Raw genomic sequence first — 115,343 nt, forward strand, 5'->3', positions numbered from 1 at the left:
AACAATTCTGATTGATGCTGACGGTCATATTTCTCAAGGATCAGCAAGCTGCTTTGCACAAAGTCCTTAAGATTATTTCTTGTGTCACCATGAATCTTTTCAATCAGATGAAAAAATTTGTAATCCCCATAATGGTAGAATCGCTTTTTTTGATGAACAGACACACCGATTCGGATAGCTGCCCCCGCCTGTAAATAATAGTACTGAAAATTTTCAATCCCATTAAAAAAATCACTCATACCAATTCGTAGGCCGTGTTTTTCCATAAAACTCTTCAGACGTCTGATTCCTTTTTCGGTTTTTTCTTTTTCCAGGTCGGTACATAAAACAACCATTTGATTGCCATAAAAAATTGCATGGGATTTCGGAAAAACATGATAAAAATCATCTCGTAATGAATCTTTGATCCCTTCCTGATACAGACCATCGTCATTTTGCTCCGAAACCAGTACACACAGATTGTTACTGCTGTTTAGCTCCGATTCCAGAACCCATGATTTAAAATCAGCGTTTTCCTTATCTCGGCCTTCAATCAAATCCATCAAAATACCCTCATTCATGTTGCCACGAATATATTTATATTGGGGAATTTTTAGAATAATCTCTGTTAACACCTCGTTGGCCAAAAGCAACAACTCTAGATGCTGATTTGTCACTTCTGCATCTTGAAAAAACATCACCATGGCACCAGCATATTTTTCCCGGATAATCACCGGAGACACCAATACCTTCGACTCACTTTCCAGACCAACTATATAAGGTGTTCGTTCCTTGGGAAAACGTTTGACTTCTTCAATGTTGACAATTTCAAATATAAACTCATGGCTGCAAAAGCCTTTGGCGATGGCTAAATTCCAGGAGGGATCGGTGATCTCATTGGTTCGGCTGACGCCGCGAATGGAAAAGTTGATATCAATAAAAACCACCGGTTTTTCCATCAGATAACTGATGGTTTCCACCACCTCTTCGACTGTGTGATTATCCAGTAATAGACTTAATAAGCGATTGCTCTGTCGGTATCTCAGTTCAGTTTGACTTTCCATCGTTGTGCTTTATTTTTTACTCCATTTCAATTGTTTAAATACCTTGCCTATGCTATCGTTGATGACAAGGTTCGCCCGTGAATCCATCGGGGTTGAGGATTTATTGACCAGAACCAGATTTCTACCCCGATAATAATCGATCAAACCTGCCGCCGGGTAAACGCCCAGCGACGTTCCGCCAATAATCAACACATCAGCATTACTGATGGCCGCAACCGACTGATTCATCACATCGCTATCGAGCCCTTCCCCATATAAAACCACATCTGGCTTGATGGTTCCGCCACAACTGCATTTAGGTACTCCCTGACTTTCCTCGATCATATTAACCGGATAAAACTGATGACAGCGCATACAGTAATTGCGATGAACCGATCCATGCAACTCAAGCACCCGTTTACTACCGGCCAATTGATGGAGTCCATCAATATTCTGAGTAATGACTGCTGACAACAGCTGTTGTTTCTCCAGCTCTGCCAGTTTTTGATGGGCATCATTGGGTTTTGCCTGCAGATAGAGCATTTTATTCCGGTAAAAATGATAGAATTCTTCTGTGTTATTTATAAAAAATTCATGGGAAAGAATCGTTTCCGGCGGATAACGATAGGTTTGATTGTAGAGCCCATCGACACTTCTAAAATCAGGAATACCACTTTCTGTGGATACGCCAGCGCCACCAAAAAACACAATATTTCCAGCCTTGGAAATCATTTCTTGTAACATTTCGATCTCGTTCATGATTTGACCTCTTTTTTAATATTTTTTGTTAATCTATTTTTCTCAGGAAGCTTTTTACCATATCCAGTCCCTTATTTCCTGACTGTTCACAATAATAATCCCCATATCGATCAGCAAATCCATGACATCCTGATAACACAAAAGTATCAACCGTTTCCTTCTGCTTAAGTCGAGGAATGATTGACCGCACCTCAAAGGATGCCTCCTGCTCCGAAAAAATCAGCAGGCAGGGACAGACTGGGCTGACATCAAGATAGTCTCTGATTCGTGACCCGTAAAATCCGATCATTCCATCACAATATGGATTTTCTGTCAAACGCCAGGCGATGGTTGCTCCCACACTTGAACCAAAAACAATAATTTTATTATAAAACTTCTTTAATTCTTCAATGTCGGTAGCAATTTCACGATATCGTTCAAAGCTGTTATTCTCTACAAACGCCTGGTAAGCTTCATTGCTTTGAGCGTATTGATAAACACGTTCTTCCGGACTTAAATCCACACAAAAAATGTCATAATCCTGCACTCTAAAAAACTCTGCCCAGTCATGAATATACTGATTCATCCCATAAATTTCCGGAATGATTATAACCGCTCGTTCTGCTTCTGAGTCCTGCCGGGACATTTTTTTCAACACCATTTCTTTTAAAACCGCTGCATGTCATCGTATCTTTACGATAATTGCATCCTCCCATATAAATTCGTTAAAAACCGTCATCCCCATAAAAAAGCCACTGCAAAAATTATTCTTGCAGCGACTTCTATAACAGATAAAAATAGTATCCATCGTCATTTAATCTTCGGCGATTACAATCAAACCATCCATTTCTCCCAAGCTAACCATCGTTGATTTACTGGGATTAATATAAATACCGTAATCCTTTTTAGCATCCTTTTGTTCTGCCGCAATCACATAACCAATAACGATTTCGTTCTTCCTTTTTGCTGCTTCAACCAGCGTATAATAATTAACTGCTTTATCTGGCTGAATGTATTTTGACGCCCTTTTTATATAAAGCTCCGAACCATCTGCATCAAACAGATCTTCAAAGACAGTATTAATCATTCTGTTTTCCGAAACCTGAGTTAGCATTAAACTGATCAGTTTTTCACTGACAATAAAGTCGTTGACTCTGGTTACTTCGGCCAGTTTCTTATTTCTAAAATCCAGCATTTCACTGACAACTGAAAAACGACAGTTCAGTTTTTCGGAAATATCTCGAAGCTGAAGCAGAACGACCAGCGTATTGGCATCTGACTCCTGCACATCGAGTTCCGAATTATTTGACAGGATGATGACATGATCGTAATTTTTGACCATCAGTTCGTCTAAAATCCGGCGATCTTTTGGATCTCCTTTCAATAATTCGATTTGCTGATTCACTACCTGACTAAGAGCAATTTGAAACTCTTCGTCTTCAACACAATCTGATACAACAGTCAAAAGCGAACCTTGCGGTACATAATTGTCAATTTCCTGAATAATTAAGTGGGCATTGTCATTCCAACCTAGGATCAGCGTCTTTTCGGGTCGGTCCGGTTGCGATGATGCGTTTTGACGAATTGCTTCAACATCAACCGAAGATTGCTGATCTGATTTTACTCGAATCGTATCATCATCTTCTGAAATGGCAATAATTTGGTCTCCCGGTTTTAGTACCGTGTCCATCGGCGGGTTCAAATATGTTTTCCCCTGGGACTGAACGCCGATCACCGTTGATTTCTCAAACAAAAACAGGGTCTCGCCAAATGTTTTTCCAATTATTTCTGCGCAATCACTGAAATAAATTTCATCACCGCCAAAATCCAGTAGTTCAGTGTAAACTGTCGAAAGACCTGGCTGACGGCAGGTTTGAGCAATTATGCGGGAGATGAGTGTATCACTGAGAATTATTTCCGCCTGATTGTTTCCGGCAATTCGGGCCACTTGAACGTTCTCAGGATCTCGCAAGACGGTAACAATATTATAAGGCTCACTGCGCTTATTCGGATTATTGGTAATAGCCAGAATCGTCTTTATTACTCGGGTATCATCCTCCGGAATGATGATAATTGATCGGGACGTATTTAAACTGACGATTTCCAGATCATCAATATCGATTGGATTTCCCTGACGGGTGACGATTCGGGTCGTTTTTAGATCGGTGATCCGCTCACGAATGGCGTCATCCATTTCGGACTTATCATGATTTCCCATCACAACAATACAAGCATGTTTACGATTGCTGTTCGCTTCAATCAATTCTTCAATAATTGTAAAAATTTGCTCAGACCATCCCAGAATAATGGTTTGATCCTTTTCAATCACTCGGGATCTTCCTTTTCTTAGCGATTCCAATTTTGCTTCAATCCCAGTTGTTAAAATCCCAATCAGGATACTGAGGATAAAGATACCGCCAAGCGTAGTGACAAACATTAAAAAGATATAACCAGCACTACCGGTATCTCCACTGACCGTTCCAGAATCAATGGCACGCATTAATCCCATCCACAGCAGCTCAGTAAAACTTGAGGTTGGCCCGGATTGGGTAATCCAGACGATCAAGGAAATCACAGCAATCATAATTGCCGTCGCACTGGCTAATGACAATAATAGTATACCCGTTCCTTTTGACATCAGATTGTCAAATTTGTACCTAAGTTTTTCTAAAAATCCAACTTCATCCATCTTACACCTCTTTAAAGTTATTAGTTTTAGCCGATTGTCTCGTCTAATGATAATTATTTGAAGGAGTCTATTCTATTTCATTTATAATTTTTACATTTTATCACATTCAGCCATTCGCTTCAATCACTGTTGACACCCTTTTTTTGCAATTGACGATTTCGAATCTTTTTTCCTACACGTCAGAATCTTTATCTTTCTTTTTTTGAAAAGATTGCCCAAATACATTCCCATTAATGATAAACACCCATATATGCAACCATATATAACTACTTTCATATATATCATCGAGAATACAAGCGGGAGAAAAATGATGCTTATAAAAACCGGATAAAACCAGACGATACCATTTTTAAATCCATATACAAACCCAGCTATTAAACAATATCCGGGAATAATCAAGAGCATAAAGAACAAAAAATATTTTGAATCCGGCTCCAGCATCGGCAAGATAAAAAAGATCACGGCTGTCATTACCAGATATGGTAATACCGGCAATAATAATGGTAAGTTTTTTTTCATTATCGGCTCCCATGACATTTACTACTGAAATTATATTAGTGCATTCCTTTATTATAACATGAATCTCTCATGTTATCGATATTTTATAGTATACATCCGTTTCAGATTGCTCCTAAAATTACTGTCGTTAAATGAAGCTGCAACTCCGCTCCGTTTCACTGCGCCTGCGTTTGGGGCCTCGCCCCATAAAAAAATAGATTCATAATGACAGATATTAAGTATCCTTATATCTTTCTCATAACTTTACTGCCGTTTACTCGCTCATGCGGCACTTCGGCGTAGCTAGCGCTGTGCCTTCGTCGCGTCAGTCGCCAGATGGCTCCTTCCTTAAAAATATAAAAAGAGCCTTCGTCTCAAACGTCTCCTAAAGTTACTGCCGTCTAATGAATCCGTGCAACTCCGTCGCAGCTATCGCTGCGCCTCCGTTTGGGGCTTCGCCCCATAAAAAAATACAGACATAAACATTGATTTCCAAGTGAACTTGAATCAGGCTCATAACTTTACTGCCGTTTACTCGCTCATGCGGCACTTCGACTCCGCTGCGCTGCGCCTCAGTCGCGTCAGTCGCCAGATGGCTCCTTCCTTAAAATATAAAAAATAGAGACCAAAAAACAAATAAAATTTGCTCTTTGGTCTCTATTTTTTATATTTTCGCCGCATGGCTCGTTGTTTCACGCAAAAAAATCCCGCAACGTCCTATCCTCCCAGGCAGTTGCCCACCAAGTACTTTCGGCGCTGGAAGACTTTACTTCTGTGTTCGGTATGGGAACAGGTGTGGCCCTTCCGCCATCGTCGCGAGATTAGAAAAACTATTTAACTGTGATCGTTACGATCACTGGAAACAGCACAGTGTATAAATTCTTGGATCAAGACCTCGGTCGATTAGTACTGGTCAGCTCCATATGTTGCCATACTTCCACATCCAGCCTATCTACCTGATCGTCTATCAGGGACCTTAACCTTTCGGTGAGATATCTTATCTTGAGGGGGGCTTCGTGCTTAGATGCCTTCAGCACTTATCCCTTCCAAACTTAGCTACCCAGCTATGCTCCTGGCGGAACAACTGGTGCACCAGTGGTTTGTCCGTTCCGGTCCTCTCGTACTAGGAACAGCTCCTCTCAAATATCTGACGCCCACGACGGATAGGGACCGAACTGTCTCACGACGTTCTGAACCCAGCTCGCGTGCCTCTTTAATGGGCGAACAGCCCAACCCTTGGGACCTGCTTCAGCCCCAGGATGAGACGAGCCGACATCGAGGTGCCAAACCTCCCCGTCGATGTGGACTCTTGGGGGAGATAAGCCTGTTATCCCCGAGGTAGCTTTTATCCGTTGAGCGATGGCCCTTCCACTCGGAACCACCGGATCACTAAGCCCGACTTTCGTCTCTGCTCGAGATGTCTCTCTCGCAGTCAATCACCCTTTTGCCTTTGCACTCTAAAAGATGGTTTCCAACCATCCTGAGGGTAACTTTGGGCGCCTCCGATACTTTTTAGGAGGCGACCGCCCCAGTCAAACTGCCCGTCTGACACTGTCCGATGACCGGATTACGGCCACTCGTTAGAATTCCAATAGTACAAGGGTGGTATCCCAAGGATGGCTCCTTCGAAACTAGCGTCCCAAATTCTTTGCCTCCCACCTATCCTGTACGTGTACTACCAAAACTCAATGCCAGATTGCAGTAAAGCTCTACGGGGTCTTTCCGTCCTGTCGCGGGTAACTCGCATCTTCACGAGTACTACAATTTCACCGGGTGTGTTGTCGAGACAGCGCTCAAATCGTTACGCCTTTCGTGCGGGTCAGAACTTACCTGACAAGGAATTTCGCTACCTTAGGACCGTTATAGTTACGGCCGCCGTTTACTGGGGCTTAAATTCGCACCTTCGCTTGCGCTAAGCACTCCTCTTAACCTTCCAGCACCGGGCAGGCGTCAGCCCCTATACATCATCTTTCGATTTAGCAGAGACCTATGTTTTTGCTAAACAGTCGCTTGAGCCTCTTCTCTGCGGCCCCCCTTAAGGGGCACTCCTTCTCCCGAAGTTACGGAGTCATTTTGCCGAGTTCCTTAACAACACTTCTCCCGCTCATCTTAGGATTCTCTCCTCGCCTACCTGTGTCGGTTTACGGTACGGGCACCCTCTCTCTCAATAGAAGCTTTTCTTGACAGCGTGAAATCAGCGACTTCCCTACTTATTTTTCGTTCCCCGTCACGCCTTGGCCTTAAGATCAAGGGGATTTGCCTCCCTGATCAGCCTTGACGCTTGGCCCAGCTTTTCCAACCGCTGGGTTCGCTTATCCTTCTGTGTCACTCCATCTCTCAAACAATTAAAGGTGGTACAGGAATTTCAACCTGTTGTCCATCGCCTACGCTGCTCGCCTCGGCTTAGGCCCCGACTTACCCTGAGCGGACGAACCTTCCTCAGGAAACCTTGGGCTTTCGATGGTGAAGATTCTCACTTCACTTTCGCTACTCATGCCAACATTCTCTCTTGTCTTGTGTCCACCGTTCCTTACGAAACAGCTTCGCCCTCAAGACATTGCTCCCCTACCACTATGGTAGTACCATAATCCATCGCTTCGGTGCCAGATTTTAGCCCCGTTCATCTTCGGCGCACAACCACTCGACCAGTGAGCTATTACGCACTCTTTAAATGTATGGCTGCTTCTAAGCCAACATCCTGGTTGTTTGTGCAGTTGCACATCCTTTCCCACTTAATCTGGACTTGGGGACCTTAGCGGATGGTCTGGGCTGTTTCCCTTTTGACTATGAGACTTATCTCACACAGTCTGACTGCTGTATATAAGTGTATGGCATTCGGAGTTTGATAAGGTTCAGTAAGCTTTACGCCCCCTAGCCGATTCAGTGCTCTACCTCCATCACTCTAACTACAACGCTAGCCCTAAAGCTATTTCGGGGAGAACCAGCTATCTCCGTGTTCGATTGGAATTTCACCCCTATCCACAACTCATCCAAGCCTTTTTCAACAGACACTGGTTCGGACCTCCACTTGGTTTTACCCAAGCTTCATCCTGGTCATGGATAGATCACACGGTTTCGGGTCTACAGCATGCAACTAGTCGCCCTGTTCAGACTCGGTTTCCCTGCGGCTCCGTACCTGAAGTACTTAACCTTGCTACATACCGTAACTCGTTGGCCCGTTCTACAAAAAGCACACCGTCACTTGCGCTCCGGCTGCTTGTAAGCACAGGGTTTCAGTTTCTATTTCACTCCCCTTCCGGGGTTCTTTTCACCTTTCCCTCACGGTACTTTCCGCTATCGGTCAATCAGTAGTATTTAGCCTTGGGGGGTGGGCCCCCCATCTTCCCACAGGGTTTCACGTGTCCCGTGGTACTCGTCGATTACCCATCTACTCTATTTTCGCTTACGGGGATCTCACCCTCTGCGTCCGGCCTTCCCATGCCGTTCAGCTAATAAAGCAAATTTGATGTAATCCGGGCTCTTCCTCTTTCGCTCGCCGCTACTCAAGGAATCGATGTTTCTTTCTTTTCCTCCGGGTACTAAGATGTTTCAGTTCCCCGGGTTCCCTCCATAACGCTATTGATTCACGTTACAGTGACTGGTCTTCTACCAGCCGGGTTTCCCCATTCGGATATCTGCGTATCAACGGTCATGTGCACCTCCACGCAGCTTTTCGCAGCTTGTCGCGTCCTTCGTCGGCTCTGATTGCCAAGGCATTCACCCTGTGCTCTTTTCTTCTTGATCCTAAAATTACGTTTCTAATGTTGTTAACATTTTGAAATTGTATTTCATTTATTTATACACTATGCTGTTTTCAATGATCGTTTGGACGCCTACCACTGTTTGGGTATTTATCCCGCTAAAAAATGCATCCAAGGATGCCTTCTTAAGCTTTTTTGTATGAACCAGTCATACAAAAGAAAATAGTACCATGACTTCCTGTATTCCCTAGAAAGGAGGTGATCCAGCCGCACCTTCCGATACGGCTACCTTGTTACGACTTCACCCCAATTACTGACCCCACCTTCGGCAGCTGGCTCCTTGCGGTTGCCTCACTGACTTCGGGTGTTGCCAACTCTCGTGGTGTGACGGGCGGTGTGTACAAGACCCGGGAACGCATTCACCGCAGCATTCTGATCTGCGATTACTAGCAACTCCAACTTCATGCAGGCGAGTTGCAGCCTGCAATCCGAACTGAGATCTGTTTTAAGGGATTAGCTTCACCTCGCGGTTTCGCAGCCCTCTGTTCAGACCATTGTAGCACGTGTGTAGCCCAGGTCATAAGGGGCATGATGATTTGACGTCGTCCCCACCTTCCTCCGTGTTATCCACGGCAGTCTGCTTAGAGTGCCCAACTAAATGATGGCAACTAACCACAGGGGTTGCGCTCGTTGCGGGACTTAACCCAACATCTCACGACACGAGCTGACGACAACCATGCACCACCTGTCTCTCTGTCCCCGAAGGGAAAGTCTGATCTCTCAGATTGTCAGAGGATGTCAAGACCTGGTAAGGTTCTTCGCGTTGCTTCGAATTAAACCACATGCTCCGCTGCTTGTGCGGGTCCCCGTCAATTCCTTTGAGTTTCAACCTTGCGGTCGTACTCCCCAGGCGGAGTGCTTATTGCGTTAGCTGCGGCACTGAGTCTCCCCAACACCTAGCACTCATCGTTTACGGCGTGGACTACCAGGGTATCTAATCCTGTTTGCTCCCCACGCTTTCGCACCTCAGCGTCAGTATTTGTCCAGCAAGCCGCCTTCGCCACCGGTGTTCCTCCTAATATCTACGCATTTCACCGCTACACTAGGAATTCCACTTGCCTCTCCAATACTCAAGTCTTTCAGTTTCAAATGCATGTCACCGGTTGAGCCGGTACCTTTCACATCTGACTTAAAAAACCGCCTGCGTGCCCTTTACGCCCAGTAAATCCGGACAACGCTTGTCCCCTACGTATTACCGCGGCTGCTGGCACGTAGTTAGCCGGGACTTTCTTCTTGGGTACCGTCTTTTTTCTTCCCCAATAACAGAGCTTTACGATCCGAAAACCTTCTTCACTCACGCGGTATTGCTGCGTCAGGGTTGCCCCCATTGCGCAATATTCCCCACTGCTGCCTCCCGTAGGAGTCTGGACCGTGTCTCAGTTCCAGTGTGACCGTTCGCCCTCTCAGACCGGTTACCCATCGTCGCCTTGGTGGGCTGTTATCTCACCAACTAGCTAATGGGACGCGGGTCCATCCTATGGCACCGGAGCGTTTAACAGCAAAGCCATGCGACTTCACTGTATTATAAGGCATTACTCCCAGTTTCCCGAGGCTATTCCTTTCCATAGGGCAGGTTACCCACGCGTTACTCACCCGTTCGCCACTTTCTAAGATTTCATTCCCCCGAAGGGTCATTCCATCTCGTCTCGTTCGACTTGCATGTGTTAAGCATACCGCCAGCGTTCGTCCTGAGCCAGGATCAAACTCTCAATAAAAAGTTTGTATTTAAAGCCGTTAAGCTTTTAAATGCTGTCTCATTTTGAATAAAGCGTATTTTATACTCTACCGAGTTAATGTTTTATAGAGTTCATCTCTCTGTTTCTATTTAGCCGCATTCACCCTCGCGGATGTTTTGGCTGTTTTACAGGTTTTATGGTACTATTCTCTTTTCTATGACCGTTGCCGCTCCGTCGTTTTTTCAGTGTTTCCGACTGAAGAAGCTTTTCTATTATATCGTCGTTTCTTGTGATTGTCAAGCTGTTTTTTGAAATTCTTTTTTGTTCATTTCAATGTTTCAGCTGTGTCCGCTGCCTCACTCGAGACAACTTCATTAGTATACGCTCTTTTCACCATCCTGTCAACTGGTTTTTGAAAGTTTTTTAAAACTTTCTTCCGCCACCTCCTAAATTCGCTATTATCGGCTTATCGGCAGGTTTCAAGTGTGCTTAATTAACTGTTTTTCTGGGACGTCTTGTTTATTTACCCTTATATTTATAATATAAACGCAAAAATCAAATATTTTATTATTTTATTTATTCTTCTTTTCAAAATAAAGGAGCTTAAAACACTAAGCCTTAAGCTCCTTCTACATTTAATGATCAGTCAATGGGTTTCATTGTCGGGAAAAGAATAACATCTCTGATACTATGTTGATTGGTGAATAACATAACCAATCGATCAATTCCAATCCCTAAACCGCCAGTAGGTGGCAGACCGACTTCCAGGGCATTAATAAAGTCGGCATCAAAAGGATGCGCTTCATCGTCACCGTCGGTTTTCTTCTGAACCTGGGACATAAACCGTTCTTTCTGATCAATGGGGTCATTGAGTTCAGAAAATGCATTAGCACATTCGGCGCCGTTAATGTAAAGTTCAAATCGTTCGGTGTAGCGTGGGTCTTTGGGGTCTTTCTTGGCCAGTGGCGAAATTTCGACCGGATGCATGGTTACAAAGGTTGGTTGGATCAGTTTATCTTCCACGAATTCGTCAAAGACTTCAGCCATAATTTCACCAACACTGTTTTTTCCATCCACATCCACATGCAGTTCTTTGGCAGCGGCTAGGGCCACTTCAACATCAGTCATCACATCAAAGTCCACATTGGTGTGCTCCTTAACTAAGTCAACCATTCGTGCCCGTTTAAACGGTGCTGCTAAACTGATTTCCTTATCGCCGTAAATAACAGTTTCTGATTGATTAACTTCTTTAGCCAAAAAACTGTAAAGTTCTTCAATCATTTTCATGAGATCATCATAATTGGCATATGCCTCATAAGATTCCAGCAGTGTGAATTCCGGGTTGTGGGTGGCATCCATGCCTTCGTTTCTAAAAACCCGACTCATTTCATAAACCTTATCAAAACCGCCTACGATTAGTCGTTTAAGTGGCAACTCCAGGGCAATCCGACAATATAACGTGATATCCAGAGCATTGTGGTGGGTAATAAAGGGTCTGGCGTTGGCCCCGCCAGCCAGATTGGAAAGAACCGGTGTTTCCACTTCAATGAAATCACGGGAGTCATAAAATTCTCGAATCTTTCGCATAATCAGCGAACGTTTCTGAAATACATCCTTAACTTCCGGATTTACAATCAGATCCACATAACGCTGGCGGTAACGCAGTTCCATATCTTTGAGACCGTGATATTTTTCCGGCAGAATCTGTAGTGATTTGCTCAGCAGTGTCAGTTCGGAAACCCTTACCGAAATCTGACCCATTTTTGTTTTGAAAATTTCGCCTTTAACACCAACAATGTCGCCAATGTCATATGTTTTAATTTCGTCATAAATGTCTGGCAGGGCGTCTTTTTTCAGAAATAACTGAATTCTCCCGGTAGAGTCCTGAAGATCATAAAAAGACACTTTTCCCTGGCCCCGTTTGGACATGATCCGTCCTGCCATGGTTACTTCTTTTTCTTCATAGTCATCATATGCGGCTTCTACTTTTTTAGCATGAGCACTCACATTAAAACTGGTTTGTTCAAAGGGATTCTTCCCGGCATCCTGTAAGTTTTTTAATTTATCTCTTCTTATTTCCAGAAGTTCACTTAGGTTTTCTGTTGTCAATGTCTACTCCTCTATCTTCGTATTTCTAAAATCTGATATGCTGCTTCGCCGTCAGGAATCTGAACCTTTACGGTATCGCCAACCTTTGCTCCCAGCAGTGCCGAACCGATCGGAGACTCATTTGAAATACGGTTGTTTTTAGGATCGGACTCTGCTGATCCAACAATTTTATATTCTGCGACAAAGTCCAATAACGGATTTTTAATTTTTACGATACTTCCAACACCAACATCTTCGGTATGAATATCCTTATCGTCAATGACTACCGCAATTTTAAGCTTGTGCTCCAGTTCTGAAATTCGGCCTTCTACAAAACCCTGTTCATTTTTCGCTTCATCATATTCGGCATTTTCACTTAAATCTCCGAACTCTCGGGCTGTTTTAATTCGGTCTGCGACTTCATGACGCTTTACCGTTTTTAGATATTCCAATTCCTTCTTTATGTTGTTAAAACCATCCTCGGTGATAACTAACTCTTTTGCATTCATACTCATTATTTCCTCCATCTGACACGATCTTTATTCTCAATCACAAGTGTCATTTATTTTTTAATTTTTATCTAAATTAACTTTTACTTACTTGCCAATTACCGTTTTTCCCCACATATAATGAACAAGTTTTTCGGGAACCATAACCGAACCATCAGCCTGCTGGTAATTTTCTAAAATAGCGGCAAAGGTTCTCCCCACAGCCAATCCTGAACCATTAAGGGTATGTAAAAAGCGGGTTTTCCTGGTTTCGCCATCTCTAAAGCGTATGTTTGCCCGCCGGGCCTGGTAGTCTTCAAAATTTGAACAGGAGCTAATTTCGACATAACGGTTATAACTTGGCATCCACACTTCAATATCATAGGTTTTTGCCGAGCTGAAGCCCAGATCGCCAGTGCATAGTTCAACTACCCGATAAGGGATCTCCAGTAATTGCAAAATCCGTTCAGCATTATTTGTTAATGATTCCAGTTCTTCATAGGAGCGATCTGGATGAACAAATTTAACCATTTCCACCTTATCAAACTGATGATTACGGATTAACCCCCGGGTATCACGACCGGCTGATCCCGCTTCTTGTCTGAAACAAGGGGTGTAGGCGGTAAAATACTTGGGCAGTTCTTCTTCTGTCAGAATTTCATCACGATAGATATTGGTTACCGGCACCTCTGCGGTTGGCACCAGAAAAAAGTCCTTACTTGGCAAATGAAAAGCATCCTCTTCAAACTTGGGCAGCTGTCCAGTCCCGGTCATACTTTCCCGATTTACCATAAATGGTGGGGAAATTTCAGTATAATGATGCTCATCACAGTGGGTGTGCAGCATAAAGTTAATCAGCGCTCGTTGCAATCGTGCCCCATCACCTTTGAACATACTGAAACGAGCACCGGTAATTTTGACCGCCCGTTCAAAATCCAGAATGTCCAGATCCACTCCAATGTCCCAATGCGCTTTGATCTCAAAATCAAATGTTCGGGGTTCGCCCCATTTTCTGATTTCCAGATTATCGGTATCATCCTTCCCAACCTTAACTTGCGGGTTGGGAATATTGGGGAAATTCAGCAACTGCATTTTGATTTCATCATCAATTGTTTTGACGGCTGCATCCAAATCTTTAATCGCATTGGAAAGCTCCTTCATCTCGGCGAAGATCTCGGTACAATCCTTGTTTTCTTTCTTGAGTATCGGAATTTGTTTGGACACCACATTCTGGCGGCTCTTCATTTCTTCAACCTGGCCCAATGTCTCCCGACGCTTTTCGTCCAAAGTGGTAATCACACTGAGATCATATTGACCTCGTTTGTCCAGACCTGCCTGGACTTCTTCCTTGTTTTCTCTGATGCGCTTTATATCGAGCATTTTTTCCTCCTGCTTTTAATTTCTTATGATCTTATCCTACTGAGTTGCCCCAGAAAGTTGCGAAAGTTGAGCCAGAACCTGTTCCAACTCATTTATTTTTTGTCCATATCCCGCCCAATTACCAGCCTTTTGAGCTTCTTGAGCTTCTTTAAACAAAGCATTTGCTTTGGTAATTAATTCTGCTGTGGTTGCTGTACTACCCGTACTTTGCGTTGGTATTGCGGTGCTAAGCAGTTCCTGTATGTCAAAAACCTGGGCCAGCGCCAACTCCAGCGAGTCTGCCATAACAATTTCATTCTGGTATGAGACCACAACTTTTTTTAATTCTGGCAGATTGTTTTCACCACCAACCGCTTGAATGTAAATCGGTTCCACATAGATAATTGCATTTTCAATGGGAATCGACATCAGATTTCCCCGTAGAACCCGGGATCCCTGTTGGCCCAGTAAGGTTAATTGCGGCGAAATGATCGTATCCTGATCGATCCGCTGTTCAATTTGCATTGGGCCATAAATCAGCTGTTGTTTGGGGAACTCATATAAAATCAACTGCCCATAACCCGGCCCGTCTGATACTCCGGCCAACCAGGCAATCATGTTATCCTTATCCTTGGGTGTAAAGGGAACGGTCAGCATGAATTCAGGCTGACGATCCGGAAGCTCCATGATGGTGTAAGCCGATTCGACCGGAACCTCTGCTTTCTCGGTTTCATAAAACTGAGTCGCCGTTTCCCATTGATCTTCCTTGTTATAGAAGACCCTGGCGTTTGACATATGGTAGGTTTTGTAAATATCCGATTGAATGTCAAACATCGTTTTTGAATAGCGCAGGTGTTGTTTAATGCCCTCCGGCATTTCTGATAGATCTTTCAAAAATCCCGGAAATATTTTACTGTAAGTTTCCAACACTGGTTCATCATCAACTTTATAGAAGGTCACATCGCCATTATAAGCGTCAACAACGACCTTCACAGAGTTACGGACATAATTATTGCCAGCACCATCATAGGGTTGCGAATAGGGATAGCGATCGCTGGTGGTGAAGGCATCGACGATCCAATAGAGTCGGCCTTCGGAGATTACCATATAGGGATCATGTTCATAGCTTAAAAATGGCGCAATTGTTGCGACACGTTCTGAAATATTGCGGTGGATCAGCATCTTACTGTCGCCCGTAATTTCATTTGCCAAAAGCAATTCTGACGAACCATGATAGAGGGCAAATGCCAACTTATTGAAAAAGGTCATTGGTATGCCCGCCGTCCCGGTATAGGTAACTTCCTGGTTATTATCACCCTGGGGATAATCAAACTCGGCAGTGGTACAGTTGGTGACGACATAGCCGTAGTCATTTTCACCAAAATAAATCCGCGGTTCCTCTATTACCAGTTCACTGACATCCGTCACCGGCGGAATATCTTTAACAATCAGATCCGGTTGTCCAACATTGTTGGTTTTGTTGACCGGAGATACCGCCACGCCAAAGCCGTGGGTATACTTCAAATGCTGATTGACCCAAGTCTTCGCTTCTGCAGGGAGTAACGTATTATTCATTTCCCGAGCACCCAGGAATACCTGAGTATAAACCCCATTAACAAAATAACGATCCACATCGACATCATAAAACTGATAGTAGTTTCGGATTCCCTGGAGGGAATTATACATCTCCTGGGTCGGTATTTGATCGTTGATGGTTATATTATCGATGGTAATCTTGTTTTCTTTAATATCTTTGGCCGTTATTTCCTGCGTTCCTGAAAACTCACGGGTTTCAACATTGGCTAAATCATAGGCCTGCTGGGTATATTCAATGTTATTGGTAATATACGCTTCTTCTTTTGTAAACTGATTTGGAATAACAATCAGTGATTCATAAATCCCCTGGGCCGCACCGCCAAGAATAACCACCACCGCGAACAGAACCGGACCAGCCCCCATGACAAGATATTTTTTCTGATACCCGGCAACAATGGAAGTCACTGCCAATACCAGGCATAAAACTGCTTTAATAATGATGACCTTCAGTCCGACATCAATATCTGCCGCACCGGCTCCAAAGACAATTCCTGAGGTTGAATACAGCAGTTGAAATGCTTCTAACAGGCTACCAATCGACAGGATTAAAAAAAGCACTCCTAAAAAAATGCCAATCTGTTTCGATGCAATCTCGAGATAGGATTTGAATATCCCCTTTGCATTGACTTTAATGGATTCAAGATCTTGTTCGCGGTTAAACTCAATTTTTTTTCCCTGATAAAGAATATAGGCCGTATATAAAAATGTCAAGACGACAATGACCGCAAAGAAACCGATAAAAATAGCAAAAACTTCCTGATATAATGGCAATCCAAAAAATAAAGAGCCAGATCCTGATTGAAAATAGGATCGGTCAAATTAAATTGGGTCTGATTAATAAATTCGAGTATTTGGTACCATAAGCGGTCTGAGATTAGAATGGTCAGAAAAAAAGCAACCACACCACTCACACTAATGGCGACGATATTTTGCTTTTTCGTCGCTTTCTGAACACTCCCTAAGTACTTTGCTGAAATGCGGTTAAGCAACTTTAAATAAAAAAACAAAACCAATACCAAACCAATAAAGATCGGAATGCCAATTTGTGTTTTCGTCACCAGTTCCTTAAAGAAAATCTCAGTATACCCCATCTCCACAAACCAAAGATAATCAATATAAAATTGGTTCAGCGATAATAAAACGGCGAAAATAACTAATAACACCCCTAATCCAATCAAGAGTGTTTTATTTCTTTTTCTCATTTTTTTCTTCTTTCCTGATCGTATCATATTTTTATCTAATTTTATTATTATATCACATTTCTTATAGTTTTCATTAATAAAATGCACTATTTCCAGCTAATAAAGCACCTTTAATAGTTTGAACCGCATAATTGATAATTCTTCAAAACATCAGCCTTGAATCGGAAAGTCGAAATAGGTTTCAGGATACGGTTCGTCAGTTAAGGTAAAATGCCACCACTCCTGCTGCATCGGTTCAAATCCTTCTGAACGCATCAGATAACGAAGCTGAACCCGATTTTTACTTTGCTCCAGGGTCAGATGGTCATAATCGCTGTAGGAGACTTCCGAGAAGAAATCAAAAATTCCTCCCATATCAATTTCAACCCCTGTTTCAATATTGACCACTGTCAGATCCACGGTGCTGCCCCGGGTATGAGAAGATTCTGCGGCGATAAATCCACCCTCAAAAACTTCCTGCCGGGTTTTTTGGGGGTAATAAGTGTTTTTCGTTTTATTATCCTCTTCCATTTTTCCCCAGCGAACAAAATGATCCACTGCCCGTTTGGGTCGATATCCATCAAACACTTTTAATCCAAATCCTTCTTCCAGCAGTTGTTTCTGAACCCGCCCCAGTGCGACTACGGCTTTTTCAGTCAATAAAATGATTGGTGCTTCATAACCGTCAATTCTTTCACCCACGAAGTTATCGCCGGTATAATATTTTACGTCCGTCATAATTCCGGGAATTTCCATTGAAATATCCACAAAGTCATTGGGCCGAACAATCATAATTTTCTTCATTGATTCTCCCCTACTTTAAGCGCAAAATGTCTATCTTCCTATTTTATACGATGACTGACATGATTACCAGTAATAATTAACAAAATCAATGAACACGTTAATAATCCTCACTCTTCCAATTACTCCTGACAAATCCAGAATACTCCGATCATTTGACAATGTCCAATGAAATACGGCCATCCAGAATTTCGACAATGCGGTCTGCTTTTTCAGCAACCCGTCGATCATGGGTGATAATAATGAAGGTGGTTCCCAGTTCCTGGTTGATTTTCCGAAAAAGTTGATAAATGCTGTCGGTTGTCTGGGAATCCAGGTTTCCAGTGGGTTCATCGGCCAGAATAATTTTCGGCTGATTCATCAGCGCTCTTGCAATGGCCGTCCGTTGCTGCTGACCTCCTGACATATTGGTTGCCAGATTATTTTCCACCTTTTCAAGTCCCACCAGATTCAGTATTTCCCGGGCTCTATCCCGACTCTTTTTACCCGCCTTTCCATTGGCAATCCGATAGGGCATCAGCACATTTTCCAGAGCGGTAAACTCCGGCAGCAGATAATGAAACTGGAAAACAAAACCCAGGGTTTCATTGCGCAAATCACTCAAACGTCCTTTAGACATGTTTTTGGTGGATACCCCATTGATAATTACATCTCCTTTAGTCGGGCGATCCAGGGTCCCCAAAATATTGAGAAGGGTGCTTTTACCACTGCCTGACTCGCCAATAATGGCATTAAACGACCCCGTTTTAAAACCCAGATTCAATTCGTGTAATGCCACCGTTTTAATTGTTTTGCCATAAACTTTATTTACACCTTTGACTTCAACCACATAATTATCCATTTTTAATTACCTCCATGGGATCAAGTTTGGATACGCGAATAGCTGGAATCAAGGCTGCCAGAGTGGAAGCTGCGACAGCAATCCCCGCTGAAATTCCAATGAAATTCCAGTCAATAAAAAAGGGCACCAGGGATGACCCATCGGGATTGGTAACAAAGGTGGCAAAAGACCAGCTTAGGCCAATTCCCAGACCAACGCCCACAAGCGCTCCCAGAACACCAAGCAAAAATCCTTGAAACAAAAAAACCAGGCTGGCTTTCGGATTATGCATTCCCATTGCCTTTAAGATCCCAATCTGCTTGGATTTTTGAACCACACTGATTGCCAATACACTGGCGATTCCCAAAACAACCGAAATCATCACAAAAACCTGGATCATCAGACTTGACGCGGTTTGCCCAGAAAGACCGGATAATAAAGCAGCATTTTCTTCTTTCCAGTTTGTCACCACTAAGGTGTCTTCATTTAAGCGTTTCTCAATCTCTCCGGCCACTTCATCGGCAGCAAATACATCGTTTACCTGCATTTCGATCTGTGAAACACCTTCGCCCGTTTCCAGAAATGCCTGAACCGCACGATCATTACTCAAAATCCATGATTCATTTAACGATTTTACCTGCAAATCAAATATTCCTGTGATCAGAAATTTACCGGTTTTTCTGGCGGGGGTGATCAATTCAATTGTATCTCCGACGCTCAAATTCAAATTTTTTGCAAAATCCTCTCCAATTATGATTTCATTGTCATTGGTCGCCAGCTCCCCTTTGACAATCCGATCTGATATTTTATAGATTCCCTGAGCTGCTTTCCAGTCAAACCCACGGAGGAGAATCGTAGCAGACTCATCGGCTGTGTTTAGAATAGCTGGCCCCTGCGTAACTGCCACCAGATTTTTTATTTCTTCAGGATTAGTAGCTTTGATGGTTTTCGCTTCTGCCTGAGAATCCAAAATATAAGCGCCATCTTCCTGTGGTGAAACGGTAATTTGAGGAGCACTGCCCACCGTTTTGTCGACCAGGCTTTTTTGGAGGCCGGTGATCAACGAACCAATAAATATCTGAACCGACACTCCAATGGCGATGCCCAATACAATTAGTGCCGTCTGTCCCTTACTGGATTTCAAAAATCGAAGGGCGATATCAAATGCCAGTTTCATAATTTTCCCACCCTTCTGAGATCCTTACCACAGCGTCATAGCCATCGACATAATAATTCCCACCGATTTCTTTTACCACCGTCAAATTATCTTTAAATGCCGCACCGCCTAAAATAATGGCGGTTTCACTTCCCATGATTTTTCGGACATCTTCGATGGTACGTTTGGCAGCTACCAGATTGAAATAATTACTAACACCCATGGCTATAACCTCAGGTCGCAGTCGCACCATTGCCTGCAGGAGCGCTACTGGCGGTGTATTACCGCCCAAAAAATAAACCTGATGACCACATAAGATAAAATAATCGGCAATCATTCGGGCCCCAATATCATGGTATTCCTCTGCTGGACAAAAAACCACAATTTTTTTTCGACCACTTTTGAAACTGTTTCGCATTCCTTCATTCACGACCCGGGGATAGCAATATTCAATGACCGTTCGAACCACCGAAGTTCTAAAATGTTCTTTCCAGATCGCTACCGATTCTCTTCGCTCTTCCAATTCCATTTTGTTTTGAGCCGGAATTAACAACTCCGTGTACAGCTCGACAATTCCCACCTTACCGGTTTCCAGAGCGTCGAGGGCAACCCGTACCGCATTGGGTTTATCATCATTTTCCAGACACTCCACAAATTTTTCGTATAACATATGCACACCACCCAAATTTAAATAGATTATCATACATTTATACCCTGATATTTTTTTAAAAAACATCCTCTATCGCTTAATTTGTATTAACTCAAAAAAAAGAATCCCTGTAAATAAAATTTTCAGGAATTCTCTTAAGCTCATTCACAATTAGAGGTCAATAACCCATTTTCCAATGTTTTCCAGTTTTTCTTTGGTCAATCCACAGTCAATTAAGTAAGCAAGCTCATCTAACGTGCCTTGTCCCAGGGGAACTAACGTCGCTCCTGAGTCACTACCTAATGCAATGTTCACACCCATTGCATCCGCTTTTCTTACCATCAACTGATGTTGTCTAAAATATGCTTCCGATACTTTTTGATATTTTTTCATCGGGCTACTTTCGTTGCATCTGGCGATATTGGCAAAAGGTGCCAAAGTCGGCACCCAGATTGTACCACTTTCACGCATGGCATGAAGGCAGTCATCATTAATTCCATAGCCGTGCTCAATGGTATCCGCCCCCGATGTCAAAGCGATCATAATACCCTCTGGGGTGTTGGCGTGAACCATGACCGATAAACCCTGTTGATGGGCATGATCAATCATTTCCGAACATTCACTTTTAGAAAACCCCACCGGACCTGAGGCACCAAGATCGGTAAAACTCATGATGCCGGTTAAAATAATTTTAATAAAATCTGGTTTCTTTTTGATGAGACGATTCATCTTTTTGATACCATCTTTTACATTATCCACGGAGTCGCCTAAAAAGTCACCATAATGGCCCTTTTTATACAATGCATGGATGGGGGTCTTAAAAATAAGACCGGAATCTTTTGAAATATCTCTGAAAATTATTCCAATTCCCGAACCATCCCCGCCATCACGGATTGCCTGTACCCCTTTACTCTGATAGCTTTTAATTAGTCCTTTTATCGCCTCAACTGAGACTTCATCAGCTACATCAGATTTTTTCAAACCTTTTAATTGACCGAGCCCAACATGAACATGACAATCAATTAACATGCTTTTTGTTTACGTACACGTCGCAACGCATATTCGTAGCTTCAGATTTAGCTGCCGCTATTGCAATTGCTGCTATTTTCAATTTTTCACCAACCTGTAAACCTACCGGTATCATAAATTTTGATACCGCTACAACCAAAATAAAAGCTCCTCCATCAGTTGAACAGTCTATTTGAATAAACCGTTCTCCTTAAAATGAGCAGTTTACTTAGATAAACCGCCCACCTTAAGAGGAGCATTTTAGAAACTCCGGCATGGCCGGTATTCCGTTTTAATTTGTTCTTAAACGACTGGAGTGATTGGTGCAATACCAGCTAAGTCAAGAATTTCTGGAATTCTATTTTCCCAACCTAATGACATGATATGAACACCTTGAGCATAGTCTTTACATTCTCTGATCAGACGGGCACAGATTTCAACACCAGTATCACCAGCTTTGGTTTTTTCTTTATCTGCCTGTAATTCAGCAATCATTTCATCAGGAACATGAACACCAGCTACATTAGCATTCATATATCGGCACATACCGACATTTTTAGGAATGATCAGACCCAATTGTACAGGTACACCAAATTGTTTTGCTTGTTCCATAAATTTGATGAATTTTTCTGGCTCATAAACACCCTGAGTTTGGAAATATTCACATCCAGCTTTTACTTTTGCTTCCATTTTTGCCAACTGAACATCGACTGAATCACTACATGGTGATACAACGGCACCTTTGGCAAATTTTGGAGGAGCCCCATCAACCGCATTTCCAGCGATATCAAAACCTTCTTCCAATCTTTTTACTGCATGAATCAATGACACGGAATCTAAATCAAAAACCGGTTTTGCCTGAGGATGATCACCCAATGTTGTGTAATCTCCAGTTAATAGCAGTAAATTTTCAATACCCAGTAATGCTGCACTTAAGATATCAGACTGCAGGGCAATACGATTTCGATCTCGACAAGTTACCTGGAAGATAGGCAATAGCCCTTCATCCTTCAGAACTCGACAGGTTGCCAGTGAACCAGTTCTCATGACTGAGGATTGGTTATCTGTTACGTTCAATGCATGAACCCGGGTTTTTAAATATTCATGGGCATCTTTAATTAAATGGTCAAGTTCAACCCCTTTTGGAGGTCCTACTTCCGCAGTTAATACAAACTCGCCACGTTCAAACAGCTCAGTTATTCTCATTTATAATTACTCCTACTCTTTTTAAATTATTGGTTATTCTGCGTTTGGATTGTTATAGTTGCGCACTTTGGGTGCGTCATATTTCATGTTATCCAGTTTGTCCAGTTTCTCCAATTTTCTGTAAATTCGTTCCCAGCCGCATTCCATGTTCTTATCAACTTCACACTTACCTTCTTTGGCACCGCCACATTGGCCGTTGATCAGACTCTTTGAGCATGCAGTAATTGGACAGATTCCACCAGTACCATTGAGGTAGCACTCACCACATTGTCCGCAATCGACATTCAGTGGTGTTACGCCCTGGAATCCTGGCAATGGATAGGTATCACAGCAGGAATAGACTTTTTTGCCTTCAAATAGTGCAGCAACAGTCTGGATCCCAACACCACAGGAGAATACCAAAATGGTATCAGCCGCATTGATGACATCAGTATGTTTTTTTAATTGCAGCTTCAGATTATCCGGATTACAGATGTAATCGGTGGTGATGATCTGAGTTACTTCTTTGTTGGCTGACAGTTCTTTTTGAAATGCATCCGCTTCATGTTCTGCAAAATAGACTTCCTTACAGCCATGACAGTTGATGATTACCGTTTTTCCCTGAGCCAGCGCTTCGATTGCTTCTTGTGATTTTAGTTGGGTAATCAGCATATTATTTACCCTCCCTTATGGCAGTTTTTCCGATTTTAATACGTTCAACAATTGGAATCTTTGATGAACAGATATATTCACAACATCCACATTCAATACAATCCATGGTATTTTGTGCTTTCATGCCTTCCCAGTTTTCTTCTAAAGCGAATTTTGTGAAATACAGTGGGCGCAATTCCATTGGACAGACATCCATACAACGACCACATTTGATACACTCAACTGCTTCTTTAACAATTGTTTCAACGGCAATAATTCCGTTAGAACATTTCAGCATCGGCACATTGAGATCCGCCTGGGCGAAGCCCATCATTGGACCACCGATTTTAACAGTAACATCATCGCCTTTGACATCGCCGCAATAGTTGACGATATCTTTGACAGAAGTACCAATCTTGACTAAGTAGTTACCTGGTTTGTTCATCCGGTTCCCGCTGACAGTAACAACCCGTTCAACCAGAGGCATTCCTAACTGAATTGCATCTGAAACGGCTTTAGCGGTGCTGACGTTACATACGATTGCTCCAACATCCATTGGTAGCCCACCACTTGGAACTTGCTTGCCCATAACCCGTTTGATGAGCATTTTTTCAGCCCCTTGTGGGTATTTGGTTTTAGCAACAACAATTTCGATGTTTTCAATATCAGCAGTTTTGGCCTGCATCAATTCAACGGCATCCAATTTATTGTCTTCAATGGCAATCACACCTTTTGGAGCGCCAGAAGCTTTCATCATCGCTTTTAAACCATAAATCACTTCATCAGCATATTCGAGCAGAACCCGGTGATCGGCGGTTAAAATTGGTTCGCATTCACAGGCATTGAGTAATACCAGTTCAATCGGTTTTGGCGATTTAAGTTTAACGGCAGTTGGGAATCCAGCTCCCCCCATACCGACAATTCCTTTGTCACGGACAATTTCAATAATTTCATCAGCAGATAAACTGTCAATATCGCCAGCTGGTTTTACTGATTCATCCAGAGTATTTTTACCATCTGATTGAATCACAATCGCCAATGAATCCAGTCCGCTAACAGGGTGGCGTCGTGGTTCAACCGCTACAACGGTACCGCTGACGCTTGCGTGAATGGCGCTACTGACAACACCAGCAGCCTGAGCAATTTTCTGACCCATTTTGACCTGATCGCCAACTTTTACAATCGGCTCAGCTGGAGCTCCAGCATGCTGTGACATGGGAATAACCACATTAACTGGATCTGGGAATGGTACCAGTCCGATATGTTCACTCAGCTCTTTGAATTCAGTTGGGTGAATACCACCGTAGTAACCTTCATATCGTTCTTCACGAACTGATTTTACATATTCGCTGACAAACTTATGATTAACTTTGGTATAATCCCGAAGTTCCACTGGTTTATCCAACAGTTCCTGCAAACGTCCCTGTTTTTCTAGGCGATCATAAATGAGCTGCCATCCGCAATCCATTTCTTTGTCAACTTCACATTTGCCATTTTTAGCACCGCCACATTGGCCATTGAGTAAGCTCTTAGAACAGTCTACAACTGGGCAGATCCCACCGGTCATGTTCAAATAACACTGACCACATGCTTCACATAAGGTCGTTGTTAATGCCATTCCATGGTAACCATCAACAGTTACAGTGTCGCTACCGGCATAAACCGGAATATCAAGCAATCCTGCCATGGTCTGGATACCCAAACCACATGAAATAACAAATACATTTTTGGCGTCTTGGGGAATAAGATCCTGGAAGGCCTTCGATGTTAATGGTTCGTTGCACAGAAAATCAATTTGTGCCGAGCCAACGATATTTTTGCCCTGTTCTTTGGCAATCTCTTCAAAAAGACCGCATTCAGGTTCATCAAAACTATCGAGTTCTTTGAAACATTTGTTACAGGCTACAACAAACAAGTCATTCTTGTCTGCCAAAACCGCATCGAGCTCTTCCTTTCTTTTCAGTTTAAACTTCGTGTAATCCTCCAATTGTATACCTCCTTTGTTTTTTCAGATTTTATAGTAATCCGCTTTGCATTTTACAAGCTTTGATAACGTGTTTAGCCAGTAAAGCTGTTGTAATTGGGCCTGTTCCACCGCCACATCCTGGTGTTGCCGAAGTAATCATGGCAACCTTGTCCAGACAGTCAACATGAGCATCCCCAGCTCGGATTTTCTTGCCTTCTTCGTTTAATACAAATTCTTTGTTTTCGTCTTTCATCTGAGACATTGCAACGTCGATTAAAATACAATCTTCGCTTAACATATCAGCACGAACCAGACCATAAATACCACAAGCAGTAACGACAATATCAGCAGTTTTTGTGAAGGAAGCTGTCGATTTTGTATGAACATGACACATGGTAACGGTCGCAAATTCGTTTGTTAACATAATTGTCAGTGGTTTTCCCAACACGTTAGAGTTATTGATAACAACAACGTCTTTACCCTTAACATCGATATTATAGAATTTGAACATTTCCATAACACCTTCAGCTGTACATGGGAAGAATCCTCGTTCGTCTGCGATCATCAGTTTACCTAAGTTTGTTGGATTAAGGGCATCTGGATCTTTTTCAGGGCTTAACAGATATTTGATTTTTTCAGCATCAATTTGATCTGGAAGCGGCTGGAAGATTAACACAGAGTGAATATTTTTGTCTTCGTTGATTGCCTGAAGTTTGGCAATGAAATCAGCTTCGGTTACATCGATTGGGAATTGAACAGATTCAACTTCGATATTTGATTTTCCCATTCTGGTAATGATGCTCTTTTCATAAGAAATAGAACCTGGATCTTCGCCAACTCGCATGATTGCCATTTTTACCTGAATGCCTTTTTCTTTTAGTTCGTTGGCATCTTTCAGTACTTCAGCCAGCATTGACTCGCTAACTTCTTTTCCGCTTAATAATTTTGCTGCCATAATTATAATTCTCCTCTTTGTTCAAAATTTTTAATTAATTTTTATGAAAGTTGTTTTTCAACATCTGCATAAACACGATCACAGATTTCAACGCCTTTGTCCAGCATCGGTTTGACTCGATTATTAACATCAGCTACATAATCTGCGTCTTTGATTGTTTTAATATTAATTAAAACATTCACCCAACCGCTGATCATGGCCGCTCTTAAACACTGAACACCGCAGGCAACATCACTGATTGCCAGCGCTGAACCTTTTCCTACCAGTTCTTCCTGTAATAAAACTGCCTTGTAACATACCTCAACAATTTCAAGCGGAATACTGCAGGCAACCTTTGTACATTCTTCTAAGGTTTTTTCTTTGTAAGCCTTTTCTTCTTCGGTTTCTTTGGGAAGACCATAAGCCTTTGATAGCGGTAAAAAGTTTTTTGCGTCTTCATCAATCATCGCTAAGAGACGATCCTGAAGCACTTGCGCTTCTTTCAAAATACGCTGAATATCGTCTTCGAATTCTGCATATTTTTTCTTTCCCGTAGTAAGGTTTCCAACCATTCCGGCCAGCGCCGTTCCGACTGCACCGACTAATGCGGCTGCACCACCACCACCTGGAACCGCTGCCTTGCTGTACAGGGCTTCAACAAATTCCGTGCATTTTTTTCCGAGATAGAACCAAGGTCAGTTCCTACTGCATCAAATTCCATTTACTAACTCCACTTCAATTTTTATTGTTATTTTTTACATTCTCTTATAAAGAGGGTTCTTAAGAACCCTCTTTATACAGAAAGTGATTATTTCTAGAATAAACCAGCAATTACGCCGTTTTCATCAACATCAATTTTTTCTGCTGCTGGTACTTTTGGCAGACCAGGCATTTTCATGATTTCTCCGGTCAGCGCGACAATAAAGCCAGCTCCGGCTGAGATATTAACCTGACGTACTGTGATTCTAAAACCAGTTGGACGACCCAGTTTGGTCTGGTCATCGGTTAAAGAATATTGGGTTTTAGCCATACAGATTGGCACCTTGTCAAAGCCAAGGGATGTCAGTCTTTCGATTTCTTTGGCTGCGGTCGGAGTAAAGTCTACGCCGTCTGCGCCGTAAATACGGGTGGCAATGGCTTCGATCTTAGCTTTGATTGGCATATCCAGTTCGTAACAGTATTCGAAGGTGCCTTCGCTTTCGTCAATTAAACGAACCACTTCTTTGGCCAATGCTTCCCCGCCTTCGCCGCCTTTTGCCCATACCTGGGAAATGGCCACGTTAACGCCCAGCTTCTGGCATTCTTCTTTAACCAGCGCCAGTTCAGCTTCGGTATCCAGTGGGAATTCGTTGATGGCAACAACCGCTGGCAGTTTAAAGACCTGGGTGATGTTTTCAACATGTTTTAACAGATTTGGCAGACCGGCTTTTAAAGCGTCCAGGTTTTCATTGTTCAGGTCAGCTTTGGCAACGCCGCCATTGTATTTAAGGGCTCGTACGGTAGCAACAATGATTACGGCATCCGGTTTTAAACCAGCCATCCGACATTTGATATCGAGGAATTTTTCAGCGCCAAGGTCGGCTCCGAATCCACCTTCGGTAACTACGTAGTCAGCAAAATGCATGGCCATACGGGTTGCGATTACTGAGTTACAGCCGTGAGCGATATTAGCGAATGGTCCACCGTGGATAAAGGCGGGTGTGCCTTCCAGGGTTTGTACCAGGTTTGGTTTCAAGGCATCTTTAAGCAGAGCTGCCATGGCGCCGTTGGCTTTTAACTGTTCAGCGGTGATGGGTTCTCCGGCAACGCTGTAACCAACGATGATGCGTCCCAGTCGGGCTTTTAAATCAGAGATATCACTGGCCAGACAGAAGGCGGCCATAACTTCAGAAGCTACTGTGATGTCAAATCCATCTTCACGGACAACGCCGTCTCCGGATCCACCTAAACCATCAACGACGTTTCGCAGTTGACGGTCATTCATATCAATACATCGTCTCCAGGTAATTTTCTTGGCGTCGATTTTCAGTTCATTTCCTTGTTTGATGTGGTTATCCAGCATTGCTGCCAGTAAATTGTTGGCAGCTCCGATGGCATGGAAGTCACCGGTAAAGTGAAGGTTGATATCTTCCATTGGCACAACCTGAGCGTATCCGCCACCTGCGGCTCCACCTTTGACACCAAATACTGGTCCTAAGGATGGTTCTCTCAAGGCTACCAGGGTATTTTTTCCAATTCGTGATAATCCATCAGCAACCCCGATTGTGGTGGTCGTTTTTCCTTCACCGGCTGGTGTTGGATTGATGGCAGTGGTCAGGATTAACCGGGCTTTTTTTCCGGTTGTTTTCTTTAACAGGTTATAGTCTACCTTTGCTTTATACTTCCCGTATAAATCCAGATCGTCTTCTGTTAAACCCAATTTCTTTGCTATCTCACGAATATCCTGTGGTGTAGCTTCTTGTGCAATCTCAATGTCTGATTTAAAACCCATACTATTTCCTCCAATACTTTGATAAATTTTTAACATCTGCATTTATGATATATGATTTCAATCTAAAAATCAAATAATAAATGTGACAATTTTTTACTGAAAAAATACGAATAACGTTTACATTTACGGGGTTTACATCAATAATCTGAACAATATTTTACTCTGCGACACAAAACTTCTGTGCAATTCAACATTAGATTGCATTTTAATTCTATATAGTTTTTTAAAGCCGCTTTTAAAATGAATTCTATGACATATTTTTACAAATCATCATAGAAAATCATCCATTTTTGTAATTTTTGATGCTTTTCCATTTTTGTACCATGAATTTTATTAATCCCTTGACAGACAACTCCAGCATTCCGATGTTCAATAAGTGACTAACCTACAACTTCACCTCCAAACTTGTTTTTGAATCATATTTATCCCAAATCATGCTATTCTAATTGCCCTATTAAGTCCGCTTTATAAATACTGATACCGGGCAGGTTGTCCACTATTTACTTGTATATACAAATTTAATTCAGATTACCACCAATTTTAAAGAATGTCAAATTATTTCTAGTTTAATTCAATTTATTTTCTTTTATCGTTTGTTAAATCTCAAACAATAAAAATAGGGGTAATATATCTCCCTAAATTGATGGTCAGATCGTTTAGATTTGATTAAATGTCGTTTTTATATTGTAAAATTTTACTGTGCTTGCTAGTAGGGTATTTTCGGGAAAAATTACTGGCTTCGGTCCATCTTGTATTGCCGTTCCGATTCAGCTGTCTTAAAAAAGGATTAGTCTGGTTAACACTGCATTTCACTTCCAATCGCTCTCAACAACTTCATTGATATAAACGAATCACCTGACCTTCATTCAAAAACCGCAATGGGCTGATTTTATTCATAAACCAGCCCTCAGAAAAATAAGCCTCAGACAAATTTTTCATTATCATTCGCTGCGTATTGAAAATCTCGTATTTTACGGGTATAATAAAATCAGTTTAGAAAATATTTTACAGGTCCCCCCAATTTATAACTGAGAAAGGACAATTTTATGTCATCTTTGAAGACTATTCGCATTTTTTTCCCATTGCTGGATAAAAGTATCCTGGTTGAAACTGGAACTACCGTTGCTGCCGCCTGTGCTCAGGTTGGTTTTCCTCAAAATCTAGTTTGCGGAGGCAAGGGAACGTGTAAGAAATGCCTTGTGACCATTCGTGAAAACGATTTAGTTTCAGAAGTCCTTGGTTGCCAGCATCCCGTGTCCAACGATATGGCTATTCTCATTTCAAAAGAAGCCGCCGTATCACAAATACTGGAAACCACCGAAAATGAGACACTGAGTTTTAACCCCAAAACCAGGGTTGTGACCACCCCAATGGCACACTTGAAAACGGAGATGTGTTCCTACGATCTTGAAGCCATCCGCAACGCCCTCGATATGCCGATCAAGATGTCTTCTATTAAAGTATTGCAGAAATCTGCTGAAATCTTTCATCAGAAAAGCCTTCCTTTGATGAATTTTGTGCTCTATAATGATGAAGTGATTGATCTAATCCCCAGCAGTGAATCGCTAAACGCCTATGGTGTTGCCTTTGACATTGGGACGACCTCGGTTGTCGGCTACCTTTATGATCTCACCAGTGGAGTTCTGATTCATCAGTATTCCTCTTTGAATAAGCAAATATCTTTTGGCGGTGATGTAATCAGCCGTATCGATTATGCATCCACCTCGCCTGAAAATTTGAAGGCGATCCAACATGCTATTATTGAAACGGTCAACAACATCCTTTCAAACCTTTTCTATGAATCAAAGATCGCTGCAGAAGCTGTTTATGAGTGTGTATTCTGCGGTAACAGTACCATGGCCCATCTTTTTCTGGGCTTAAATCCCCTGCATTTGGGTCTTTCCCCATTTACCGGGATCACCCGGGATATGGTGGTTGCCGATGCCGAAGAATTTACCATCAATATTAACCCCAACGGTAAAATAACCTTTCTGCCCTTATTGGGAGGGTTTGTTGGCGCCGATACAACAGCAGTATTGCTGGGTCTGCCAAAGGATGACGAATACCGCTTGATGATTGACTTGGGTACAAATGGCGAAATAGCTGTCGGCAACCGGAACCGCTACTTTGTCGCTTCCACGGCCTGCGGTCCTGCACTTGAAGGAGCCGGTATCCACATGGGGATGCGTGGCACCACTGGAGCCATCGAAAAAATCGAACTGATTGACAATGAAATCAAATGTCATGTTATTGGCGATGCTGCGCCCCTGGGATTTTGTGGCTCGGGGATTATCGATGCCATTGCCTTCCTGTTTCGGGAAAGACTGATTTATGATCGCGGTAATTTTATTAAAGGCGAGGATCTTGATAATCACCCCTTTAAAGATCGGTTCAAAACCGACGAGAACAATCAACGCTATTTTGTTTTTGTCCGTCATCAGGATAACCCCAATGGCAAAGAAATGATCATCACCCAGAAAGATGTTCGGGCAGTACAATTGGCCAAGGCCGCCATCTTTACCGGCTGCTGCCTGCTAACTGAAAAGTACGGCATCAAAGCCACGGATCTCAAAGAAATAACTCTGGCAGGTGCGTTTGGCAATTACATCGATATCGAAAATGCTCAGTTTATTGGTTTACTTCCAGAAATTTCTGGCGTACCGATCCGCTCCATAGGTAATGGAGCCGGAACCGGTTCCCAACTTTTTCTCTTATCTCAGGATGAAGCCAAACGCTGCGAAACAATCCCCAAAGTCACCACTCACATCGAGTTAGCCACTGATCCTGATTTTTCGAACCGGTACATGCAAAACACCTTTCTTGGTCGTAATGAAATGGCCTAATTGTCTTTCTCCTTTTGATCTGGTCATTAAAAAGCAAACACATTTCTGCTGTTTGCTTTTTTTATTCCCCTGCTCCTGATTAGATGCTATAATTATTCTAAATTACCGAAAGGATGCTCAGCTATGGAAAAAATACCCAGAATTTTATTAGTATTAACCGGCGGAACCATCGGCAGCGCTGTCAATGATGGCTGTATCGATGTTGATTCCCGTCGCAGTGACGACTTACTCGCCATCTACAACGAACAAAGCAACTGTCAAGTCGAATTTGAGGTCGTCCGTCCCTTTAACATCCTCAGTGAAAACGCCGAACCAAAACACTGGCTGCAAATAATAGAAACCCTGCAATCCCATCGTCTTTGCGACTATGATGGTGTCATTATTGCCCACGGATCGGATACCCTGCCCTATACCGGGGCCGCCCTTTCCTATGGTCTTGACAGTCCTCTGATTCCGATCGTTTTAGTGGCTGCCAACTACGCCATCGGCCAACCAAACAGCAATGCCATCGCCAATTTTTCAGCGGCAGTGGCATTTATCATTAATATGAAACTGCCTGGTTTTTATACCCTTTATGAAAATAGCGATCATATTATTTATGTTCACCTGGCCACCCGGCTTCAGGAAGCGGATTGGCTACGGGATGACTTTACCAGTTTCGGAGATCCTTTAGGCGTTTTTGATCATCGGGGACTGTGCTGTGTCCCCAGTCCTAAAAATCCGTCCATGCTCAAGCTTTATAATCCGGCTCCTGACTGTGTCCCAACCATTGCCGAATTTCGTAATGAAGTATTGGCGCTGCGAGCCTATCCCGGTTTAAACTATGAGGTGATCAACCTGCATAACCGTCCAATCCGGGCTGTCCTTCACTCCTTATACCACTGTGGCAGCGGTAATGTTACAGGGGAAAACGGAACGTCGCTCCTGTCCTTTATCAAAAATAATCCCCAGGTCGATCATTATCTGATTTCCTACAAAAATATACAGGGCGATCTTTATGCGTCCTGTCGGGAACTGATTGCCGCTGGCGGCATCCCTCTGGAAAATATTTCCTTTGAGGCTGCTGTCACCAAATTGAATTTTGCCTACAACCAGCAGGAATATGCCCCGCTAAACTATGTAAAACGGGAATTTTTCTATGAATTTCTGCGAGATGCCAAGGAAAATGGGTATGTAATCTAAGCATTCGATTGCTAAAAATCTAATGATACTGAAGGAGACTGCTATGTATGATGTTGCTATAATCGGCGCCGGTATTATCGGAACCTCGATCGCCCGAGCGTTAAGCCGTTACAAATTATCTGTTGTTGTTTTTGATAAGGAAGATGATGTGTCGATGGGGGCCACTAAAGCCAATTCAGCCATTGTCCATGGAGGCTTTGCCGAATCCCACACCAAAGTAAAAGGAGGTCTGTGCTACAAGGGCCGCAAGCAATTCGATCAGCTAAACGAGGAGCTTAACTTTGGCTTTGAAAAAATCGGATCGCTGGTATTGGCCTTTGAAGAAGAGCAATTGGCAAAACTCCAGGAATTATATGAAAACGGCCTGGCCAATGGTGTCGACGATCTGGAAATTCTTAATCATGACCAGATTATGGCCATGGAACCAAATGTCAACCCAGCTGTCAAATACGCCCTGTACTGTAAAGGGGCCGGCATCTGCTCACCCTACGAAATGGCCATAGCACTGGCCGAAAACGCCGTTGCCAATGGTGTTAAGCTGTTGTTGAACACCGAAATTACCAGCATCCAAAAAAACACTGACGGCTTTTCCCTGACTGACCAAAATGGCCAACAGTACCAGTCGCATTATGTGATTAACGCTGGCGGTGTATCCTCAGACGCCGTCTCAAAAATGGTTGGTGTTGATTATTTCACCATTACCCCCCGCACCGGTGAGTACATCCTGATGGTACGGGGCTCTGCCAGCATCATCAATACGGTCTTATTCCAAATGCCCACAAAAATGGGCAAAGGAATCCTTGTCACCCCAACCTATTTCGGCAACCTGCTGATCGGTCCGGATGCGGTCAATGAAGATACAGTTGACAAATCCACCCATGCCGAACGGCTCCTGAAAATTTTTAATGAAGCCAAACACACCACCGACAAATTAAACATAAAACAGTTCATCCGTAGTTTTACCGGCGTTCGGGCAGTCAGCTCCACCGACGACTTTATTATTGAAGCCACCCCCGTGACCGGATTTATTAATTGCGCCGGTATTCAATCTCCGGGTCTGACGTCTTCACCAGCTATTGCCGAGATAGTTCTGGGCCTTTTAAAAGAGCTGAACTGTCCCTTTGAAGAAGACCCCAGCTTCAATCCTTATCGGGCTCCGATTATTACCCGCACTGAATTAAAACCAGTGAAAGAAATCCAGCCGCTGGTGGACATGGCCTCCAGCCCGGAAAGAATAATCTGCCGCTGCGAACAAGTCAATGAAGCGACTATTATTGATGCCATGAACCGGGGTATTCCCGTAACCACCGTTGACGGCATCAAACGACGTACCCGGGCAGGCTGCGGCTGGTGTCAAGGAACCTTCTGCCGTCCCCGGGTCGCTGAAGTAATGGAAAAGGTGCTTGGTCATGCGATTGATGCCGGGTTTGACGTGGAACACAGTGGCGTCAATCGGGTGGGAAAAAACGAAATCGTTGACTATATAAAAAAACATAGCGATTGACCGATTCTGCCCTTGTCCTTCGTCGTCGGGACGATAACGCACGTATCGGTGTGAACAGACTAAAAAAGAGCTGCAGTCTTATATAAAACTGCGGCTCTTTTTCGTGTCCACCTGTGATTGAGCTTATTTTACTGGCTTATTGAGGTGATTTATTGCTCATTCTTTAAGAAAAACGATAACTCCGACACTTTTACAAAAATTTTCGTTGACAAAATACCTGCAACCGTTTATAATCACAGTAAATGAAAGAATATTTACTAAAATAATAGTAAATAAAATATCATATACTAAAAAATCGGTTTTAAATCTGTTCGCTCATTTGATCGTTATTTTTATTGTAATCGCAGTCAAAATATGTAATTATCAGCAACGATGCTAAAACTGATCAATGATTTATTCCAGATAAACTAAGGAGGCTATACACTATGTTAACTGTAAAAGAGAATTTAAAAGAAGTCATGACCGGTGGAAATCCAGATCGTTTTGTCAAACAATATGAATTTCTGGAAATGATTATGAGCGTACCATCTGGTCGTATCAAACCCCAAATCGGTGGCGAAGTAATCAATGAATGGGGTATTACCATCCGTTGGCCCGAAGGTCAACTTGCCTCTTTCCCAGTACACGATGAACAACATGTTGTTCTTAAAGATGTTACTGAATGGAAAGAATACGTTAAAGCTCCAAGCATGGAACGACCTGCAGGGGCGTGGGATCAGGCCATTGCTGACGCTAAGGCCGTTGATCGTGATAATAAATATGTTGCGGCCTTCATCGCTCCCGGTTTATTTGAAATGACCCATTATCTGATGGGTATGGAAAATGCCCTCATGAGTTTCTACGAAGAACCCGAAGCCATGCATGAATTGATCGATTATTTAACCGAGTATGAGCTGGATTATGCTAAAGCGTTGGTTGAAAATCTGCACCCTGATGCAATTTTACACCATGACGACTGGGGCAGCCAGATTTCCACCTTCCTTTCGCCAGCAATGTTTGAAGAATTCTTTTTAGAATCCTACAAAAAAATCTATGGTTTTTACAAAGCTAACGGTGTTGAACTGATTGTTCACCATAGCGACAGCTATGCCGCAACCTTAGTTCCATATATGATTGAAATGGGTATTGATATCTGGCAGGGTGTTATGACAACCAATGACATTCCTAAAATGATCAAAGAATACGGCGGACAAATCACCTTTATGGGTGGTGTTCACAGTGGTGTCATCGATCATCCTGAATGGACAAAAGAACAAATTGATGCCGAATTTGCCCGAGCCTGCCGTGAATCTGGAAAACTGTACTTCATCCCAGGCGCTTGTCAGGGGCTGCCCGTTTCTTCCTTCCCGGGCGTTTACGAAGCCTGTGATGAAGCCATCGAAAAAATGACCAAAGAACTATTCTAGTCCAAAGCAATTTAACAATCCATACTCTGAAAGAGTGGTAAAATTAATATCCAGAGGAGAGATAAAATGATAATTATCGGAGAAAAAATTAACGGTGCGATTCCTTCCACTGCCAAAGCCATCGCTGCCAAAGATGGCGAATTTATCAAAAATCTGGCCAAGATCCAGGCCGAAGCTGGCGTCGATTATATCGATGTTTGTGCTTCTGTTGATGATGATATCGAACTGGAAACCATGAAATGGCTTATTGATCTGGTTCAGGAAGTCACCGATATCCCCATTGCTGTGGATAGCCCCAATGTCTATACCTGTATCGAATCGATGAAATACTGTAACAAACCAGGTTTGTTCAACTCCGTATCCCTTGAAGGCGATAAAGTCGATGCTGCATTTAAAGCCATTGCTGATACCAAATGGGAATGTGTGGCGCTGCTTAACAGCGATAAGGGCATTCCTAAAACCGCTAAAGACCGTCTGGATGTCTTTGCTGATTTAATGGCCAAAGTCAAAGAATACGGCATTGATCCGTCAAGAATGCACATCGATCCATTGGTTGAAATGCTCTGTACATCCGAAGATGGCATTGCTATGGTTGTGGAAGTAATCAAAAGTATTAAAGAACAATACCCCACCATTCATGTGACCGGCGCCGTCAGCAACATCTCATTCAACCTGCCTGCCCGAAAAATGGTCAACATGGGCTTTACCGTTCTGGCCATGAATGCTGGACTGGACAGTGCCATCCTTGATCCGACCAATGGTGACCTGATGGGAATCATCTATGCCACTGAAGCGCTGCTGGGCGAAGATGACTACTGTATGGAATATATCGGCGCTTACCGTGAAGGAATTTTCGGTCAGAAAAAATAGTCGCTTGTAACGAAGCCTCATTATAAAACTGTCAAACAAATTCTGTCAGCTGATCACACAATCAGCTGACAGACACTAATATTTATTATAATTACTGAATAGGAGAAAGAAATGTCAAAAATTCAAGAAGTTAAAGAAAAAGTAGAAATTGGTAAAACGAAACTGGTTCCTGGACTGGTTCAGGAAGCATTAGATGAAGGTAGCTCTGCAGCTGATATCCTGCAAGCCATGGTTGACTCGATGGGTGTTGTCGGGGAAAAATTCTCATCTGGAGAGATCTTTGTTCCAGAAATGCTAATCGCTGCTAAAGCCATGGCCAAAGGTGTTGATGTGTTACGTCCGCTGTTAGCTGGTGATACTTCAAACTCATTAGGAACCTGTATTATTGGAACCGTTGCTGGCGACTTACATGATATCGGTAAAAACCTGGTTTCAATGATGATCGAAAGTGCCGGCTTTACCATGGTTGACCTGGGTGTGGATGTTCCTGCTGAACGTTTTGTTGAAGCCATCAAAGAAAACGAAAATGTTACCCTGGTAGCCTGCTCCGGTCTGTTAACAACCACTATGCCAGCTCTGAAAGAAGCCGTACAAACCATTAAAGCCAGCGGATTGGACGTAAAAGTCATCGTTGGTGGTGCACCTGTAACTCCTGAATATGCAGCTGAAATTGGTGCCGATGGATTTGCTCCTGATGCTGGTAGCGCCGCTGTTAAAGCTAAAGAAATGGTTGCATAAGCGACAAACAATTAATTAGCCCCTTAATTTAATAACGCTATAAAAAAAGAGAAACCACACGGTTTCTCTTTTTTTGTGCTTGAAATGTCCCTATTTATTACAAAAAAACTTTTTTATGCCAATCCTACCAGTTTTCCGGCGATTGGCAACCATAATGTAGCCAGACAAACAAAAGCAATTTGAAGCCAGATTGCGGCCTTAGGCATATCCGTCATTTTGTAATAGCCAGCAGTATAGGTAATGAGTGGTATGGTGTCAATGGGGAATAAATAACAGTTACCGGCACATAAGCCAAGCGCAATGATCAGTAAAGCTGGATTGATTCCGGTGGTGGCTGCCAAACTGATAATAACTGGCGTCAACACCCCAATTAAAGCTGGAGCCACAGGAACAATTAGCATGATCACAAAGCACATGACTGAGACAAAGAAAACCCCACCCATTAGTGAGAATGATAAAGACGATGGTAATACATAGTTGACAAACCATTCGCTGACACCGTTTGCAACGATGGTATTGGCAATACATAAAACTGTTCCGATCAGAATAAATGAAATCCAGCTGACCGCTTTCATATAGCGATCCCAAGTGAGGACGCGAATTCCCGGCAAAAAGAAAGAGACACAGCCAAACAGGGCTACCACAGTTACTTCAATAAACGGATAGAACGAGCTGAGCAGCCAGAAGAAAATCATGATCAAACCAATCACAATGACTTTCAATTCCCGACTATCCACTTTTTCTTTAACCTCGATCTCCTCCAGGTAGCTCGCAATCTCCATTTTATCAATCTCTGCCGGAGGAAATATTTTCGTCAAGATGAACCAGGTCAAGGGCACCATCACGATTACAATCGGAATACCACAGGCCATCCACTGAAGAAATGTTATCTGAATTCCCGCCTGGCTTTGCAACAATCCAATTGTCAAGATGTTAATGCCGCTACCGGCTGGAGTCATCAGTCCCCCCAGCATCACGGCAATTGGAATCCCCATCATCAGTGATTTTGCAGTCTGGGCACGATCATTTTCATTAACAAAGAGTTTGAGAAAACTGGCGCCGATACCCATAAACACCACCACCGATGGTACGTCTGTCACGATGGAGGATACCAGGGCTCCAGCCACCATAATTGCCAGGACGCAGGTCCTAACGTCTCTGCCAAATTTTTTAAGCAGGGCATGCAAGATCCGTTGAACAATCGGCGTCGAGGTCACCGCCTCCGCCAGACCGAATGATGCCAATACAAAAAATAAGATCGTGTTGGTAAAGCCGCTTAATCCAGCAGTCAGATTCTTTGTAACTCCCAGGGTTGGCAATAGCGCCAGACACAGAAAACAAATAACCCCAACCGGCAGTGCTTCAGTAATCAGCATGATTAAAAAGAACAGCAACAGCCCGATGGTAATCAGTCCCTTATCTGTCAAACCCATTGGTATGGGTAGAAAAAAAACGGCGATCAGCACGGCAATGCTTATGATCAATCCGATTATCTGTTTTTTATTCATAATCCACCTCTGTCGTATTTTTAAACGCTAGCTATTCTGTTGTCCCCCAACATATCGCTATTCGCTCTATGAAACAAATAAGAAGCCAATCAATTGATTTGAATATGGCTTCTTATTTTTCTGTAATTATTTTACTGTCATCATTTTAACGTCTATTATTCTGCGATTTGTTTTCTGGCGTTGATTTCAGCCTGATATTGAGTCACTTTATCTTTGGTTAAACGGTATCCAAAGGTTAACAGAACCGCGCCAGCCAGAACTGTGCAACCAGGAATGGTACAGAATAAGGTTGTAATACCAGCTTTTAATTCAGGTGTGGCAGTTGCTGGATCCATTTTGGCAACGAAACCGACTGAAGCCAGCATGGCTGGAATGATTAAACCTTTGAAAAAGATCGCCAGTTTCAGTGGTAAATTCGATAATCCCATGACCCAGCTTGATGCTGCTTTTCCTGTTTTCCATTCACTGTAGATTGATGCATCACCATATAGTGCCACCATCAATGCGTACAGGAATCCTAAGAAGAACTGTGCACAGGAAAGGACTACCAGAACCATGGTGATGTTACCAACAACGAATTGAGTAACAATTAAGAATACACCTAAACCGTAACAGCCAATCAATGCGGCTGTTCGTGTTGATACTTTTGCGGCAACATATTTACTTAAATAGGAGCCAATTACCGCCATAATATTAGCAACCAGCAAGTAGACGCTAAACATTGCAACATCGTTTGCTACATAGGTAAAGAAGTAAACTGCTGAACCGGCACAAACAAAGTTAACTATCCAACGGGCGACATCTGCTAACAGTAATACTAACAAATGTGGGTTCTGAACCAATGATCGAGCCATATCGCCAATGGAAATTTTTTCTTTTTTTGCAGTGTTTGTATTTGCTGTTCCATCTTCAATTGTTGCTTCATATCCACTTGTCAGTTTGAAGTGGATGAAATAGCCTAACCAGTAAACACATGCCATGGCAAATGCCGAAATCGTGAACCCAAGTACTGGGTTTTTAACTAATTCGCCAACCCATAAAATAGTGGCTAAGCCCATTGCTGAGAAAATAATTTTCCCAACATTTGCATAAGCGCCTCGTGTTGCCGATAATTGTGTTCGATCATCAGGTGTCGTTGAAATTGTTGGAATAAGTGCTATATTTGCAACGTAAGAAAAGTTCCAAGCCACGTGTGAAGTAATGAATGCGACACAGATGATAACCATTGGTACGATTCCAGTGCCAATAACCGTAAACATCAATGTGTAGAGAACGACGACCATTGGTGGGATTACCAGTAAATATGATCGGTATTTTCCCCATTTCATTGGTTTAAGAGCATCAATAAATCCACCATAGAACGGTGATAACACCATATCCACTGTACTTGTTAAGGTCATAATTATTGCAGTTGTACCCAAATCAAATTTTGCAATATTTGTTAAAAAATATGCAAAATAAAACACTTCGACATTCGACATCAGAGTAAATCCAAGATCCCCAACACCGAAGAATCTCTTAAGCCCTGAACTCAAGGGTTTTTTTTCCATAAAAGAGCCTCCTCAAAATTTTTAAATGATCGACCAGAGTAAAATTTCCGGAGTATTACCCTCGCCTTTTTTGATCTTTTCAGTAATATTACTAAGACTTACTAAATAGTAACCCTTTACATCAGATTTGTCAAGTATTTTTTATTAAATAATTATCGTTTTACTGTTTTTTTAGTAATTTGCATTATATTATTTTTTTATTTCATACTTTTACGGTTTTTCCTTGTTAATTTTCTCACTTAATGCTAAAATTGCTATGCCACATTGCTTATAAGGAGAATACCAATGCGAAAAATGACCAAGGGCGAGATGACAAAAGAACGCATCTACACGAGTGCCAAAGAACTATTTTATAATCAGGGCTATAATGCCACCACCATTCAACAAATCGCTGATCATTCTGATACTACTTTAGGTTCGATGACCTATCATTTTGCGACCAAAGATACCTTTATCGCTAAAATATTTGATGATTATCTGGATTCGATCCATGAACTGCTCAATCAGAAACTGATCGGATATAAACCCATTAACGCATTTGAAAAACACTTCTACTTAACCATGGTTTGGTATCATTATTTACTGAGTGATCCGCGCGTTAACCATTTTTATTATGAGATCTCTCAAAATGATTCCCTCTATCCATTTCTTCATGGAAAAATGGGTGAAATCTATCATAATTTTGTCAGCGACTATAATTTGCGGATCCGTCCAATTGAATTTGATGCCCTGTTGATTGCCGATTTTGGCGCCAGACGTGAGCTTACCCGGGCTTTTTGTGAGACCCGCATAAAAATGCCAGTGGAAGATTTTTCGATTCTAATTATCACCAATACAGCTCGCTGTCTTGGAATTCCCCAAAAATCGATCTACCGTGTTTCTTATGAAGCGCTTCTGTTTTTCCGGGAAAATGATTTTTCCGAAATTAAATTACTGATTTAAAAAAGGTCTATTCAGAAAATTTCTGAATAGACCTTTTTTTTATTTTGCTTTAAAGGTAATAATCACCCCTTCGGTGACGCTGTTGGCCCAGCTACCATCGCTGGAAAAAACGATGTGCTGTCCTTGAACAATGGGTACGATTGATGCCAGCTCATAGCCTTTCTCATCGTATTGATTACAGAGATCCTCAATCTCCTGGGCTAATTCTTCTGTTTTACATTTTCTAAAGCCCTTGTTATAGTCATTTCCGACTGACTCCACTTTATCACAAATGGTTACACTGATATACTTTTTCATTAACTTTCCCCCAACACTATTTATGACTCTATTGTATCACAAATGCCGCTGAAGATCGAACGGAGTTTTTTATCCCCCCTTTGGCAAATAAAAAGCCGCCTCTCAAGAGAGGCGGCAAGATTGACCAAAAATATTCGTATTTACCTGACGCTATCGAACTGATCAAACAGCACCGCTAAAATATTTTTGGTATTATTATATGTTTAAGGTTTTTATTACAGCTTTTTCAAGAATCCTATCCATACAAGGACATTCGTCTCAAAATCTGCATTTGCTCTGTTTTAAGCTATTAGTCTTCCAACATTTTGGCAACAACACCAGAACCAACAGTACGGCCACCTTCACGAATCGCAAAACGTAAACCTTCTTCGATCGCAATTGGAGTGATCAGGGTGATTTCCATTTGAACGTTATCGCCAGGCATTACCATTTCAACGCCTTCTGGTAATTTGATGACACCCGTTACGTCAGTTGTTCTGAAGTAGAACTGTGGACGGTAGCCGTCGAAGAATGGCGTATGACGTCCACCTTCTTCTTTGGTTAAGACATAGACTTCTGACATGTAGTGGGTATGTGGTTTGATTGAACCTGGTTTAGCCAGTACCTGACCACGTTCGATCTGAGTACGGTCAACACCACGCAGTAACGCCCCTACGTTGTCGCCTGAACGACCTTCGTCCAGTAATTTACGGAACATTTCGATTCCGGTTACTACTGTTTTACGGCTGTCGTGAATACCGACGATTTCAACTTCTTCACCAACTTTAACAACCCCACGTTCGATACGTCCGGTTGCAACAGTTCCTCGACCAGTGATTGAGAAAACATCTTCTACTGGCATCAGGAATGGTTTGTCGGTATCACGTTCTGGATCGGGGATCCAGTTGTCAACAGCTGTCATCAGTTCAACAATTTTGTCGCCCCATTCTCCGTCTGGATCTTCTAACGCTTTTAAAGCAGATCCGGGAATGATTGGGGTATCATCGCCTGGGAATTCGTATTCGTCAAGCAGTTCACGAACTTCCATTTCAACTAATTCCAGTAATTCTTCGTCATCGACCATATCCACTTTGTTTAAGAAAACAACGATGTATGGTACACCTACCTGACGGCTTAACAGGATATGTTCACGCGTCTGTGGCATTGGACCATCGGCAGCACTAACAACCAGGATGGCACCATCCATTTGGGCAGCACCAGTGATCATGTTTTTAACATAATCGGCATGGCCCGGGCAGTCAACGTGTGCGTAATGACGGTTAGCTGTTTCATATTCAACGTGAGCTGTAGAAATGGTGATTCCACGCTCTCTTTCTTCTGGGGCTTTATCGATGTTTTCGAATGCTACGGCTTCACCGGTTCCAAATCGCTTGTTTAATACAGATGTGATGGCCGCTGTTAATGTGGTTTTACCGTGGTCAACGTGACCAATTGTTCCAACATTTACGTGGGGCTTATTTCTTTCAAATTTTGACTTTGCCATTTGTTCTTCTCCTTAAAATTTATTTTATTGATTTATTATTGTTTACGACCTTCTATGATCTGCTCAGAAATTGACTTCGGCACAGCTTCATAGTGTGAGAACTGCATGGTGTAAACGCCACGTCCCTGGGTCTTGCTTCGAAGGGTGGTTGCATAGCCGAACATTTCAGCCAATGGCACCATCCCCTTAATAATCTGGGCACCGCCACGCATTTCCATTCCTTCAACACGACCACGTCGGGAGTTAATATCCCCCATAACGTCACCCATGTATTCTTCCGGAATAACAACTTCCAGTTTGAAAACTGGTTCTAAGATAACCGGATCGGCTTTTCGCATCCCGTTTTTGAATGCCATCGATCCAGCCACTTTAAAGGCCATTTCGGATGAATCCACGTCATGGTAAGAACCATCATAAACGGTAACCTTAAGATCAAGTACCGGATATCCAGCTAACACACCATTACGCATGGCTTCTTCAATCCCCTGATTAATTGGGTTGATGAATTCTTTAGGAATTGATCCCCCAACGGTTTTGTTTTCGAAGATGTATCCAGTACCTGGTTCAACAGGCTCCATGCGGATGAGACAATGACCGTATTGACCACGTCCACCGGATTGACGCGCAAATTTACCTTCAGCGTCAACAGCTTTGGTAATGGATTCTTTGTAAGCAACCTGTGGTGCCCCAACATTAGCTTCAACTTTAAACTCTCGCAGCATTCGGTCAATGATGATGTCAAGGTGAAGCTCACCCATTCCAGAGATGATGGTTTGACCGGTTTCTTCGTCAGTATGAGTTCTGAAAGTTGGATCTTCTTCTGCCAATTTGGCTAAAGCGGTACTCATTTTTTCCTGGCCAGCTTTTGTTTTTGGTTCAATCGCAACATGGATTACCGGTTCCGGGAATTCCATCGACTCCAGAATAATGGGTGCTTTGTCAGAACACAGGGTATCCCCAGTTGAGGTGTCTTTCAAACCAACTGCCGCAGCGATATCCCCGGTATAAACCGTGGTAATCTCTTCACGATGATTGGCGTGCATTTGCAGAATTCGGCCCAGACGTTCTCTTTTTCGTTTTGACGAGTTGAAAACATAGGAACCGGAGTCAATCGTTCCGGAATAGACCCGGAAGAATGCCAGTTTTCCAACAAAGGGGTCAGTCATGATCTTAAATGCCAGTGCTGAGAATGGCTCGTCATCACTTGCTTTACGGCTGTCTTCTTCTTCAGTATCTGGATTGATCCCGGTAATCGCCGGTACATCCAATGGAGATGGCATATAATCCACAACTGCATCCAGTACCAGCTGAACACCTTTGTTTTTATAGGAAGAGCCACAAACAACCGGAATAATATCAACATTCAATGTTGCTTTTCGAATGGCTGTTTTTAACTCATCAATACCGATGTCTTCGCCTTCCAGGAATTTTTCCATGATAGCTTCATCGTGATCAGCGATAGATTCAATCAGTTTTTCACGATATTCTTCAGCCAGTTCTGTCATATCTTCAGGAATATCGACGATATCGATTTTTTCACCTAAGTCATCTTGATAAATCATCGCCTTCATATTCAGAAGGTCAATGATCCCTACAAAATCACTTTCTTTGCCAATAGGTAATTGAATTGGAACAGGATTTGCGTTTAAACGGTCTTCCATCATTTTCAGTACGTTATAAAAATCAGCTCCGGTAATGTCCATCTTGTTGATGTAAGCCATTCGGGGAACATGATATTTATCTGCTTGACGCCATACTGTCTCTGATTGCGGTTCAACGCCACCCTTTGCACAAAAAACAGCGACCGATCCGTCGAGAACGCGCAATGATCGTTCAACTTCTACGGTAAAATCAACGTGTCCTGGTGTATCAATGATATTGATCCGGTTGTCTTTCCAAAAACACGTGGTTGCTGCCGAGGTAATGGTAATACCTCTTTCTTGTTCCTGTTCCATCCAGTCCATTTGGGAAACCCCATCATGGGTTTCTCCAATTTTATGGATTTTTCCGGAATAGAACAGGATTCTTTCTGTGGTAGTGGTTTTTCCTGCATCAATATGTGCCATAATACCTATATTTCTTGTTTTTGCTAAACTATACTCTCTTGACACAGATGCTTTCCTCTCTTATTTCTAAATCTAAACAAATTACCAACGGTAATGTGCAAAAGCTTTATTCGCTTCAGCCATAGCGTGGGTATCATCTTTTTTCTTAACAGCTGCACCACTATTATTGAGTGCATCCATAATTTCACCAGCTAAACGATCCTTCATGGTTTTTTCAGATCTTTTTCTGGAGTAATTAACTAACCAACGAAGCCCCAAAGCCTGCTTACGCTCAGCACGGATTTCCATTGGCACTTGATAGGTTGCACCACCAACACGGCGAGCTTTTACTTCTAAAACAGGTGTGATATTGGCAAGGGCTTCCTGGAATGCTTCCAGCGCATCTTTGCCAGTTTTTTCAGTAACTTTTTCAAATGCATCGTAAACGATTTTTTGGGCAACACCTTTTTTCCCATCTAACATGATGTTGTTGATTAATTTGGTTACAACAATACTTCCATAGATTGGATCAGGTAAAACTTCTCTTTTTGGAACAGGTCCTTTTCTAGGCACTTTACTTCCCTCCTTAACATTTTTATGTTCATCGGTACTCGACATCCAACGTTTCGTTGTTGTGCGTATAGCGTCTCTAACATATATTTGGTCTCGATCAATTTAAATAACGAGCGCTTGAATATGCAGCACTATGCACTACTACTTTTTAGGCTTCTTAGCCCCGTATTTGGATCGAGCTTGTCTACGAGCGTCAACACCAGCGGTATCAAGCGCACCACGGATAATTTTGTAACGAACCCCTGGTAAATCCTTAACACGTCCGCCTTTTACCAGAACAATACTATGTTCCTGCAGATTGTGTCCAATACCTGGGATATAAGCGGTTACTTCCATTCCGTTAACGAGACGAACTCTGGCGATTTTTCGAAGCGCCGAGTTTGGTTTCTTTGGTGTGGATGTTCTAACTGCTGTACATACGCCTCTTTTTTGAGGGTTTGCTTTCAAAGCTGGAGTTTTGGTTTTTTCATCCAGACTTTTTCTTCCTTTTTTTACAAGCTGATTAATGGTAGGCATTTAGTCCTGCACCTCCTTTTAATAATAATATATCAATAATCGAAACGATTATTAATGACTGCTTTAGAACCAGGGTTATCATTAAGACAACCCTGGCTGGTATTATTTGATAATCGCAATGACGGCTGCAGCCCGATCAATCCCGCCAGCTTTTCCGAGTCCCACCTTGGTTTCAACCCGTTCCACCGCAATCTGATGGCTGTTGCAGCATTCGACGATGCTTTTTTTGATACTTTCATCGGTATCTTCTGCCAAAATAACTTTAAGTGCTTTTCCTTCTTTTACAGCCTTGAGAGTTTGTTTCATTCCAATCACTTTTGAAACATCAACAAATTGATTCATCGGTTCCTCCTTCTTGCTGTCTGCGTGTTTCGCTAAACACACCTAATAACTATACCTGTTTGAGCCTCAAATGTCAAGAATTATTCTTTTGTTAAGAAATCCAGATCGAAGATGTCGAGATCGGTAATAATGGCGTCTTCGGTTTCTTCCTGCTCTTCTTCAACATAAGCGTTCAGGATATCATCATCAAAAACAATATCCAGGGATTCCGTGCTGCTGTCTTCTTCAAGCATGTCTTCGTAGACGTCGTCTTCTTCCCGTTCATAAACCAGATCAACATCACCATACATCTTAACACCAGTACCTGCTGGCACCAATTGACCAATGATAACATTTTCTTTCAGACCGATCAGCGGGTCAACCTTGCCTTTAATGGCGGCGTCGGTTAATACCCGAGTGGTTTCCTGGAAGGATGCGGCTGACAAGAAGGAATCGGTTGCCAGTGAGGCTTTGGTAATCCCCAACAGTTCCCGGCTGGCAGTGGCTTCTTCGCCCCCTTCTTCCCGGGCGGCTTTATTTTCTTCTTCAAAACTGAAGATATCGACTAAGCTGCCAGCCAAAAGATTCGTATCACCAGGGTTTTCAATCTTCACTTTCCGAAGCATCTGGCGAATGATGACTTCCAGATGCTTGTCACCAATGTGTACCCCTTGCATTCGGTAAACTTTCTGAACTTCCTGTAGCAGGTATTGCTGAACATGGTCAATCCCCTGAATTCTTAAAATGTCACTGGGATTGATGGAACCTTCGGTGATTTCATCTCCGGCAGTTAATTGATCGCCAGTGTGAACCCGCAGTCGCGAGCCGTAAGGAATCAGGTAGACCTTCATTTCACCGTCTGCGCCGGTAACCACCGCTTCGGTTTTTTTCTGGTTATCCTGAATTTCAACGCGACCATCAATTTCTGAAATAATGGCCTGACCTTTTGGTTTTCGGGCTTCAAAAAGCTCTTCGATACGAGGGAGACCCTGGGTGATATCGTCAGCTGAAGCAACCCCACCAGTATGGAAGGTACGCATGGTCAGCTGGGTTCCCGGTTCACCAATTGACTGGGCGGCGATAATCCCCACCGCTTCACCGATTTCTACCGGTCGCCAGGTCGTTAAATCAACACCGTAACATTTTTTACATACCCCATATTTGGATTGACAATTAAAAGCTGCACGAATTAATACTTTTTCGATGCCAGCTTTGTCAATGTTCTGAGCCATTTCGGTGGAAATAATCTCACCAGCTGGTGCCAGGACTTCGCCGGTTTGCGGGTGAACCACATCTTCAAAGGCATAGCGGCCAACTAAACGTTCCTGCAGGGTTTCGATAATTTCGCCGTGATCATTGATGGTGGATACTTCATAGCCCCGGGTTGTACCGCAGTCATCTTCTCGAACAATGACATCCTGGCTGACATCAACCAAACGTCTGGTCAGGTAACCGGAATCGGCGGTTCTAAGGGCGGTATCGGCCAGACCTTTTCGGGCCCCATGGGTGGAGGAGAAGAATTCCAGTACATTTAACCCTTCACGGAAGTTGGAGCGGATTGGCAGTTCGATGATGCGACCACTTGGGTTGGCCATTAAACCACGCATCCCGGCTAGCTGCCGAATCTGGTTCTTACTACCTCGGGCTCCGGAGTCGGCCATCATGTTGATCGGGTTCAGATCTTCGAGGTGATCAAGCAGGGCATCGGTAACCTCATCGGTGGCTCTGTTCCAGATCTCAACAACGTTGTTGTAACGTTCTTCATCGCTGATAAAACCTTGACGATAAAGCGTCATATTTTCGGTGATCTTATCATCGGCCCGGGACAGGATTTCCTCTTTATTTTTCGGAACTTCCATATCACTGACACCAACGGTGATGGCACCACGGGTCGAGAATTTAAAGCCTAAGCGTTTAATTTCATCCAACACCTCGGATGTTTTGGTGGGTCCGAAGGTTTTGTAGCAGCGCTCAACGATTTCTGACAAGACTTTCTTATTTACTTGGCGGTCAATTTCCAGTTTAAATTGATCTTCGATTGTTTCCCGTTTCACAAAACCCAATTCCTGGGGAATAATGGTATTAAAAATGAATCGTCCCACCGTCGCTTCGACCAGACGGGTCATGATTTCGCCATCGATCTCTTTGGAAATTCGTACCTTAACCAGGGAGTGCAGATCGACATCCTTATTGAAGTAAGCCATTTCCATTTCGTCCAGATCTCTAAAGATACTGCCGGTTCCCTTACCATCCTGTTTGTAGATGGTCATGTAGTAGGTTCCCAGAATCATATCCTGGGTTGGTGCAACAACCGGGGTTCCGTCCTGTGGCTTAAGAATATTATTGGATGCCAGCATCAGGAAGCGGGCTTCGGCCTGGGCTTCTACCGATAAAGGTACATGGACAGCCATCTGATCCCCATCAAAGTCGGCATTGTAGGCCGTACAAACCAATGGATGTAGTTTGATCGCTTTTCCTTCAACCAGAATCGGTTCAAAGGCCTGAATCCCCAGACGATGGAGGGTCGGGGCCCGATTAAGCAGTACTGGATGTTCCTGAATGACATCTTCCAACACATCCCAGACAATCGGATCGAGCTTTTCGACCATTTTTTTGGCACTTTTAATATTCTGGGAAAGATTTCGGCCCACCAGCTCCCGCATGACAAAGGGTTTAAAGAGTTCAATGGCCATTTCTTTAGGGAGACCACATTGGAACATTTTCAGATCCGGTCCGACAACAATAACCGAACGACCGGAGTAGTCAACCCGTTTCCCCAAAAGGTTCTGACGGAATCGACCCTGTTTCCCTTTAAGCATATCACTGAGGGATTTAAATGGACGGTTACCCGGTCCGGTAACGGCCCGACCACGACGACCATTGTCAATCAGGGCATCAACCGCTTCCTGAAGCATTCGTTTTTCATTTTGAACAATGATATCCGGCGCATCCAGTTCCAGCAGCTTTAACAGTCGGTTGTTACGGTTAATCACCCGACGATACAGATCATTTAAGTCCGAAGTGGCAAAACGGCCCCCATCGAGCTGCACCATTGGCCGCAGTTCCGGTGGAATAACCGGAATGGTTTCGAGAATCATCCATTCCGGACGGTTATTGGAATTCCGAAACGCTTCAACAGCTTCCAGTCGTCGGGCAACCCGGATTTTTTTCTGACCGGAGCTGCCTTTGAGTTCTTCTTTGAGCACCGCTGATTCCTGATCGAGATCTACCAGTTTCAAGAGTTCCTGAATCGCTTCAGCACCAATGCTGGCGGTAAACTTATTGCCGAATTGACTTTTAGCTTCTTTGTATTCCGCTTCGGTTAAAATCTGTTTGAAATCAAAATTACTTTCACCGGGATCAGTGACCACATAGGCAGCAAAATAAATAATTTTTTCCAGATTTCGGGGCGACATTTCCAGGATCAATCCCATTCGACTGGGGATGCCTTTAAAATACCAGATATGTGATACCGGAGAAGCCAATTCAATATGACCCATCCGCTCACGTCTGACCTTCGCCTTAGTTACTTCAACCCCACAGTTTTCACAGACAATGCCCTTATGGCGAATACGCTTGTACTTACCACAATTACACTCCCAGTCTTTCTGCGGTCCAAAAATTTTCTCACAAAACAACCCCTCTTTTTCCGGTTTCAGGGTTCTATAATTAATGGTTTCCGGTTTTTTTACTTCTCCACGTGACCACTCTCTGATTTTTTCAGGTGAGGCCAATCCGATCTGTAAGGATTTGAAGGTGAATTCCTCGTTTAACAAATGGCTTCGCTCCCTTCTATTATAAATTTATTGTTATTAATATAAGTCGTCTTCGTCATCATCAATGCTCTTAATCTGGAAGCTGTCTTCCAATTTTACGTCATCGCCAATTTCGGAAAGTTCCGTGCTGCCGATTTCGATAGCCAGTTCTTCGAGCGGATCCCGCTCGTCCATTTCGTCATCCAGAATCTTGACAACTTCCTGGTCATTTAGGATATTGACATCCAGACCCAAACTCTGGAATTCTTTCATCAGTACTTTGAAGGATTCCGGAATCCCTGGTTTGGGAATGTTTTCGCCTTTGACAATGGCTTCATAGGCTTTAACCCGGCCGACGACATCATCGGACTTAATCGTTAAAATTTCCTGCAGGGTATGGGCGGCGCCGTAGGCTTCGAGCGCCCAAACTTCCATTTCTCCAAAACGCTGGCCCCCGAATTGAGCTTTACCACCCAACGGTTGCTGGGTCACTAAAGAGTAGGGTCCGGTTGAACGGGCATGCATCTTGTCATCAACCAAATGGTGAAGTTTAAGAATATACATGTAACCGACGGTTACCTTATTATCAAAGGGTTCCCCGCTACGGCCATCATAAAGCTGGATCTTACCATCTTCCGGCAAGCCTGCCTGAGTAAGCAGATCCATAATGTCCTGTTCATTGGCCGGGTCAAAAACCGGGGTGGCAATATGCCAGCCGATTGATCGCATGGCCAGTCCCAGATGGACTTCCAATACCTGACCGATATTCATTCGCGAAGGTACCCCCAGCGGATTAAGCACAATTTCCAGAGCGGTTCCGTCTGGCATAAACGGCATATCTTCTTCCGGCAAAATTCGGGAAATAACCCCTTTGTTACCATGGCGACCCGCCATTTTATCCCCAACTGAGATTTTTCGTTTAACGGCAATCAGAACCCGCACCAGGGTATTAACCCCCGGTTTTAAATCTTCATCTTTATTTTCTCTTGAGAAGACCTTAACATCCAGAACAATCCCGGATTCTCCATGGGGAACTTTCAGTGAGGTATCCCGGATTTCCCGGGCTTTTTCACCAAAGATAGCCCGCAGCAGTTTTTCTTCGGCAGACAGATCGGTTTCACCTTTAGGTGTGACCTTCCCGACCAGGATATCATCGGATTTAACCTCCGCGCCGACAAAGATAATTCCCCGTTCATCGAGGTTCTTCAGCGCATCTTCACTGACATTGGGAATATCCCGGGTAATTTCTTCCGGTCCCAGTTTGGTTTCCCGGGCTTCGGCTTCAAATTCTTCGATATGGATCGAGGTAAAGACATCTTCTTTTAACAGTTTTTCATTAATCAGGATGGCATCCTCGTAGTTGTAACCTTCCCAGGTCATAAAGCCCATCAGAATGTTTCGACCCAGGGCCAGTTCGCCCATTTCGGTGGACGGACCATCGGCAATGATTTCGCCAGCCTGAACAACTTGACCTTTGTTGACCAGAGGTTTATGGTTCATACAGGTGCCCTGATTGGAGCGTTTAAATTTAAGTAAGGTATATTTATCCAGTTCACCGTTTTCGGTGCGGATGTGAATGGCTGAGGCCTCTACCCGTTCGATGGTACCGGCTCGTTTGGCAATCACACAAACACCCGAGTCTTTGGCGGCCTTATGTTCCATCCCGGTACCAATAACTGGTGCTTTGGGAATCAGCAGTGGCACCGCCTGACGTTGCATGTTGGCACCCATCAGAGCCCGGTTGGCATCATCATTTTCAAGGAAGGGAATCAGCGATGTCGCCACCGAAACAATCTGTTTTGGCGAAATATCCATGTAATCGACCCGATCCGGGGGAATCAGTACGAAATCCCGTTTGCTGCCAGCACGACCCGTAACCTGTTTGCGGATAAAGCGATTGTTTTCATCCAATGGTTCATTGGCCTGGGCAATGGTGTAACGGCCTTCTTCATCGGCGACCAGATAATGAATTTCATCGGAAACTACGCCATCATAAACCTTTCGATAGGGGGCTTCGATAAAACCATACTCATTGACCCGGGCATAGGTACTAAGGGAACCGATTAGTCCAATGTTGGGACCTTCAGGAGTTTCAATTGGACACATCCGACCGTAATGACTATGGTGGACGTCTCGAACCTCAAAACCGGCCCGCTCACGGCTTAACCCGCCAGGACCCAATGCTGATAAACGACGCTTATGGGTCAGTTCGGCCAATGGGTTGGTTTGATCCATAAACTGGGACAACTGGGAGCTACCGAAAAATTCTTTTAAGGCGGCATTAACCGGACGGGTGTTGATTAAACCCTGAGGGGTTAAAATCTCATCATCCTGAACTGACATTCTCTCCCGTACCACCCGTTCCATTCGGGACAAACCGATTCTAAACTGATTTTGCAGCAGTTCGCCGACCGAACGCAAACGACGGTTGCCCAAATGGTCAATATCATCAATAGCGCCGATGTCATAATCCAAACCAATAATATAAGAGATCGAGGCATGGAGATCGGAGATCAGCACATGCTTGGGAACCAGCTCATCCATCCGCTTTTTAAGGGATTTTTTCTTTTCGTCATCCGTCATATCTGATTCTAAAATCTCTTTTAGCACTTCATAACAGACATATTCTTTAATGTCCAGATCACTGATGTCAAAGGGTAAGTCCTGGGCGTTGATGTCGACAAAGCCGTTACCGATAACCCGAACCGCCTTATCATCCACCCGGACATCAACCACGTTAATCCCGGAATTTTGGATATCGGTGGCAATATCATTAGAGATAATTTCGCCTTCTTCGACATAAACTTCCCCGGTTTCCGGATTAACGACGGCCTGGGCGGCTCGCTGACCGGCAATTCGGGTAGCCAGGGCTAATTTCTTATTGTATTTGTGACGGCCGACCTTGGCCAGGTCATAGCGGCGATCATCAAAAAACATGGAGTTAAGCAGGGATTGGGCACTTTCCACAGTTGGCGGCTCACCGGGACGCAGTCTTTTATAGATTTCAATCAGACCATCCCGGGTTGATTTCATATTGTTATTTTCATCTTTTTTGATCGTTTCAATTAATCGATAGTCATCGCCGTAAAAATCAAGAATTTCCTGATTGGTTCCCAATCCCAGAGCCCGAATCAGTGCTGTGATCGGTAATTTACGGGTTCGGTCGATTTTAACGTACATGATGTCATTGGAATCTGTTTCGTATTCCAACCAGGCCCCACGATTCGGAATGACCTGGGCTGAAAACAGTTTTTTCCCCAGTTTATCACGGCTCAAGGAAAAATAGGCGCCTGGTGACCTGACCAGCTGGCTGACAATAACCCGTTCCGCTCCATTGACAATGAAGGTTCCGGTTTCGGTCATTTTATGCAAATCGGCCATATAAACCTTTTGCTCTTTAACTTCGTTCTTTTCTTTATTAATTAAACGAACTGTTACTTTTAATGGTATAAAGTAGGTTTGATCCCTTTCTTTACACTCCTCCACTGAATACTTCGGTTTTCCCTCAATGGAATAATCCACGAATTCTAAAACCAGATTTCCCGTGTAGTCTTCGATTTTATCAATATCGTCAAAAACCTCTTTGAGTCCTTTTTCGATAAACCAGTTGTATGAATCTTTCTGAACCTCGATCAGGTTCGGCATTTCAATAACTTCTTTGATTTTAGAAAAGCTTTGGCGTGTTCTTAAACCATCTTTTTCAGGATGCAACATTACCATCCAATATCACCCCTCGCAAAAATACTCAGCAACGGATTACCCCAAAACGACTCGCGTCGAGCCTGTAGGTATCCCAAATTTGCCTGTTGTGTTTCATCTCGCCTTGTGTTATGATTAGACCGTAATCAATTTCATATCCGCTGACTCCGACATGTTTCCCCTTTGATCAGTTATTCATGACCGAGTCGCAAATGCTTCCGTTGATGCCGCTAAAATTGACGACAAGGATGCATTCTAACCTTATTTTAAAAGATACCAATGCAATTTTATATGCTATCACAAAATTTTATTTTTGTCAAATCTATTTTTGCATTCAAAAAGCCTTCCGGCTCACTGACGGAAGGCTTTTTTTCGGACTTTTTACAATTGGCTCAACAATATTTTTTGAGCCGGTATTTTTGGGGGCTTTCTTTTTCTGATCGCGCAGGATGCTGCTTAAAAATGCCTGGGTGCGTTTTTCTTTGGGATGGATAAAAATATCTTCCGGGGTCCCCTCTTCAAGGATTGTTCCCGAATCCATAAAGACCACCTTGTTGGCGACTTCCCGGGCAAAACCCATTTCGTGAGTCACCACCACCATCGTCATGTGCTCGTTGGCCAGGCTTTGCATAACGCTTAATACTTCGCCAGTCAGTTCCGGATCCAGAGCCGAGGTCGGTTCATCAAAAAGCAGAATATCGGGGTTCATCATCAACGCCCGGGCAATGGCCACCCGTTGTTTTTCTCCACCGGACAGGGTCGAGGGCATGGCATCAATCCGATCCAATAGGCCGACCTTATTAAGATAGGCTTCAGCACGGGTATTCATCGCAACCACTTCTTCTTTTTTGACGACCTTGGGCGCCAGTTCCAGATTCTGGCGAACGGTGAGGTGGGGAAACAGATTAAAGTGCTGAAAGACCATCCCCATTTTCATGATAATGGTGCGGATCTCCGGGGCACTGGGGTAGACGCCATCTTTTAGCAGCGGCTTCCCCTCCATGATGATGTCCCCGCTGTCAGCCTTCTCGAGATCAATCAGGCAACGCAACAGTGTCGATTTACCCGATCCGGATGACCCGATGATGGCCATCACATCGCCCTTATTGACGGTAAACGAGATGTCTTTTAAGACGTGATTGTTCCCAAAACTTTTATTGAGTTGATTGACTTTTATAATTTCCATCGTTTTCCTCTAGAACTCGTATTTGTTTTCAAGCTTTTTAAACACCATCGTGATCACAAAATTGATCAGCAGATACAGGGCTCCTGCCACCAGAAAAGCAAAGGTGTCACCATCGCGATTGACTGAGGTTTTGGCATAGTGAAGAATCTCCGCTACCCCAATAACCGTGACCAGGGCGGTGTCTTTGACCAGCGTGATGGTTTCATTACTGATCGCCGGCAAGCAGACCCGAATCATCTGGGGGATCACCACCCGGGTCATCGTTTCTATTTTGGTCAGCCCCAGCACTTTAGCCGCTTCGTACTGTCCCTTATCAATGGCCAGCAGACCGCCCCGGAAGATTTCTGCGAAATAAGCCGCATAGTTCATACAAAAGGCGATGCAGGCCGCAGTAAAGCGTTCAAACACAAGGTAGTCTCCCACCACCGGCAGCAGCGGCAGGCCAAAATAAACAAACATGATCTGGAGCAAGAGCGGTGTCCCCCGGACCACATAAATATAACCCTTGGCAAATGATTTAACCGGCGCTATCCGACTTCGGGCCATCAGGGTAAACATAAAACCCAGCGGTAGCGAACAGACAATGGTGACCGCAAAAACACTGAGCGTAATCACCATCCCCTGCAACATCGGCACGGTGATATTTGATAAATAAATATAAAAATCTGACATTTTTTTCTCCTGAGGAATGAATTAAAGTTATGGTATCACCAGTCATAAAAAAATCGGATCGAAACGATCCGATTTCTAAAAACTGATTGTTTTCTGTTAGTTTGCTTTGTAGATAATGTCTTCACCAAACCATTTGGTCGAAATGGTGGCGGCGGTGCCATCAGCAATCATCGCATCCAGAGCATCCTGAACCTGAGTCAGTAGCTCGGTGTTGCCTTTTTTAATCCCGACACCGTACAGTTCGGGTGATAAGCTTTCGCTTAAGATGACAAACTCGGCATTTTCAGAGGTAATGTAGTAGCGGGCGACAATGGAGTCTACCACAACAGCATCGATTCGGCCAATGCCCAGATCGCTCAGGGCCGATACATTTTCCGGGTATTCATTTAAGGCTGCTGCCTCTTTGCTGATCGGGTCAGCTGTAAAGGCATCATAAGCTGAAGAACCTTTTTGAACCCCAACATTTTTACCGGCTAAATCGGCTTTGGTTTTAATCGGAGAATCTTTTTTGACCACAATCACCTGATCATTTTCCAGGTAGGGCGCAGTGAAATCCATGGCTTGCTTGCGTTCGTCGGTAATGGTTAAACCATTCCAGATGACATCGATATTACCGGAATCCAGTTCCAGTTCCTTGGTGTCCCAGTTGATCGGCTGCAGAACCACTTCCATACCCATTCGCTTACCAACTTCTTTGGCCAGATCGACATCAAAACCAACAATTTCGTTTTTGTCATCTCTAAAGCCCATTGGTGGGAAAGAGTCATCCAAGCCGACCACAAAGGTCTTGTCGTCATTGTTCGCATTGTCTTCCGTTTTTTTAGCAGTGCTGCTGCAACCGGCAAATAATCCGGCAACCAGAACGACTACCAGCATCAGGCCAAGTATACTTCTTTTTTTCATTCCTTTTAGTCCTCTTTTCCTAATATAATCTGAGGCTATTATACACTTTATCACTGTGCATTGCTAGTCCTTTACATCAAAATTTTTAGGATAATGCCAGAAATCATCCCTGGATTATTTTAGCCAACCGGCTGACCGGTTCACGGCTTTATCCCAGAATCCGCATAATTCCTGACGTTTGGAATCATTGATTTGCGGTTCAAAACGTTTTTCAATTTTCCAGAATTGGCCGATTTCTTCAAAGCTGTCCCAGTAGCCCACTGCCAATCCGGCGGCGTAGACGGCTCCCAGGGTGGTAGTTTCGGTGATTACCGGCCGCTCTACTGGAACCCCCAAAATATTTGCCTGAAACTGCAGCAAAAAATCACTTTTGGCACCACCGCCGTCAGCTCTTAGTCTGGTCAGTTTAAAGCCGGACTTCTTTTCCATCACATTAAAGGCATCCTTGACCTGGAAGGCCATCGACTCCAGAGCCGCCCGGGCAATGTGCTGTTTGGTGGTTCCCCGGGAGATCCCGATAATGGTGCCTCGGGCATAGGAATCATAATAGGGTGCCCCTAAACCGACAAAGGCCGGGACGAAATAAACCCCCATACTGTCCTCAACCTGCCGGGCTAATTCCTCAGCCTCTTTGGCATCGTCAATAATCCCCAGGCCGTCCCGCAACCATTGGAGGACCGCCCCGGAAACATCGGCCATTCCTTCCAGACCGTAATCGGTTCGGCCCTTGGCACTCCACAAAACCGGAGAGAAAACGCCGTCTGATGGGGGAACATATTTATCACCGGTATTCATCACCATGAAGGAACCGGTGCCGTAGGTGTTTTTGGCCATTGCCTTTTCCAGACAGCCCTGACCAAAGGCCGCCGCCTGCTGATCGCCCAGGATTCCCGCCACCGGCACGGCAACACCAAAGAAAACCTCCGGATCAGTCAGGCCATAAACCTCACTGGATGTTCGCAGCTCCGGTAGAATTTCCCGGGGAATCGCCAGTTCCTTTAAAATCCACTCATCATAGTCCAGGGTTCGGGCGTTTTGCAGCAGGGTCACGGAGGCATTAGAATAATCGGTGACGTGAGCCTGGCCACCGGTCAGCTTCCAGACCAGCCAGGTATCGATAGTGCCATACAGCAGTTCCCCCTTATCAACGCCGGTTCTGACCTTTTGGTCGTGATCCAGCAGCCAGCGGATTTTGGTGGCCGCATCATTGGGGACAATGATCATCCCGGTGCGATCGACAATCCCAGCCCCGTCTTTGGCTTCCAGGCCTTCGCAGATATCCAGGGTGCGGCGATCCTGCCAGACGATCGCCCGACAAACCGGCTGTCCGGTTCTTTTTTCCCAGAACACGGTGGTTTCCCGCTGGTTGGTAATCCCAATCGCTTCAATTTGTTGAGGTTTGATGTTCCCCTTTTGCAGGGCTTCGTCCACCATTTTTAGGGTAACCGCCCAGATTTCATTGGCATCATGTTCAACCCAGCCAGACTGGGGAAAGTGTTGGGTGAATTCCGAGTAAGCTTGCGAAATGATATTGACCGCTTTGTCAAAAATCATGACCTTTACGCCGGTGGTGCCTTCATCAATTCCTAAAATATATTTCATTGTCTTTCTCCAATCTTTATTTTTGATACACGATCTTACCCTTAAAAATCGTCATCGCCACGTCAATCTCTTTAATCGTTTCCGGTGCGACCGCCAGTGGATTTTGATTGAGCACCGTAATATCCCCGGCTTTGCCAGCCCTCAAGCTGCCCCGGATTTTTTCTTCTTTGGCCGTATAGGCGCCATCAATCGTAAAGAGTCGCAGCGCCTCGGCGGGACTGATGGCGTTCCCGGAATAGGGCGGGTTGACCGCCGCATGGATGCCCAACAGCGGATTGATGGGGGTGACATTGGAATCGGAGCCGCCATTGACCACCAAACCGGCATCCAGCAGTTCCCGCAGGGGATAAGCCCGACGATTGCGTTTTGGCCCCACCCGTTCTTCATAAATACTGTCGGGGCCGCCCCGCAAATAGGTAAAGGCTGGCTGGGTGGAAATCACGGCACCCAGGGGTACCGCCCGTTTTATGTCGCATTCATCAGGAAAGCCGAAGTGTTCAATCCGGAAACGGTGATCCGGCATCGGAAACTTAGCAAGAGCCTGTTCCAGACAATTCAATACCTGCGTGATGGCCCGCTGGCCGATGGCATGAAAGCCGGTCTGCAATCCAGCCCGGTGGGCGGCTTCGATGTAGCTAGTGACCCATTCATCGGAGAAAAAAAGCTCGCCCACCGAGGTGGGATCATCACAATAGGCTTCTTTAAAAGCTGCCGTTCGGGAACCAATTGAGCCATCCAGAAGAATATCGGTGCCAATGATTTTAAGATTTTGGGCGACAACATCCGCCACTCGAGTGCTGCACCAATGGAGCACCACATGAATGGGCAGTTCGTCGATGATCTTTAAAAACACCGGAATGTCGTAATCCGAAGACAGATCGCCACCTTCCATGGCATGAATGGTGGTCACCCCCATGGCCACGGCGATTTGCGCCGTATGGCGGATGGCCGTTTCCCGCTGGGCCCAGCTCATCTTGTCAAAAAAATACTTCCGGGCATGGCTGTTGGCCTGACTGTGCAGCCGACCTGATAAATTTCCGGCGGCATCCCGACCGAGTCCGTCTTCGGCTTCACCAATGGCCATCAATTCCATGGCGATGGTATTGACCTGGGTATAGTGCAGACCCCGATCCACCAGATATACTGGTCGCTCTTTAAAACAGCTATCCAGCTCGGCAGCAGTGGGCGGCCTTTTTTCGACCAGCCGGGATTCATCCAATCCATAGCCAAAAATCCATTCGCCGGGATCACCGGTTTTTTCCTTTACCAGGGTTTCCAGTACCTCTTTAACCGACCGGCAATGATAGAGGTTAATCCCAATCGCTGACAAACCGGTGCTCATCATATGCACGTGGCAGTCGTGAAGCCCCGGTATAAAGGTTTTGCCACCCAGATCGATAATCTGCGCGCCTTCACCTGCTGCCAGATTTTTTATGACCGGGGTCGACCCGATTTTCTCGATGACGCCATCCTTTATATAAATGCCCTGGCACGACGGCTGATTCGCATCCATGGTCACCCCAATCCCGTTTATCAGGGCCAGTTTGTTTTCCATAGCAGCCTCCTTTCCCCTATAACATCATGGTTTAATCCCGAATGGCGGCATCGCTGCCGCCATTTTTCTTTACCCCAGGATCTTTTTAACTTCGGCGGCAACTGCTTTGCCGAGGGCGGCATGACCATCGGCGCCGAGATGAAGACCGTCGATCGCACTGACCTTGGCCACCGTGGCGGCATCAAAGAAAGGTACGCCCCGGCTTTCCGCTACACCCTGATAAAACTTGGCCATCTCGATTGATTTTTCCCGGTTTCCGGCAAACATCACGCTAAAGATGCCATCTTCAATGGGACCCAGAGGCGGTGGCGCAATAAAGAGAACCTTGGGGCCATCGGGGCCAAAAGCGCCGACCTGGGCCAAAGTTTTATCGAGAATCAGACTGGCACCATTGGCAATATCCTGAGCCGTCACGGTATAACGGCATTTTAAATCATTGGTACCGATCATAATAATCACCAGATCCAGTGGTGCATGACTGTCCAGCAAGGGAATAATATGCTGCTTGCCACAGCGGTATTCTTCAATCGGATCATCCCAGACAGTGGTTCGGCCATTTAATCCTTCGGGAATCACCTTGTAATCACTGCCCAGTTCCTGCTGCAGGACACCAGCCCAGCGAACCTCATCCGGCCAGCGTTTAATCACGTCAACCAGATCATTGGATGGGTCCCATCCCCAGGTGTTTGAATCGCCAAAAATCATTACGTTCTTCATGAATTTTCCTCCATTTATATAAATTTTTGATACCAATAGAAAGCCTCAGGTTTCCAGATTCCATAAATCCGGATTGCTGGTAGCGACGGCTGCCACGCCAATGGCCATGGCTCCGGCGATTTGTTCGGCGGTTGTCATTAAACCGCCCAGGATGATGGGTGTTGTGGCTTCACTTTTTATCTCCCGGACAAGCTGCCGGGGGATGGTTCCCGGCATCAGAATAACCACATCCGGCTGTTGTTCTTTGATATTCGCTAAACCACTACGGCAGGCATCGGAATCAATGACAAAAAATCCGAAAGCGGCAAACATACCGGCCTCTTTGATATATTTCACACAGGGTGCCTTCATTGTAATGACGCAGTCAACACCGCAGTTTGCCATATACTGGATACCCATTTTATCCCGGGCAATTCCTTTAATCGAATCCTGGTGAACCATCACCTTTTTCCCAAAACGATGAATATGCCCCACCAGTTGTGGCAGGGTGTTGACATCGCCCAATTTAAGCATGATCCAATCCGCCCCGGTTTCTGCCATGGCATAAAGCAGTTCTTTGCGCTGATGAACCGAGGGGATCACCGGTTTGCTTTTAAATGGCTTGTTTGTATTTTTTGTTTCCACAGGCATTCCTTTCTCAGTACTCACTTCCCGATGTTCCACGCCCCGTTGCCTGATCGCTTTTTTTGCTCCTTGGGCTTTTGCCGCCCTCCGGCGATTGTCCCGGTTTTTTCCGGTACTTATTTCAAACGTGAAAAAAGTCCGCATCATACTGGGGCACAGCCGGACATTCCGGCGTGACGCACCACAGTATCATACGGACATCTCTTAAACTCTTGCCCTGTTGGTATTCTTTTGTAATGGTTTACTATCTTTTATTTTATGCTTATTCCGCGATATTGTCAAGGTCGATTTGCTATATTTACACGAAGCAGCTGTAAGGATTATGGCATGTGTTTATAGAAAACTTCCAACATCGCCGCACTGGAGGCTGATCCCGGATCCCGATGACCGATGGCCCGTTCACCTAAACGCATGGCCCGACCTTTTTTGGCAACCAGTGGCACTGTTGAGTCGGATCCCTGAGCCCCAACTTCCATGGCTATTTTCATCGCTTCTTTGGGGGAGCACCCGTCATCGTGATAGGCTTTTTTCATGGCATCAACCGCCGGACGCAGGGTATCGACCATGGTTGCATCACCCACCACTGCTTTGCCACGCTTTTCGATGATGGCCACACCAGACTCCATCATCTCAATGAATTCATCGAAGGTCACCTCATCTTTGCCCTTGACCGGTAGACCAAACTTCATAAAAAAGCCCCCATACAATGGACCAGCGGCTCCGCCAACCTTGTCCAGCAAGGCTGTCCCGGCATTTTTAAAGATGGTGTTGATATCTTCTGATTTCCATTCTTCCAGATTTTTACTGACTTCACGAAAACCAATGCTTAAATTCATGCCGTGATCGCCGTCGCCGATGGCGGAATCCAATTGAATGAAGTATTCCTTTTTTTCTTCTGCCATTTCAATAAGGTCTTCAATGACTGCAATAAAATAGTCTTTATTTAAGATATAATCGCTCATATTCTTTCTCCTGACAATGGATTAATGGGCAGTCTTCTGACCGCCCATTTGGTTTGTTATTAAGATTTAGGGTTATGTTATTAAGAAATTGTTATTTAAGAATAGATTTTGATCGTTTATTTTTCTGGGATTCGGGCTTAAAACTGTTTAAAATAAGGAGTATCGCAGGGATAATCCAATAATTCTTTGATCTCGTCGTCCAGCTTGACAAGGGTGACCGACATGCCAGCCATATCCATCGAGGAAGCATAGGAACCGATCAGGGATTTGTAGATGGTAATACCCTTTTCTGCCAGGATCTCGGCAACCCGACGGAAGCAGATATGAAGATCCATCAGCGGCGTGGCGCCGAGGCTATTGACCAGGACGTATACTTCATCGCCAGCTGTATAAGGGAGATCCGCCAGAATTGGTGCCATAATTTGGTCAATGACCTTGTCCGCTGGTTCAATTTTGCCCCGACGAACCCCAGGTTCACCATGGATACCCATGCCGATTTCCATGTCACCGTCTTCCATTTCAAAAATCGGGCCGCCTTTAGATGGCAGGGTGGCTGAGGACATCGCCACACCCATCGTGCGGGTAACATCGTTGCACTTTTTAGCAACAGCGACCACTTCATCTAAATCACCGCCCATTTCCGCCTTGGCTCCAGCTACTTTAAAGACAAAGAAATCTCCGGCAATCCCCCGACGATCTTCAATGTTCTCTGAAGAAATAACATCATCAGTAATCAATACGGTTTCGACCCGGATGCCGTCTTCTTCGTCGGCTTTTTCAGCACCCATATCAAAGTTCATGACATCACCGGCATAGTTCCCGTAAAGATAGATGCAACCCTTTCCGGTATCCACCGCTCTAACCGATGCATAGCAAGGATCAGGCGATGGAGAGGTATTAATGTTACCAATAACCGCCGCATCAGCAAAGCCTTTGCCCACATACCCCAAAAACAACGGTTCATGACCGGAGCCACCACCGATGATCACGCCAACCTTATCTTTTTGCTTGGCGCTTTTGCTGACGACCACTCGGCCCTGGGCTTCTGATGCCTGATCCAAAACCACATGATCTTTGTGGGCCGTTACGTAACCGGCCAGCATTTCTTCTACTACATCATAGGGATCATTGATTAATCGTTTCATTTCATCCTCCTGAAAAAATAATTTGTATACGTTTTCTTAAAAGCAAGAACCATGCCAAAATAAATACTCGTTACCTAGCCATTTGACACTATTTCATTGCCGGACTCCGGGGATTTTCTGCCCGCCCGGGTATTATTTACCCATTTTTTGTTTTTTTTAACACACTTTTCTGAGGGTCGCCCCTTCTTTCGCGGTTGCAATGATCTGTTCCAGATCATTGCAGATGGTTGCCTGAACCACCCCGCCAATAACCCCTTCAACCAACGGGGCATCAACAATATGAACCTTTTCCTGGATCGCATCATCCAGCATTTCGATGGCCGTTTCGCTACACAAAACGGCACTGCCCAAATCGACAAAAATAAGAATATGATCACATTTGGTAAGTGATTCAATCGCCGCTTTGATTTTTAATGTATTGGTGCCAATCCGACCACCGTCAGCGCCACCAGCTGCGATGACATCGACGCTGCCGTCATTCATTTCCATCACAATATCACGCAGCCCTTCGGCCAGCTTTTCGCTATGGGACACAATAATTACGCCTGTCATCTTTCTTCCTCCTTTCGCTTATTTACCCATTCCATTGTCACGTGGCAAATTTCTCTTTGTAACCAGAATTATCTATCAGCTCTCTGTTTTAATGCCACGGTGAATCGTGTTATCAGGTATTCTGAAAGCTAGTAATAGCAAATAACGTGCCAATTCTATTTGAGTTGATATTTATCCGCTTTTTTAGAAATTGTTTTATGATCCAAACCCAGTGCCTGACCGGCTTTGCGGAAACTGCCATGTTTTTTCAGGGCCTGTTCGATCAACCACCGTTCCATTTCCGCAAAGGTGGGGAGATCATCCCCATCCGATGAAAACGTCTTCTCCCGACAGTTTAGGTCACTTCCCTGATCACACAGATAGGCGGGCAAATCCGCAATGGTGATCCACTCGTTATTTGACAGGGTCATACCCCCTTCAATCAGATTTTCCAGTTCCCGAACATTTCCCGGGAAGTGATAGTTTTCCAGGGCGGTCAGGGCATCTTTTCTGATGGCGCATTTGGGCAGATCATATTTTTTGCTGATTTTCTCGGTAAAATATTCCACCAGCAGGGGAATGTCGCCCTTCCGTTGCCTTAGCGGCGGCAGCATTACGGTAATGACATTGAGGCGATAATAGAGATCCCGTCTGAAGCTGCCTTCCTGCATCATCGCTTCCAGGGGGCTGTTGGTGGCGGCAATCACCCGGACATCGATTCTGATCGGCTTAACCCCACCAATGCGTTCGATTTCCTGCTCCTGGAGCACCCGCAGCAGCTTGGCCTGCATGGCCTTGTCCATATCACCGATTTCATCAAGAAAGATCGTACCGCCGCTGGCAATTTCAAACTTGCCCCGTTTTTCTTTATAAGCGCCGGTAAAGGCCCCCTTTTCATAGCCGAACAATTCGCTTTCCAGTAAATTGGAGGGGATGGCGGCGCAATTCATCCCCACAAAGGGCTTGTCACTCCGGGCGCCAGCCCGGTGAATGGCCCGGGCCACCAGTTCTTTACCAGTGCCGCTTTCGCCCCGGATCAGCACCGCCGCATCGGTCCGGGCGGCCTTTGAGGCCACTGTCAGGCTCTCAATCAGGGCGCCACTCTTGCCAATGATGTTATCGAAGGATTGATTGAGGCCCTCTTTTTTGGCCAGTTCTTCCTGAAGATACTGGGTTTTCTGAGACAGCAGTTCAATCCGGTCGGCCAGCTTGGCAATTTCGGTCAACTCCCGGGCGACCACCACATTGCCTCTGAATTTGGCATCAATCATAATCGGACGGGCATGCATGATAAACTCCCGGCCGTCGGTGGTGGAAAGAATGATCTCCTCTTTTCCGGCAAAAAACGGATCGCCGAATTTTTCTTTGGGAAAGAGTTCCTGAATCTTTCTGGTTAGAACCCGGGTCCCTTCCTTCTTGAACATTTTGACAAAGGGGTGGTTCACATAAGTAATTTCCCGACAGCGGTTAATCATGCAGATGCCATCGTCGACGGTTTCAAGAATGTTATTGAATTTTTCTTTTAATTCTTTGACACTGTGGAGTTCCCAGGACAGCTCCTCAAGCTGGGAAATATCCTGAAACACCACCACCCCGCCAACCACCTCTTCATCAACAATGATGGGACTCTTGTTGGTAATGACCCACTTGTTGCCGATCTTGTGTTTCAAGCCGAGATTTTCACACTTGGAATGGAGCAGGTCGTTGAGATTAAAGTTGGGCACCCATTCATCACCCTTTTTTCCGATAATATCCTTGGCCTTGATGCCGGTGATTTCCTCGGCTGCCCGGTTGAAAATATTGATGATGCCATTGCTGTCCATGGCGATCAGACCGTTATTGATGCTTTCAAAAATCTTTTCACTGGCCAGGGTATTTTCCTGGAGGATGCTGTCAATGGCTTCGGTTTCCGGTATTTCCAGCTCGGGCGTCTGGCCCAGAAACGACGCCAGCCGGAACACCGCCTCCTCACTGCCACTGTCACTGCTATACACTTCCACCATCTCGCCATTTTTAACTTTCAGGGAAACCAGTGGCAACACACTGTTGCAGGGCACCCCCTCCTGAGAATTAATCCGCCGCAAATAGAGCTGGCAGTCCCAGATCTTTTCAAACTTCTGGGACTGCCGGGCAACCATCGCCGCCACCCGGGTATGCAAGCCATTTTTATTTTTTATGATAATCCGCTGGGTCTTTTCCATCAAAACCTCCCTGTCTTTTCATGGGCCGACATTCTGTCATATTTTCCATTCACTTTTACTTAATTTCTATTTCGCGCAAATGATTCTATACTTTACAAACCCAAAACTCTGTGCAATAATGATAACGTATCCAAAAACGAATTACCTTAAGGGAAAGACATTTTTACATAATGTAAAATATCTTTTTCAAAAACAAAACCGAGGAGGTTCATCATGAAAATTGCTGTTGATTGTGACGACGCTGCCATTGATTTTAAAAATGAGATTTTTAACTACCTGAAAAAGGCTGGTTACGATGTCACCGATTTAGCCTATTCTGCAACTCACGATTGTGATTATCCGGAAATTGCCTTTAACCTGGCCGAAACCATCAAAAACAAAGAATATGACCGGGGCTTTATTTTCTGTGGCACCGGTTTGGGGGTAGCCATGATGGCCAACAAGGTTCCCGGGGTTTTTGCCGGCACCTGTCATGATGTCTTTTCAGCCGAGCGGCTGGCTAAAAGCAACGATGCCAATGTATTAACCATGGGTGCCCGGGTAATCGGCGTGGAACTGGCCAAAATGATCGCCGAAGCCTGGTTAAAAAGCGAATTCCAGGGCGGCGGTTCAACCAAAAAAGTTGAAAAAATGCGGGCTCTGGAAAAAACCTATCTGAAGTAGGCCGACCATGAAAAAGTTTTTACTGGGAACCAACTGGAAAATGAATAAAACTCTGGCTGAGGCCACCGACTATACCCTAGCCGTTTCCGAAATTATTACCAAATACCCGCAGTTTGAGTTTTTTATCATTCCCCCACACACCCACCTGTGGAAGTTAAAGGAACTGCTTGATTTAAACAAAAGCACCCTCAAACTGGGGGCTCAAAATATGCACTATGAGGATGCCGGTCAGTTCACCGGTGAAATTTCGCCTGTGATGCTGGCCGAAATCGGCCTGGATCTTGTCGAGCTGGGCCACTGCGAGCGACGCCAGTATTTTAATGAAACCGACGAAACCGTCAACCTGAAAGCCCTGGCCGCCCTCAAACACCAGCTACTGCCACTGATCTGCATTGGCGAAAAAATGAGTGACCGCAACTATGGCATTTCTCGGGAAATGTTGGCCAAACAGCTGAAGGTGGCCCTGAAGGACATTTCTGCCGATCAGATCGGCACATTCTGGATTGCCTACGAGCCGATCTGGGCCATTGGCGTCAACGGGATTCCCGCCGAAACGCCCTATGTCAACGAGATCCACGACTTTTTGCGCTCCGTGCTGCTTTCCTTGTATGGCCCCGCCGGAAACGATGTGCCGCTTTTATACGGTGGCAGCGTTAATATTAACAACGCCAGTGAATACGCCCAGCTTGACAATGTCGATGGCCTCTTCATCGGCCGCAGCGCCTGGGAACCGGATCTTTTTGAAGCACTGATGGCATCGGTAAGCAATACTCTGCGCTAAGCCTTTTTACAAACGAATCCTGATTTTTAAGATACCCGAAGGGGTATCTTTTATTTTTTCAGAAAATGCTGGATTTTACAAATCATCCGTGGTATATTTTAAACATGTTTAATGTTTGTGCAAACGCCAGTGACGTTTGCACCGGAGCAAAACATAACCACAGTAGCGCTGCAATCGTTTACTGATTACTAATGATGCGAGGAGAATTTTTTGATGAATCCAAGAGAAAACGTGATGGCCGTGTATCGTGGCCAACAACCCGATTACTACGGCGATTTGATGGCAGCGGTCGAGTTTATTCCTGATCCTTTCTTTGTTCGGGATGCCCTGCTCCCTCAGGATGGTAAGGAATATCGGGATTCCTGGGGCACCGTACGGGTTTTCCTGCCGGGTGCACCAGGCCCCCATCCCCATATCACCCGGGATAATGTGGTCATTACGGATATTGAAAAATGGGAAGAACAACTGACTGTCCCCTCACTTTCGGATCTGGACTGGAGCACGGCCCGGGCAGCAGCCGCCCAAATCGACCGAAATGAAAAACTGGCCTGCTTCTTCTACCCGGGCGGCCTTTTTGAACGCAGTCATTTTCTGTTGGGGATGGAAGATGCCTTGATGGCTTATCTGGAGTATCCCGACGAAATGAAAGCCCTGCTTCGGGTGATTGCCGATCATAAGATGGCCTATATCCGCAAAGTGGCCGAAGAAACCCAACCGGATATCATTTTTTATCATGATGATTGGGGCACCAAACAGAATCTGTTTCTACCCCCGAGGGTCTGGCGGGAAATTATCAAACCGCTGCAGCAGGAAATCGCCGACACCATCCATGACTGCGGAATGATCTATATGCATCATGCCGACTGTATTCTGGAACCGATTGTCAGCGATCTGGTGGAGATAGGCGTTGACATCTGGCAGGGCGTCATTGCCCAGAACGATATCGTCAAAATCCAGGCCATCACCGAGGGCAAACTGGCCATGGTCGGCGGCATTGACGGGCCCAAGATCGATGTCGAAAACATCACAGAAGAGCAGATCCGGGCCGAAGTGCGTCGAGCGGTTGACAGCTACTGTCCTGGCGGCCGTTTCTATCCGTCGATCCCCAATGGCATCTGCTTCCGGGAATGGAACAACGGCATTGTTATGGACGAGCTGGCAAACTACGGCCGGGAATACGCCCGAAATAACCCCGTCGCTTAACCGAAAGCCAGGCAAGCGACAGCGCAATCGGCAGCGCTTTTTTATCAGGCCGGAGCGTGCACAATACCCTACCTCGTTGTGCACCGCCGGCTGTTTTTACGGCAGCCCTCACTTTGACACGACACAGTTTCGGCCCTGTTGTTTTGCTTCGTAAAGGGCTTTATCAGCCCGGTCAATAAAAGCTTCCGGCGACTCGCCCGGTTTATAGGTGGTTACGCCAAAACTGGCGGTCTGTCTGAGTCCCTGGGTAAACAAGGTCTTTTCGACAACAGTCCGTAACCGTTCCGCCACATATGTTGCCCCTTGTGCATCAATTTGCGGCATAATAAGCAGAAATTCCTCGCCGCCCCAACGACTCAACACATCAACGGTTCTGATTTCCCGGGTCAGTATTTTTACCAGCTGAATCAGAACCGCATCGCCAATATTATGGCCGTAGGTATCGTTGACATTTTTAAAGAAATCGACATCTATCATCATAATGGCACATTCCTGACCATAGCGATTGCACCGGGCTATTTCACGTTGCAACAATTCATGGCCTTTCAATCGATTGTAGACCTGGGTGAGATAATCCCGCTCAGCCAGCAGTCTGGCCTCCTGGTTGGCCTGCTCCAATTCCGCTGTGACCACCTTAATAAAATTAACGAGTTGGGAAATAATGCGATTGTTCTGGCGGTTAAAAGGATCGACCATGGTTTCAGCGCTCAGCTTTTCACCCCCATTTTCAGCCGCTTTGCGGACTGCGCCAGCGTTGCCCCCGCTGAAAAAATTGACCAGTCGGGCAATCATCCGATTATCCCGGCGGTTACAGGGTTGGCCGTTTCGTGGTTCCGCTGGCCCTGTTTCAAGCGCCGCTTCAGACGGTTTGCCCGTCGCTTCTTTCATACTCACCGTCACCATGGTGGCATTAAGCAACATCACTGTTTCTTCGTGGGAGACAATCTCGCCATGGGTATAAAAACCGGCTGACGGGGCAATGGTTTGAAATGCTTTGGTTTCCAGCTCCACCTCATTCTGAAGCAGAAAGCGACGACAGGTACAGGAATAGATAAAAATCCCTTCCGGATTAAAGGCCTGCACCCGATCCTGAATATCTCTGGCATTTTTAATGATCAATGCCGGATTCCCATAGCCAATCCGGGCCGATTCGCCCTGTTTGATATCGGCAATAAATTTTATGTCGTGATGATCCTTGACTTCATTCGGCGTTTTGGCGTAGACAACTCCATTTCTTTCGACCAGCAGGGGAAACTCCAGCACATTCAAAAAGAAGTTTTCATCATCTTCAATGTTCAGATACCGATGGTACACCTCAAAAGCTGGCTGATTATCAATTGTTTTTAACCACAAGCCATCCGTCTCGGTCAGTGTCAGTTCTTTACTCAGAGGTTCCCATCCTAAATAAGTATGCACCACAATATCAATGTCATCACCCGTAAAAACCACTGCAACGACCCCGCTTGACGAGAATTGCTGATTCAAGGTGACGATGGGTTTCTGCTCGCCTTCGTAAACGCCGGCACCGGCCCCAAAAACCGGATAGGTTCCCCTTCTGCCCGCAGAAAAACCTTTGAGAAAATGAGAAGCATCCATTGACGACGAGGTAGCCAGCAGCAAAACCCCGGCAATCTTCTGACATTGGCTTTCAATTTTTTCCGATAAGTTTTTTCCCACAAGGGCTTCATCCTGGTTTTTAGTGTCAACTAAAAAACCCTGCACACCAGTCTTTTCAAAAAAAACAAAGGAAATGACAGAGGTGTTGGTGAGTAACCGCCCCTCGCTAATTTCCCCCATGGTCGAGCTCCCGACAATTACCGCCAGCGGTGCAACAACCCGAATCGCCGCTTCGATTTCTGTCAGCCATTGGGGCTCACTCCGGGCTGAAAATATCTGTACGAACACGGCCATCGACCGCTTTGTCTGGTTTTTTATTTCTTCTGTTTGAAGCCATTTCTTCAGGGTTTCAATCTGATTGATCGAAATGATTCTGCTAATCATTTATAACCAGCCTCTTTTCTTGTTGATGTTAATGGTTGCTTATTTTCTTCTCGCAACCCCAGTCTTCCTGGTTGATCTGTTTTGTGTCAGCATGTCCTCTGTCGGAAATACGGTAAATCCCGCTATGATGGCCTTAACAACTGACTCGGCGCAAAAATGTATAGTCTATCATATCAAAATACGGGATCGTTTGCAATGCCTTCAAAATCGGGTTTTTGTTCTGGCCTTACGCCGGGCTCGTTTTAGTTTTCCGCTGAACGCATCATGCAGTAACAGGTCAGGCCGATATCATCTGATCGATGCGATTCCATCAACTGAAATCCAAAGTGTTCATAAATCGGCAGGTTGTCAGGATTGAAGGTCTCCAGTACCATCGGTTCCTGATTGGCCGCACATTTTTTTAGCACTGGTGTCAGCAGTTTTCTGAAGGCCCCGCTGCCTCGTGCGGACTTGTCCGTGGCGATGACCAGCAGATGATAAACGTCTGTGGCACCATAGGCGAGATGCCAATTCGACGGGATGATCTGGGCCTGACAGACCGCCCGATCGGAAAGCAGCTGCAATTCCTCCGAATTCACGACCGCCAGCAGTTGTTGGGCGGATTGCTGCATCACCTGGGTCAGCCGTTCTTCGGGCCATTCCCGGGTTGCGTAACCAATCAGCAGCCCCTGGCCATCAGGCAGTACCTGGACGGCATTTTCTACCATGAAAGCCTGAATCTGCCCTGCAAACTGGGCTTCAATCAACAGGTCGGCCCGATCAAGACCATTGACCTGAAAGATCACCCCCGGATCTTCCATAAACCGGGTTTTCATCAGTTGGGTATAGGTTTTTAGTTCATTTTCATTTAACATTTGCATTCCTCCGTATTTTTGTTTGACAGGAGTTAAGTACTCCGGGTACTATTTTATCTGTTCCAGCAGGGTTTTTCGGGGATAAAAGCCAAAGCGCTCATAAAAGCTGAAGGCTTTTTCGTTGCCGACGGCCACCGACACGGACTTGGTATGGGCCCCCATCTCATCCATCCAGGCAATGGCATTGCCAAGCAAGGTCTCACCAAGGCCGAGCCCCCGATAATCGTCCTGGACATATAAGGATTCCATCTCCGCATCACCGGAGCATTCAACCCGGGAAATGCAGTAGCCGACATTTTGAGTAGTTTTGGGATCAACTGCAATTTCGATTCGCAGCCGCCCATTTTGGGCCTTCGTGAGCAGATTTTTTTGCGCATCGCAAACGTAAAGGCTTCATAGTGTGATTTAAAATTCACGGCGGCATTGCGGTGATGCCGGTTCAGCGCTTCCCACAACTCCTTAATGTCATCCAGCAGCGATTCATCGCCGCTGCGATAGGTAATCGGTGTGATTGCGGGGTTTTTGCCTTGGATCGGGCTTTTTTCCTGACTTTGCCCCCCGATATCATCCTGGGCGGCAAACGGATCACTGTCATCTGCGACTTCCTGAATGATCACAATCGGATCAGAGATCAATCCATAGTGTTCATCCTCAGGATAGGTCACGGCAATCAATGGTTCCTGCCCGGCATAGGCAATCATGCTGGCCATTGAATCCCACTTTGTGCAGAGAAAAAAATGAGCAAAATCCCCCTGCTCGACGATTTTCAAAAAAGCACCCCGATTGCCCGGGATGGCCAGGGACTCTTTAACACCGGTTTGATATTCATATTGTTCAAACGCCGCCCGCATTTTAAGCGGCACAATTCCATGCCAGGTTCGTGAAAACATGATAACTCCTTTTATCCTATAATTAGTTTAACTTAAATGGCATTCAACAGCGCCATATACACGTGTTACAGGTCGCATTCGATGTTGGTGCTTACCGTCCCATTCTGTGGTGTCGTTTTGTGCGTAAGTTAAGTGTTCCTGACACCCAGCGGATGCTGTGGCAGCTAGCGCCTGTGCGTCTTCAGCCCGGGAAGATCATTGAATCGATCTGTTCATCAATCAAATTTTTTGCTGCGCAGTGGCCCATTTTTCCGCCAACAAAGGCATAGGTTCCAATGACCTGCCCGTTTTGTTTTTTAACCGCTGCGGCAATATTCTCATGAACCTTGTCGCTGTTTCTCAGATCGGTAAATTGCTGAAAGGTGATGATGGTCACCCGTTTCCCTGAAAAATCGGCCTGCTTAAGAAAGGCGTTCATCGCCGGTACGGCATTACTTGCCCAAATCGGCTGCATTAAATAAACGTCCTGCGCCGTTACGATTTCCTGCCAGGGCTCGCCTTGCAGTTTGGAGCCTTTTTTAAAAAGCGCCTGCAGGAAGTTGCCTTTTTTTGTTCCCGCAGTTCGATTATTCTGCCGCTGAGCCGCTCATTTAAGCGCATTGCGCCGCTTCGGGTATTCCCATCTTTTGAAAAATAGACGATGACGGTGTGATTCTCGTTTCCCATAGCATTCCTCCATTTTTTACTTTGTATTTCTTTTTCAACCGTTATTTATTCTCCGTTGGTTCGACATTACGTGACGAGACCGGCATCAGGGGAATGGGTGCCTGTCTATCGGGTACCCCAATTCTGCAGTTCCACAATGTTGCCTTCCGGATCGGTGGCATAAACAAAGGTGGCCACCACCTGATTGGGATAGTCTGCGACAATCCGCTCGCCAATCTGACCCCCTCCGGCAGCCAGCACTTTTTTGAGCATTTTATCGAGATCGTCGACTTCAAAGGCAAGATGCCCCAAACCCGTCCGATTAATTTGTGGTAATCCCCCATCGACCCAATCGTCGTAGGAAAATATTTCCAGCGTCGGCAAGCTGTTTTCATAGCCCGGTAAACAAAGATGCTCGCCCCGGATATGCGCCCCCCGGATTCCCGTCAGCTGATCGATCCAATCTCCCTGCAGATCTCGTTTTGGCGGGACGGGCACACATTCAAAAACTTCCTGGTAAAACCACGACAGCTTTTCCCAGTCTCTGGCAATAATATTGGTATGGGTAAATTTAATCTTCATGATTCTCCTTCGTCGCCATGCCGCATGAACAACGGCTTCAAAAACATCCACCTTTGCGGAACTGGCCAAATGAAGCGGTTGTCCCTTACTCTCAGCAGCAGGGGGAGCTTGGGGGGGGAGCTTGGTCACCAGCTACCATGAACAAGGGGATAATCGTCCGGAACACATCCCCCTCGGTAAAAATGGGTGCGGTGCCGGAATAGATTTTGCAGTATTTATAGGTATTGCGGATACCCGATCCCAGTTCGTCCACCAGTCCGATTTCCTTAAAGAATCGGGCAATGGTAGGATTCTTGAGGATCAGAATCGGTTTCTTAAACTAAAACGTTAAGGGCATGCGCCAAAGGCTCTAACGGCTTTCTCCCTGATTGTACCGATGATGAACTGATCCAGTTGGGACTCGGTCTGGCGGCTGGTCAGATGGATGATCGGCAACTGCTTGACTGAATTATTGATCATGTCTGATGCCATCCGGGTGGATCTTGTTTTATAGTGCACAAAACCTTCGTCCCCTTGAACTCTGATGTCTCCCTTTTTTCGTTATTGACGCTATTTTAAAGCTCTGACTGAGCTAATTGATAAAATCGACCTCTGCTTTTTCCAACGGCCTCGATAATTTGTTTTTGCTGTAATGAAACAAACACCCGTCTTACCTGGGCCGGTGATAACCCGGTTAATGAACTTGCCTCCTGATTGACTATTTTTTTATTTTTTATCAGGTATTCAACGATTAATTTTTCATTCGGGTTTAATTCGCTCATTATCCGCTCATATTCGCTCATTATCCGCTCATTATCCGCTCGTTTCTGCACATCACTGAAATCTTCATTCTCATCACCTGTTTGTTTTTTCATGACCACAAAAAAATTGGATTGATTTGAAAAAAATTCTACCCGACTTTCGTCATCAAATGATTCTTTGATTCGCTTCAGCCCACTTCCCCGTCGCTCCATATAATCCAGCCGATTAAAAATATCAGCCAGAATCGGATTGCGCCGAATTGAAGCAATGCGGTTGATGTCGACTTCCTGAATGTTTTTCCCATCATACATGCCACCCGGGGACACAATTTCCAGATGATCATCATAAATATCGATATGAATTTCTGATCCGATAATGTTATAATCCCGATGAATCAGTGCATTGACTAGTGCCTCTCTAACCGCATCTTCAGGATAATCAATATATTCAATGCGTTTTGCACCTTCGATTTTCCATGCTTTTTGCGAATTGTTTTTTACAAAAGAAATACCTTCTTTTAAAAGCATAATAATATTACCACTGTATTCTTTATCGTCAATCGCATCAATTGCCCGTTTGCCCTTGCTTTTTCCCATCCATCGGGTACAGAATATACGTGACTGCAACAAATTGCAGTCATCCGCCAATAGCAAGCCTGCGTAAGTCAGATAATCAGACTGATCAATCATTCCAAAGGATATGTAATCTTTCCGGCCCTCAATTCTTTTACCGGTGGCTTTATAAAAATTGGATTTAAACAGGGTAAAGCTGGCGTCGCTGAACTTTTCATTGGTTGACAGTGCATCAAAGGAAAGCCGCTGGCCTTTTAACATCAGCTCATGAATGATATACGCCGGTGCAACGACACTTTCATTACCAATTCGCACGTATGCGGTTCTTGTCCCTTCATTGACATAATAGTAAGGGGTCATTTTCCCGGCTGCAATCTCCAGAACCAGAATGTCCTTGTTTTCCATGGTGACCGGCTTCAGTGAAAACATAATGAGTGGATCAACCTTGGTTTTTATGAGGTTGCTTATTTTTTCGGCATCCGCCTGAACATGGTCCAAGCCGATAATTTGGCGATCATCATCCACGCCAAACAGAATGCTACCGCCAATGCCGTTTGCAAAAGCAACAACCGTTTTCAACCAGCTCTTCGGTTTTGCCTTTTCCAATGAAACTTTAAAATCGACATCGGTTGATTCTGCCGTTAGTAGTTTCTTTAGCTCTGTTTTCATCGTTCACCTCATTTATATTTTCATTAGTTAAGTGGTGCCTGGCCCCGGGGCCACTTTATGCGACAACGTTTTATCTTGAAGCGATTTCAAAACGGCTATCTGTGTGCCTGTTAAATCGACTTGGTGCTTTACTTGGTGCTTGTCCTGTTCGACGATGGTATCTAAAACAGCGGATAGCGTGAATTCAATAAACACGCCGGAATCATTCGATTTTCTTGCCGCTTCGATTGTATCATAGTATTGCGGTCGCTTCGAAACTTTCCAGATTCCTCAACCAAGCCCTGTGTCATTAACTCGTGGACTTTCAAAAAGTCTTTTACGTCATTGGGGTTGAAGTTTATAATTTCGTCATAGGCTTCGTATGCATTTTTAGTATAAGTTGGTTACAGGCACGTCTTCTGCTTTTGATCATGTCTGACACTATCCGGGTGGATCTTGTTTTAAAGTGCACAAAACCGCCGTCCCCTGATGTTTTCCTTCCCTTGTGATCCCTTCAGAGGTTTCATAAGTACCGTCGACCGTTAAAAAGGATAAAAAAATAGAGCGATATCATCGTTTCCGACAATACCACTCCGCAAAAATGACTAATCATTTTTTCTATGTGCTAGTATTCTAAACGATTGGATACCAATTGTCAACGATTGTTTTTAAAAATCCGAAGTTTGTTGTTACCATTTCATTATTTCTATAATACTCGATGTGCTTATACATTCTCGTGATGGTCTCATTCAAAACTTCACTTTGATGATTAATGACACCATCACTTTAATAATTCTTTTATGGGTGTACAGCAAAGTAACGATTTGCTGAATTCTCGCATTGCTCATTTTTTTACTATGGGCCTCATTTGATATGCCGATTTTGCTCAACTCATGAATTAAGCCATAGTTTGTCTATGATTGCTGGTTCGGGGTGATAAATTATTAATGAGACAATTATTATGTGCTGTTGCGTTACGTAAATCTTTTATTGACAGCAGCAGAAAGTAATTATCCCTGAGCTTTTTATCGTTTATTGTTTCAGCACAGAAACGATAGACATTTATAAAACGTCCAAACGGGATTACTTCCATAAAAGCCCAAATTGGATAGTTATCTTTATATTTAGCAATAATATCACCGCAATAAGGATTATTCATATTTCGATTGAGTTCGTCATTCAGGATTTTCAGCCGCACCTCATCAAGGCTCTTGATATAATCTTCGACTAGATCATATGCGTCAATATCGGAATTTTCAATAACCTTCAATAACTCTACTTTTGCGAAATGTTCAATATCAAGTGTCATATGCAGAAGTGTCTAACGTAGTCGCATATCAATAATCGCAAGATCTTTAAGCATTTGAAAATCTAAACCAATGTATTGCCCTTTAAATTTTCCAGCGGGATGTTTTTGAAAATTCTTTCGATACGCCGTCAGTTTGAAATAGTTATTGTGCTTTGTTAAATAATCGGTGGCTTCTTCTCTTGAAATCAGAACAAATTTCACACCCTTTTTCTCCAGATGCTCAATCTGCTCTTTCGTCGAAAGTTTGGGTTTTATGGTTCTGTACATCGTAATTGTTCACCTCTTTCTTTTTTGACTTGAATCAGATCATTGAAAATTTACAAAAGCGAGGTTTTTCTGGTCTTATTGATATTAACGATAACCTTGAATACATCCACAGGATAAGAAAAATGCAGGGAAGAATCTCATCTCATAAGTTGAGTGTGCCTGGCACTGGTACCGAAACCGCCGTCCCCTTGTGTCCCTAGCATTTTTTCTCCTTCTTCCGCTCTCAGCCTGAATGATTTTTTTGTTTTTTTAGCAATTCTGTTTGGATTTCGACAACGATTAAATTAAGTGTGTCTTTATGGATATGTTTTTAGGTTTTATTTATCCTAAAATTATAGTACAATGGTATAAAAACTAGGAGGTGCTTGTAATGCAAATCAATACCAAAAATTTAGTTTCCATTTCCGAAGCCAACCAGAATTTTTCCAAGGTTGCCCGACTTGTGGATGAAAACGGCGCTGCCATCATTTTAAAAAACAATACCCCCCGCTATGTCCTGATTGAGTTCAGCCAGTTTCAAACCGAAGAAACCATTGGCGATGAAGAAGTGGAAATCATAGCCAAACGGATTTTGAAAAAACATCAGGCCGCCTTTGAGGAATTAGCCAAATGAAGCGACTGACCCGTCATCAGGTGCTACGGCTTCACACCATGCTGATTAACGAAACCGGCGGCTGTGATGGCCTCCGGGATGAAGGGCTGCTGGATTCCGCTCTAAATGCGCCCTTTCAAAGTTTTGACGGTGAAGATCTGTACCAAACCGTTCCGGCCAAAGCCGCTCGTCTGGGTTTTTCACTGATCAATAACCATGCATTTATCGATGGCAATAAACGGATCGGTATTCTGGTTATGCTGACATTTCTGGAAATGAACGGCTTTACACCTGATTGTACCGATGATGAACTGATCCAGTTGGGTCTCCAGCTGGCAGCTGGTCAGATGGATGATCGGCAACTGCTTGACTGGATTATTGATCATGTCTGATGCCATCCAGTGGATCTTGGTTTATAGTGCACAAAACCTCCGTCCCCTAGTGCTCATCCAGCCACATCGCCGTCGAACACGCCGACACCGCCACTTCAAAACTTTCCAGATTCATCTTCCAGGCCCTGTGTCATTAACTCATGGGCTTTCAAAAAGTCTTTTACGTCATTGGGGTTGAAGTTTATAATTTTGTAATGGTAAAGAAGGTATCTGCAGTCCAAGTTAAGTGTGCCTGATATAGGCTGCTGGTTCTCACCGAAGTCTGGCACCGGAGCCATACTTATGACATACTGTTTTTTCCACATACCAAATCAAGCTTTGAAATAAAATAGTTAAAACTTGGTGAACTGTTATTCAAAATATTTAATTTTTGGCCGATTTGCTCTGCCCATCTTCCCTTTTCGAGTCCTTTTTCATAATAAGACGTTAGTTCACGTTCCATTTTTTTATGCCCACCAGGATATACCACATCAGCCAGCAATTCCCAAGTCCCGATAATGCTATCAGGTATATAGGCATTGAATACTTGTCGTTTATAATTCGGGTACGCTTGCTGCAAGGCATATTCATCTCCAAGCAACCAGGCTTCCATTTCTTCAATTGCTAAGCAAAAATGCACATTTATATCTATGCCATGCTTCTGTTTCAATGAAACTAGAGATTTTTTTAGTTCAGCGCAGTCCTGCTGATCTGTATCCATAATAACAAAAATAGCTTTTTCACCATTATAATTCGCAAGTGACTTTCCTATTCCTTTAAGATATAATGGTAGATCATTCAATATTTTACCGGTTTTTACATGACTTTTTGCTTTTACCTTCTCCGGAATTTTACCAAGTCCTTTAAAAAACTTAATCTTAAACTCAATTTCGTGGTCTGGATTTAATTTTTTGTATGCTCTCATAATTTCTGTAACTAAAATCGAACCTGATTGATCTTCAATCAGAAATTCTATATATACATAATTCTGCATCATTCGCTCCCATTATCCGAAATAATCGCTGTACCAAAGATTACCAAGCTCAATTCCTTCATCACTGAGTTCCTTAACATATTCGTACTCAGTAGCTCTTTTTATCTTTGAAAATCCATCTTCCGTCTTTTCCAGTACCCAAACTTCCTCCGGTGACAATGCGTTAACAAAAAAAGGACTGTGTGTTGTGACAAATAGTTGCTTTGAATAGCCTTTGCCAACACTTTTTTTCATTTCGACTGCTAACTCAGTCAAATATTTGTGATATAAACCATTTTCTGGCTCTTCAATAAAAACTAATGGACGTGGATCCTTTTCATGGAGCAATAAATAATATGCAAACAGTTTTAGCGTCCCGTCAGACATTTTTTGAGAATAGAAGGGCTCGTCAAAGCCTGTTTCGTAAAATTCTAACACCAATTGACCATTCGGCATTCGAACGGGTTCGATTTTATAAATCCCCGGTAATTTTGATTGTATATCTTCCAGTATTTTCGCAAATGCTCTTTTATCCTCTCGATGCATGTATTGTGCAACATTATTAAGGTTACTTCCAACTTGATTTAAATACTTCTGTGGCCCTGCATTCGGTATTTCTCTAGCTGAAGATGGTGTGAAATAACACAAGTACCAATTTTTTAAAAAATTTTTGAAATTAACAATACGGGGATGTTCTTTTAATTCGCCCAAAGTCACAATACCCAGCTGACGGGGATCAGCCAACTCTATACTAATTTTATCCCCAATTTCTTCTGAGTACTCTTCATCAAAACCGGTTTCTAATCCTTTAAACGCATCACCTTTACCAAAGTTTAGATTTAGAAAAGATAATGGCCGTCCTACAGCTTGGCCTTTTCGCCGCTGTCTCAAACGTTCTTTCTCAACAATCGGTCTTCCCTGACTATCCAAACAGATCGACAATTCATATGTAATTGGTGATGAATTACTAGTTTCTCGATAGTAGATTTCGAATTCAATCGAAGATGAAGAGCTTTGGGAAATTAGCTTGTCAAAACCACCTCTCCTATTTAGATCACAAGCAACTTCAACTCCTTTATCGAGACTATCTGCCAAAAACCAAAAGCATCAGCAATTGTACTTTTCCCAGCGCCACTCTCACCAATAATCGCATTAATATTGGTAAGTTCTGGTGTTCCTTTTTTATCAAACAACAACTTTCCAAGTTGAACATCCTTTAAAGAACCGTAATTCTTAATTCGAATACCTGCAATTCTACCCAATCTGAAAGCCTCCTTTTTCAATTAAATGTTACGACACTTATACTCTAATTTTTACAAACCTTAAACAACTGTTAACAATAATGATCGCTTGATTATCTGTAACTGATGGACTGGTTATTGAACATATCTGACACCAACCGATTTTGTCCCGTTTCAATAGGGCTGGCTCACTGATGTAAAGGGCTGGCTCACTGATGTAAATGAGCCACTCCATGAAGACCGCGTTCTAGTAATTCACCAAGTTGGAAAATAAGTTACAGTGCCCAGCACTTGTACTTCTTCGTTCTTAATCCTACTAGCCTCACTTTCTTGAGTTTTTTACTTCATTAATTATTTCTTTTGGATTTACTCCAATTAACATTTCTAACTCATCTTTAAAAGATATTTTTGGTGTATATAAAGCAATATATGCATTACCTATTGCACCATAAAACAAATTCATCTCAGGATTATTATTACTGCCAAAATTTAATATATGATTCTGTGAAATTCCTGGATAGGGATCAATATAATAAATCTTCTTGATACCTAATTGATACGCCTTTTTTGCACATAATTCGCATGGACTCGCAGTTGTGAATAAGAAACCATCTTTTACACCTATCCCCCCATATTTTGATATTTGTAGAAAGGCATTCTCTTCAGCATGAAGTGCCCTTGTATAAACTTGGTTTTTTTGACACTTCATACCATTATATATATCTTTAAAACAATATGGATATTTTCGACCATTTAACTTGTTATAGTCAATTTTCTCATATACCATTTCAATTGTTTTTGAAAACTCACAATCAGTTATTTCGTAATTGCTATAAGATTCTTTGTCTTTATTTTCTAAATACTGTTTAATATCTCTTAAATTGCATGATACTTGTCCTTTCGGAACTTCATTCCAACCAACTGATTTTATAGAATAATCATCGCCTGTTACAACTGCACCAACTTGTCTCGAAAGGCACCCTGAATTAAATTTTACATTGTAAGCAATTTGCATACATCTTTCTATGTGAGTAGGCGTAATTAATCCAGGATGTCGCATTAAAACAACATATTTTAATAATTGTACAGTCAAAAAATAATAATCGCAGTTTTCTATATCAGGATTGTAAACATGAATATCTGATATTTCTAAACAGGCTAAAATATTTTGATTATAAAATTTTTCTTCACGTTCTAACTTTTGGGGATACTCTGTTTTATCCAGACTTTGAATTTCATCTGAACTTAATTTAGATAATCTCTTTCGCCTTGATACATCATCGGTGTTTACAGAAATCAAATAAAAAGCACTGTAACGTTCTTTGAAAAATACTGCTTCAAAAGGATTTCTTATCGCATCAATACAAATTAGAGTATGTTTGTTCTTTGCTTTATTATTTTTTCGTATTGCTTTTATTAAAGTATTTGTACGTTCTGCTAAAGCAAATATTTTTTCAGGATTAAATTCAGATTTAAAAGGATCGCCCGATGCTCTTATATTATTGCCTATCTTCTGAAATATATATGTATATAATTGAGCATCCTTTCCATTATCTTTTATATTGTAATCTGTTAGAATATTTTTCAATCGTGAAGCCATAGGAGGAATTTTATTAGCGTATGTATCGTATAATTTAAAATCATCTGAATTCTCAGAATGAACGGAATCAAGATCCCCTTTTATTTGATTTATGTCTGTTTTTAAATCCGAAAGACTTGTTAATATCTTTTCTTTAGCATCTGCTTTTTCCATAAAATCTGATAAGTATTTTTCAAACTCATCGTATCCTTTTTCAAATATGTAAGATGCAATAATACTACTGATTGAAATAATTTGAAATGGTCTCCATTTATTTTCGGGTTTATTTACATATTCATACAATATTGAATATTTTATTTCCTCGCTATCTTTAAAATCATAGTTCTTCGGCTTCCTTAATTTTAATTTTTTGAATTCCGGCTCTTTTAAAATATCTGCAACTGTTGTGCAACCTGAACCTGTTCTTCCTGTTAAACCAATAATAACAAAATCTTCTCTGTCTTCAAAAATTTTATTAATCGCCTCACACGCATTCAAAATAATATTTCTCCTTCCATTTTTTTTAATTTTAGAACTTTTTTAAACATTTCTCTAGTTTCTTCAATTTTCATTATTGAAACTCTGAATATTCTTATGCGCTGAAATCGCAATTTCGGAAATTGAAAAATTAAGTTAGTGTGACTGGCATCAGTGCTTTATTTTTTACAAAGCCGTTAAGCTAGTCTAGCATTAGTCGCATTTACTAACTTCTCTGTATTAATTGTATAGTTTTTACCAATTGACTTTAACCTGTTAAAAAAGCAGCTAATAACTCTACCGCACTCTCTTCCCCCGCCACATTCGTCCCCAGTTCTCCCCGGAAGGCTTTGCCGAGGATGGTTTTTTTGATGGTGTCAATCTGATCAATCTGGTCGCAGAGGTCTTTGGCGGCCTGTTCTTTTGCGAAGAGGTCGTCTAGGATACAAACTACTTGATTTTGCTCTACAAATGGTAGCATCATTATTTTCATCTCTTTTATAACTTTTAAGCTCAAAAAAGGTTGCGCTCCACCTTTGCTTATTTCTGCTAATGTCTTCTCTTTTGTATATTGTAGATAGTAATTTACATAATATGGATTAACATCCTCTTTCAATTTTAATATTGCCGAATTTTTAAATGAAAATTCGAAATCTACATCAATAACGGCTGAAGTACCAGAACCTGCTCCAATATTTACAAGTAAAATATCACCCTTTTTAGGATGCGCTTTATTATATAATTCTCTATGATTTTTTTCATCCATAAATAAACCACTGTTGAAATTAATACCTGTTTCTTTTACATTACCTGCCATAACATATGGATAACCTATATTTTGAGGACTTGGAGAATTATGAAAGCCATCTGTAATCTTTGTCGTGATATCAATCAGCTTTTTGTATTCTAAATGTTTCTGAATAATATGTTCTTCCCGCCACTTTTTTGTGAGGGCACCGGTGAAGGCCTGGTGGAGGATGGCGGCTTTGCGGGTTTCGAAGCTGTCCAGGGCCTCCTGGATCAGGGCTTTGGCCTGGTCCAGCTGGTCAAAGAGGCTTTCGATGCGGTCAACGATGCGCTGCTGTTCGGCCAGGGGTGGGAGGGGGAATTTGCATTCAAGAATTGTCTCTCTAGAAATCCCCGGAATTAAACCATTAGCCGATTCTTTAAAATAATTTATTTGGTTAAACAAGAAATATTCTAAATATTTATTATGACTTGCTTCTGATGCTCTCAATGCCATAATTTGTCTGCTAATATTAATTTCATCTTCATTTTGTAAATATATTTTTCCGACTGTTCCCTTAACAGAAATTAACAAATCATTCTTTTTTGAAACAACCACTGGTTTTTCAATCCAGCGTTCAATATTGAATTTATCATCATTAATATTACTTGCGCCTAGAATATACGGTATACCAATTTGTTTATCATTACATAAATTTGTAGCAACATCTCTGCCGGAAATTAGTGTTATCACACTCCCCAACCTCGTCCATACCCAATTCCCCGGTACCTTATAAGGCTGCTCATCCTCCCTCACCAGCGCTTCCGCCAGCTTTTCCTCAACCGTCAACTCCTGTTTCTTCTTGGCCATATCCTAGGCCTCCAACGAGCGGAGTTCTTTTAAGACGCTCTGAATCAGATCGACGGCTTCTTCCAGTTTGGCTACGACATCTTCGCCGCTTTCAATCGGGTCGGGCATGTCCTCATAGTCGATAATGCTGTCATCCCGGATCAGGCCGAGATCGAGGCTGTCGTTTTTATCTTTTATCTGCATCCGGCTAAAGCACGAGAAGCGTTCGTCGTCAACCGCACTGCGGTCGGCAGCCGTATAGGCAGCGATAAAGCCGTCAAAATGGGCTTCGGTGAGGGGGCTGGTTTTGCCAAAATTTTTCATGTTGGTGCGCAGGTCATAAAACCAGACTTCTTTGGTATTATCTTTTTCGCTCTGGCCCCGGCTAAAGAAAAGCACATTGGTTTTAACCCCCTGGGCGTAGAAAATCCCGGTGGGCAGCCGCAGAATCGTATGGAGGTTACACTTGTGCATCAGATCGGCTCGAATCGACGCCCCATCACCGTCGGCAAAGAGGACATTATCCGGCAGCACCACGGCGGCCCGGGCTTTGCCGTCAGCTTTTAAACTGCGATAAATGTGCTGCAGAAAATTAAGCTGCTTGTTTGAGGAAGGAAAGGTGAGGTCGTCCCGGGTAGAGCGCTCGCCGCCTTTCTTGGTGCCAAAGGGCGGATTGGTCAGCACCACATCGAAATTCTTCATCGCCTTGCCGGCGCTCGACAGAGTATCCCCCAGCAGAATTTCCCCTTCAATGTCGTGGAGCATGGCGTTCATCAAGGCCAGGCGGTGGGTATCATGAACCAGCTCGCAGCCGGAAAACGCCTGATACTTCTGAAAATCCTGCAACTCGGGTATATCAAAATATTCATCAGTGGCATCCTTAACAAACCGGTCGGCGGCGATCATAAAGCCAAAGGTGCCGCAGGCGGGATCGTTGCAGCGTTCCCCGGGCTGGGGGGCAATCAGCCGGGTCATCACATTGATCAGCACCCGGGGGGTGAAATACTGGCCGGCGCCGGATTTCTTTTCGTTGGCGTTTTTCTCCAGCAGCCCTTCATAAAGGTTGCCCAGGCCTTCTTCCTTGGCGGAGTACCAGTCCAGGGCGTCAATATTTAAAATAATCTTCTCGAGATTTTTGGGTTCGTCAATGTTGGACCGGGCCCCGGCGTAAATCTCCAGAATCCGGCCGCTGGTTTCCTCGCCCAGGTGGGTCAGCAGTTGGTTATAGAAGCGTTTCAGTTCAATCCCCTGTTTTTTGACCAGCTCCTCCCAGCGGTAGGCTGCCGGAATGGCGCCGTCGGTGCCGGTTTCTTTGGCCATTTTCAGAAACAAGATATAAGTCAGCTCGGTCACGTACTGGTGATAGGTAATGCCGTCATCTCTGAGCACGTTACAGAGATTCCAGAGTTTGGATACAATTTCCTGATTATTCATGATGCTGCGTTTCCTCCATCGTCATATAAATACTGATTCAGTTCGGTAATGATCTGACCCAGCTGGTTTTTAAACACCTTGTTGATTTTGTCAAAGCCGCCGTGATCTTTAAAAGCCCCGGTGTTAAAGGTGTCCGGCTCCAGAATGGTTTCGGCCAACAGGTTCTTTTCAATCCGGGCCAGCCAGTTTTCTTCCATTTTACTGAAATGATGCTGCTTTTTAAGGCGGGCCATGGCGTTTTTAATCCGGTCCTCGTGGCTGACTAACGCCGAACCCAGGGCCTGCTGGCGGATCAGGCTGATGATGTCAGCGGCAATGTCCTCATTGGTGACGGCCTTTAAGGCGCTGTTTAACTGGGCTTCGGTAAACTGATGGCGATCCAGTTCCAGTTTCAGGCTTTTTAAGCTCTCCCGGGTCATTTCTCCGGGGCTGGTGCAGACAATCTTCAAGGCCATGATCTTGTTTTTATTGTCGTTGATAAAGACCTTAAAGGCGTCCAGATAATCCTCGGGTCGGCTGCCGGCGCCGTAGCCCCGGGTGTGGCCAAGCAGTTCGTCCGCCGCATCGGAAATCACCACCGGACGGCTCCCCGCTTTGCTGTTTTGCTTCAGGATGGCAAAGAGATCGGCGGCCCCCTGCAGCTTGGCTTTGGCTTCCGCCACCGGCAGCTTTCTGATGGTTTTTATAAACTGCTCCGGAGAGTCCCCGCCGCAAAGGCTCGCAAACTGGGCCCGGGCGGTTTCATCCAGGCTGCCTTTGCCCCGCTGGAGCTTGGCCAGGATCATCTCGATCTGGTTTTTCTGCTGGGCTTCGGTGGGCAGTACCGCCAGCCCCGCCAGCAGATCCTCAAAACTGGTGCTGGGGTTTTTCACCACCGGTTTCATGGTGTTGTAGGGTTCTAGGGCTTCATAGACCCCCACCGGGTCATAAATATCAAAGTGGGTTTTGCCAATGGCAGGGCAAAGCCGGGTGGCCCGGCCCAGCATCTGTTCAAAGAGAATCCGGGATTTGACCCGACGCATAAAGATCAGGGTGGTAATTTCCGGCACGTCAATGCCGGTGGTCAGCAGATCCACCGTCACGGCAATGTTGGGGTATTTTTCGTTCTTGAAGTGCTTGATGGCTTCCAGCACTTTTTTCTTGTTGCCGCCGCCAACGCTGCCGGTAATTTTTAGGATGGCGTCATTATCCACCCCCATCGGCTCGTAAAGCTCTTTTAAAATTTTAACAATCAGATCGGCATGGTTGTCATCCACCGCAAAGACCAAGGTTTTGCCCTCGCCTTCGGGGTCGAGATCGTTGGCGATTTCGGCCAGCACCGTACGGTTGAAGCTTTCGGTGATGACCTGGCGGTTGAACTGTTCCACCTCAAACTTCAGCTCGTCTTCCAGCTGGTCGCTGTTGACGATGTCCCCGGTGACCGGATCGTAGATCACCAGGGTATCCCCGGGGTGATAGACAATGCCCCCGGTGGATAGTTTCGTGGTCAGGGTGTGGGGGGCATCGTGATCCACCAGATAGCCCTCAATGACCGCTTCCCGGTAGCTGTAGGAAAACACCGGCGGCCCGAAAATTTCGCTGGTGTGCAGCGCCGGGGTGGCAGTCATGGCCACCTTGACGGCATCGAAATAGTCGATGACAGCCCGGTATTTGCTGATGAAATCGTCCTGGCTGCGATAGAGGATTTCATCCTCTCCCAGCTCTTTGTCGAGGATATAGCCCCGATGGGCCTCATCCACCACAATCAGATCGTAGTCCGACACCGCCGGGATGGTGTCCTCTTCGTTGTAGAGAATCCGCTTGACCAGGCTTTGAACCGTGGCCACGTGGATTCGGGTTTCCTTATCGATGGACCGGTCTTCGAGATTTTTAATGTTGTAAATGGCATCCAGGGTCAGCAGGTCTTCCAGTCTCACTTCCCGAAAGACATCCTGGGCCTGTTCCCCCAGGGCGGAACGATCCACCAGAAAGAGAATCCGCTTGAAGCGGCCGGATTTGAGAAAGCGGTAGATCAGTCCGAGGATGGTCCGGGTTTTGCCGGTGCCGGTGGCCATCGACAAAAGTACCTTATCCCGTCCTTCCCGGACGGCGGTTTCGGCGGCGACAATGGCCTCAATCTGATAGGGGCGCAGATTCAGGCCATTTTTGTCCGACAGAAAATCCCGGGACATGGCAGCCAGCGCCCCATTGGCCGCATCAAGATCCCGCTCCAGCAGCTCCATGATCCCCTCGGGGCTCATCCAGCCCTGGAGGGCCCTGGGGATATTGGCATCATTGCGGACATCCCGGAACCAGATGCCGGATTTGGTTTCCAGCTGTTTTAGGTATTTGCGGCCGTTGGTGGCAAAGAGAAAGGGGGCCTTGTAGCCATGCCAGTTGCCGATCAGGTAGGGGGCGTCGGCTTCCCGGATGGTTTGGGCGTAGGACTTGCACTGGTAGTCAATCACCCCGGGGATATCAAGGGCAGAGCGCTTGGCCTCAATGATCCCGACCAGCTTTTCGCCGACAAACAGGGCGTAGTCGGCATAGCCGCTGGTGCTGACATGGAAGTCGGTGGGCCATTCGGCAATGGCCTGATTTTTACCCATTTGGGGGCGGGCGCCACTGGCGTAGGTGAGGTTGACGGTATCGGCGTCCCAGCCGACTTTTTGCAGCTGAATGTCAATTAAATAGCGGGTTTCGGCTTCGCTTAAGGTTAGCTGACTGGCGGCACTTTGGGCCTGTTTGGCCCGCTGGGGACGGGTCGCCGGGGTCAATTGATCAGTTTTTGCGGCCTGTTGTTTAAGGGCTTCAATCTGGGCCTCTTTTTCGGCCAGGCTTTTTTTCAGGGCTTGGGCTTCAGCTTTTTGCTGATTTTGCCAGGCCTTCAGGGCCGCTTTGGCCTTTGCCGGATAAAGCTGTTCTTTACCGGCTCCCACCGGCGGCGGCAGCACAAAGGGTTGTGGCTGGTAGGCCCAGTCGCCATAAACCTGCATAAACCAGACGCCCAGCTTAAAGCCCATCTCCAACAGCATGGCCGCCTCAGCAAAGCTGCCATAACCTTCATGGACGGCCCGGTTCCGGGCTTTGCGCAGGCCATAAAGCAGATCGTCGAGTTCCGGGGTCAGCAGGCCCTCACGTTTTAGGGCTTTGATCCGGTTGGCATGGGTGTTGTCAGTCTCTGGTGGCGCTACCCCATCAAACTCCATCATCCGGTTGACGATGGTTTCGCCAAAAAGCCCCAGCTTGATGATACAGCTGTTGCTGTCACTATGGAGGTAGTCTTCGGCCAGACTGCCGATGGTGGCCAGTTCCGGAAAATGATCCGTTAAAAAAGCGTAGTTGGACTTCATAAAACATCCCCTTCTGTATTGAATTCAATCGATTCCAATTTTCTCACTGCTTAATATTATACGCCCCCACCCCTCAAAAACCAGTAAAATCACCGTTTTTCGCCACGTTCCTTCCCCCTATTCACTTTATTTAGCAAATGTCAAATTTTTAAGCGCCGCCGCCGATTTCAGCTCACAAAACTGCACCCCCTGATAAAGAAAGGCCAGCTCCAGGGGGTAGTCCCGGGCGGCCCACCAAGCCCTGCCATCCCTGCATCATCCCAGCCCTGCCCTCACTAAAAAAAGTGCCACAACTAAAAGCGGTGGCACTTTTTTGATAAGCTGAAATTGTTAAGCCTTATCTGATCCTTGATCGTCGCTAAAAATTCAAGATAAAGGTACTGAGATCGCTTCCCCCGGGACCGGCAAAAGTGACACTGAGCATTGAAGCCAAGCCCGGTTTAATCCAATAGCGCTCGGTTGTAATGGCCCCACCAGCACCTTCGGCCTCACTCACCACGATCCCGTCTTGTCCCAGGATACTTTTAACCTCGTCGTAGGTCATCCCTTCGATAATCTTTTCGGCTTGCTCCTCGGTTATCCGTTGATCATCCGTCGCTGCGATGATATATTTTTCGGTCCCGATCAACTTTTTAGATAAAGCAACCTTGGGACTGCCATCGCCGAGACTCCGTTCCATAAAAATGACGGTCACCCCATTACCATTTTCATCCACATAATCAAACGCCCCTTCCACCGGGGATGTCGGGGTGACACCCAATGCCGCATCGACTTCCGCTTTGGTCTGGCCGATTTGCACCTTGTTGAAAAAATCACTGACATTTTCGCCAGCCTGATCCGTGCTCTCTTTTTCCGTCGTCTGTCCAGCCACTTGATCAGAGCTGTCTTTTTCCCCCGCCGGCTGACCGCAGCCGGTTAGTAGAACCAGTGAACAAAGCAACACAAACCCGATCAAACCCCAGTTTTTAGCACTAACCTTCATCATCGTGCACCTCCTGTAAAATTAGTTTATGGTGTTTATGTTATACCCCGTTTCCAGCTGATTAATCATCACCACCCCACCCATTCAAGCTGATTTTTTACCCAAGGCTACCTACCTGTGCTATAATCAGATTAACATCCGCAACCGTTAAGGATTCCTTTACGGTGATTATCCGGGTGGTTCAGAAGAACCATCCCTGGCCTGTCAAAATTTATTTATGCGGCCCAGAGGATGGCTTCCCCTTCCTCCCGCTGATGAAAGGTGGTAATATGTTAGCTAAACTGGAATCGCTTCTGCGCGACAATTCCCTCTGTGTTTTATGTACCGAAGCCGCGGGCAACCCCTATTGCTCGTTGATGACCTATCTGCCCAGCGACGATCTGGGGACACTTTATCTGGTCTCCACCCGGGAGTCGCGCAAATTTAAGAATCTGCTGGCCAATCCCCGGGTCAGTATCCTGGTCGATAGCCGCCAGCACCAAGGCCAGGGAGCCAACATCGTCTCAGTGACCTTTGCCGGTCTATTTACGCCCCTGACCGAGGCTGAAGTCCTGCCGATCAAGACCACGTTCGCCGAAAAACATCCGGAACTGGCCGAAATCCTCAGTCATCCCGACAGCCTTGTCTTTGCGATTAAGTTACAGTCCTATCTGCTGCTGGATGGCCCGGTGACCGCTGAGCAGGGTGAATTATAAGGTTTACCGCTTTATAAAAATAGCGAGGTCTAAGCTTAACCGCTTAAACCTCGCTATTTTTTAATCCTGATAATGCCCTTTGCGGGAAATTATGCCATCATTCACTTGTAAAGCCTGCGCTTTCAGATTTTAGAAAGGGGCCCTTATTTCACAATCGTTTTCTCTTTGGGTACAATCGCCAATGTATACCCCAGCGGGTCAAGAAGCTTAAACAGGGTATCAATTTTGGGAATGGCTTTGAGATTCTCCAGACGTGCGATGGCCGGTTGTTTTAATCCAGTCAGATCAGCGAGTTGTTTTTGTGACATTCCACACTGCTCACGGGCTTCGATCAGTTTGCCGATCAGCGCTACCTCAAATTCAATTTCTGCCCTTTCTGAATCGCTCAAGAAATCAGAGTCATTATAAAGATCATTGAATTCTGTAAATTCTTCATTGCCAATTTTAATACTCATTGCTGGCACACCCTTTCTTTAAAATCATTCATATTATTGATTGCTTTTTCAATTTCCTTTCGCGGTATCTTTTGCGACTTCTTATGGAAATAGTGAAGCAAAACAAACGTATCATCTTGCCAATAAAAGAAAAATATCCGATCTGATAAGGGCCGGAGTTCCCAGATATCGCCATCAATATGCTTAACGGTGGGATTGCCAATTCTTGTGCCATATTCCTGTAACGATCGTATGTAACTAGTGATTTTTATAAATTTAACACGATTTTGCTTACTGCTACTGGCTTTGGTTTTTAAACTGGTGAGGTATTCCCTGATCGGCTCATTACCCTTTGCGTCTTTATAAAAAATTACTTCATACATTCCGTCCCCTTCATTGATTCAATTATAACATATTTGTTATATCTTTGCAATCATCCCTTTATAAGCTTCTCCTTTAATGCTTCGTTCAATAAAACCGCGCAAACAAAAAAAGGTATGGCATCAGCCATACCTCATTCTACTATTCCACAATCACCGCCACCCCATCGGGGATCACCGTGACGGTGGCCGCTTCATTGTTCAGATATTCCCGGGCTAAGCTCAACGCTTCATTGACATCCTTAGCCGGAGTCATCTGGAATTCTTTAATCATCTCATCCGGGGCAGCCGATATATAAATGACCTTGGCTTTTAAAAGAATCCGAGCCAGGATCTGGGCTTCCCACTGATCGGGGATGGTTTCGTTGCGGGGGGTGTTGACGAAACCGGCCAGCATCCGTTCGAGATTTTTTTCATCCCGGAAGGTATTGAAAAAGGCGGCGCCACCATGACCATCGTTGGATTTGGCCAGCATGATAATCACCCCGCTAGGCTTGACGGCGGCTTCAGCAGCGGTCATTCCTTTCACGGCCTGATAGATGTTCTGATCCAGCGGGTAGCCGCCGTTGCTGGTAATGACGATATCGCTGGGGGTTGCCTTGACCTTGCAGAGTTTTTCCAGAAAGGTCCGGCCCTTGATGTGGGCGGCATCGCAATCTCCGGCGACGGCATAGATCACCTCTTTTTCGGAATTGATCACGACATTGACCACAAAGGCCAGCTTGGCGGTGCGGGCAGCGTAGAGCATATCGATATGGAGGGGGTTGCCCTCAATCACCCCGGTCCGGGCCTTGGGATGGGCAATGAATTCACCGCAATGATTGGCCAGCACACTGACCCGGCTGGCAATGCCCGGCAGCACGCTCTTCCGGCCGCCGGAAAAACCGGCAAAGAAATGGGGCTCAATAAAGCCTTCCGAAACCAGCAGATCAGCCTCCGCTGCTAACTTGTTGATGATCAGCGCCCCGCCGGAGGGCAAGGTGCCGATTTCCACCAGGCTGCTGTCATCACCGGAATCATGGACGACAATCCGCTCCTGATCGACGATGGTTTCGCCAAATTTGGCGACCAGTTCCTCCCGGGTAGTCAGGCGGTGAAAACCGGTGGCAATCAAGATGGTGATCTCCGCATCCGGATTGCCCCGACGGATTTCTTTTAGCATCTGCGGCATAATAATTTTACTGGGCACCGGCCGGGTATGGTCACTGGCAATAATTACGATCTTTTGTTTGCCCACGGCCAGCTGACAAAGCTTATCTGAGCCCTCGGGGTTGGCAATGGCTGCTGCCACCAGCTCGCTCTCAGTTTGCTCGGGATGATAGTCTTCAATCTGAGAGAGCAACACGCCATTTAGGCACGCCTCATCAAGCACCAACGCTTGTTTTTCTTTTCCATAAGGTATTTTGATTTCCATAAACGTATCCTTTCTGATTAGACGAAAGACATTAACAGAATTCTAATTTCTGCTAATGTCTTAACTTTCAAAGATGACTTCTCTTTATTTAATTTTTCTTTTATTTGATATCAGTTGAATTTAAGTACGTCATCGATTCATATGGCATTTGAGCAGTGACGGGCGATCAAGGATCGCCCCTACATTGCACTATTTCATTCAAATGATACGTTACTTTTTTCATTTGACATACGAATTATCCAAAGGTGCTCAACAGCCCGACAATCAGCGGTGCTCCGAAATAGACCACCAGTCCGATGATGATGACATAGACGGCGCAAACCTTCATGGTGGCCTGGAGAATCTTGCCCTCGCTGCCAATAATCCCGGTGGCGGCGGTGGCCACGGCAATACTCTGGGGGGAGATCATCTTACCGGCGGTAGCGCCAGCAGTGTTGGCGGCCAGCCAGTAGGGACTCATGCCGATGGCGTTGGCGGCCTCGACCTGAAGCCCGCCAAAGAGGACGTTGGCCGAGGTGTCACTGCCGGTAACAAAGGTCCCCAGGGCACCGATCAACGGCGCAATCAGGGGGTAGAAATCGCCGGTGACCAGCACCAGAATCTGGGCAATGACACCAATCATGCCGCTGTAACCCATCACCTTGGCCAGAGCCACAATCGACATGATCGTAATCGCCGATTTAAACATCTGCTTGACGGTTTTACCAAGAATCGTGGAAATCGCCCCGAACTTGACGCCTTGAATCAGGCCGCCCAGATAGGTGGCGATGATAATCAGGGTTCCCGGGGTGGCCAGCCAATAGAAGGTCATCGGCTTGCCGTGGGGGCCGGTGTAAATCTGCACCGTGGTGCTGACTTGTTTGAGCAGCCCGTTGATGGCCGGGAACAGCGACGAACAGAGAATAATAATGGCAAAAACCAGAATAAAGGGAAGCCAGGCCATAACGGCGGTCTTGAGCGGAATCTTTTCGATATTTTTAGCAGCGGTATCCTTATAAAAGACCTTGGCCATGGTAATCACCACCGCCATACAGATGACCGAGCCGACAATCGCTGGCAGTTCGGCGCCTAAATACTTGGCGACAAAAATCTGCGGTAAGCCGAAGGATAAACCGGCCATTAGGGTAATCAGGAAGACCCCTTTGATGGCTTTGACACTTTTGCCGGTAATGCTGACCAGGATGAAAGGAATAATCACGATCATCACAAACAACTGGATGGCAATGGTAAAGGACAAATCGTTTACATTGAGGCCCGTCACCGAGGCCAGGGTGCTGACCGGCAAGCCAATGGCCCCGAACGCCGTCGGAGTGGTGTTGGCAATCAGACAGATTATGGCAGCAAAGACCGGGTTAAAGCCCAGTGCAGCCAGAATGCTGGCGGGAATCGCCACGGCGGTACCAAAACCGGCAATGGCTTCCAGAAAACCACCAAAACCCCAGGCCAGAATTAAAACCAGAATCCGCTGATCGGTGGAGACCGAGCTCATCATTTTTTTAATGGTTTCCATGCCGCCGGTGTGGGTGACCAGGTTATAGGTAAAAACGGCCGCAATAATGACCAGAAAGATCGGCCAGATCGCCATCGCCGCCCCTTCCAGGGCAGCCGTCAGGCTATCGAGTACCGGCATCTGCCAGACCAGAATACTGAGTCCAATGGTCATCGCCAGGGCAATTGGACAGGCCTTCTGGCCGGGGATCTTTAAGACCCCCAGCGAGACAATCAGCCAGATCACCGGGATCAGGGCGATAAAGAAGAGTAACAGGTTATCCATATGCCCTCCTACATCTGACAGACTTTTTTAGGATTTAAAAGGTTTTTCGGATCAAAGGTTTGTTTAATGCCAGCCATCAGGGCCAGATGTTCTGTGCCAAAATCGTTGAGCAGATATTGTCGTTTGGCATAGCCGATGCCGTGTTCGCCGGAAACCAGTCCGTTAAAAGTCAGGGCCTTGGCATACATCCGGTCCATCGCTTCGTTAAGCTTGGCTTCCCATGCCTGTTGGTCAAGCTGGTCCCGACAGACATAGATATGCAGGTTGCCGTCACCGGCATGGCCAAAGCTGGGAATCCGAACATTCATTTCGGCAGCCAGTTCATGGGTAAACTCAATAAACTCGGCAATCCGGTTTCGCGGTACCACCACGTCGCACTCATCCATTTCGGTGGTGGAGGCTTTAATCGCTTCCAAAAAAGCGCCCCGGGCTGACCAGACCGATTCTTTCCGCTCGGCGGTATCGACAATATAGACATCTTTGGCGCCTTCGGCCAGACAAAGGTTTGCCACCACTTCGTATTCGGCTTCCACCTGTTCCCTGGAGTTGCCATCAAAGGTCAAGAGGATGTAGGCATTGCTGGAAGAATCCGGGAATTTTTTACCGAGAAAATCTTCAGCAAAGAGAATCGTCTGGCGTTCCATAAATTCGATGGCCGTCGGGATCGCCTTGGATTTGATGATCTTGGGCACAATTCCGGCAGCATCGCTGATATTATCAAAGGGAATCAAGAGGCTTAAGGTCATCTTGGGCAGCGGCAGCAGTTTTAAGATCGCCTTGGTGATCACACAAAGGGTTCCTTCGGAGCCGACGACCAGATCTTTTAAGCTGTAACCGGAGCTGTTTTTAACGATTTTTCCGCCCAACTCGATGATTTCACCGTTTGACAGAACCACCGTTAGACCCCGGACATAGTCCCGGGTGACGCCGTATTTGACAGCCCGCATCCCACCGGCGTTGGTGCTGATATTACCGGCAATGGTCGCCGATTTTTCACCGGGGATCGGGGGGTAAAAAAGATCGTGCTCTTCCACAAATTTCGACAGTTCCATTAAGAGGACGCCGGGTTCGACGGTAACGGTCAGGTTTTCTGAGTCCAGCTCAAGAATATTATTCATCAGCGTGGTTTCTAACATGATCCCGCCAAACAGTGGCACACAGGCCCCCACCAGGCCGGTACCGGACCCCCGGACGACGACTGGGATATTATGATCATAGGAATATTTCATGATTTTAGAAACTTCTTCGGTGGTGGTGACTTTGATCAGCACTTCCGGATAGGAATGAATGCTACCCAGCTCATCATGACTAAAATCTTCACCGATCTGATCGCCAACAAAAATCCGTTCGGCAGGAATCAGGGCCTTTAAAAAATCGATATCGTTTGTTTCCACTTTTTTGTAATTCATCTTAGCCAACCATCCTTTCTGGTGTTTCCATGGCTTCCGGCATTGCCACGGTTTTCCCGGCGGCAGCACTTTCCGGATCGGCAATCATTTTTAACAGTTCCGGAATCACTTCATAGAGATCGCCGACCATGCCGCAATGGGCAATGTTAAAGATCGGTGCTTTAGGATCATTGTTCACGGCAATGATATATTCTGAATTCTGCATCCCGGCGGCAAACTGAACGGCCCCGGAAATCCCCAGTGCGATGATCAGTTTCGGTTTAACGGTTCGGCCGCTGAGGCCAATCTGCAGGCGGGCATCAAACCAGCCAGCTTCGATACCAGGCCGGGTACAGGCCACGGTGGCGCCGATTTTTTCAGCAAACTCATGGATCATCTCCAAATCCTTTTCGCATTTCACGCCCCGGCCAACGGCCACAATGGTTTCAGCTTCCGACAGGTCAATCCCTTTTTCTTTTTTAATGACTTCCAGCACCGAAATGGCGGATACCAGCTTGTCTTTGCCAATTTCCATCACTTCCACGCTGCCCCAGGGATTGGCGACCCGTTCCGGAGCCGAGAAGACTTTATAACGGACGGTACAAAACTGAGGACGGGTGTTTTCAGTAACAATCTGGGCCATGATATTGCCGCCGAAGGCTGGCCGGATCTGAACCAGATCGGTATTGTCTTTCATTTCCAGAATGGTGCAGTCGGCGGTCAGGCCAGTGCGGTAACGGGCAGCCACCCGGGGGGCCAGCGACCGGCCGACGTTGGTAGCACCCACTAAAATCGAAGACGGTTTAACCTTTTCGATAAAGTCTTCCAGGACGTTGGCATAGGGCTCAATCACAAAATGCTTTAGCTCCGGCTGATCATAGACAAAGACTTTATCAACCCCGTAGCTAAGCAACTCACTGGCTTCGGCCGTGATGTTGGTGCCCATAAACAGGGCGTAAACCGGATGACCGATGACGGCCAGTTCCCGGGCCTTGCCAATCAGTTCAAAGGTAACCGGATGAATCACTCCTTCAATGTGATCGACATAGACGGTAATACCCTTGTAGAGGCTTTTGTCGATACTGATTTTTTCGTCTTCTTCGAGTTCAAGCACCCCGGCGGGGCCGTTTTTTAAACACATCTTGCACATTTTACAGGCGGCGGTGACTTCCAGACGAGCGTTTACATATGAAAAGGCATCAAAGGGGCAAATCTCTGCCAGTGCCTCAAAGGTTTTCTGATCGACGTTTTCGGTAATTATTTTAATTCCTGCCATGATTTTATTCCTTTCCTGCCTAATTATCTTTACTCAGATATTTTTTTTCAGTCAAAATGCCATGAAGTGCCTGGGCCAGCACGGTTCCATCGCCCTCAAAGCTTACTTTTTCAACATTACTTTCCGGTGGGAAGATCCGCTCCACCTGGGTCGGCGACCCGCTGAGACCATATTTTTTGGCATCGGTGTCGTACATATCCTTCAGGGTCAAAACGGTAATTTCGGGATTTTCGGAAATTTCCAGTTTTCGTTTATAAGAAGGTAAGCGCGGGGTGTAAATGTCCTTATCAACCGTGATCAGACAGGGGTATGGGACCCGTTGGATTTCTAAGGATTCTTCCATATTCATTTGCAGGGTCAGGCCCGCTTCATCGGCCACCAGAATTTTAATGACGTTGGTGACGTGGGGAATCCCCAAAAATTCGGCCATTTCCGGACCGACCTGGGCAGTGTCGCCATCAGTGGTCTGCTTGCCGCAGATGATCAGATCAAAGTCGCCCAGTTTTTTGGCGCCCTGAGCCAGGGTATAGCTGGTGGCAACGACATCGGCACCGCCAAATTTTCGGTCTGATAATAAACAGCCAGAGTCGGCGCCCATATAGAAGGATTCGAGTAGCACCTCTTTACTTTGCATCGGCCCCATCGACAAGGTCGTAATGGTGCCGCCCAACTCTTCTTTTAAACGGAATGCCGTTTCCAGACCATATAAATCATAGGGATTGAGCTTCGATTCAACCCCATCCCGAATCAGAACCCCTGTTTCCGGATCCACTTCGACGTTGGACGTGCCGGGAACCTGCTTGATACATACCAGTATTTTCATACTCACCCTCCATAAAATAAATTTTTTGATTATTGCGAGCTGCCGTGAGCTTTGGGCCCAGTTTGACAAACGCCTGATTCTACTAATCATTGTTTAAGTGAAGACCGCTGCGAAATTTCTTTTGCTGTCCGTTTTGGCACAGACAGCAAGGACTTCACTCCTGGTGGACAAATTTCGCCGTCAACCGAATTTTCCGTTGACAAAAACTGTTAAACCCTCTTAAACCCATTCATAAACCACTTGACAAAATTCTGATAAAATTCTACTATTGGTCTGGTGGTCAGACCTCTAACCTGTTGCCATTATATGTCTTTCGTAAATCTTTGTCAAGTAATAAAATAACGTTTTCAGGAAATATTTATTTACCAACTCTTGATCTTTTTGAATTTTAAAAGCGGCTGTGGTAAAATGGTGTATTATTATGTTTATAAAAAATCGAATGAAATGAAGTGACTTTGAGATGTTTAAAGAAATAGCCCATACGAAAATCTATTTGCAGATCCTCGAGCAGATTAAAGAAAATATTATCCGGGGAAATTTAAAAAGCGGCGACCGCCTGCCCTCGGAACGGCAATGGGCGGAGCAGCTGGGGGTATCCCGGGCGACGATCCGGGAGGCGATCCGGGCGCTGGAGATGATCGGTCTGGTGGTCTGTCAGCAGGGTGAAGGCAATTTTATTGCCGAAAATTTTGAAGATACCCTGACCCAGCCGCTGACGATTATGTTCTGGCTCAGCAACGGTCAACTCAGCGAAGTGCAAGAGCTGCGGCAGGGCCCTGGAAACGGAGGCGGCCAAGCTGGCGGCGAAAAAAATGACGCCGGAACGGTTTGCCAGTCTGGAAAAAATTTGTGATGCCATCGAAACCGAAACCGACGAAACGGTTCGGGCCGAACTGGACAAGCGCTTCCACTACGAAATCGCCCTGGCTTCGGAAAACCGGATGATCCGCAATGTTCTGCAGTCCTCGGCAACCCTGATTGAAGCCCTGATCAAGGATATCCGGATTGCCATTCTCGATGATCCCGACCGGGGACCGGTGATTGACACTCAGCACCGCCATATCTTAAACGCCCTGAAAGCAAAGGAGCCCTTAAACGCCGCCTTTGCCATGTCCCAGCATATGGATCTGATTGACGGCTTTGTGGCCGGGCTGGAAATTGATGAACACTGATTTAATGGTCTAAACGAAAAAAAAGCCGGATGTGGTTTGCCATCCGGCTTTTTTATCGTTTTTTTGACTATACCAATGCTTCAAATTTGTGCAGAAAGTCGCGCAGGACCGTTTCAATGACCGCGCAACCACCCACTGTATCGGATTCGATGTTCAGTGGCATAATCGGGTCATGGAGGGACATCCGCAGCAGGCACCAGCCGTTTCCGGCGGCCTCGTCACAGCTGACCCGGACCCCTTCATAGTTGGGATCGACCGCCGTCCAGCCGGGCTGGCTGGCGGCGAAGGCGGCAAACTCCGTCAACACGTTTTCGCCATAGGCTTTAAAATCATCCGTCGTAATTTTTAAGCGGATTTCCTTAGCTTCCACCGGTTCTTTTAAACCAGCCAGAAACGAACTGATTGGTTGGCCAGCCTTAAACAACTGGGCAAACTTGATCAGCGCCATGGTCACCAGATAGGCCCCGTCATCAAGAAAATAGTTTTCTTTAATAGCCCCGTGGCCACTGGTTTCCATGGCCAGATGGGTTTCGATCCCCTCGTTATTTAAGCGGATGGCTTCATTAATGACGTTTTTATAGCCCCGCTTAAAGCGATGATGGTGGCCACCATGGCTTTCAATAAAGGCCGTTAGCCCGGTGGAGGTAATCGAATCGGTAACAATTGTCGAGCCGGGATAGTCGGATAAAAGCATGCTGGCAATAAAGGCGATAAAGCCATTACGGTTGATAGCGTTACCTTTTTCATCAATAATCGCCGCCCGATCGACATCGGTATCAAAGATGATCCCCAGATCGGCCTGATTATCCAGCACTGCTTTGGTGATATGGGCAATGGCTACGGCATCCTCGGGGTTGGGCACGTGGTTGGGGAAATGGCCATCAGGCTCCAGATACTGGCTGCCAGTGGTGTCAGCGCCCAGCGGCTTAAGCACCTGGCTGGCAAAAAATCCGCCCGCCCCGTTACCGGCATCAACCACAATTTTGGCGCCTGCCAGGGGCTGCTCGCTGCCAGTTTTGGCCCGGATGATGTTTAAAATATTCTGGGAATAGGATGGCAGAAAATCATAATCCCGGGCCTGTCCGCCGGGGGTAAACGATGTTTCAACGGTCTCAGCCAGCGTCAGAATGGCTGTGATATCTTCTTTATTGAGGCCGCCCTCTTTGGTGAAAAACTTCAGTCCGTTGCGGTTAAAGGGCAGATGACTGGCGGTGACCATTACCGCCCCATCGGCCTCGATAACCGGATCGAGGGTGGTCATAAACATCGCCGGGGTGGTACTGATGCCGCATTGATAGACCTGGTGTCCCCGACTGACCAGCCCCAATGCCACCGCCTGGGCGATGTGAGGCCCGGACAGTCGGCTGTCACGGCCAACGGCAAAGGTCAGCAGGGTTTTCCCCAGCTTTTGCTCAAGCCAGGTGGCAAAAGCAAAGGCTATTTTCATGGCCATGTCCTGGGTAAAATTAACGGCCTCGCCGGGAATCCCCTCCAGGGCCACCCCCCTGACGTCAGAGCCATTTTGTAATTTTTTAATATCTTTAATTTCCATGTTGTTCTCCTGGTTATCAATCACCCGTATCAATCGGGCCTTTTAGCCAACCAAAGAGGCGCACATGACGGCTTTGATGGTATGCATCCGATTCTCGGCCTCATCAAAAACCTTGGAATGCTTGCTGCGGAAGACCTCATCGGTGACTTCCATTTCAGCCAGCCCAAACTTCTCTTTAACTTCCCGGGCGACCGATGTTTCCTGGTCATGGAAGGCCGGTAAACAATGCAGGAAGATCACTTCGTCATTGCCGGTGGCCTTAATCATTTCCATGTTCACCTGGTAGGGCGACAACAGTTTGATCCGCTCGGCCATCTGATCTTCTTCGCCCATGGAGACCCAGACATCGGTATAGATGGCGTCAGCGCCCTTCACACCGGTGCTTATATCAGCGGTCAGGGTGATGGTTCCCCCAGTTTCTTCACAAAGGGTCTTCATTTCAGCGACCAAGGCTTCTTCCGGAAATAATGATTCGGGCGCTACCGCCACAAAATGCATTCCCAGTTTGGCACAACCGATCATCAGGGCGTTACCCATGTTGTTTCGGGCATCGCCGACATAGACCAGACGTTTGTCTTTAACACTGCCGAAATTTTCCTGAATGGTCAGCATATCGGCCAGCACCTGAGTGGGGTGATCCAGATCAGTTAAGCCGTTCCAGACTGGGACGCCGGAATGTTTGGCCAGCATTTCAACCGTCTCTTGTTCAAAGCCCCGGAACTCAATGCCATCATAAAAACGACCCAGCACGATGGCGGTATCCTCAATCGATTCCTTTTTACCCATCTGACTATTGGTCAAAAAGGTGACATTGGCCCCTTCATCAAAAGCGGCCACTTCAAAGGCGCAACGGGTTCTTGTTGAGGTTTTTTCAAATAGCAGCACGATGTTCTTGCCTTTAAGCAGTTCGCCCACCACCCCTGATTTTTTCTTGGCTTTGAGTTCGGCGGCGTAGTCAATCAGATACTGGATCTCCGCCGGGCTAAAATCTTTTAATGTCAATAAATGACGTCCTTTTAAATTCATCATGTTTCCTCCGTTTATCGCTTGTTAAGCTTATTTTATAAATTAATTTTCGAAATCAAAACCCGTCCCGATACAAGGGCATGGTCATGCAGCGGGGGCCGCCCCGGCCACGAACCAGCTCAGAGGCTTCAATCCCAATCACTTCAATGCCATTTTGGGTGAGCACCTCATTGGAGCGCTCATTTCGGGCGTAGGCCACGATCACCCCCGGGGCAATCGCCAGGGTGTTGGTGCTGTCGTTCCATTGTTCCCGGGCAGCAGCCACCGGGTTGCCGCCGCCACTTTCAATCAGGTTAATGGCTGGTAAACCAAGCACTGCTTTGAGGGCTTCTTTGAGACTGTTCTGCTTTTGATACTGCAGATAGCCGTCTTTTCCCGGCGTCATAATGACGGTTTCGACCTGTTCCAGAATCCCCGGGTAAACAATGAATTTATCGACGTCCACCATTGTAAAGACGGTATCCAGATGCATAAAGGCTCGGTTGCTGGGAATTTTTACGGCCAGCACCTTTGTGATCCCAAGCTCGGCAGCAAAGAGGTTTTTGGCCAGTTCTTCCACCCCCTGAACCTCGGTCCGTTCACTGCAGCCCACCGCCACTACCGTCGGGCTTAAAATCAGGATGTCGCCGCCTTCCACCGAAAAGAAGTTGGTATCCTGGTAAAAGGTTTTATTGTCACAGTTTTTAAACAGCGGATGATGCTCATAAATCGCTGCCAGATAGCGACTTTCCCGTTTGCGGGTGCGGGTGGCCATGGCCGAAATCACCATTCCGTCATGAATGGTCACCGCCGGGTCGCGCATGAAATATAAATTCGGCAGCGGGTTTAAATAAAAGGCATAAGGTTCCGGGCCTTTTAAATAATCGGTCAAGACCAGATGCCGTTCCAGATGATCAAGCTGCTTTTGCAGCACTCCCGCAATCAACGCATCGCCCAGAGCATTGCTGTCGAGAGACATCAGGTATTCATTTAAAAACCCATCGATATAGTTGCCCGATGAGGGATTTTTATCAATCACTTCAGCTATGATGCTTTCCCGGACTGAGGTGTCTTTTAGTATATCTTTTAGCAGATCCTCAACATAGAAGACTTCGGACCCCCGTTTTCTTAAGATAGCCGCAAAGGCATCGTGTTCCTCCTGCATCCGGGCCAGCCAAGGGATATCTTCAAATAAAAGTTCTTTTAGCGAATCCGGGACAATCCGTTCCAGTTCTTTACCTGGCCGATGGAGCAACACCTTTTTGAGCTTGCCAATTTCCGATTCGATTTTCAGGTTCTTATCATTCATTTTTTTATCTCCAAAATTTTCAATACCCGGTTATTATACCATCGGTTTGCTAAAAAACCTACTAGAATTACGCAAGATTGTCGCAACAAAAAAAGAAGAACCGGAGTTCTTCCCTTTATGTGAATCGTTTATCTTGTCGTTATGAAACCAACAGTGCCCCATCCGCTTCATTCTCATCTAGTAATACAATTTTCACACTCTGAGTTAAGAGATCGGAATAACTAAACGATAATTTCTGTTCTTTCCGTTGATCTTCTTGAACCCGGACGGTAAAAATACTGGGATAAGTGCTTTCAATTACCCCTTCTTTTTGGTAGAGTTTTTTCTTGCTTTTATGTGCTTCAAGTTTGACTCGTCTGCCCAGATAATTTTCCACCTCGCGTCTAATGTCCATAATCGTAGCTTTTGGCATGAACTTCACCTCTCTGTGGTTTTCTCTACGTTAGTATACCACAGATTAAAGCAAAAGTAAAATTTTTTATTATAACAAGACCTGGTTTTATTGTCAATATGTAAATTTGATTTTCGTTTACATGTTGTTTAACGTTTACATTTTTTCATTGCTAAATTTTTTCCCGGGCCTTAGCGATGTTTTTTCTTCTGGGCATCGGGGTTGGGGTCCGGGTGTTCATTAAATACCGAGTACATTTCCCGACCGTAACGCAGGGCATCGACAATCCGCATCGGGTTATGGAGCCAAATGGCATCTTCCAGCTTGGTCAGAACTTCAAAAGATTCAAAGCCCCAGGTACATAAAACCGGCAGCATTTCGGCTCTGATCGCGGTTTCATAATCGACAGTGGAATCCCCGACGTAAAGACATTGCTGGGGTGTCAGCCCCATTTTGGCCACCAACTCCAGGGACACCGCCGGATTGGGTTTTCGCAGGGCATCTTTGGTAAAGCCCCGGACATCCACATAATCATACTGCCCTAGCAGGGCTTTAACCAATGTTTTGGCCTCAAGATCAGGCTTGTTGGTACAAACCGCCCAGGGGATATCATTGGCCTTAAGATAATCAAGCAGTTTGGTAATCCCCGGGTAGGGTTTGGTTTTTTTTAAATAGTTGGCGGAATACTCCGACCGTACCATCTCCGTCAACTTGTCAACAAAGGCTTCATCATCCCGATACTTTTCCGGCAAGGCATCCCGGGTCAGATTTCTAAGCCCTCTGCCAATAAACCGTTTTCCCACTTCATAGGAATGGGTGGGAAATTGATGATATTTCATAATCCCATTGACCGAATCGATCAGATCCTCCAGTGAATTGACCAGGGTACCGTCTAAATCAAAAACAATTCCTTTATACTTATGCATGACGTCCTCCTCTTCTGCGATTGCATGTTTTTTAATATTATACCCCATTTTAACAATAAATTTTGTTTTTTTAACAGCTTTGGATTATAATAAGATTATTCTTATCTCTGGAGGTAATATTTTGGGTTATAAGGAAGAGAATTATCAAAATCTCAGTAAATCTTTAATCAAAAAACTTGAAAAACGAAATTTTGAAGGCTACTATTGCCAAACTGCCAGTGAGGCCCTGGAACTGGCCCTGTCACTGATTCCAGAAGGTGCCAGCGTCACCCATGGCGGTTCCGAATCGATCAAGGAAATTGGCTTACTCGATGCGATTAAAAATGGCAACTATCAATATATTGACCGCAGCCTGGCTAAAACCCACCAGGAAAAAAGAGAGGTGGTGGCCCAGGGCGTACTGGCCCACACCTTTCTGACCGGTACCAATGCCATCACTATGTCTGGTGAACTGGTTAATATCGACGGACTCAGCAACCGGGTGGCCCTGATGTGCTTTGGCCCGGAACAGGTGATTGTTATCGCTGGCATCAACAAAGTGGTGGCCAATGTCGACGCCGCCATTTATCGGGCCCAGAACGTGGCGGCACCAATCAACGCCATCCGATTAAACGCCAAAACCCCCTGTTATGAGACCGGCAACTGTGCCAATTGCCATAGTGATGACTGCATGTGTGTCAATATCGTGACTACCCGTCACAGCCGCATTCCCGGCCGGATCAAGGTGATTCTGGTGGGCCAGAACTTGGGCTACTGAGATGCAGCATCAAGCCAATCCCATTGTTTGTTTAAATGAGGCCTTTGCGGTCTATCCCCATACCTTAAAAAAAGAACCGCGGGTGGCTTATGCCGGTACCCGGGGTTCTTATGGTGAAGAAGCCAGCCTGTCTTTCTTTAAACATGACTGTGAACTGTTTGCCTACAAGACCTTTGAAGATGTGTTTGTCGCTCTCAGCCAGGGGTCCATTGATTACGGGGTGCTACCAATTGAAAACTCCTCCACCGGATCAATTGCAGCCGTTTATGATCTGCTGTCCCGCTACCAGTATTATATCGTCGGCGAGCAGGAAATTAAGGCCAGGCACTGTCTACTGGCCCCCAAGGGCGCCAGTCTGGAGCGCATTAGCGAGGTTTATTCCCACCCCCAGGGTTTTTCCCAATCCGAGGAATTCTTAAAGGATTATCCCGACTGGAAATGCATTCCTTATTTCAATACCGCCATTGCCGCCGAGTACGTGGCCAGCCAGAACGACCCGACAATGGCAGCCATTGCCAGCAAACGGGCCGGGGAAATCTATAATCTATCGATTTTGGCGGAGAATATCAACTTTTCCCAGACCAACGTCACCCGGTTTGTGATAATTTCACGGCAGATTGAACTGTTTGAAAACCCCACCCGGGTCAGCATCGCCTTTCATCTGCCCCATCGTCCCGGGGCGCTCTATGAAATCATCGGGATCTTTTCGGTGTTTTCACTCAACCTCTGTAAGATCGAATCCCGGCCACTGTTAAAAGAGAACTGGGAATACCTGTTTTTTGTCGATTTCACCGGCAATATCTCCCAAAACACTCTGGTCAACCTGCTGCCGATTATTCAGGAAAAGGCCGAATATTTTCAGTTTCTGGGCTATTATCCCCAGTATGAAGAAAAATAGGATTATTTCATTGCAAAAACAACAAACCCCGATCAAGCATCACACCTGTTTGATCGGGGTTTATTTTATTTCTTTGTCAGTTCAATCCCGGTATCATGGCCATTGAGATTAAACACTTCACCAACACCGGCCTTAACCGTAATCGTATCAGCCAGGGTTTCAGTTTTAATAAAATCAGTATAGATTTCAATCGCCCGATCCATGGCTTCGTCACTGCTGTAGGTAATGTCAATCCGATCCATCACTTCGTAGCCGTTGGCTTTTCGCAGCTGCTGAATCCGGGAGACAAACTCCCGGGCACAGCCTTCATCGAGTAGCTCCTGTGTGAGGCTGGTATCAAGAATAATAAACTTATTGTTAAACATCTGGACATTGAAGCCTTCTTTGGCAGAAATCCGGATATCGATGAAATCTTTGCGCAGTTCGAGGCTTTCGCCATCCAGCTCAATCACAAAGCTGCCATCAGCTTCCAGCTTGGCCACCACCTCACTGGCTTCCACTGAAGCCAGGGCCTTGCCCAGCAGCTTGACATTCTGACCGAGAATCGGGCCAGCGACCTTAAAGTCGGGTTTTAAGGCATAGTTCATGAAGTCACCCAGATTATCTTCAAAGACGACGTTTTTAATATTTAGTTCCTCTTCAATCAGGACGCAAAGATCGCCCAGGGTTTCCCGGTACTTGCCATCGACAATGATCTTGGATAGCGGTTGGCGAACCTTGATCTGGGCTTCTTCCCGGGCACCACGACCGAGGCTGACCAGTTCCCGTACCAGATCCATCGGTTCTTCGATGGCATCCTGAATCAGCGCTTCATTGACGGTCGGGTAATCCGCCAGATGGACGGATACGCCATCGGTCAGCTTCTGATACAGTTCTTCGGTGATGTATGGCGCAAAGGGCGCACACAGCCGAACCACCCCTTCCAGCACTTCCCAGGTGGTGTTGTAAACGGCTTTTTTATCCTCCGTCAGTTCGGTTCCCCAGAACCGGCGACGGTTGCGGCGGATATACCAGTTGGATAAATCTTCGTTAACAAAATTCTGGATTTTTTTGACCGCTTTGGTCAGGTCAAAGACGTCCATTTCTTCCCGGACTTCTTTAACCAGACGGTTGTATTTAGAAAGAATCCAGGCATCAATTTCGGGACGATTGGCATAGGGCACAAAGAATTCTCTTGGATCGATGCTATCGGTATTGGCATACAGGGCAAAGAAATGGTAGGTATTTTTTAAGGTATTAAAAAATTTACTTTGCACCTCTTTAATCCCCTTGACATCAAAACGAGTTGGCGTCCAGGCTGGCGAGACATAAAGCAGATACCAACGCAGCGCATCCGCCCCATATTCAGAAAACATTTCAAAGGGATCAACCGTATTGCCCCGGGATTTGGACATTTTCTGGCCGTCGGCATCGAGGATCAGGTCATTGACCAGCACTTTTTTATAGGGCGCTTTACCGGTGACAAAGGAAGAAATCGCCAGTAATGAATAGAACCAACCCCGGGTCTGGTCAATCCCTTCACAGATAAAATCAGCCGGGAATTGTTCTTCCCACAGTTCTTTGTTTTCAAAGGGATAGTGATGTTGGGCAAAAGGCATCGAGCCGGAATCAAACCAGCAGTCGATAACGTCTTTGACCCGGGTCATCGTTTTGCCGCAATCCGGGCAGGTGAAATGAACATCATCCACATAAGGGCGGTGCAGCTCAATGCTTTCGTCAATCCCCTCAATGGCCCGTTCCACCAGTTCTTTTCGGGAACCGACGGTTTCCAGCTTACCGCACGCATCACAGCGCCACACCGGCAGCGGCGTTCCCCAGTAGCGACTTCTTGAGATCGCCCAGTCATTGAGGTTTTCCAGCCAGTTGCCAAAACGTTTTTCGCCGACAAAATCCGGGTACCACTCGACGCCATTATTATTTGCGATCAGGGTATCTTTGATCTTGGTCATTTCGATATACCAGCTCGGTTTGGCATAATATAAAAGCGGAGTTTTACAGCGCCAGCAATGGGGATAATTATGGAGCACCTTTTCTTTTTTGAACAGCTTGCCTTCGGCTTTTAACCATTTGATGATATCGAGATCGGCATCGATGACAAATTGTCCCTTCCAGGGGGTGTCGGTATATTTGCCGTCCTCGGCCACCGGCTGCAGCACCGGCAGATGGTAGGCACGGCCAACCTTGTAGTCATCTTCCCCAAAAGCCGGGGCGATATGAACAATCCCGGTACCGTCTTCGGTGGTGACATAGTCGGCACAGGTGACAAAAAAAGCTTTTTTATCGGGCGTCACAAAGGGCATCAGCTGATCATACTCAACGTACTCCAAGTCTTTTCCCTTCATTTCTTCAATGATTTCGTAGTCATCGCCCAGGAGTTTGGGCGCCAGCACCTTGGCGCAAATATACACGTCATCATTGCTGCGGGCTTTGATGTAATCGGCCTCGGGATGAACGGCCAGTGCCACATTGGCCGCCAGCGTCCAGGGGGTAGTGGTCCAGACTAAAAAGTATTCGTTGGCATCCTTGCGTTTAAAGGCCGCAACAACTGTGTTGCTTTTGATTTCCTGATAGCCCTGAGCGACCTCATGGGAGGCCAGACCAGTACCACAGCGGGGGCAATAGGGCATGATCTTATGCCCTTCATAGAGAAACCCTTCTTTATTGAATTTATCGAGAATCCACCAGACCGATTCAATATAATTGTTATCCAGGGTGATGTAAGGGTTTTCCATGTCAATGAAATAACCCATTTTGCGGCTCATTTCCTTCCATTGACCTTCGTAATTAAAGACCGACTCCTTACATTTTTCGTTGAACTTATCGATGCCATAGGCTTCAATTTCCGGTTTGCTGGACAGCCCCAGCTGTTTTTCCACTTCGATTTCCACCGGCAGACCATGGGTATCCCAGCCGCCTTTACGCAGCACCCGATAGCCATCCATGACCTTATATTTACAGACCGTATCTTTCAGTGTCCGGGCCAGCACGTGGTGGATTCCGGGACGGCCGTTAGCCGTTGGGGGACCCTCATAAAAAACAAAGTCCTGTTTCCCCGCCCGGTTATCAATACTCTGCTGCAACAGATTCATCGCTTCCCATTGTTTTGAGATTGCATCTTCTCTGTCGCCAATTTTTCCTTCTATTAATGTTTTAAACTGCGCCATATTTCTACCTCCATTAAGTCTCTCTTAGTTTACATAACTGCATTGCTTAATCTGTGTTTATTTTCTGCTCTTAAGTAATACGCTTTAGGATCACGCAATCCGTAATCGCACCAAGACTCGCCAAACACAAAAAACGCCCCCTGAAAAATCCAAGGGACGAAAAATCGCGGTACCACCCAAGTTGGCAGCAAACTGCCCACTCCATGAAGTTAACGATTCCCCGGGATTTCCTAAGCTTAATTAACCAATGGCCAACTTAAGTCTTCAGAAATCCTGTTCAAAGGTGATCTCTCTGAGGTATCTTTCGACAATCTTTCACCGAATTGATTATCTCTCTGTTAAAGCATTCCCCACAGCGTCCTTATCCTGACATTTATTTTTTTAGTTAGTTGAATACAATAGTTAATAACGATTTAAAAGTAAAAAGGTCTGTTTTATATTCTATCCAATATCCTTAATAAAATCAAGTTTTTTGAAATGTTTATTCAAAAAATTAAGAATATGGGTTATAATAAGGGCGAACTATTCATTCGTTACACAGATCGTTGGGAAACAAAACGATTTGACTACCGCCGTTTCCAATTGATCTGTCCATTTCCAAAAAGGAGTCATTATGAAAACACGTTATATTATTCTTTCGGTTGTCCTAATTGGGGTTCTGATTGCTGGCGCCGTCTTTATGATCCCAAAGCTGATGAATGACGAAAAAACGACCGATCAAAAAACAACCGCTGAAGAAACAACAACGACCAAACAACCTGACCAAATTAAAAATAATCTGCCGGATACCACCGCTACCACTGCGATTGTGGTGCCCCAGGACATGCAAACGGTCATTTCCGAAAATCAGGCCGATCTCTATGTTGATGAAGCCGGTCTACTGGCGGGCAATTATCCCATCCAGATGGTTCCGCTGTATGGCGTAACCAGCGTTTCCGAATCGAACCAGATCACCACCGCCGCAGGCAAACCAGGCTGGAAAGCGGCCTATGTTTCGGATTTTTCCACTGATGAAATCCTTAGTTTTTACCAGAGTCTGCTGGCTGTCGCCCCGGATTATAGCGAGGAAACCGTTTCTGAATCCACCAATCTGAAGGGAACTGTCAGCGGCTATACCATCAGCCTGACCATTTCCCCCAACAATCCGGATAAAACTGACCTTCCCGGCGTGAGTGCTGTCAGTATCTTTATTGAGCAGGTTTGATGGGTTCAGATTTTTAAAAAAATCAGGTCATTCAAACCCTTGTATTCTAAAAATAATATGGGATAATTCTATACTAAGCCAAGGGTTTTCTGCGGCTTAGTATTTTTTATCGGCAATTGCAAAAACACCTGGCCGCTGTGGCCTGTTTTCACCCATCATGATTGCGCAATCTTGATCCATTTTGCAAATGCCTGGCATTTTTTAGAAAACGAGGAAAGAAAATGAACGAACAAACCAGAAAAATCACCTACACTGCCCTGATGATGGCCCTGACTTTCATCATGACCTCCCTGATCAAGATTCCCCTGCCGACCGGTTACATCCATCCCGGCGATGGGGCGGTACTGTTATCTGCCTATATCCTGGGGCCCTGGGGCGGTCTGATTGCTGCCGCCATCGGCTCGGCCAGCGCTGACTATTTTGGCGGTTACGGCGCCTATGTGCTGCCGACTTTTATTGCCAAAGGCTCAATGGCCTTTATTTTTGGCTATCTGATGAAGCGTTTCCCTGACAAAAATATCCTCCTTGGGATGTTCCCGGCAGTGATTGCCATGACGGCCGTTTACTACGTTTCTGAAGTGATTATGTACGGCAATATTGCCGGTCCGCTGGTCAACGTCCCGTTTAGCCTGTTGCAGAGCGTATTTGGGGTTGTCCTGGTCACCATTTTACACAAACCACTGGAACGCTTTCGCCTGACCCCGGTCAAGTTTTAACCATCTAAAAAAGACCCCTTGGGTCTTTTTTTATTTGCTCAGAGTTAGCAGACGGTTTACATATAACCCTTCATGGTATCCAGATATTCTTCGGCATTGTCCCGGATGCTCTGGATTTCTTCCGGCTTCAGTTCCCGAACCACCTTAGCTGGGCTGCCCATAATCAGCGAGTTGGGCGGAAAGACCTTGCCTTGAGTCACCAGTGAACCGGCACCGACAATGGAGTTATCGCCGATTTTGGATCCGTTAAGAATAATCGCCCCCATCCCCACTAAGACATTATCCCCGATTTCGCAGCCGTGAATAATGGCATTGTGACCAATGCTCACGCCAGCACCGATGACTGTGGGATAACCTGGAGCCACGTGCACCACCGTACCATCCTGAATATTGGTGCGATCGCCAATGGTAATACTGTCCACATCCCCCCGGATGACTGCCTGAAACCACACCGAGATAAAATTACCCAGCTTTACTTTACCCACTACATCGGCACTTTTTGCAATAAAAACGGTTTTACCCAACATCATTCTGTTCACCCCACCTTAATCTACTTCGAATTATTATGACTACATGATACTATTTTCAGGACTTTTTGTAAAGTTTTTCCAAGATCCCCCAATTTATGATAAAATATCAGCAAAACAAAAACACAAAGGACGAGTCAATGAATATAGCCAGTATTGAGAACTTAAAAAAAACCTATGGGGTCAAAACCCTTTTTCATGATATTTCTTTTTCCATCGCCGACACTGACAAGATCGGGGTGATTGGGGTCAACGGCTCAGGTAAAACCTCGCTGCTTAAGATTATTGGAAGCCTCGACAGCCCCGACGCTGGTGCAGTTAAATTTTTTGGCACCAAGCGGGTCGAAATCCTGCCCCAGGATCCCGATCTTAACCCGGATACCACGGTGCTTTCCCAGGTCTTTTGCGCCAACTCGCCGGAAATGAACCTGGTCCGGGATTATGAGTCCACCCTGGCCGCCCTGGAAGATTCCCCGGAAGATGCCCCCCTGCAAAAGCGGCTGCTGTCGTTATCTCAGCGTATTGATGACGAAAACCTCTGGAATCTAAAATCCCAGGTCGAAACAATCCTCTCCCAGCTGGGTATTCACGACTACCATAAAAAAATCAAGCAGCTTTCCGGTGGCCAGCGCAAACGGGTGGCGATGGCCTCGGCCCTGCTGACACCTTGTGATTTGCTGATTCTCGATGAGCCGACCAATCACCTCGACAATGACACCATTGCCTGGCTGGAAAACTACCTGTTAAACCGCAAAGGGGCGCTGCTGATGGTAACTCATGACCGTTATTTTCTGGATCGGGTGGTGACCCGAACAATCGAATTGGATAAGGGCCAGCTCTATGAGTATACCGGCAATTATTCAGACTTTTTAGAACAGAAAGCGAACCGCCGGGAAGCTCAAAACGCCATTGAAGCCAAACGTCAAAACCTCTACCGCCGGGAACTGGCCTGGATCCGCCGGGGGGCCCGGGCCCGAACCACCAAACAGAAAGCCCGAATTCAACGGTTTGAAGAAATTAAAGACCAGGCCACCGATCTGTCCGAAAATCAAATGGAAATCTCGGTGGGCTTTTCCCGGCTGGGTAAAAAAGTCATTGAAATCGAGCATTTATGCAAATCCTTTGGCCCCCAGAAAATTATCGCCGATTTTTCGATGATTCTGGGTCCCAGTGAACGGATTGGGATCATCGGTAAAAACGGATATGGCAAATCGACCCTGCTCAATCTTTTGGCCGGAAAACTTAAGCCGGATAGCGGCACCATCACCCTGGGGGATACCGTTAAACTCGGTTATTTTTCCCAGGAATCCGAGGATATGGATCTGAGCCTCCGGGCCATTGATTATATCCGGGAAAAAGCCGAAGTCATGGAAAATTCCCGGGGTGAAACGGTCACCGCCGCTCAAATGATGGAGCTTTTTCTGTTTGATAAAAACAGCCAATGGGTGTATATCTCCGAACTCTCCGGCGGCGAACGACGGCGGCTCTATCTGCTGGGCATCCTGATGATGGCTCCCAATGTATTGCTGTTTGATGAACCCACTAACGATCTGGACATTGACACCCTGACGATTCTGGAAGCCTACCTGGACGAGTTTCAGGGCTCGGTACTGACCGTTTCCCATGACCGTTATTTTCTGGATCGTACCTGTGAACAGATTTTATCTTTTGACGGTAAAGGCCAGATCACCAGCCAAACCGGGAATTATTCGGACTATATCAAAAAACATCCCCTGACTGGCCTGGGTACCAAAGACAATAGCCCGGAACAGCCGGAGAAAAAAACCGCCGCCCCGGCCAGTGAAAAACCGAAAACCCGCAAGCCCGGCCTGACCTATAAGGAAAAACGGGAGCAGGAAGCCCTGCTGCTGGATCTCGAAGCCAAGGATCAACGACTGGATTTTGTCACTCAGAAGCTGTCAGAAACCACCAGGGATTACACCGTCTTAGAGGAACTGGCCAACGAAAAGGCCGTACTGGAAGACGAATTGCTGGCCATCATGGATCGGCTGGAAACCCTGGAAACCCTGGAAAAATAACAAAAGCGCCTCATGGGCGCTTTTTGCTTGTCTTTTTACTATTTATCGGACTTCCCTTTCAACCGGGCAACGGCTTCCCGGGCGGTGTCCCATTCGTTATAATAGAGGGTTTCGTCTTTCATAATCTCCTGTTTTTCATGGCCTTTTCCAGTCAGCACCAACACATCTCCCGGACCGCACAGGGTAGCACCATAATAGATCCCTTCCTGCCGGACTTCAACCGTGGCAACCTGATCGGTTTTCTCCCGAACCCCCGCCACCACCGCATTGATAATATCCATCGGGTTTTCACTGGCAGGGTTGTCCGAGGTGACCACCACCATATCGGCATAGGCGCCAGCGATCCGGCCCATGATTGGCCGTTTTTCCTTGTCCCGGTCGCCATTGCAGCCAAAGACCAGAACAATCCGACCAGGAAATATTTTTCGCACCGACTGGAGCAATTTCTCCAGCGAATCGGGCGAATGGGCGTAATCAATGACCACATCAAAGGGGGCTTCCACATCGAGAATTTCCATCCGGCCGGAAACCCCCGGCATCGTCGCCAGGGCCTCCCGAATCACGCTCATCGGCACCGCTTCTTCCACAGCAACAATGATCGCCGCCAGGGCATTATAAACCATGAACTCACCGGGAATATTTAAAAACAGTTTTTCCTCTGCCACTGGAGTAACCAGTGTAAACGCCGTTCCCGTCGTTCCCAAAACCAGATCTTTGGCATAATAATCACTCCCTGGTTTTAAGCCATAGGTAATCACTGGCGTCGCCGATTTTTGTGCCAGCAGTTCGCAGAGCTTCTGCCCCCATGGATCATCGCCATTGACAATGCTGGCCTTGTTTTGCTTAAAAAAAAGTTTGGCTTTCGCCTCAAAATAATTTTCAAAGGTCTTATGATAATCCAGATGATCCTGGGTCAGATTGGTAAAAATACCGTAATCAAAATCCACCCCATTGACCCGATCCAGAGCCAGTCCATGGGAAGAAACTTCCATAAACAGGTGACTGCAGCCGCCATCCTTCATTTCCTTGATGATCTCCTGGACTTCCAGCGATTCCGGGGTCGTCCGGCCTCGATTATCAACCACCTGGTCGCCAATCAGATTATGGATGGTGCCAATCAAACCGCATTTCTTACCTTCGCTTTCAAAAATATGCTTAAGCATATAGGTCAGTGAGGTTTTGCCATTGGTTCCGGTAATCCCGGTCACCAGCATCGACTGCGATGGCTTCCCGTAAAAGCAGCTTCCCAGGCTTCCCAGCGCATAGCGGGAATCGGCGACTTTAATGTAGCAGACCTCCGGCTGATACTCGGGCAGATCATTTTGATAAACCACGGCAACCGCACCGCCATCGATGGCATTACCGATATAGCGATGACCATCTGTGACGTAGCCGGGAATGGCCACAAACAGACTGCCGGGGACGACTTCCCGGGAATTATAGCAAATTTTTTCTATCTCACAGTCCGGTAGACTGTTTCTTACTTCGATTATTTTTAGTTCGTTTAACAATAGTTCCAGTTTCATTGGTTTTCCTCTCTTGTTTATCATCCGTAAAACTCATTTATTATTATACTGTTTTCCCTTTTGTCTGTCTACACCTGTATGACTAGCAGAAGTCAACCCTTTGGCGCAACATCTACAACAGCACAAAATAAAAAGAGAGACACGTTTTTCGTATCTCCCGAGTAAGTCAATCA

96 protein-coding genes, 3 rRNA genes, 1 pseudogene and 1 other annotated feature (1 of these 101 running past the window's edge) are annotated in these 115,343 nt (G+C 45.3%); of the genes and pseudogenes, 22 read left to right on the forward strand and 78 right to left on the reverse strand.

Annotation, left to right across the window (positions count from 1 at the left end; genetic code table 11):
* The 23 genes and pseudogenes from CHL1_RS14140 to CHL1_RS14255 form a co-directional block, all read right to left on the reverse strand.
* A protein-coding gene (locus CHL1_RS14140) for a PucR family transcriptional regulator (protein ID WP_250933548.1) crosses the window boundary here: on the reverse strand, positions 1–1,043 show its 5' portion. It extends 196 nt beyond the left edge of the window; 1,043 of the gene's 1,239 nt are visible here — the first part of the coding sequence; it begins with the start codon at positions 1,041–1,043; its stop codon lies off the left edge, out of view.
* A gap of 9 nt (positions 1,044–1,052) precedes the next feature.
* Positions 1,053–1,781 (reverse strand): NAD-dependent protein deacylase, encoded by a 729-nt coding sequence (locus tag CHL1_RS14145; RefSeq protein WP_250933550.1) that lies wholly within the window; start codon positions 1,779–1,781, stop codon positions 1,053–1,055.
* A gap of 28 nt (positions 1,782–1,809) precedes the next feature.
* Positions 1,810–2,406, reverse strand: coding sequence for a dienelactone hydrolase family protein (locus CHL1_RS14150; protein WP_228881120.1), 597 nt, complete (start codon positions 2,404–2,406; stop codon positions 1,810–1,812).
* Between the two features lie 168 nt (positions 2,407–2,574).
* A complete protein-coding gene (locus tag CHL1_RS14155; RefSeq protein WP_250933552.1) occupies positions 2,575–4,449 on the reverse strand; it encodes a CASTOR/POLLUX-related putative ion channel in 1,875 nt (624 codons plus the stop codon).
* Positions 4,450–4,572: 123 nt separating this feature from the next.
* On the reverse strand, positions 4,573–4,968 hold the full coding sequence (locus tag CHL1_RS14160) for a hypothetical protein (protein ID WP_250933554.1): 396 nt from the start codon (positions 4,966–4,968) through the stop codon (positions 4,573–4,575).
* A gap of 683 nt (positions 4,969–5,651) precedes the next feature.
* Positions 5,652–5,768, reverse strand: a 5S ribosomal RNA gene (gene rrf / locus CHL1_RS14165).
* A gap of 62 nt (positions 5,769–5,830) precedes the next feature.
* Positions 5,831–8,691 (reverse strand): 23S ribosomal RNA (locus tag CHL1_RS14170).
* A 208-nt stretch (positions 8,692–8,899) separates the two neighbouring features.
* Positions 8,900–10,423, reverse strand: a 16S ribosomal RNA gene (locus CHL1_RS14175).
* The 16S, 23S and 5S rRNA genes sit together here, the layout of an rRNA operon.
* Before the next feature lie 603 nt (positions 10,424–11,026).
* Positions 11,027–12,493, reverse strand: coding sequence for a lysine--tRNA ligase (lysS, locus tag CHL1_RS14180; protein ID WP_250933556.1), 1,467 nt, complete (start codon positions 12,491–12,493; stop codon positions 11,027–11,029).
* An 11-nt stretch (positions 12,494–12,504) separates the two neighbouring features.
* On the reverse strand, positions 12,505–12,987 hold the full coding sequence (gene greA, locus CHL1_RS14185) for a transcription elongation factor GreA (protein WP_070372684.1): 483 nt from the start codon (positions 12,985–12,987) through the stop codon (positions 12,505–12,507).
* A gap of 81 nt (positions 12,988–13,068) precedes the next feature.
* Positions 13,069–14,340 carry a serine--tRNA ligase gene (gene serS, locus CHL1_RS14190; RefSeq protein ID WP_070372685.1) on the reverse strand — a complete coding sequence of 424 codons (1,272 nt, stop codon included), beginning with the start codon at positions 14,338–14,340 and terminating at the stop codon, positions 13,069–13,071.
* Positions 14,341–14,376: 36 nt separating this feature from the next.
* Positions 14,377–17,144: pseudogene (locus CHL1_RS14195) on the reverse strand (UPF0182 family membrane protein).
* A 123-nt stretch (positions 17,145–17,267) separates the two neighbouring features.
* Positions 17,268–17,900, reverse strand: a complete 633-nt coding sequence (locus tag CHL1_RS14205; protein WP_084633809.1) for a M15 family metallopeptidase — start codon at positions 17,898–17,900, stop codon at positions 17,268–17,270.
* A gap of 148 nt (positions 17,901–18,048) precedes the next feature.
* On the reverse strand, positions 18,049–18,738 hold the full coding sequence (locus CHL1_RS14210; RefSeq protein WP_250933562.1) for an ABC transporter ATP-binding protein: 690 nt from the start codon (positions 18,736–18,738) through the stop codon (positions 18,049–18,051).
* Positions 18,731–19,894 carry an ABC transporter permease gene (locus tag CHL1_RS14215; RefSeq protein WP_250933564.1) on the reverse strand — a complete coding sequence of 388 codons (1,164 nt, stop codon included), beginning with the start codon at positions 19,892–19,894 and terminating at the stop codon, positions 18,731–18,733. Before CHL1_RS14215 ends, CHL1_RS14210 begins: the two co-directional genes overlap by 8 nt.
* A complete protein-coding gene (locus CHL1_RS14220; protein ID WP_250933566.1) occupies positions 19,878–20,543 on the reverse strand; it encodes a cobalamin B12-binding domain-containing protein in 666 nt (221 codons plus the stop codon). Before CHL1_RS14220 ends, CHL1_RS14215 begins: the two co-directional genes overlap by 17 nt.
* A gap of 150 nt (positions 20,544–20,693) precedes the next feature.
* Complete coding sequence (locus CHL1_RS14225; RefSeq protein ID WP_250933567.1) at positions 20,694–21,551, reverse strand: amidohydrolase family protein; 858 nt, start codon at positions 21,549–21,551, stop codon at positions 20,694–20,696.
* A 282-nt stretch (positions 21,552–21,833) separates the two neighbouring features.
* The gene (locus tag CHL1_RS14230) at positions 21,834–22,736 is read right to left on the reverse strand and encodes a methylenetetrahydrofolate reductase (RefSeq protein ID WP_070372691.1); all 903 of its coding nucleotides are present in this window, start codon (positions 22,734–22,736) and stop codon (positions 21,834–21,836) included.
* Positions 22,737–22,769: 33 nt separating this feature from the next.
* Complete coding sequence (locus CHL1_RS14235) at positions 22,770–23,387, reverse strand: methylenetetrahydrofolate reductase C-terminal domain-containing protein (RefSeq protein ID WP_070372692.1); 618 nt, start codon at positions 23,385–23,387, stop codon at positions 22,770–22,772.
* A 1-nt stretch (position 23,388) separates the two neighbouring features.
* The gene (gene rsxC, locus CHL1_RS14240; protein WP_250933569.1) at positions 23,389–25,353 is read right to left on the reverse strand and encodes an electron transport complex subunit RsxC; all 1,965 of its coding nucleotides are present in this window, start codon (positions 25,351–25,353) and stop codon (positions 23,389–23,391) included.
* 28 nt (positions 25,354–25,381) lie between these two features.
* A complete protein-coding gene (locus tag CHL1_RS14245; protein ID WP_070372693.1) occupies positions 25,382–26,287 on the reverse strand; it encodes a bifunctional 5,10-methylenetetrahydrofolate dehydrogenase/5,10-methenyltetrahydrofolate cyclohydrolase in 906 nt (301 codons plus the stop codon).
* 41 nt (positions 26,288–26,328) lie between these two features.
* A complete protein-coding gene (locus CHL1_RS14250; protein WP_250936294.1) occupies positions 26,329–26,916 on the reverse strand; it encodes a cyclodeaminase/cyclohydrolase family protein in 588 nt (195 codons plus the stop codon).
* Between the two features lie 164 nt (positions 26,917–27,080).
* Positions 27,081–28,757: a formate--tetrahydrofolate ligase gene (locus CHL1_RS14255; protein WP_250933572.1), complete on the reverse strand. Its 1,677-nt coding sequence runs from the start codon at positions 28,755–28,757 to the stop codon at positions 27,081–27,083.
* Between the two features lie 1,046 nt (positions 28,758–29,803).
* On the opposite strand from CHL1_RS14255, the gene CHL1_RS14260 reads away from it, so the two are divergent.
* The 6 genes from CHL1_RS14260 (at position 29,804) to CHL1_RS14285 (ending at position 37,300) form a co-directional block, all read left to right on the forward strand.
* On the forward strand, positions 29,804–31,600 hold the full coding sequence (locus tag CHL1_RS14260) for an ASKHA domain-containing protein (protein ID WP_228879552.1): 1,797 nt from the start codon (positions 29,804–29,806) through the stop codon (positions 31,598–31,600).
* A 123-nt stretch (positions 31,601–31,723) separates the two neighbouring features.
* Entirely contained in the window at positions 31,724–32,782 is a 1,059-nt protein-coding gene (locus tag CHL1_RS14265; protein WP_228879546.1) for an asparaginase, read from the forward strand.
* Positions 32,783–32,825: 43 nt separating this feature from the next.
* Entirely contained in the window at positions 32,826–34,286 is a 1,461-nt protein-coding gene (locus tag CHL1_RS14270; protein WP_250933574.1) for an NAD(P)/FAD-dependent oxidoreductase, read from the forward strand.
* A gap of 425 nt (positions 34,287–34,711) precedes the next feature.
* A complete protein-coding gene (locus tag CHL1_RS14275; RefSeq protein ID WP_148638508.1) occupies positions 34,712–35,692 on the forward strand; it encodes a uroporphyrinogen decarboxylase family protein in 981 nt (326 codons plus the stop codon).
* Between the two features lie 66 nt (positions 35,693–35,758).
* A complete protein-coding gene (locus tag CHL1_RS14280; RefSeq protein WP_148638507.1) occupies positions 35,759–36,562 on the forward strand; it encodes a methyltetrahydrofolate cobalamin methyltransferase in 804 nt (267 codons plus the stop codon).
* Positions 36,563–36,673: 111 nt separating this feature from the next.
* Entirely contained in the window at positions 36,674–37,300 is a 627-nt protein-coding gene (locus CHL1_RS14285) for a corrinoid protein (RefSeq protein ID WP_070372675.1), read from the forward strand.
* Positions 37,301–37,413: 113 nt separating this feature from the next.
* Here the strand turns inward: CHL1_RS14285 and CHL1_RS14290 are convergent, their stop codons facing one another.
* Together CHL1_RS14290 and CHL1_RS14295 are read right to left on the reverse strand one after the other, a co-directional pair.
* Positions 37,414–38,808 (reverse strand): SLC13 family permease, encoded by a 1,395-nt coding sequence (locus CHL1_RS14290; protein WP_250933576.1) that lies wholly within the window; start codon positions 38,806–38,808, stop codon positions 37,414–37,416.
* A gap of 155 nt (positions 38,809–38,963) precedes the next feature.
* The gene (locus CHL1_RS14295) at positions 38,964–40,358 is read right to left on the reverse strand and encodes an MFS transporter (RefSeq protein ID WP_070372673.1); all 1,395 of its coding nucleotides are present in this window, start codon (positions 40,356–40,358) and stop codon (positions 38,964–38,966) included.
* Positions 40,359–40,643: 285 nt separating this feature from the next.
* On the opposite strand from CHL1_RS14295, the gene CHL1_RS14300 reads away from it, so the two are divergent.
* Positions 40,644–41,300 carry a TetR/AcrR family transcriptional regulator gene (locus tag CHL1_RS14300; protein WP_070372672.1) on the forward strand — a complete coding sequence of 219 codons (657 nt, stop codon included), beginning with the start codon at positions 40,644–40,646 and terminating at the stop codon, positions 41,298–41,300.
* A 39-nt stretch (positions 41,301–41,339) separates the two neighbouring features.
* Here CHL1_RS14300 and CHL1_RS14305 read toward each other — a convergent pair whose 3' ends face one another.
* The 19 genes from CHL1_RS14305 to CHL1_RS14395 all read right to left on the reverse strand — a co-directional run bounded on the left by CHL1_RS14305 (position 41,340) and on the right by CHL1_RS14395 (position 66,087).
* Positions 41,340–41,597 carry a hypothetical protein gene (locus CHL1_RS14305; RefSeq protein ID WP_070372671.1) on the reverse strand — a complete coding sequence of 86 codons (258 nt, stop codon included), beginning with the start codon at positions 41,595–41,597 and terminating at the stop codon, positions 41,340–41,342.
* Between the two features lie 289 nt (positions 41,598–41,886).
* Positions 41,887–43,080: an elongation factor Tu gene (gene tuf / locus CHL1_RS14310; protein ID WP_070372670.1), complete on the reverse strand. Its 1,194-nt coding sequence runs from the start codon at positions 43,078–43,080 to the stop codon at positions 41,887–41,889.
* Positions 43,081–43,115: 35 nt separating this feature from the next.
* The gene (fusA, locus tag CHL1_RS14315; RefSeq protein WP_070372669.1) at positions 43,116–45,191 is read right to left on the reverse strand and encodes an elongation factor G; all 2,076 of its coding nucleotides are present in this window, start codon (positions 45,189–45,191) and stop codon (positions 43,116–43,118) included.
* A gap of 36 nt (positions 45,192–45,227) precedes the next feature.
* The gene (rpsG, locus tag CHL1_RS14320) at positions 45,228–45,698 is read right to left on the reverse strand and encodes a 30S ribosomal protein S7 (protein WP_070372668.1); all 471 of its coding nucleotides are present in this window, start codon (positions 45,696–45,698) and stop codon (positions 45,228–45,230) included.
* 141 nt (positions 45,699–45,839) lie between these two features.
* Positions 45,840–46,214, reverse strand: coding sequence for a 30S ribosomal protein S12 (gene rpsL, locus CHL1_RS14325; RefSeq protein WP_070372667.1), 375 nt, complete (start codon positions 46,212–46,214; stop codon positions 45,840–45,842).
* A 102-nt stretch (positions 46,215–46,316) separates the two neighbouring features.
* Positions 46,317–46,556, reverse strand: a complete 240-nt coding sequence (locus CHL1_RS14330) for a L7Ae/L30e/S12e/Gadd45 family ribosomal protein (RefSeq protein WP_250933578.1) — start codon at positions 46,554–46,556, stop codon at positions 46,317–46,319.
* A gap of 80 nt (positions 46,557–46,636) precedes the next feature.
* Positions 46,637–50,311, reverse strand: coding sequence for a DNA-directed RNA polymerase subunit beta' (gene rpoC / locus CHL1_RS14335; RefSeq protein WP_250933580.1), 3,675 nt, complete (start codon positions 50,309–50,311; stop codon positions 46,637–46,639).
* Between the two features lie 36 nt (positions 50,312–50,347).
* Positions 50,348–54,004, reverse strand: coding sequence for a DNA-directed RNA polymerase subunit beta (gene rpoB / locus CHL1_RS14340; RefSeq protein WP_250936295.1), 3,657 nt, complete (start codon positions 54,002–54,004; stop codon positions 50,348–50,350).
* A gap of 319 nt (positions 54,005–54,323) precedes the next feature.
* Positions 54,324–55,175, reverse strand: coding sequence for an amino acid ABC transporter ATP-binding protein (locus CHL1_RS14345; RefSeq protein ID WP_276520384.1), 852 nt, complete (start codon positions 55,173–55,175; stop codon positions 54,324–54,326).
* A gap of 9 nt (positions 55,176–55,184) precedes the next feature.
* Positions 55,185–55,847 (reverse strand): amino acid ABC transporter permease, encoded by a 663-nt coding sequence (locus CHL1_RS14350; protein ID WP_070372663.1) that lies wholly within the window; start codon positions 55,845–55,847, stop codon positions 55,185–55,187.
* 96 nt (positions 55,848–55,943) lie between these two features.
* A complete protein-coding gene (locus tag CHL1_RS14355) occupies positions 55,944–56,750 on the reverse strand; it encodes an amino acid ABC transporter substrate-binding protein (protein ID WP_070372662.1) in 807 nt (268 codons plus the stop codon).
* A 114-nt stretch (positions 56,751–56,864) separates the two neighbouring features.
* Positions 56,865–58,352 (reverse strand): glycerol kinase GlpK, encoded by a 1,488-nt coding sequence (gene glpK, locus CHL1_RS14360; RefSeq protein ID WP_250933582.1) that lies wholly within the window; start codon positions 58,350–58,352, stop codon positions 56,865–56,867.
* Between the two features lie 16 nt (positions 58,353–58,368).
* The gene (locus tag CHL1_RS14365; RefSeq protein ID WP_250933584.1) at positions 58,369–59,907 is read right to left on the reverse strand and encodes an amidohydrolase; all 1,539 of its coding nucleotides are present in this window, start codon (positions 59,905–59,907) and stop codon (positions 58,369–58,371) included.
* Between the two features lie 69 nt (positions 59,908–59,976).
* Positions 59,977–60,624 (reverse strand): SGNH/GDSL hydrolase family protein, encoded by a 648-nt coding sequence (locus CHL1_RS14370; protein ID WP_250933586.1) that lies wholly within the window; start codon positions 60,622–60,624, stop codon positions 59,977–59,979.
* A 45-nt stretch (positions 60,625–60,669) separates the two neighbouring features.
* Complete coding sequence (locus CHL1_RS14375) at positions 60,670–61,395, reverse strand: glycerol-3-phosphate responsive antiterminator (protein ID WP_250933588.1); 726 nt, start codon at positions 61,393–61,395, stop codon at positions 60,670–60,672.
* Positions 61,396–61,568: 173 nt separating this feature from the next.
* The gene (gene dhaL / locus CHL1_RS14380; RefSeq protein WP_148638498.1) at positions 61,569–62,210 is read right to left on the reverse strand and encodes a dihydroxyacetone kinase subunit DhaL; all 642 of its coding nucleotides are present in this window, start codon (positions 62,208–62,210) and stop codon (positions 61,569–61,571) included.
* A 137-nt stretch (positions 62,211–62,347) separates the two neighbouring features.
* The gene (locus CHL1_RS14385; RefSeq protein ID WP_070372656.1) at positions 62,348–63,355 is read right to left on the reverse strand and encodes a dihydroxyacetone kinase subunit DhaK; all 1,008 of its coding nucleotides are present in this window, start codon (positions 63,353–63,355) and stop codon (positions 62,348–62,350) included.
* A gap of 156 nt (positions 63,356–63,511) precedes the next feature.
* Positions 63,512–63,907, reverse strand: a complete 396-nt coding sequence (gene dhaM, locus CHL1_RS14390) for a dihydroxyacetone kinase phosphoryl donor subunit DhaM (protein WP_070372655.1) — start codon at positions 63,905–63,907, stop codon at positions 63,512–63,514.
* A 155-nt stretch (positions 63,908–64,062) separates the two neighbouring features.
* A complete protein-coding gene (locus tag CHL1_RS14395; protein WP_228879519.1) occupies positions 64,063–66,087 on the reverse strand; it encodes a sigma 54-interacting transcriptional regulator in 2,025 nt (674 codons plus the stop codon).
* A gap of 213 nt (positions 66,088–66,300) precedes the next feature.
* On the opposite strand from CHL1_RS14395, the gene CHL1_RS14400 reads away from it, so the two are divergent.
* The 3 genes from CHL1_RS14400 (at position 66,301) to CHL1_RS14410 (ending at position 68,734) form a co-directional block, all read left to right on the forward strand.
* Complete coding sequence (locus tag CHL1_RS14400; protein ID WP_250933590.1) at positions 66,301–66,750, forward strand: RpiB/LacA/LacB family sugar-phosphate isomerase; 450 nt, start codon at positions 66,301–66,303, stop codon at positions 66,748–66,750.
* A 7-nt stretch (positions 66,751–66,757) separates the two neighbouring features.
* Complete coding sequence (locus CHL1_RS14405; RefSeq protein ID WP_250933592.1) at positions 66,758–67,531, forward strand: triose-phosphate isomerase; 774 nt, start codon at positions 66,758–66,760, stop codon at positions 67,529–67,531.
* A 213-nt stretch (positions 67,532–67,744) separates the two neighbouring features.
* Complete coding sequence (locus CHL1_RS14410) at positions 67,745–68,734, forward strand: uroporphyrinogen decarboxylase family protein (RefSeq protein ID WP_250933594.1); 990 nt, start codon at positions 67,745–67,747, stop codon at positions 68,732–68,734.
* A 108-nt stretch (positions 68,735–68,842) separates the two neighbouring features.
* Here CHL1_RS14410 and CHL1_RS14415 read toward each other — a convergent pair whose 3' ends face one another.
* From CHL1_RS14415 to CHL1_RS18570, 3 genes are all read right to left on the reverse strand, one after another.
* Positions 68,843–70,735 (reverse strand): sensor domain-containing diguanylate cyclase, encoded by a 1,893-nt coding sequence (locus CHL1_RS14415; protein ID WP_250933596.1) that lies wholly within the window; start codon positions 70,733–70,735, stop codon positions 68,843–68,845.
* 242 nt (positions 70,736–70,977) lie between these two features.
* Positions 70,978–71,589 carry a GNAT family N-acetyltransferase gene (locus CHL1_RS14420; RefSeq protein WP_250933597.1) on the reverse strand — a complete coding sequence of 204 codons (612 nt, stop codon included), beginning with the start codon at positions 71,587–71,589 and terminating at the stop codon, positions 70,978–70,980.
* Positions 71,590–71,637: 48 nt separating this feature from the next.
* Complete coding sequence (locus CHL1_RS18570; protein ID WP_420840473.1) at positions 71,638–71,838, reverse strand: GNAT family N-acetyltransferase; 201 nt, start codon at positions 71,836–71,838, stop codon at positions 71,638–71,640.
* Between the two features lie 179 nt (positions 71,839–72,017).
* Between CHL1_RS18570 and CHL1_RS18575 the strand changes: the two genes are divergently transcribed.
* On the forward strand, positions 72,018–72,302 hold the full coding sequence (locus CHL1_RS18575; protein WP_420840474.1) for a hypothetical protein: 285 nt from the start codon (positions 72,018–72,020) through the stop codon (positions 72,300–72,302).
* A gap of 24 nt (positions 72,303–72,326) precedes the next feature.
* Positions 72,327–72,473 carry a hypothetical protein gene (locus tag CHL1_RS18580; RefSeq protein ID WP_420840475.1) on the forward strand — a complete coding sequence of 49 codons (147 nt, stop codon included), beginning with the start codon at positions 72,327–72,329 and terminating at the stop codon, positions 72,471–72,473.
* Positions 72,474–72,660: 187 nt separating this feature from the next.
* Here CHL1_RS18580 and CHL1_RS14430 read toward each other — a convergent pair whose 3' ends face one another.
* The 8 genes from CHL1_RS14430 to CHL1_RS14465 all read right to left on the reverse strand — a co-directional run bounded on the left by CHL1_RS14430 (position 72,661) and on the right by CHL1_RS14465 (position 77,243).
* The gene (locus CHL1_RS14430; RefSeq protein ID WP_250933601.1) at positions 72,661–72,933 is read right to left on the reverse strand and encodes a hypothetical protein; all 273 of its coding nucleotides are present in this window, start codon (positions 72,931–72,933) and stop codon (positions 72,661–72,663) included.
* Between the two features lie 20 nt (positions 72,934–72,953).
* Entirely contained in the window at positions 72,954–73,145 is a 192-nt protein-coding gene (locus CHL1_RS14435) for a hypothetical protein (protein WP_250933602.1), read from the reverse strand.
* A gap of 105 nt (positions 73,146–73,250) precedes the next feature.
* On the reverse strand, positions 73,251–73,706 hold the full coding sequence (locus tag CHL1_RS14440; protein WP_250933604.1) for a VOC family protein: 456 nt from the start codon (positions 73,704–73,706) through the stop codon (positions 73,251–73,253).
* Positions 73,707–73,797: 91 nt separating this feature from the next.
* Positions 73,798–74,013 (reverse strand): ATP-binding protein, encoded by a 216-nt coding sequence (locus CHL1_RS18445; RefSeq protein ID WP_476723736.1) that lies wholly within the window; start codon positions 74,011–74,013, stop codon positions 73,798–73,800.
* 20 nt (positions 74,014–74,033) lie between these two features.
* Positions 74,034–74,204, reverse strand: coding sequence for a hypothetical protein (locus CHL1_RS14450; protein WP_175440977.1), 171 nt, complete (start codon positions 74,202–74,204; stop codon positions 74,034–74,036).
* A gap of 56 nt (positions 74,205–74,260) precedes the next feature.
* Entirely contained in the window at positions 74,261–75,688 is a 1,428-nt protein-coding gene (locus tag CHL1_RS14455; protein ID WP_250933605.1) for an RNA-binding domain-containing protein, read from the reverse strand.
* Between the two features lie 877 nt (positions 75,689–76,565).
* Entirely contained in the window at positions 76,566–76,976 is a 411-nt protein-coding gene (locus CHL1_RS14460) for an Abi family protein (protein ID WP_250933607.1), read from the reverse strand.
* 12 nt (positions 76,977–76,988) lie between these two features.
* On the reverse strand, positions 76,989–77,243 hold the full coding sequence (locus CHL1_RS14465; protein ID WP_070370478.1) for an Abi family protein: 255 nt from the start codon (positions 77,241–77,243) through the stop codon (positions 76,989–76,991).
* A 370-nt stretch (positions 77,244–77,613) separates the two neighbouring features.
* Here CHL1_RS14465 and CHL1_RS14470 point away from each other — a divergent pair, with 370 nt between their 5' ends.
* Positions 77,614–77,856, forward strand: coding sequence for a type II toxin-antitoxin system Phd/YefM family antitoxin (locus CHL1_RS14470; protein ID WP_070370477.1), 243 nt, complete (start codon positions 77,614–77,616; stop codon positions 77,854–77,856).
* Positions 77,853–78,227: a type II toxin-antitoxin system death-on-curing family toxin gene (locus CHL1_RS14475; protein WP_228881287.1), complete on the forward strand. Its 375-nt coding sequence runs from the start codon at positions 77,853–77,855 to the stop codon at positions 78,225–78,227. The genes CHL1_RS14470 and CHL1_RS14475 overlap by 4 nt, the downstream gene beginning before the upstream one ends.
* Before the next feature lie 280 nt (positions 78,228–78,507).
* On the opposite strand, the gene CHL1_RS14480 is transcribed toward CHL1_RS14475, so the two are convergent.
* The 8 genes from CHL1_RS14480 to CHL1_RS14515 all read right to left on the reverse strand — a co-directional run bounded on the left by CHL1_RS14480 (position 78,508) and on the right by CHL1_RS14515 (position 89,803).
* Positions 78,508–79,200 carry a DUF4276 family protein gene (locus CHL1_RS14480; RefSeq protein WP_250933609.1) on the reverse strand — a complete coding sequence of 231 codons (693 nt, stop codon included), beginning with the start codon at positions 79,198–79,200 and terminating at the stop codon, positions 78,508–78,510.
* Positions 79,201–79,212: 12 nt separating this feature from the next.
* Positions 79,213–80,274, reverse strand: coding sequence for an AAA family ATPase (locus tag CHL1_RS14485; RefSeq protein WP_250933611.1), 1,062 nt, complete (start codon positions 80,272–80,274; stop codon positions 79,213–79,215).
* Positions 80,229–80,441, reverse strand: coding sequence for an AAA family ATPase (locus CHL1_RS14490; RefSeq protein ID WP_250933613.1), 213 nt, complete (start codon positions 80,439–80,441; stop codon positions 80,229–80,231). Before CHL1_RS14490 ends, CHL1_RS14485 begins: the two co-directional genes overlap by 46 nt.
* 301 nt (positions 80,442–80,742) lie before the next feature.
* Positions 80,743–82,497: a dCMP deaminase gene (locus CHL1_RS14495; protein WP_250933614.1), complete on the reverse strand. Its 1,755-nt coding sequence runs from the start codon at positions 82,495–82,497 to the stop codon at positions 80,743–80,745.
* Positions 82,498–82,744: 247 nt separating this feature from the next.
* On the reverse strand, positions 82,745–84,073 hold the full coding sequence (locus tag CHL1_RS14500) for a restriction endonuclease subunit S (RefSeq protein WP_250933616.1): 1,329 nt from the start codon (positions 84,071–84,073) through the stop codon (positions 82,745–82,747).
* A 3-nt stretch (positions 84,074–84,076) separates the two neighbouring features.
* A complete protein-coding gene (locus CHL1_RS14505; protein ID WP_250933618.1) occupies positions 84,077–85,486 on the reverse strand; it encodes a class I SAM-dependent DNA methyltransferase in 1,410 nt (469 codons plus the stop codon).
* Positions 85,483–88,818: a type I restriction-modification system endonuclease gene (hsdR, locus tag CHL1_RS14510; protein ID WP_250933620.1), complete on the reverse strand. Its 3,336-nt coding sequence runs from the start codon at positions 88,816–88,818 to the stop codon at positions 85,483–85,485. Before hsdR ends, CHL1_RS14505 begins: the two co-directional genes overlap by 4 nt.
* A gap of 358 nt (positions 88,819–89,176) precedes the next feature.
* Positions 89,177–89,803 carry a hypothetical protein gene (locus CHL1_RS14515; RefSeq protein WP_250933622.1) on the reverse strand — a complete coding sequence of 209 codons (627 nt, stop codon included), beginning with the start codon at positions 89,801–89,803 and terminating at the stop codon, positions 89,177–89,179.
* Positions 89,804–90,069: 266 nt separating this feature from the next.
* Between CHL1_RS14515 and CHL1_RS14520 the strand changes: the two genes are divergently transcribed.
* On the forward strand, positions 90,070–90,495 hold the full coding sequence (locus CHL1_RS14520; RefSeq protein WP_250933623.1) for a pyridoxamine 5'-phosphate oxidase family protein: 426 nt from the start codon (positions 90,070–90,072) through the stop codon (positions 90,493–90,495).
* 143 nt (positions 90,496–90,638) lie between these two features.
* Here CHL1_RS14520 and CHL1_RS14525 read toward each other — a convergent pair whose 3' ends face one another.
* From CHL1_RS14525 to lctB, 7 genes are all read right to left on the reverse strand, one after another.
* A complete protein-coding gene (locus CHL1_RS14525; protein WP_250933626.1) occupies positions 90,639–90,950 on the reverse strand; it encodes a helix-turn-helix domain-containing protein in 312 nt (103 codons plus the stop codon).
* Complete coding sequence (locus CHL1_RS14530; RefSeq protein WP_250933628.1) at positions 90,947–91,312, reverse strand: type II toxin-antitoxin system RelE/ParE family toxin; 366 nt, start codon at positions 91,310–91,312, stop codon at positions 90,947–90,949. The genes CHL1_RS14525 and CHL1_RS14530 overlap by 4 nt, the downstream gene beginning before the upstream one ends.
* Before the next feature lie 139 nt (positions 91,313–91,451).
* Positions 91,452–92,723, reverse strand: coding sequence for a nickel-dependent lactate racemase (larA, locus tag CHL1_RS14535; protein ID WP_250933629.1), 1,272 nt, complete (start codon positions 92,721–92,723; stop codon positions 91,452–91,454).
* A gap of 235 nt (positions 92,724–92,958) precedes the next feature.
* Positions 92,959–94,497, reverse strand: a complete 1,539-nt coding sequence (locus tag CHL1_RS14540; RefSeq protein WP_250933631.1) for an L-lactate permease — start codon at positions 94,495–94,497, stop codon at positions 92,959–92,961.
* An 8-nt stretch (positions 94,498–94,505) separates the two neighbouring features.
* On the reverse strand, positions 94,506–95,906 hold the full coding sequence (gene lctD / locus CHL1_RS14545; RefSeq protein ID WP_250933633.1) for a lactate dehydrogenase subunit LctD: 1,401 nt from the start codon (positions 95,904–95,906) through the stop codon (positions 94,506–94,508).
* A gap of 1 nt (position 95,907) precedes the next feature.
* Entirely contained in the window at positions 95,908–97,161 is a 1,254-nt protein-coding gene (gene lctC, locus CHL1_RS14550) for a lactate dehydrogenase subunit LctC (RefSeq protein ID WP_250933635.1), read from the reverse strand.
* A gap of 19 nt (positions 97,162–97,180) precedes the next feature.
* The gene (gene lctB, locus CHL1_RS14555) at positions 97,181–97,984 is read right to left on the reverse strand and encodes a lactate dehydrogenase subunit LctB (protein ID WP_070370461.1); all 804 of its coding nucleotides are present in this window, start codon (positions 97,982–97,984) and stop codon (positions 97,181–97,183) included.
* Between the two features lie 460 nt (positions 97,985–98,444).
* Between lctB and CHL1_RS14560 the strand changes: the two genes are divergently transcribed.
* Positions 98,445–98,837, forward strand: coding sequence for a FadR/GntR family transcriptional regulator (locus CHL1_RS14560; protein ID WP_250933637.1), 393 nt, complete (start codon positions 98,445–98,447; stop codon positions 98,835–98,837).
* Positions 98,797–99,156 carry a FadR/GntR family transcriptional regulator gene (locus CHL1_RS14565; RefSeq protein ID WP_250933639.1) on the forward strand — a complete coding sequence of 120 codons (360 nt, stop codon included), beginning with the start codon at positions 98,797–98,799 and terminating at the stop codon, positions 99,154–99,156. The genes CHL1_RS14560 and CHL1_RS14565 overlap by 41 nt, the downstream gene beginning before the upstream one ends.
* Positions 99,157–99,223: 67 nt before the next feature.
* Here the strand turns inward: CHL1_RS14565 and CHL1_RS14570 are convergent, their stop codons facing one another.
* The 5 genes from CHL1_RS14570 to CHL1_RS14590 form a co-directional block, all read right to left on the reverse strand.
* Positions 99,224–100,708 (reverse strand): phosphohexomutase domain-containing protein, encoded by a 1,485-nt coding sequence (locus tag CHL1_RS14570; protein ID WP_250933641.1) that lies wholly within the window; start codon positions 100,706–100,708, stop codon positions 99,224–99,226.
* A 42-nt stretch (positions 100,709–100,750) separates the two neighbouring features.
* Positions 100,751–101,734 (reverse strand): ornithine carbamoyltransferase, encoded by a 984-nt coding sequence (argF, locus tag CHL1_RS14575; RefSeq protein ID WP_250936296.1) that lies wholly within the window; start codon positions 101,732–101,734, stop codon positions 100,751–100,753.
* Between the two features lie 55 nt (positions 101,735–101,789).
* Positions 101,790–103,022, reverse strand: a complete 1,233-nt coding sequence (locus CHL1_RS14580; protein WP_250933643.1) for an arginine deiminase — start codon at positions 103,020–103,022, stop codon at positions 101,790–101,792.
* A gap of 139 nt (positions 103,023–103,161) precedes the next feature.
* Positions 103,162–103,434 carry a Veg family protein gene (locus CHL1_RS14585; protein WP_026395084.1) on the reverse strand — a complete coding sequence of 91 codons (273 nt, stop codon included), beginning with the start codon at positions 103,432–103,434 and terminating at the stop codon, positions 103,162–103,164.
* Positions 103,435–103,604: 170 nt separating this feature from the next.
* Complete coding sequence (locus CHL1_RS14590) at positions 103,605–104,339, reverse strand: HAD family hydrolase (protein WP_070370456.1); 735 nt, start codon at positions 104,337–104,339, stop codon at positions 103,605–103,607.
* Positions 104,340–104,460: 121 nt separating this feature from the next.
* Between CHL1_RS14590 and CHL1_RS14595 the strand changes: the two genes are divergently transcribed.
* Both CHL1_RS14595 and pheA read left to right on the forward strand, forming a co-directional pair.
* Positions 104,461–105,096 carry a lactate utilization protein gene (locus CHL1_RS14595; protein WP_070370455.1) on the forward strand — a complete coding sequence of 212 codons (636 nt, stop codon included), beginning with the start codon at positions 104,461–104,463 and terminating at the stop codon, positions 105,094–105,096.
* A 1-nt stretch (position 105,097) separates the two neighbouring features.
* Positions 105,098–105,994 (forward strand): prephenate dehydratase, encoded by an 897-nt coding sequence (gene pheA, locus CHL1_RS14600; protein ID WP_250933645.1) that lies wholly within the window; start codon positions 105,098–105,100, stop codon positions 105,992–105,994.
* Between the two features lie 65 nt (positions 105,995–106,059).
* Here pheA and ileS read toward each other — a convergent pair whose 3' ends face one another.
* The gene (gene ileS, locus CHL1_RS14605) at positions 106,060–109,158 is read right to left on the reverse strand and encodes an isoleucine--tRNA ligase (RefSeq protein WP_250933647.1); all 3,099 of its coding nucleotides are present in this window, start codon (positions 109,156–109,158) and stop codon (positions 106,060–106,062) included.
* Positions 109,159–109,307: 149 nt separating this feature from the next.
* Positions 109,308–109,535: a binding site (T-box leader), on the reverse strand.
* 236 nt (positions 109,536–109,771) lie between these two features.
* On the opposite strand from ileS, the gene CHL1_RS14610 reads away from it, so the two are divergent.
* Positions 109,772–110,362, forward strand: coding sequence for a hypothetical protein (locus tag CHL1_RS14610; RefSeq protein WP_148638454.1), 591 nt, complete (start codon positions 109,772–109,774; stop codon positions 110,360–110,362).
* A 221-nt stretch (positions 110,363–110,583) separates the two neighbouring features.
* The gene (locus tag CHL1_RS14615; protein ID WP_250933649.1) at positions 110,584–111,078 is read left to right on the forward strand and encodes an ECF transporter S component; all 495 of its coding nucleotides are present in this window, start codon (positions 110,584–110,586) and stop codon (positions 111,076–111,078) included.
* A 56-nt stretch (positions 111,079–111,134) separates the two neighbouring features.
* Here the strand turns inward: CHL1_RS14615 and CHL1_RS14620 are convergent, their stop codons facing one another.
* Entirely contained in the window at positions 111,135–111,608 is a 474-nt protein-coding gene (locus CHL1_RS14620; protein ID WP_250933651.1) for a gamma carbonic anhydrase family protein, read from the reverse strand.
* 137 nt (positions 111,609–111,745) lie between these two features.
* On the opposite strand from CHL1_RS14620, the gene CHL1_RS14625 reads away from it, so the two are divergent.
* Positions 111,746–113,644 carry an ABC-F family ATP-binding cassette domain-containing protein gene (locus CHL1_RS14625; RefSeq protein WP_250933653.1) on the forward strand — a complete coding sequence of 633 codons (1,899 nt, stop codon included), beginning with the start codon at positions 111,746–111,748 and terminating at the stop codon, positions 113,642–113,644.
* A 38-nt stretch (positions 113,645–113,682) separates the two neighbouring features.
* On the opposite strand, the gene CHL1_RS14630 is transcribed toward CHL1_RS14625, so the two are convergent.
* Complete coding sequence (locus tag CHL1_RS14630; RefSeq protein WP_250933655.1) at positions 113,683–115,170, reverse strand: UDP-N-acetylmuramoyl-L-alanyl-D-glutamate--2,6-diaminopimelate ligase; 1,488 nt, start codon at positions 115,168–115,170, stop codon at positions 113,683–113,685.
* Between the last annotated feature and the right edge of the window lie 173 nt (positions 115,171–115,343).

It is taken from the genome of Acetobacterium wieringae, assembly GCF_023700225.1.
Lineage (GTDB): Bacteria > Bacillota > Clostridia > Eubacteriales > Eubacteriaceae > Acetobacterium > Acetobacterium wieringae.

Excerpts from the sequence above, each read along its gene's own strand:
- CHL1_RS14350 (WP_070372663.1), bottom strand. The coding sequence starts at position 55,847 with ATGTCAGATTTTTATATTTATTTATCAAATATCACCGTGCCGATGTTG.
- CHL1_RS14570 (WP_250933641.1), bottom strand. The coding sequence starts at position 100,708 with ATGGAAATTAAAGATATTAAAAAATTACAAAATGGCTCTGACGTCAGG.
- larA (WP_250933629.1), bottom strand. The coding sequence starts at position 92,723 with ATGGAAATCAAAATACCTTATGGAAAAGAAAAACAAGCGTTGGTGCTT.
- CHL1_RS14160 (WP_250933554.1), bottom strand. The coding sequence starts at position 4,968 with ATGAAAAAAAACTTACCATTATTATTGCCGGTATTACCATATCTGGTA.
- CHL1_RS14375 (WP_250933588.1), bottom strand. The coding sequence starts at position 61,395 with ATGATGCGGACTTTTTTCACGTTTGAAATAAGTACCGGAAAAAACCGG.
- CHL1_RS14475 (WP_228881287.1), top strand. The coding sequence starts at position 77,853 with ATGAAGCGACTGACCCGTCATCAGGTGCTACGGCTTCACACCATGCTG.
- CHL1_RS14455 (WP_250933605.1), bottom strand. The coding sequence starts at position 75,688 with ATGAAAACAGAGCTAAAGAAACTACTAACGGCAGAATCAACCGATGTC.
- CHL1_RS14430 (WP_250933601.1), bottom strand. The coding sequence starts at position 72,933 with ATGCAGCCGATTTGGGCAAGTAATGCCGTACCGGCGATGAACGCCTTT.
- CHL1_RS14345 (WP_276520384.1), bottom strand. The coding sequence starts at position 55,175 with ATGGAAATTATAAAAGTCAATCAACTCAATAAAAGTTTTGGGAACAAT.
- CHL1_RS18570 (WP_420840473.1), bottom strand. The coding sequence starts at position 71,838 with ATGGAATCCTTATATGTCCAGGACGATTATCGGGGGCTCGGCCTTGGT.
- CHL1_RS14500 (WP_250933616.1), bottom strand. The coding sequence starts at position 84,073 with ATGGCCAAGAAGAAACAGGAGTTGACGGTTGAGGAAAAGCTGGCGGAA.
- CHL1_RS14405 (WP_250933592.1), top strand. The coding sequence starts at position 66,758 with ATGAAAAAGTTTTTACTGGGAACCAACTGGAAAATGAATAAAACTCTG.
- CHL1_RS18580 (WP_420840475.1), top strand. The coding sequence starts at position 72,327 with ATGAGCAAAATCCCCCTGCTCGACGATTTTCAAAAAAGCACCCCGATT.
- CHL1_RS14420 (WP_250933597.1), bottom strand. The coding sequence starts at position 71,589 with ATGTTAAATGAAAATGAACTAAAAACCTATACCCAACTGATGAAAACC.
- CHL1_RS14305 (WP_070372671.1), bottom strand. The coding sequence starts at position 41,597 with ATGAAAAAGTATATCAGTGTAACCATTTGTGATAAAGTGGAGTCAGTC.
- CHL1_RS14225 (WP_250933567.1), bottom strand. The coding sequence starts at position 21,551 with ATGTTAATTGATTGTCATGTTCATGTTGGGCTCGGTCAATTAAAAGGT.
- rpsL (WP_070372667.1), bottom strand. The coding sequence starts at position 46,214 with ATGCCTACCATTAATCAGCTTGTAAAAAAAGGAAGAAAAAGTCTGGAT.
- CHL1_RS14620 (WP_250933651.1), bottom strand. The coding sequence starts at position 111,608 with ATGATGTTGGGTAAAACCGTTTTTATTGCAAAAAGTGCCGATGTAGTG.
- CHL1_RS14565 (WP_250933639.1), top strand. The coding sequence starts at position 98,797 with ATGACGCCGGAACGGTTTGCCAGTCTGGAAAAAATTTGTGATGCCATC.
- CHL1_RS14385 (WP_070372656.1), bottom strand. The coding sequence starts at position 63,355 with ATGAAACGATTAATCAATGATCCCTATGATGTAGTAGAAGAAATGCTG.
- CHL1_RS14625 (WP_250933653.1), top strand. The coding sequence starts at position 111,746 with ATGAATATAGCCAGTATTGAGAACTTAAAAAAAACCTATGGGGTCAAA.
- CHL1_RS14150 (WP_228881120.1), bottom strand. The coding sequence starts at position 2,406 with ATGTCCCGGCAGGACTCAGAAGCAGAACGAGCGGTTATAATCATTCCG.
- CHL1_RS14470 (WP_070370477.1), top strand. The coding sequence starts at position 77,614 with ATGCAAATCAATACCAAAAATTTAGTTTCCATTTCCGAAGCCAACCAG.
- CHL1_RS14285 (WP_070372675.1), top strand. The coding sequence starts at position 36,674 with ATGTCAAAAATTCAAGAAGTTAAAGAAAAAGTAGAAATTGGTAAAACG.
- rpoB (WP_250936295.1), bottom strand. The coding sequence starts at position 54,004 with ATGTTGCATCCTGAAAAAGATGGTTTAAGAACACGCCAAAGCTTTTCT.
- lctC (WP_250933635.1), bottom strand. The coding sequence starts at position 97,161 with ATGGCAGGAATTAAAATAATTACCGAAAACGTCGATCAGAAAACCTTT.
- ileS (WP_250933647.1), bottom strand. The coding sequence starts at position 109,158 with ATGGCGCAGTTTAAAACATTAATAGAAGGAAAAATTGGCGACAGAGAA.
- CHL1_RS14370 (WP_250933586.1), bottom strand. The coding sequence starts at position 60,624 with ATGAAGAACGTAATGATTTTTGGCGATTCAAACACCTGGGGATGGGAC.
- lctB (WP_070370461.1), bottom strand. The coding sequence starts at position 97,984 with ATGAAAATACTGGTATGTATCAAGCAGGTTCCCGGCACGTCCAACGTC.
- dhaL (WP_148638498.1), bottom strand. The coding sequence starts at position 62,210 with ATGAGCGATTATATCTTAAATAAAGACTATTTTATTGCAGTCATTGAA.
- CHL1_RS14275 (WP_148638508.1), top strand. The coding sequence starts at position 34,712 with ATGTTAACTGTAAAAGAGAATTTAAAAGAAGTCATGACCGGTGGAAAT.
- CHL1_RS14460 (WP_250933607.1), bottom strand. The coding sequence starts at position 76,976 with ATGACACTTGATATTGAACATTTCGCAAAAGTAGAGTTATTGAAGGTT.
- CHL1_RS14210 (WP_250933562.1), bottom strand. The coding sequence starts at position 18,738 with ATGGATAATTATGTGGTTGAAGTCAAAGGTGTAAATAAAGTTTATGGC.
- dhaM (WP_070372655.1), bottom strand. The coding sequence starts at position 63,907 with ATGACAGGCGTAATTATTGTGTCCCATAGCGAAAAGCTGGCCGAAGGG.
- CHL1_RS14220 (WP_250933566.1), bottom strand. The coding sequence starts at position 20,543 with ATGTTATACGAAAAATTTGTGGAGTGTCTGGAAAATGATGATAAACCC.
- glpK (WP_250933582.1), bottom strand. The coding sequence starts at position 58,352 with ATGAAATATATTTTAGGAATTGATGAAGGCACCACCGGCGTAAAGGTC.
- CHL1_RS14435 (WP_250933602.1), bottom strand. The coding sequence starts at position 73,145 with ATGGGAAACGAGAATCACACCGTCATCGTCTATTTTTCAAAAGATGGG.
- CHL1_RS14215 (WP_250933564.1), bottom strand. The coding sequence starts at position 19,894 with ATGAAACTGGCATTTGATATCGCCCTTCGATTTTTGAAATCCAGTAAG.
- CHL1_RS14270 (WP_250933574.1), top strand. The coding sequence starts at position 32,826 with ATGTATGATGTTGCTATAATCGGCGCCGGTATTATCGGAACCTCGATC.
- pheA (WP_250933645.1), top strand. The coding sequence starts at position 105,098 with ATGCAGCATCAAGCCAATCCCATTGTTTGTTTAAATGAGGCCTTTGCG.
- CHL1_RS14465 (WP_070370478.1), bottom strand. The coding sequence starts at position 77,243 with ATGTACAGAACCATAAAACCCAAACTTTCGACGAAAGAGCAGATTGAG.
- CHL1_RS14505 (WP_250933618.1), bottom strand. The coding sequence starts at position 85,486 with ATGAATAATCAGGAAATTGTATCCAAACTCTGGAATCTCTGTAACGTG.
- argF (WP_250936296.1), bottom strand. The coding sequence starts at position 101,734 with ATGAATTTAAAAGGACGTCATTTATTGACATTAAAAGATTTTAGCCCG.
- CHL1_RS14265 (WP_228879546.1), top strand. The coding sequence starts at position 31,724 with ATGGAAAAAATACCCAGAATTTTATTAGTATTAACCGGCGGAACCATC.
- CHL1_RS14260 (WP_228879552.1), top strand. The coding sequence starts at position 29,804 with ATGTCATCTTTGAAGACTATTCGCATTTTTTTCCCATTGCTGGATAAA.
- CHL1_RS14630 (WP_250933655.1), bottom strand. The coding sequence starts at position 115,170 with ATGAAACTGGAACTATTGTTAAACGAACTAAAAATAATCGAAGTAAGA.
- CHL1_RS14330 (WP_250933578.1), bottom strand. The coding sequence starts at position 46,556 with ATGAATCAATTTGTTGATGTTTCAAAAGTGATTGGAATGAAACAAACT.
- CHL1_RS14525 (WP_250933626.1), bottom strand. The coding sequence starts at position 90,950 with ATGAGTATTAAAATTGGCAATGAAGAATTTACAGAATTCAATGATCTT.
- CHL1_RS14615 (WP_250933649.1), top strand. The coding sequence starts at position 110,584 with ATGAACGAACAAACCAGAAAAATCACCTACACTGCCCTGATGATGGCC.
- CHL1_RS14590 (WP_070370456.1), bottom strand. The coding sequence starts at position 104,339 with ATGCATAAGTATAAAGGAATTGTTTTTGATTTAGACGGTACCCTGGTC.
- hsdR (WP_250933620.1), bottom strand. The coding sequence starts at position 88,818 with ATGAAGTCCAACTACGCTTTTTTAACGGATCATTTTCCGGAACTGGCC.
- CHL1_RS14410 (WP_250933594.1), top strand. The coding sequence starts at position 67,745 with ATGAATCCAAGAGAAAACGTGATGGCCGTGTATCGTGGCCAACAACCC.
- CHL1_RS14300 (WP_070372672.1), top strand. The coding sequence starts at position 40,644 with ATGCGAAAAATGACCAAGGGCGAGATGACAAAAGAACGCATCTACACG.
- CHL1_RS14580 (WP_250933643.1), bottom strand. The coding sequence starts at position 103,022 with ATGAATGATAAGAACCTGAAAATCGAATCGGAAATTGGCAAGCTCAAA.
- CHL1_RS14560 (WP_250933637.1), top strand. The coding sequence starts at position 98,445 with ATGTTTAAAGAAATAGCCCATACGAAAATCTATTTGCAGATCCTCGAG.
- CHL1_RS14540 (WP_250933631.1), bottom strand. The coding sequence starts at position 94,497 with ATGGATAACCTGTTACTCTTCTTTATCGCCCTGATCCCGGTGATCTGG.
- CHL1_RS14235 (WP_070372692.1), bottom strand. The coding sequence starts at position 23,387 with ATGCTGATTACCCAACTAAAATCACAAGAAGCAATCGAAGCGCTGGCT.
- CHL1_RS14530 (WP_250933628.1), bottom strand. The coding sequence starts at position 91,312 with ATGTATGAAGTAATTTTTTATAAAGACGCAAAGGGTAATGAGCCGATC.
- CHL1_RS14355 (WP_070372662.1), bottom strand. The coding sequence starts at position 56,750 with ATGAAAAAAAGAAGTATACTTGGCCTGATGCTGGTAGTCGTTCTGGTT.
- CHL1_RS14515 (WP_250933622.1), bottom strand. The coding sequence starts at position 89,803 with ATGATGAAGGTTAGTGCTAAAAACTGGGGTTTGATCGGGTTTGTGTTG.
- CHL1_RS14400 (WP_250933590.1), top strand. The coding sequence starts at position 66,301 with ATGAAAATTGCTGTTGATTGTGACGACGCTGCCATTGATTTTAAAAAT.
- CHL1_RS14245 (WP_070372693.1), bottom strand. The coding sequence starts at position 26,287 with ATGGCAGCAAAATTATTAAGCGGAAAAGAAGTTAGCGAGTCAATGCTG.
- CHL1_RS14395 (WP_228879519.1), bottom strand. The coding sequence starts at position 66,087 with ATGGAAAAGACCCAGCGGATTATCATAAAAAATAAAAATGGCTTGCAT.
- CHL1_RS14255 (WP_250933572.1), bottom strand. The coding sequence starts at position 28,757 with ATGGGTTTTAAATCAGACATTGAGATTGCACAAGAAGCTACACCACAG.
- tuf (WP_070372670.1), bottom strand. The coding sequence starts at position 43,080 with ATGGCAAAGTCAAAATTTGAAAGAAATAAGCCCCACGTAAATGTTGGA.
- serS (WP_070372685.1), bottom strand. The coding sequence starts at position 14,340 with ATGCTCGATATAAAGCGCATCAGAGAAAACAAGGAAGAAGTCCAGGCA.
- CHL1_RS14295 (WP_070372673.1), bottom strand. The coding sequence starts at position 40,358 with ATGGAAAAAAAACCCTTGAGTTCAGGGCTTAAGAGATTCTTCGGTGTT.
- CHL1_RS14365 (WP_250933584.1), bottom strand. The coding sequence starts at position 59,907 with ATGGAAAACAAACTGGCCCTGATAAACGGGATTGGGGTGACCATGGAT.
- CHL1_RS14520 (WP_250933623.1), top strand. The coding sequence starts at position 90,070 with ATGTTAGCTAAACTGGAATCGCTTCTGCGCGACAATTCCCTCTGTGTT.
- CHL1_RS14230 (WP_070372691.1), bottom strand. The coding sequence starts at position 22,736 with ATGAGAATAACTGAGCTGTTTGAACGTGGCGAGTTTGTATTAACTGCG.
- CHL1_RS14415 (WP_250933596.1), bottom strand. The coding sequence starts at position 70,735 with ATGATTAGCAGAATCATTTCGATCAATCAGATTGAAACCCTGAAGAAA.
- CHL1_RS14145 (WP_250933550.1), bottom strand. The coding sequence starts at position 1,781 with ATGAACGAGATCGAAATGTTACAAGAAATGATTTCCAAGGCTGGAAAT.
- CHL1_RS14440 (WP_250933604.1), bottom strand. The coding sequence starts at position 73,706 with ATGAAGATTAAATTTACCCATACCAATATTATTGCCAGAGACTGGGAA.
- lctD (WP_250933633.1), bottom strand. The coding sequence starts at position 95,906 with ATGAATTACAAAAAAGTGGAAACAAACGATATCGATTTTTTAAAGGCC.
- CHL1_RS14610 (WP_148638454.1), top strand. The coding sequence starts at position 109,772 with ATGAAAACACGTTATATTATTCTTTCGGTTGTCCTAATTGGGGTTCTG.
- CHL1_RS14290 (WP_250933576.1), bottom strand. The coding sequence starts at position 38,808 with ATGAATAAAAAACAGATAATCGGATTGATCATAAGCATTGCCGTGCTG.
- greA (WP_070372684.1), bottom strand. The coding sequence starts at position 12,987 with ATGAGTATGAATGCAAAAGAGTTAGTTATCACCGAGGATGGTTTTAAC.
- CHL1_RS14585 (WP_026395084.1), bottom strand. The coding sequence starts at position 103,434 with ATGCCAAAAGCTACGATTATGGACATTAGACGCGAGGTGGAAAATTAT.
- CHL1_RS14280 (WP_148638507.1), top strand. The coding sequence starts at position 35,759 with ATGATAATTATCGGAGAAAAAATTAACGGTGCGATTCCTTCCACTGCC.
- CHL1_RS14480 (WP_250933609.1), bottom strand. The coding sequence starts at position 79,200 with ATGCAGAATTATGTATATATAGAATTTCTGATTGAAGATCAATCAGGT.
- CHL1_RS14205 (WP_084633809.1), bottom strand. The coding sequence starts at position 17,900 with ATGAAGAAAATTATGATTGTTCGGCCCAATGACTTTGTGGATATTTCA.
- CHL1_RS14155 (WP_250933552.1), bottom strand. The coding sequence starts at position 4,449 with ATGGATGAAGTTGGATTTTTAGAAAAACTTAGGTACAAATTTGACAAT.